The organism is Alteromonas sp. G4i35 (assembly GCF_054960375.1).
In genome coordinates, this window is record NZ_JBHNZD010000008.1 from 1 (window position 1) to 115,343 (window position 115,343).

The following is a 115,343-nucleotide window of genomic DNA, read 5'->3' on the forward strand; positions in this document are numbered from 1 at the left end:
CACTAGAAACCGTTGCTTCTTAGTGACTCACCCTGTTCGAGTGAGGTGCGCATTTTACATCGTTTGTTTTCGATGTCAACCATGTTTTTAAACTTTTTATTTGTTTGAAAACTTGGTTTCGCACTTGTTGCTGAGTTGGCTTTGTTTTTCTCGAAGCCCCCTCAGAACGTGGAGCGCATTATAGATACCTCTTGTGAAAGATCAACACTTAAATTGGATTTTTTTGCTTTTTAAGCCACTTTTGGTGTTAACCGCTCATTTCTGCATCATTTCTAGCGACTCAATCCATCTTTAGACTAGTTTTTTCACATTTTATTGTTCAATTTGTTACAAATGAGTAAACTATATACAGCCTCCAACACCATAATAAACAATAGAAAGGTAGGTATATGAAAGTAGGCTTTATTCAATGCGCTGTTATTAGCGCTATTTTTGCAATTGCAGGTTACTTGTTATTTTCTTCTGCTAGTTTAAACGTCCATGTTCCACTGACCGTCTCAGCAGCTCTGCTGATCAGCGGTATCGTTACTCCTTGGCTAGCGTCTCTTATTCAAAGTCCATCTTCCTCAGATGCCAGAGCACATTCTAATGACGGATCAGTAGAAACTTTATATGTGGGTAATTTGCCTTATAGAGCAAACGAGAACGCAGTAAAGGAATACTTCAGTAGCTTTATTGAAGTACAGTCGGTTCGCTTAATGAAGGATCGTAAAACTGGAAAAAGAAAAGGATACGGTTTTATCGAAGTTGTAACTGACGACTTAAACAGCGTAATCGATAAAACTAACGACTCAATCTTCCAGGAGCGAACCCTAAAAGTTCGCCCTGCAAAGGACAAAGTCGAACACGCATAATTTTGTGAGTACGGTTTATAGGCTATAAAAAAGCCCGGTTAGCTTTCGCTACCGGGCTTTTATATTAGTAAATAGTTAGTTATTCACTTGTCTCAGCAGATTGAGGAAGTCCATTAAGTAACGTTTGATTAAAAGCGTGAAACCTATTTATAGCAGATACAAGATCTGGCACCTGCACGTCTTTGATCTCATTAATCAACCCACCTATTAAGGTATTATAGTCTTCGTTACTTTCTAACGTACTTTCGGCATTAGCAAAAGTATCCATCATCTTTTCTAGATATTGCGCTATAGGGCTAACCACATTTCCAAACTTCGAATTATCGCTTTTGTCTTCATTGTAATGTTGGATGTTCTCATACGTCTTTAGCACTTCGGTCTGTGTTGTTCTATTTAACTGTAACGCGTAGCCAACTAACTCTTTATCGTCAAAGCCTAAACTTAACGCTTCTTCAAATGCTTTGTCGATGTCACCACTGTAAAAGGTGTCGGCGAGATCCTGAACTTGACCAACTAAATCAGCTATCGACTCTAACTCATCTTCATCAAGCTCTCCTTTTAATGAAAAGCTAATACCGCTTCGCTCATAGTATTGGTACGAAGTTTGTTGTTGGTATGACGCTGAAAAATTGTTTTCACCTTGCTCGCCACTACCGCCTGATTGCTCCTGAGATGCCTGTGCTTGGAAATTAAGTTGTTGAGACGCTTGGAACGAGCGAAGACTCTCAAAACTAAAACTCACTTCGTCTCCATCTTTAGTTCGAATCAGCAAGCTTCCCCTTTTCTCATCCGATGCAGCTACCGCGTTTAAGGACGAAAGCGTTACAGCGTTCGGCTGCTGGCGACCAAATATGTCAGTTTCCAGATCGTTTATTCCTGTATCGATGAGATCGCGGCTTTTTGTCATCCCTTGCTCAATCTCTTCATTCATAAAACCAGCGAGGTCTTTTTCAGCCATAGCGAATCCACGGCTTACGCCTTCTCTCGCTTGGCTAAATAAGCCATTAAGCTTTTCTTCGCTGGCACCACCGTTTGCCGCACCTCTAATGACGCCACCTACGAACTTAAGTACGTTTCTGGCAACTTTTTCAAAGTCGAACAAACTGTTCGACTTATCTTCAATGCTTTTCTCTTTGGCTTCTTGTGGCTTTTGGCCATCTATAACTAACGCTTGGTTAAGACTACTACTTACCACACGTAAGCCGATGCTAGTTTGGCTACTGGAAACAGATACTGATGCCGCTTGTTGTTTAGAAAACTCAGCCGCTTGCTGCAATCCGTCTTGCTGTAACTGCTTTTTCAACATTTCGTTCGGGTGAACTGATGCCTTTTGATCTGCTTTTTGATCGACCTTCTGGTCGCCCATAAAAGCCTTAATTTGACCCACGTTCATAATTTGATCCTCACTATCCTCAATCTTATTATCGGCAAAGAATCAGTATTGTTTAATTTTAATACAGCTTTTTTACTAGTTCGTTCCTAATAATAATGCAGAAGTAGATAGAGCTTGTTGCAGTTATTTTATAAGGGACTACAATTCGCGACCTCAATATTGAATGGAGAATTTTATGACCGCGACCGAACAACAACGCTATCAAGCTCAGTTGGACGAAAAAGTAGAACGTCTTACTGCGTTACTTTCTCCGTTCAATGCGCCTGACTTAACCGTATTTCCATCGCAACCAACGCACTACCGTATGCGCGCCGAATTTAGAGTATGGCATGAAGGCGATGATTTGTTTCACATCATGTTCAACCAGGAAACAAAAGAAAAGTACCGCGTAGATAGCTTTCCTCCTGCTTGTAAAGCAATAAACGATGCTATGGCGCTGTTGCTTGAAGAAGTAAGACCAAATGAAGCGCTAAGAAAGAAGCTTTTTCAAATCGATTATCTTTCTGCACTATCTGGCGAGCTTGTCATCAGCCTTTTATACCATCGTCAACTAGATGAGAAGTGGCAAGAGGCTGCAGAAGAATTAAAGGCGAAACTCGAGGCTCACTTTCCGAAAGTAAACATCATCGGCCGTGCGAGAAAACAAAAGCTTATTATCGACAACGATTTTGTTATTGAGCGCTTACCCGTTAATGGCAAAGAATTCATATTTAAGCATATCGAAAATAGCTTCACTCAGCCCAATGCCGAAGTGAACTGTAGCATGATTGAATGGGCACTAGATTGCGTAAAGCCGCTCTCTGGCGATTTACTGGAGATGTATTGCGGTGCAGGTAACTTCTCACTGCCGCTAGCGCTTCACTTCGATAATGTTGTGGGGACCGAAATAGCCAAGCCCTCTGTACAAGCTGCGCAGTTTAATATTGAACAAAATCAGCTTAATAATGTGAAGATCGTAAGACTCGCCGCTGAAGAATTCACTCAGGCTATGAAAGGTGAACGTACGTTTAGTCGGTTAGAAGGCATTGATCTAAGTGCATATAATTTCACAACTGTATTGGTTGACCCACCAAGAGCTGGGTTAGATGAAGACTCGCTTAGAATGATTCAGGATTACGATAATATCGTGTATATCTCGTGTAACCCTGAAACGCTGGCGCAAAATCTTGAGCTTTTAAGTGAAACTCACGACGTTGCTCAATCAGCACTATTCGATCAATTCCCGTTTACTCATCACATTGAGGCTGGCGTTTTACTTACACGCAAAAGCTAGTTTTGGTACAAATTGACAAGGCCTTTGGAGTCACAAAGGCCTATGAAGACGTATTAAAATAAGGTGGCTTTGATTAGAGCAAACGATTTGGACTTAAAAGGCCAATCGCCACTAATTCAATTATACGCTTTTTTGCGTTGCACCTACTTGAACGAAGCGAAGCTGTGCTTTCACTCTCTCACCAATTTCGCGGCGAAGCTTATCGTCTGCTTCTAATGCCTCTGCCCCAGCACTGAATACGAGCCTTACCATAGCATCAGCTTGAAGCTGCGCGCATGCGTATTCTACGCCCTGCTGTTCAATAATGTAGTCGGTCAACTCGTCGATGAAGTGTTGAATCTCTCTAAATACTGCCAACCGATAAGCCGACGACGTACCAGTATGCTCGCGTAGTAATAAACGAAATACGTTTGTATTTGCCGCAATAAATTCCATGAAGGTTTCAACAGAAGTATGTATTACGCCGCCTCCAGAGGCTATACGCCGCCTTGCCTGACGCATAAGCTGCCGCAATGCTAAACCGGCTTCATCCACCAGCGTTAAACCCAATTCGTCCATATCTTTGAAGTGCCGATAAAAAGACGTAGGTGCTATACCTGCCTCTCGGGCAACTTCACGCAAGCTGATTGCCGATAAGCTGCGATTTTCATCGAGCAAAGAAAACGCAGCATGAATGATATTTTGGCGGGTTTTTAATTTCTGTTCTTGTCGACTCACATTCGCACCATAGGTTGATTAGCTCTAAACGGCTTGATGATTTTTAGCGCTTGGGGTTGAAGCCCTTACGTCATCTGTATAGCCATTAACGCAATCAAACTTCGTACATCAAAGACTAGCATGTGTAGTTTATCGCAACACACACCAGTGGGGAAAGAGAAACAGAATCATCTCTTTTATAAACAAGCATTAAGCAGAAAAAGCCACAATCAACGAGCGTTTCAGCGTAGCTTTACTATAATTAAACTTTACACATGTAAGCAGAACTAATCTGGGTTTTGCTTGCCTGAAGCCTCGTAAAACGATAAATTAGCGAACAGTTGTAAGCCAAGTTGTATAAAATGAAAAAACCTCCTCTTATCCTTACTAATGTGCTGGTATTTATTATATCTGGCGCAATTGCGTTTATTGGTGTGCCGCTATGGGTGGCGTATCAAGGCATCGATTGGGCAGAAATCGGTGCGGCTATATTCCTATTTTACTTTACCGGTATGTCTATAACTGCCGGCTACCACCGCTTATGGTCGCATAAAACTTACGACGCCAATGTGGTTGTTCGTGTGATCCTTGCGATTGGTGGCGCTATGGCGCTGCAAAATAGTATTTTGCACTGGTCGTCAGATCATCGCGTTCATCATCGTCATGTTGATGATAACGACAAAGACCCCTACTCTGCGAAGAAAGGGCTTTGGTTTGCGCATATCGGCTGGATGTTGCGTGAGTATCAGGCCAAACGTTACGATGACTACAGTAACTGTAAAGATCTTCAAAAAGATAAAGTGGTGATGTGGCAGCATAACTACTATTTGCCCATCGTGCTGGCGGCCAACTTCGGTATCACAGGTCTTCTGGGCTATTTAAATGGTGACGTATTAGGCATGATCTTGGTAGCCGGTGTACTTCGCTTGGTGCTAGTGCATCACGTAACCTTCTTTATCAATTCTCTTGCTCATTTTTGGGGTAGCCAGCCTTACACCGATAAGAACACAGCACGAGATAACGGTATTCTTGCGTTTTTTACCTTTGGTGAAGGTTATCACAATTACCATCACATCTTTGAGTACGACTATCGTAATGGCATTCGCTGGTATCAGTTTGATCCTACAAAATGGCTTATTAAGGGATTATCACTGGTAGGACTGACATCCAACCTTCGCAAAGTGCCAGAAGAGCGCATCGAGAAAGCGTTAGCAGCAATGCAGCTGCAAAGAGCAAGTGAAAAAGTATCGCTACTGCCTAATGCTGAAGAAATGATGCATACCATTCAAGAAGAATACGACTTGTTAATGCAGCGCATGAGTGAATACTACGCCACGAAAAAACGTGTTATGCGCGTTAAACAACGCACCCTAAAGCGCAGTATCGAAGGGCTTGAGCTTGCATACAAGTACAAAGAGCTGAAACACGCATTTGCTGTACAGAAAGAGAAATGGACACAGTTACATAGTTTGTCATTGCAAATGGCGTAAATTAACGCCCTCTTTTATACGTTTGAACGCTAAAAACCACATAAGTGTCTGCTTATGTGGTTTTTTTTTATTCTATAGTTGGATAAGGTCGTTATACTAAAACCAGAATCATTCATTTTGTATTACGGCTAACCTAGTGGTGACATCGCATTACAAAAGTAACAACATGGGAAAGTAAGATGGCAACGAAGCAAAAAACCAAAGCCCCGTCGTATCATTACGACGCTATCGTTATTGGCACAGGTCCTGGTGGAGAAGGCGTTGCAATGCAGCTTGCCAAAGCCGGAAAAAAAGTGGCGGTTGTTGAGCGCTACGAGGCAGTGGGAGGGGGCTGTACCCATTGGGGAACCATTCCATCGAAAGCGCTTCGTCACTCAGTAAGTCGTCTTATTGAATATAACTCTTCTCCCTTGTTTGCCGACAACCACTTAAGTAAGAGTCTTACGTTTTCTGACATCATGCGCCATGCTAGCGGTGTGGTAAAAAGCCAAACTCGACTTCGCTCTTCTTTCTACGACAGAAATCGTGTGACGCTATTTCACGGCGAAGCCAGTTTCGTAGATGCGCATACGTTAGAGATAACCCGTAAAGATGGCTCTAAAGATACTGTCACTGCAGGCCAAATTGCTATTGCCACAGGGTCGCGTCCTTATTGTCCTAAAGACATCGACTTTAATCACCCGCGTATTTATAACTCAGACACTATCCTATCTTTAGATCACGATCCCAAATCAATAATTATCTATGGCGCTGGGGTCATTGGCTCTGAATATGCCAGTATTTTCAGAGGACTAGGCGTAAAAGTTGACCTCGTTAACATGCGCGATCGCTTACTGTCATTTCTTGATGACGAGATATCGGACGCACTCAGTTATCACCTGTGGAACAATGGCGTACTCATCCGGCACAATGAGGCCTATTCTTCGGTTGAAGCTACCGATGACTCGGTTATTTTAAACTTAGAGTCGGGCAAGCGTATGCGCGCAGATTGTCTCTTGTTTGCTAACGGAAGAACGGGTAATACAGATACACTTAAACTCGAGAATATTGGTTTAAAAGCCGATGGCAGAGGCCAACTCAAGGTTAACGAAAATTATCAAACTGACGTAGACAATGTATTTGCAGTCGGCGATGTCATTGGCTATCCAAGTTTAGCATCTGCGGCTTATAACCAAGGTCGCTTTGCCGCTGAAGCTATGCTTGGCATAAAAACACATTCGGCATTGGTAGAAGATATTCCGTCAGGCATATACACCATCCCAGAAATAAGTTCTGTTGGTAAAACAGAGCAAGAGCTTACTGCAGCAAAAGTGCCTTATGAAGTGGGAAGAGCTCAGTTCAAACATTTGGCCAGAGCCCAAATCGCGTCAACGCAGACAGGAAGTCTGAAAATCTTGTTTCATCGCGAAACTAAAGAAATCTTGGGCATTCATTGTTTCGGTGAACGTGCCTCCGAGATTGTTCACATCGGCCAAGCGATCATGCAGCAAAAGGGTGAAGGCAATACCATAGATTACTTCGTTAACACTACGTTTAACTATCCAACCATGGCAGAAGCTTATCGAGTTGCTGCTATTAATGGACTTAATAGAATTTTCTAACGGACACAAAAAAGCCGGCGAGATTGTCGCCGGCTTAATATGCGTTAACTAAGAAATTAGTTACGGTTCGCAGCAAGCGCGTTAAGCGAATCTTTATGTGCTACGATGTCGATGTGCATATTTTCTTGATCGAACGTCATTGTTGCAATGGCGTAGTCACCCTGACTATCGCTTGCAATGTCGATCAACTTTGCTTGTGCATCACGGAAACGAATGTTATTGCCGATTTTGTCAGACATACATTGGTTATTCATTTCGAATGTTTTCGCATCCATGCAATCGAAAAGCTGGTTATCACCAGATTCCGCATGCGCAATACCAAAGGCCGCTGATAGAGCTAGGGTTAGTACTACTTTACGCATGTTTCTTCTCCTGTGTTACAGTCTACTACTGTCACTATTAAACATACTGTATATACATAAGATAGTCAAACTGAGATCATAGTTTTGTGACAAAAGTATGACAAAGAGAAATATTTGGAGAAAAATGTGAAAGGCCACGATGCACTAGTGGTTAAAGCGAGAAATTGTAGACTGTGTGCCCCTCACCTACCGCATCAACCCAACCCCATATTTAGCACTGCACCATCAACTAAAGTGCTTATTATTGGGCAAGCACCGGGGTTGAAAGCTCATGAACGCAACATTGCGTTTGATGATCCCAGCGGAGATCGGTTACGCGATTGGTTGTCTGTCTCGAGAGAGACCTTTTATAACCCTAGCTTAATTTCGGTGCTGCCAATGGGCTTCTGCTTTCCAGGTTATAAAAATGGAGCAGATGCCCCGCCAAGAAAAGAATGTGCTCCCGCTTGGCATAATGACTTTCTTCTTCATTTAAAACCTGAAGTAACGCTTTACGTGGGACGTTACTCGCAACAGTATTATTTACCGCAACACAAAACGTTAACTGAAGCTGTACGCAGTCCGACTGAAACACATTTCGTACTGCCCCACCCGTCAGGAAGAAACAACAGGTGGCTCGCTAAAAACCCTTGGTTTGAATTAGATATCCTTCCCAAGTTGCGAGACACTGTCGAATCTGTATTAAAAGTTTAGTCGTGCTCTTCAAGAAACGCTAAAAGCGCATCGAACGGCATAGGCTTCGCGTACAAGTAGCCCTGTGCTTCGTCACATCCAAGCTTTATCATGTAACTCGCCTGCTCTCTTTTTTCTACGCCTTCGGCGATAGTCAATAAGCCTAGCTTGTTACCCAAAGTCACAATGGTCTCAGCAAGCACTGCGCTTGCACCCGGTTTAATGTCTTTGACAAAAGAACGATCGACCTTCAATCGATCTAACGGAAGCTGCTGTAGATAACTCATGGAGGAAAAGCCTGTTCCAAAGTCATCAATGGCTATTTTCACCCCAAATTCTTTTAACGAACGCAATGCATCTATTACAATTTGCGGCTCATCCATCACCACGCTTTCTGTTATTTCTAGCTCTAACAGGCTTGGGTCGCAGTTGGCGTTAGATAGTGCCTGCTTAACTTTTTCTACAAATAACCTGTCACGGAACTGCGGAATAGAGATGTTAACGGCAACTCTTAGATGGCCGTAGCCTTTTTCTTTCAATTCCTGAAGACGACGGCATGATTCTTCTAATACCCATTCACCGATATCAACGATAAGGCCTGAATACTCAGCAAGTGGCACAAATACGGCGGGAGAAATATATCCCCCTTCACCATTGGGCCAGCGTAGTAAGCCTTCCATGCCAACAACTTTTTCATTCAGTAAGTCCACTTGCGGCTGAAACCACAGCTCCAGCTTTCTTGCTGCAAAGTCACTTCGGAGTTGGCGAATCATATCTAGGCGCCAAGTCGTCTGATCTTCAATATCTTTGGCGTGATATTCGAAGTTATCTGTCAGATTTTTCTTAGCACGGTTTAACGCAATATTCGTGCGCTTTAAAATCTCAATGCCGATGTGGCGTTTATTGTCTAACTTGCACAAACCAAGTGTTATATTCACCGGAAGGGTGTGATCACCTACCTGAAATGAAGATTGGAAAATGTTGTTAATGGACTTGGGGCATACCAAATCGTCAGGACCAATAAGACCAAATACATCAGCACCTATGCGGCCTTTTTTAACTATGCTATCGAAAGAAGATTGAAAGCGATCGCTTATAGCTCGCAACAATTCGTTGCCGACTTCTTGCCCTAAACCATCATTTATATCGGAAAAGTGATTTACGTCGATAAGAGCTACGCTATAGTTTTCTCCGGCAAACAAATGAGGTTTATCGAGCATATTGATAAACTCATTGCGGTTTGGCAGACGGGTTAACCAGTCTCTGAACGCCGCATTTCTTAATTCATGGAAAAGATTAACGTTTTCGTATCCCACTGAAATACTGGATAGAAAAACCTCAAGCAAGTGCTTGTCTAGCTCACTAATCTCGTGGGTTTGTCGAACAAATACGGCAGCTTCAAAACCAGCGCGGCTGATATACAGCACAGAGCAACTAGGCTCAAAAATGTGCTTTTTAAGACGTAGGCACCGACTAATATTTTCTTCAATTTCAAGGTTTTTAAGCGTGAACACAGGCTGGTTTATAAATTTCGCATACTCCCCCGCAGCGCCAAGCACGTAAACCTCTTCGTCCTCTCGGTCTAGCAAAGAACCCGCTCTTGCGCACAATAAACCTTCGGAATCTAAACCAATAAGCGAACTAATCTGAGTAACTACACCTTCGCAAAACTCTTTCACCGAATGTTCTTCAAACAAGTTCGCTGAAGAGGTGATTATTTTCTCTAAACCAGCACGGCTTTGACTAATCGTTACAATTTGCTGATAAGAGCGTAGTGAGGAAATGATAGTAGTTAGTAATTTGGCGCGAGTAAGTTCTGTTTTGGTTTTGTAGTCATTGATATCGTAAACTTTAATGACTTGCTCTTCAGGCGCGTAGCCGGGCTGGCCCGTACGTAAGATAATTCGAGGTTCAACTAACTTCATGTCTTCGCGGATGTATTTAACAACATCAAAACCCGCGTCATCAGTCTCCATAACGACATCAAGTAAAATTATGGCAATGCTGTTGCCATATTCGTGCAGCATTTCTTTGGCTTGTTTTGCTGAATAAGCGTGGATGAAGTTTAATTTGCGATCGTTTACGATGAGATCAGATAGCGCGAGACGCGTTACGGTGTGAATCTCTTCATCGTCATCGACAATAAGAATGTTCCAGTCTTTGCCCAATAAGGTTTGCTCTTCAACTGAACCATCATCATCTAAAAAAATTAATTCGTCGTTATCGTAATCCATTGCCGACATTACCGCTCATTTCCTCGATACAAACAAAACAAGAATGCGCTACTCATTGTATTAAGGTAACGATTACATTGATAAATGGGTTACGCAATGCAATAGTGCTCTCATGTTACATGCCATTTTACATTCGATCATTTAAGCATTTATGAAGATTACATCCCAGCACTTTTCCCCTGAGGTAAAAAAACCACAGGAAACGGAAGAGAAGACTGTAAAGGTGACAGCCGAATCGCCTGCGGCTGAAAAAGCGGCCAGCAACGCAGTGAAAACCGATGCTAGTCGCCAACGCATGCTTTCCTGGTTTGCCAGAGTGGGTATAAGCCCCTCTATGATGTCCCCTGATCCTAAAAAGCAAAAGCATGCACTAGAAAGAAGAAAACAAATATTAGAAACCCAAAAAGCGAGCAATCTTCAAGCTGTATTAAATATAGCATTAAATGTGACGATCAACGAACAAACTAGTGATAATCTTGATCCCGACTGGTTTTTCGCATTTAGTACCATGGCTGAGGAAATTTACAGCCCGCCCATGCAGGAATTATGGGGAAAGATTTTTGCCGTTGAGGTGGCTCGCCCGGGCAGTTTTTCCCTTCGTACATTGCAGCTATTAAAGACGCTAACTCATAGGGATGCACAAGTATTCAATAAGGCTGTGAATGTTGCGAGTAGAAGAAATAACGATGCGGTCCCGCGTATTCTTGTGGGGTATCACAAACGCAAAGGCTTGCTTTCACTATTGAGACGCCCTGTTCCTGAGCAAATTAACTTAGCCAACGTAGGGTTGAGTTACCCTGATCTGTTGTCTTTGCAAGAGATGAAGTTGATTTATACCAGCGAAATTGAAAGCGCCGAATACGATGAAGGTCAGCAAGTAACCTGGCGATGCGTAAATGAAAATATTTCATTAACCAGTAAAACGTCGGGGGTTGCTTTGGTGTATTACAAGTTCACTTCGGTCGGCAGTGAGCTGTATAAATTAGTGACTAAGTCGCCTAATGAAGTGTATTTAACCAGCATTAAGTCGGTGTTAGGCGAGGTATTTAACGTAAGTTAAATACCGTCACCAAACTCGTGCAATCCACACTCACGTTTCAAACCAAAGAAGCGCGTGTCTTGCTCACTCATTCCTTCTTGGAGCGACTGCGTGGTATGCCAATCACCGATGGATACATACCCTTGCTCCCAAAGCGGATGATAAGACAAGTCGTTATCTTTCAGGTAGTAATGTAAGTCTTTGTTGCTCCAATCAATGATCGGGTAAAGTTTAAACTGCTGCCCTACTTTTTGTAGAACTGGAAGCTTTCCCCTGGTATCTGATTGGCTTCTACGCAAACCTGCAAACCACGTACCTGCTTTCAGGTCACGTAAGGCGCGCTGCATTGGCTCAACTTTGTTCATCTTATTGTATTTCTCAATACCTTCGATGCCTTGTTCCCAAAGTCTGCCAAAGCGCGCTTCCTGCCACGCAGAAGACATCTCTGCGCTGTACACATGCAAATTTAAATTGAGCTTTTCTACAAGTTCATCAATAAACTTATATGTCTCAGGAAAAAGATAGCCTGTGTCGGTAAGCACAACAGGAATATCCGGTTGTGCTTGGGTAAGCATATGCAGCATAACCGCCGATTGTGCTCCAAAGCTTGAAGACACAATATGAGTATCAGGCAAGTTGTCCAGCGCCCAAGCTACTCGCTCCTGCGCTGTCATTTTCTCTAACGTTTCATTGATATCAGCAAGGGCTTCCTTACTGATATCAAGCGTTAGTGGTTGCTGCTTAATCGCTGTATTATTCGTCATAGAAATCCCGTGCGGAGTCTACTACTGGTTTTACAACACCAGCGCGAACAACGTAATCACCAAAGGCTTCACCCGCTTCACGATCTTTGGCCCACTGGCCAAACAGTGAATCTAGTTCTGCCATGATTTCCTGTTCGCTTATGTTTTCTCGATACATACGTGGAATACGTGTACCTTCTCGGTTTCCACCCAAATGCAAATTGTATTTGCCTGGGCCCTTACCTACTAAACCAACCTCAGACAACATCGCGCGACCACAGCCATTCGGGCAGCCTGTTACACGGAAGATTACGCTGTCTTCTTCCAATCCGTGTTTGGCAAGCAAACCTTCTAGCTCCGTAACGGCATCCGGCAAGTAGCGCTCAGCTTCTGCCATGGCTAACGGACAGGTTGGCAATGCAACACAGGCCATTGAGTCAAGTCGCTGGTTAGAAATCGATGGCGCTATTAAGCCATGTTCGCGGGCTAATGCTTCAATTTTGTCTTTGTCTTGCGGCGCTACACCGGCAATAATCAAATTCTGGTTTGCCGTTAAGCGGAAATCACCTTTGTGGATCTTCGCAATTTCGGCACAGCCTGTTTTTAGCGTTTTACCTGGGTAATCTAAAATACGGCCATTCTCAATAAATACGGTCAGGTGATATTTGCCGTCAATACCTTCAACCCAGCCAAAGCGATCGCCACGTCCCGTAAATTCATACGCACGGCTGTCTTGGAAAGTCACGCCTGCGCGTTTTTCAACTTCAGCCTTAAAGTTGTCTACCCCAACACGCTCTAACGTATATTTGGTTTTCGCGTTCTTACGATTAACACGGTTCCCCCAATCACGCTGAGTTGTTACAACCGCTGCGGCAACGTCTAGCGTGTTTTCAAGCGGAATAAATCCGAAATCAGACGCTTTTCGTGGATACGTACTCTTGTCGCCATGGGTCATCGCAAGACCACCACCGACAAGCACGTTGAAGCCAATTAATTGACCGTTCTCTGCAATCGCAACAAAGTTAAGATCGTTTGCGTGAACATCTACATCGTTTTGCGGAGGAATCACCACCGTCGTTTTAAATTTACGCGGTAAATAGTTATCACCCAAAATAGGCTCTACAGGTTTTTCAGTCGTTTCAACTTTTTCACCGTCTAACCAAATTTCAGCATACGCGCGGGTTTTAGGTAGTAAGTGTTCACTTATCTTCTTCGCCCATTCAAATGCCTGAAGGTGAAGCTCAGATTCAACCGGATTTGACGTACATAGTACGTTTCGGTTTACATCGCCTGCCGTAGCAATAGAGTCGATGCCTACCTTGTTTAGCATTTGGTGCATGGACTTAATCTTAGGCTTTAACACACCGTGAAACTGGAAAGTTTGACGGGTTGTTAAACGAATGCTGCCGTACATGGTGTGATCGGCTGCAAACTTATCAATCGCTAACCATTGGTCAGGCGTAATAACACCACCAGGTAAACGGGCACGCAACATCACATTGTGAAGCGGCTCAAGTTTCTGCTTTGCACGCTCAGCGCGAATATCACGATCGTCTTGTTGGTACATACCGTGAAAGCGAATAAGCTGGAAGTTATCAGCGGTGAAACCACCAGTAAGATCATCTTTAAGATCGGTAGTGATGGTGCCGCGCAAATTATTACTTTCACGCTTTAAACGCTCGTTGTCAGCCAGTTTGCCCTCAACGATAAATGGTGATTTTTCGTTACTCATTAATAGACATCCTTCTGATAACGTTTCGCTTTACGTAACTCTACAACATAGGCTTTTGCATCGGCTTCAGATTTACCGCCGTGCTCTTGCACAATACTAATTAGGGCGTTCTCTACATCTTTCGCCATGTGCATTGCATCGCCACACACATAGAAGTGTGCGCCCTGCTCTAGCCATTCATACACCTCTTTACCGTTTTCTAGTAAACGGTGCTGAACATATACTTTTTCTTCTTGGTCACGAGAAAATGCCAGCGTAATTTTGTCTAGCAGGCCTTCTTTAACGTAGCCTTGCCATTCCACTTGATATAGAAAATCTTGCGTGAAATGTGGGTTGCCAAAGAACAGCCAGTTTTTGCCTTCTGCGCCTTGTACGTCACGCTCTTGCATGAACGATCTAAACGGTGCAATACCCGTACCCGGGCCGACCATGATCACTGGCGTATTTGGATCAGCGGGCAAACGGAAGTTATCGTTACTTTCTACGAACACTTCTACGTCGCCATTTTCTTCTAGATATTCACACAAAAAGCCAGATGCGCCGCCTTGATGACGATGTCCAAACGCTTCATAGTCAACGTGAGCTACGGTTAAATGTACTTCTTCTTCCACTTCGGCTTGGCTTGATGCTATCGAGTACAAGCGAGGCGTTAGCGGTCGCAAAGCATCTACAAGCTGTTGTTCAGACAACTTACCCGGATGGTCGCGCACAATATCAATAATTTGACGTTCGGCCATGTAGGTACGCAGCTGCGCTTTATCTTCCATCAATGTAGCCAATGATTCAGAGCCTGTCGCCTCTTGATATGACTTAATGAAATTAGGGTAACTTAAGGTTAATTCAAGCTTCGACGTTAATGCTTCGGTGAGTGACATGGTCGCGTCAGCCACAGACACTTCTGTATTGCCGTTTAGTGACAAGATACTAATAAGCTCCGACACTAGAGATGCTGCATTTTTAAACCATACACCAAGCGCATCACCTGGCTTATAGGTAATTCCGCTATCTTCAAGGCTTATTTCAATATGGCGTATATCTTTAACAGAATCACGACCTGTGATTTTTTGTGCGTCAATTAAGGTCGCTTTAAACGGCGCTTTCTTAGTGTAAGTTTGCGCTGCTACACCCTGCACTGCCGCGCCAGTTTGCGCCGCTACCGCTGCTTGCGGAGCTGCACTAAAATCGTCTTTTAGCGAATCGATGAGCTTGCTCAGCCATGCTTCGGCTTCCGCTTCATAATCAACGTCGCAGTCCAGACGCTCTACAATAGCTTTACCGCCAAGCTTACCTAAGCGTTCATCAAAGTCTTTACCCGTTTGGCAGAAAAACTCGTAACTACTGTCACCTAAACCCAAAACTGCATATTTGGTATCAGCAAGCTTCGGGGCTTTTTTGCCAGCCAAGAATTCATGTAGCTCAATAGCATCGTCTGGTGCATCACCTTCACCATGGGTACTAACAAATACCGCAACGTGAGTTTCTGCTTTCAAGTTACGTGGCTTGTAATCTGCCATGCTAACCAGCTTGCTATTAAAGCCCGCTTCTTCTGCTTTCGCTTGACACTGCGCTGCAACACCTTTCGCATTACCGGTTTGTGAACCGTACAAAATAGTAAGCGTTGGCGCGTCACCCGCTACTGCAGGAGTGCCTTGCATCATTGGTGCAACCGAACCACCTTGTGCAGCAGCCATGCCCGCAGCATAACCACTTACCCAAGTAAGTTGATCACGATTTAAGCCTGCAATGGCTTGCGTTATTGCATTCCACTGCTGTTCGTTTAATACCGCGCCTGGCGCTGAGTTCGAATTAGAATCTTGTGACATAGTCTTTTAGCCTTTTATCAATGGCGCTAAGGCTAACGGCTTTCTTCAAGAAGAGAAAAGAATAAATGAAACTTTTTTATTACTGAAAGTGCTAATGACTGTGCGAATAGGTAATAACACAATTGAATTTGGGCGAGAAGCAATAAAAAGGGCGAGGCTGCAATCGCAGCCCCGCCCTTTAAAATCCGTAGTTGAGGCTTAGAAGTGAAGTTCTAGCCCTGCGAATACACCATCAAATTCCATATCAGCGTACACATCATCAAGGTCTTCGATATCAACCGTTACATTTCTGTAACCCACCTGAAGCGTCATATCAACGGCTAAGCTTTCAATGAATGAGTACTGAATTGCAGCTTGATAATCACTAAGCTCATGGTCGTCGAACGACAAATAGCTTCCTTCAAAGTATGCTGATAAACCAGTAAACGGTAAACCTAGCTGAACCTTTGAGTAGGCCATTGGAACAATACCAGAGAATTCTGCAGATCCGGCTGTGTCACTCGCTCTATCCACAACGAACAGTGCGCCGTCGATATACTTCGCGTTAACACCTAAGTCAAAGCTCACTAGATCGTTATCAAATAACTCGTAGTACAAAATGAAATCTGTAGCATCTAGCTCTACATCTGTATTAACCGTGGTGCTTTCAGTAAACAGTTCGCCGTCGAAAGTGAATTCAGACTGAAGCGTTGTGGTGCCCGAGTTATCTAATGTAGTGTGATTTACTTTTACGTTAGGTAAAAACGGTACCGGATGCTCAAAGGCAATGTATAGCGCCGTATTGGTCTCATCATCAAAGTTAAAGTCAGCGGTGTTGTTGCTATCAGCAAAACCGCCCTGCGTGTCGGTTTGCCATACTTGGGCTCCAACATATACGCCTGCGATAGTGTCTGCATGAGATGAAACTGAAACTAATGCGCATCCCAATGCGGCAGCTATAAGACCCTTTTTCATTAATTATCCTTGATTAAGAAGTTCTGAAAGTTCAATTAAAGCAGCGTTTGCACGAGAAATATAGTTTGCCATTACCAAAGAATGGTTCGCTAACATGCCAAATCCACTACCATTTAAAATCATTGGACTGAATACCGACTGCTGTGTCGCTTCCAGTTCACGAATAATTTGCTGAAGACTAACCAATGCATTCTTATCTTCCAATACGTCGTAAAATTCAATTTCCACGGCTTTTAGAAAGTGAAGTAAAGCCCACGTAGCACCGCGTGCCTCATAGAAATTATCGTCTAGTTTCCACCAACTCGTTTTAACTACACGCTGGCTGGCTACAGGAGAAGACTGCTTTGCATTCGAGTCACCCGCCAGATCAGTGTTCAATCTAGCCGATCCTACGCTGGCACTAAGTCTTTGTGAATAACTACCCAAACGTTTTTCTACCTGTTTCAACCACTCGCGTAAGTTGTCTGCGCGAGTATAAAACTGACTGTCGGTATTTCGGGTATTCGCTAACTCGTCACGGTATTTTTTTAGAAGCTCTATACCGTCGGCATAACTTGATTCAGAAGAAGGCAGCGCCCAGCTTTTGTGATCCATATTGAACTTAGGATGGGCCTTTGTAAGATACGGATTTTCAATAGATTGAGATTGAGAGCGGCTAAAGTCTTTGCGCATTGAAAGTGCCAAATCTCGCACCATTTCCAGCGCACCGAACTCCCATGCAGGCATGTTATCTAAAAAAATGCCAGGAGGCGTAATATCGTTAGAAAGATATCCACCAGGCTTATCAAGTAAGGTTTCTGACACATCAATCATGGTTGTTGTTAATGTGTAACCCGCAATATTAGTTGGATTCTCAACAGGCGAGTTTTGCTTTAAACGTTGTCTAACATCAAACGTGTCTGGAGATAGGCTCCAATACCATCCTATTAGCCAGAAAAGTAAAACTAACACTACAGCGACAATCGCTATCCGTTTTGAGTTAATAGATTGTCTCATATAACACCAACCTTCCTTTTAAATAACAAATAGCCGACGGAGGTCAGCTATTTGTAGTCTTAATACTATGTGAAAAATGCGAAACCTTTGTGACGGTCGTCTTTATATCACCATCTTTTACTACGTTAACACAACTTAAATAAAATTATGATGATTATACATTATGGTGCATATTTCGGTCATTTTGCTGCTTATAAGCGGCAGAGTTTCGATTTTTCAAAGCATATAGCGCTATCGCGATAAGTATAATTGGCCAAAATGCACTTACTCCCACCACTAATAATGCTAAAAATCCTGCGCCTAGCGCTAAAAGAATTGTGCCCATAACGCTTACAGCAACAACGAAACCAACGATAGCGAGGACTACGCCGACTAGCGATAACACTGCTACGTTTTCCCAAGGACTTAGTAATTCATCTGACATGATTAAGTGCATACCCAACCAGCTATCTACTAAGCTGCCTAAACAATTCACCAAAATAATGGCGATGACCAATGCAATCAGAAAGTTTTTCATTACACTAATCTCGGTAATAAGATAACGGCTGCAATATAAGCCACTAGCGTAATAGGCGTAGCGATGAACAAGCCTGCTACAGCCGCCGCTCTAACCCATACTGCATCTATATCAAAATAACGTGCAACTCCTGCACACACACCTGAAATGATTCCAGAATCAAGGTCTCTATAAATTCGTTTTTGTGATGGTACTTTCATCATCTTCTCCAAAAATGCTTACTTCGATATCTACAATACGGGCTGCGGCTCTCAAGGTCGCCTACGCGACCTTTTTCTTCTTAAGTTCAGCCAATTCCTTTTCGATAGTTTCATCTGCTTCCATTGCATCGAACTCGGCCTGCAGTGACGTTGCTTCATTCGACTTTGTTAGGTCGTACGCATCAACTTGCGCTTCTAGATGATCAATGCGCTGCTCGTAACTCTCAAAGCGCATCATGGCATCATCAATTTTTCCTTCGTGATCAGCTTGCTTCACTTTTAAGCGTGTTTGCGCAGAATTCTTGCGCTGAACCAGCGTTTTTTGCTTGGCTTTTGCTTCGGCTAACTTACTGTTCAGACGAGCAGTATCGCCTTGGATTTTTTCGATACTCTGAGCAAGATGCGCTTCTTGCTCTTCAAGAGAAGCTAGCTTTGCAACGTACTTTTGTTTTTCGATTAGTGCGGCTTTAGCCAATGACTCTTTGTCATTATTCATTGCGATCTGTGCTTTGTGCTGCCACCCTTCCACTTCTTTGTTTGCTGATGCCATATGGCGCGCAAGCGTTTTCTGCTGAGCAATAAAGCGCGCTGCATCAGTGCGAACTTCAACTAAGGTCTCTTCCATTTCTTGAATAATCAAACGAATGATTTTTTCAGGATCTTCCGCTTTATCTAACATTGCGTTGATGTTTGCTTGAACAATATCGTTAATGCGCGAAAACATACCCATGATTATTTCTCCATTAAAAGTAGTGTTGTGGTTTCCAGCACTTATTCTTAGTTACGCTGACTGCCGGTTACCGCTGACTGAGTTCTCCTCAACACTTTAACTATTACAATCACCATGCCATTTATTTAAGGTACTGTTTTTAAAAGAGTTTAATTTAATTTCAGAAATTAACAGTTGTTCGTAAAGTAACCAAACACAATTTTTTAGCGTATTTAACCAATAAATTTGTTGAATTGACCACCCTTGTTTTTTGTGTTTTTAATGATTAAGTCACTGTGCTACACGCACAAAAAAAGCGCCTTTCGGCGCTTTTGCTAGATATCAATATCGAATTAGTCGGCATCTTGTTCTGTAGAACTACCTTCAGACGGGGTAGCAACAACTAAATCAGTCACGCTGACCTTACCACTTCCGCGCACTTCTTGTGGGCTTAGCTCAAAGTGATACGTTGCGTTTGCTACTGCTTGGTATACGTCAGCCTGAATTTCCTGTGATGTTGTAGCCACTGCGTTCGAAACCACATTAGTTAAAAACGTTTGAAGCACTGACTCTTCTGCATTTGCTACGCCGCTTGCCATGCTTGCTGTCAGTAAAGTTGCTGCGATTAGTGAAGTTTTCATAATTTCCCTCTGAAGTTAGTCAGTGCAACAACACGCCGTTGTTGCGATACTTAGAGGATTGCGAGAGCTGTGCCAACTCCTTCAAAAACACTTAAAACATTGATATATATAAATTTAAATAAAAAAGCTCGCGAGACAGCGAGCTTTTAAGAATTGAACAAATATTAAACTTTGGTCAAAATTACTAAATCGTTAGTCTTTTTGACTATTAAACGCAGCGACTTCCTTTTGTGCACTTTCTACAGCGCCTAGCGCATTTAACAGCAGATTGGGATCTGGATTTTTTCCTGTTCCATTTTGGCTTAAGTATCTACGCCAAATGCGTCCACCCGCTTGCCCTTGATAAAGACCCAAAATATGCCGAGCTGCATGCCAGGGTTTGAAATAGGGATCGTCTTGGCGTTCAATATATTGCTGCATTTTCAGCACAATTTCTCGGCGTGACATGCTCTGAGCTTCAGTATCTCCGAAAATCTCTTTATCTACTGTAGCCATAATATAAGGATTGGCGTAAACCTCACGCCCTATCATAACGCCATCAACAAGTTCTAGCTGTTGCTGGGTTTCTTCTAGCGTTTTAACCCCACCATTGATGCTAATAGATAATTCAGGGCGAGCCTGTTTCAGTCTATGAACCCGCGGATAGTTTAAAGGCGGAATTTCGCGATTTTCTTTTGGGCTCAATCCCTGTAGCCACGCTTTCCTTGCGTGAACAATAAAGGTATCGCATCCGGCATCTGCTACTGTATCGATGAAACGAGCGAAGTCTTCATCTTCGTCCATATCATCAATGCCAATACGGCACTTTACCGTAACGGGAATATCTACCGCAGCCTGCATGGCTTTGACACAACTTGCTACCACCTCTGGCTGGGCCATCAAGCAGGCACCGAAGCTACCATTTTTAACCCTGTCACTTGGACAACCTACGTTTATGTTAACTTCATCATAACCGCGCGCTTGAGATAGCTCAGCACACTTAGCCATGTCAGACGGATCGCTTCCGCCCAGTTGAACAGCAACAGGATGTTCCTCTTGGTTGTAACCCAGATAATCACCCTTACCGTAAATGATCGCGCCTGTGGTTACCATTTCTGTATAGAGAAGTGTGTGCTTAGACATTAATCGTAAAAAGTAGCGACAATGCCGGTCTGTCCAATCCAGCATAGGGGCAACAGAGAATTTACGATTTAGTGGAGTGATAGACACGACAGGAACCTCAGACACAGTTATTACTTATATACCTCGCGTACGCGCGAGCGGCGTATAGTACCTATGTTCAATAAAAAAACAATGTCGCTTGCCATTATTTGATTGTCCCATTTCAGCCTTAAAAAACAGCTCAAATCGTAGAACGCATAAGTAAATCTTCATTGATTATTCAACTTACTGAAAAGATAACGTTTTTTTGTATAAGGATTTTTGTAGGTATTTGCCACTATTATGCTTTTAGTGTATTTCAAAGTTCACGATTAGCGGCTATTGTATAAAGTAATAACCATAATTATTAGCACAGACAAAAGTGTGATTGCAGCTCGTTAGCGTGTTCAACGCAAAGAACTGCGCCTTCCGGAGACATTTTATGGCGGACAAGAAGCCGAAGGATCAGCAAGCGCAAGACGTAACTCAAACTGAAGGCGCGCCCAAACCAGCAGACGAACTTGCTCAACTTAGAGAGATTTTGTTTGGTCAGACAAACCGTGCTTTCCGTGCAGATCTTTCTGCGTTGGAGTCACGGGTCAACGACAGCTTCACTAAACTGAATACGCATCTTGATAATCAGTTTAACGATATACGTAAGCTTATTGACCAACAGATCACAGAATTATCGAATCAGTTGGCCAGTGCTAACAACAACCACAGTAACGTGCAAGAGCAACTTCAAAACACCACTGACAAATTGCAAAGTGAATTGGAGATAGCTGAAACTGCTGCAAAGAATGACAACGATGCATTGGAAGCTCATGTGGTTAAAGAACTAGAGTCGCTTGATAATTTATTTAGTAAGCGTCACCAAGAGCTGCTTGAGAAGCTTCAGCAGGTTACCAGTGAGCTTTCAGAAAGTAAAACCGATAGAAAAACGTTGGCAAACTTACTTTCGACTATGGCCACCAACCTCGCTACAGATCATTAATTAATGACTGAAAAAGTGCCGCCGTCGGAGCTATCTGACAACTCTCTAGACAAAGTCAGAGAGCTACTCATTGGAAGAGACGACAAGTTCGTTCAAGAAAAGTTGAATCGCGATGCGAAAGGCATCGTGACAAACGTCGTTTCTGAAGCGCTCTTTGAACGCGAGACAAAGGACGGCTCGGTTAACAAAGTACTTGTTCCTCTTGTAGAGAAGTCGCTTCACCGCTCTATAGAAGCTAATAGCGACAAGATTGTTGGTACACTTTACCCTTTGGTTGGCACGCTTGTAAGAAAGGCAGTATCTTCATTTCTTGTTGAGTTTGTCGAGCGCACTAACGCGCTTATCGAAAACAGCTTAAGTCCCAAAAGCGTATCTTGGCGATTCAAAGCTTGGCAGTCCGGAGTCAGGTATTCTGAATTTGTCGCATCTCAAATTTACCAATACCAAGTCCAACAGCTGCTGGTCATTCATCGAGAGACCGGCACGCTACTTCACAGCATTTCTTCAGATCCTGAGAAAGAAAAAGACGCAGACTTAATTTCATCAATGCTAGTAGCCATTAATGACTTTGTGGCAGATGCGTTTGGCGTTACCAGTACCGAGTCAGAAAACGAGCTCGGCGAGATAAAAACGGAAGACTTTACGCTGCTAATAAAAATTGGGCCACAAGCGCTGCTTGTTGCTGCAGTTACGGGCAGTATTCCTCCTGAGGTACGCGGAAAACTTCAACAGGCGTTGGAAGATTTTCATCAGTTCTATCAGCAACCGTTGCTCACTTATGAAGGTGACAATGCGCCCTTCGACGGTTGCGAAACCATTCTTTCAGACTGCTTAATAAGCGAAAGAAAAGAGGGTGAAGGAAAAAAATCAAACCGATTAATAGGTGCACTAGTGCTTCTTGTGATTTTTTTCGCACTTGCAGTGCTGTCTTTTATGCGTTTGTCGCTAAGCATCTTAAAAAGCGACTTGCACGAGCTTCCTCCTCCACCTGGCATCATAGTAACTGATACTTATGTTTCCAGTGGGAACGTGCACGCTAAAGTCCTTCGCGACCCGGTTGCCACTAGCATCGAACAATGGTTTAGCGATAATAACATCGATGCAGAAAGAGTTACTGTTATTGAAGAACCCTTTGTTTCTTTAAAACCAAGTGTGGTTGAACGCAAACTTGAAAAGCTCGTGAGCGACTATCCACTCAGCGAATCAGAAAGCCTATTAATTGAAAAAGGTGAAGACCGTAGCTTTATTATTTCAGGAACCGTGTTCACTCCAACCGCAATTAACCTTACTCAGCAAATTAACGCTATTCCTGGAATTTCGACAGTTAACGTTGATACCACTGCGCTTAACGTCAAAGCAGCGTATCAAATTGACAATGCTGAGCTCCAGAAGGCCGCATTGAACCGATTAGTTAATAAGGTTTCTTCACAAAATGTACTTTTTGCTACTAACCAAGAAGCGCTTTCTGAAGTACAGTTAGCAAAATTAGAACTTCTGGCAAACGACATAAAACAGTTGTTAACCCTTGCTGACAAGACAAAAACTGTTGTCAGTATTGTTGTGATGGGTGCCAGTGATAATTCAGGCTCAAGCGCACGAAATCGCGCATTGAGTCAAAAACGAGCAGAGAATGTTGTGAATTCATTAATTTCACTTGGCGTAGAAAGTGATACTCTTATACCCGTAAGTTTAGGAGAGCTACCATTGCAGAAAGCATCAATGGGGCGTTCGGTTATGTTAAACGTTTTGATATCCAGTGAGCAATAGTAAGGAAGCTTGGCGGTGATACAGAAAAAAGTATGTATTTTAGGGCCCACTGGTGTTGGCAAGACAAGCTTGGTTAAGCAATTCGTTGAAGGTATTTTCTCCGAAAAATACAAGACCACTATTGGCGTAAAAATAGATAAGAAACAAGTCAATAAAGACGGACGCGGCGTTCAGCTTCTACTTTGGGATTTAGAAGGTATCGACAGATACTGTGGCTTCAACCCTCGCTACCTTCGCGGCGCAAGCGCCTACATTATTGTAGTTGACCAAACTCGGTCTCAATCCTTGCTTGAAGGCATGGAAATTCTAGAACTCGCACGCGAACACTACCCCGATATCCCCGCATTTTTTGTTGTAAATAAAACCGATCTCCCCACAAGTTGGCACTGGAGTGAGGAAGAACTCAATTCTTACGCTCAAAAATTCGCTTCACTAACGAAAACCAGCGCAAAGACCGGTGAAAATGTAGAGAATTTATTCAGTACAATTGCGTTTTGGTAGGAGATTGCCATGGATATTCATTTATTAAATGCATTGGGCATTACTAACTGCGCGCTATTTAGGTGTAACTCCGAAAGCGACATTGAATGCTTAACGCCAGAACTTCCATGGCTAGCAAATGTTGTTACGATTGACGAAAACAATAAACTGCAAAAGAAGCATATCCCTTCCATTTTTTTAGACGACTTTTTTCTCGATGCCGACGAAGTATGGAAAGGCGAAACGTCATTTACGCTTTCATCTGGCTTTTGGACCGAGCACAATGAGAGCCAAGTACTTCGCTTAGAAGCATTGGCAATTAATAGCGAGTCGGGTTCTCGCTATTTGGTCGTTAAAAACGTAGAAGAGCAATTTGACGAAAAACGTAAAACGCTGCAAGCCGCGCGGGAATTATTGCTAAGCCATCACGAAATTGTAGGTCAGCATGAGTATATTAGGCACAAATTAAATGGTGTTTTACGCAAGAACACCCGACTTCAAAAGCTCGTTCCGCCCATTCAGCAAGCTATTCACAACCTGGAAACCGGCGTTGTCATTTTAGACGACAAAGGCGGATTGATATTGGACAACAAAGCGTCTCATAGATTGCTGCTGTGTAATAGCACAACGCCAAGCTCTATTCGCGTCAACGAGCTTCTTACTGATATTGATGCGCCGGCAACGTTTCTTCCCGCACTGGTGCAGCGAAAAGCCCCCTGGCAAGGGGAGCTTTATTGGCAACCTGTTGACGATTATGGTGTGTGGCTTCAGGTTACCATTCACCCTGTATTACAAGGGGATAAGTTAACCCATTGGGTTTACCTACTTACCGATATTACCCATATTCACAATAAAGAAGAGAGCGTATTAACTGCCAGTGGAATGGACTCGTTAACAAAGGTAGCCAATCGCAATTTGTTTACCGATACAGTAAGAAGACTGGTTCAGGAAGAAATCGCATTCAAGTTGTTCATCATAGATATATGCGACTTTAAGAAGATAAATGAATCACTTAGCTATCAGTCGGGTGACGAGATCCTTAAATCGTTCGCACTGCGACTGCAGACCTTTGTCGGCAACAGCGGGTTTATAGCGAGAATAGGCAGCAATGAGTTTGCATTGGTGAAACGTGAAGATACCTTTAACGAACTTACCAGTGCCGAGTATATTGAGCAGCTAGTCAAAAAGCTCACTCAAACCTATACCGTTCTCAATGGCAGCGAGCCGAATTTAGGCATAAATATTGGCGAAGCGAACTTTCCCCGACACTGCCCGTCAACCGAATCACTTCTTCAGTGTGCTGACATCGCCTTGCAGGCCGCTAAATACCAAGGTCGCAATGTGGTACTTACCTACAGTGAAGAACTACACAAACAACATCATGCAATTAGCGAGCTTGAGAGTCAGCTACGTTCTGCCATCGAAAACAATGAACTCAAACTCTTTTTGCAGCCTATTGTCGATTTAGAGACTGGCAAAATTGTTAAATGCGAGGCATTGGCAAGATGGATAACGCCGGAAGGTAAGTTTATTTCCCCAGAAGTGTTCATTCCTCTTGCTGAAAAAAGTGAACTCATTTTCCCTTTCGGCGAGTGGCTTATCAATGAAGCTTGTGATGCTATAGAAGCGTTAAAGGCTTCTAATTTAGACATTAGGTTGGCCATTAATATCTCTGGCCGCCAAGTGTCAGATTTAGCACTACTAAACCAAATTAAAAACGCATTGGAAGATCACCAACTCCCCGGCTCAAACTTATCTATCGAGTTAACCGAAAGCGTGTTTGTGGAAAGCTTGGATACCGTTTCAGTATTACTCAACGAGCTTCGAGCAATGGGGATCACCGTGTCGATTGACGATTTCGGTACAGGTTTTAGTTCACTGGTGTATCTGAAGAAACTGCCTATCGATGAGCTTAAGATTGACCGTTCCTTTGTCAGTGAACTTGAGAAAAACACCGACGACCAAGCTATCGTTCAGGCTATTCTTGGACTGGCGAGCAACTTAAACATTAAGATTATTGCAGAAGGTATTGAAACCCAACAGCAGCAACAGTTTTTGCAAAATCATCGGTGTGCTTACGGTCAGGGTTACTTATATCAGCGCCCCGTTGCCATACCTGAATTTATAACTTTAGCGCAAAAGCTAAAGTAAGCTTAAGCAAAGCTTCATCAGCCATAAACAAAAAAGCCGGAGTACGATCCGGCTTTTTTACAGCTTGTATTTTACGCTTAAATTAGCCCCATGTGTCCTGCATGGAACTCCAAGTGCTCTTCAATAAATGATGCAATAAAGAAGTAACTATGATCGTAACCTTCATGCATGTTAAGCGTAAGTTGCGTATCTGACTGTTGCGCAGCATGAACAAGTGACTGAGGTTTCAGCTGCTCGTGCAAGAACTCATCTTTTGTCCCTTGCTCTACTAGCAGAGGTACACTGTGTGTTTTGCTTGCTAATAGCAACGAGGCGTCGTAATCCTGCCATGCTGCCTTGTCATCGCCTAAGTATCGACCTAAGGCTTTCTCGCCCCACGGACAATCTGAAGGATTTGAGATAGGGCTAAAGGCCGATACCGATACAAACTTATTAGGATTACGCATGCCAATAACTAAAGCACCGTGTCCGCCCATTGAGTGACCGCTAATAGCGCGCTCTTTGGTTACAGGGAACTCGCTTTCAATAAGCGCAGGTAGCTCGTTCACAATATAGCTATACATTTTGTAATGCTTATCCCACGGCGCCTGCGTAGCGTCAACGTAGAAGCCTGCCCCAAGGCCAAAGTCATAAGATCCTTCTTCGTCGTCAGGAACGTTCTCGCCACGGGGGGATGTATCGGGCGCAACAATAGCCATACCTAATTCCGCCGCTAGCTTCATTGCACCAGCTTTTTGCATAAAGTTCTGGTCGGTACATGTCAGCCCTGACAGCCAGTAAAGCACGGGCACTGGCTTTTCTTTCGAGGCGAAAGGGGGAAGAAAAATTGCGAAGGTCATATCGCATTGTGTTGTTTCAGCTTTATGGGTATAGCGTAAATGCCGTCCCCCGAATGCTCTATTTTCGCCAATAAGCTCCATTTCAGCTCCTTAAATACGTAAATTTGCACCTTTATTGTGGAATCAGTAAAGGCTCTATCGGATTTTAGATCAAGTTCGTTTACACTAAGCGCCTAATTTTTGAGGTAAGTACAATGGTAAAAGCACTGTTGCATCATATTGTTGGCACTATTTCGGTCATCTGCTATTTCGTCAATACGGTAGTGTGGTCAACGCCTATTTTCATATTGGCTATTTTTAAACTTATACCTATTGCGCCGTGGCGACGATTCATTTCTTATTTACTCGACGCATGCGCGACTGCGTGGATCGGCGTTAATAACCTGAATCAGCGCATCAGCGGACGCACCAAATGGCAAATAAACGGACTAGAAAAACTCACTCGAGATGATTGGTATCTCGTTGTTGCTAACCATCAATCTTGGGTCGATATCTTAGTTCTTCAACGTGTATTTAACCGAAGAATTCCGTTTTTAAAGTTTTTCCTTAAAAAAGAGCTTATTTATGTTCCTATTTTAGGGCTCACTTGGTGGGCACTCGACTTTCCGTTTATGCGCCGATATTCCAAATCATTTCTTGCGAAAAACCCGCATTTAAAAGGAAAGGATATGGAAACCACGCGCAAAGCGTGTGAGAAATTTAGAAATAAGCCTGTAAGTATTATGAATTTTGTTGAAGGCACCCGCTTTACGCAAGCCAAGCACGACAAGCAGGCCTCGCCTTTCACTCATTTACTTAAACCTAAAGCAGGCGGCATAGCATTCGTTTTGTCTGCGATGGGCGATCATTTGCATAAGCTTATTGATGTCACAATTGATTATCCGAACGGCGTACCGTCTTTCTGGGACTTCGTTAGTGGTAAGGTTCGTGATATTCGAGTGAATATCAACGTAATGCCCATCAAAGACATTATGGAAAACGGCATTTTCAGCGACAATTATTTTGATGATCCGCAAGTTCGAGCCCGTTTTCAGACGTGGTTGAATGAACGCTGGCATGCCAAAGATCAACTTTTAGATTCACTAAACGCAACACAGAAACCATTATGATTCGCGCAGTACTCGCTCCTTTTATTTTCGTATTACATACTTCACTACAAATCCTCAATCTTGCGTTGTGGGGAGGCTTAATTATCTTACTGGGCTTGGTAAAACTTATTATGCCCAACGGAAAGATAAGAACAGCATGGAATAAAGTGATGCACGGGCTAATGTTTAGCTTCGGACGGGTCAGCGTTCTCATGATACGCTTGTTCAACCGCGTCGATATTGAGTGTTCGGTACACGGCGAACTGTCAAAAGACCGTTGGTATCTGATTATTGCCAATCATTTAAGCTACCTCGACATTATTCTGCTCATTGAATTCGCAACGAACCGCATTCCTGCACCCAAATTTTTCCTTAAGAAAGAGCTTATTTGGCTGCCATTTGTCGGACTGGGTGCCTGGGCACTTGATATGCCGTTTATGCACAGATACACCCGTGCTTATTTAGAAAAGCACCCAGAGAAAAAAGGAAAGGATCTCGAAACCACCAAAGCGTATTGTGAGAAGTTTAGAACGGTGCCCACAACGGTCATTAACTTTGTAGAGGGAACTCGATTTACTTCATTGAAGCATCTGTCAAAGCAAAGTCCCTATGAAAACCTCCTGCCCCCCAAAGCCGGCGGCGTTTCCTTTACGCTCTCAGCTATGGGCGAATTGTTTACCAACGTGTTAGATATCTCGCTGCTTTACCCGGAAAATAAGCGTCATCCTATGATGGCAATGCTTAGCGGTCAGATGACAAAAATCGTGATCGATGTGAACGTTACGCCGGTACCTGAATTACAACAGCATTCAGAACGCACTGAGTCTGAGTTTCGTCTTTATTTCCAAAACTGGTTGAACGGTCTATGGGAAAATAAAGACAACCGTATAAAGAAAATGTTGGAGTCGTAATTAATGGAAGTCAGTGCTTCAGTACGCGATAACTTTATTCACATAGTTAATGATATTTTCCCGAATCTTACTACTGAAGATCCGCTGTATAACGTCATCGCACTAAGTAGTATTTTAGTGGTGTCGGCGGTAATCTATATTATCGCAAGGCTATTGGTGCGCCCCCAGATAGCCAGTTGGGTATACAAATCCAATAACCTCTGGGACAACGCCTTGCAGCAGCACGGATTTTTCCGTCGCTTAATGCACCTGTTTCCTGCCCTGTTTATTTACTTAACCACACCGGTACTTATTAGCGATGAAGCCGTGATGCACGGTATGGTGATAAAGAGCGCTCAGCTATACATGCTATATAGCGGCCTTCTTGCCTTATATGCCATGTTGAGCACAGTGGAAGACGTTTATAACGCCTCAGCGCTTGCTAAACGCGCACCTATCACTGGCTTTATTCAAGTTACCAAATTGGCATTTGCTATTGTCACCATACTATTAAGTATCTCTTTAATTGTAGACAGAAGCCCGCTACTTATTGTGTCTGGCTTAACCGCCATTGCCGCTGTTTTACTATTGATATTCAGAGACACCATTCTGGGCTTTGTTGCCGGCATTCAAATAGCCGCTAACCGCATGTTTAATACGGGCGACTGGATTGCCATGCCTAAGTATGAAGTAGATGGTGAAATACTCGAGATAGGCCTTACCAACGTCAAAGTACAGAACTGGGATAAAACCATTTCTACGCTGCCGACTTACAGCCTTACTACAGAAGCAGTTAAGAACTGGCGCGGTATGCAAGAGTCTGGCGGACGCAGAATTAAGCGCGCCATTTATATTGATGTGCACTCTATTAAGCTTTGTGACAACGATATGCTAGAGCGCTTTTCGAAAATTCGCTATATCAACGAATATATCGATAAGAAGAAAAATGAGCTCCGCGCTTATCACCGAGACTACTCCATTGATGAGTCGGATCTGCTAAACAGCCGTCGCCTTACCAACATCGGCACTTTTAGAGCTTATTTAGAGGCATACTTGCGCAAGCACCCGGATATAAACCAAGAACTAACCCTAATGGTTAGGCAGCTACCGCCTAATGAGCTTGGTTTACCTTTAGAAATTTACTGCTTCAGTGCACAAAAGGAATGGGTGAGGTACGAAAAAGTACAGGCGGATATTTTCGACCACGTTATGGCTATGCTGGATTTGTTCGATTTACGCGCTTATCAACGTGATGGACATTTGTCGCTGCTTGCCCATCGCGAACAAAGCGCTTATAGAAACAGTCCCGAAAGCGACAATGCGCCTGAGGATGCTCTGGAGAAGAGCGAACCTAATCGATAAGGCAGTGATGAATAAAGACTTGTTCAAGACGAAAAAAAACCGGCTGAGATAGCCGGTTTTTTTAATGCTTATCGCTTAAGCCAATGCGTAGGCCATCAGTAAGCAAAGTACTAAACCAGTAACGCCAAAAAAACCGTACTCGATTTTTTCCTGCATACCTTCAGCACCTGCTTTAGCAGTCATAAAGCCCATAACGATGCTGCTTAGCCCTAGCGTAAAGGCAATTAGCGCAACACCAAACATAATTGCATTAATCCAATCAGCCATTGTGATAACCCCTTAAAAATATTGGCGGTATTATGCACCAATAAATAAGATTTAACCATGCTTGGATTGGCTTAAATGTACCGCTATTGGTATTAATTGATCTTAGTCAAAACTACTAATTAGTTGGTAATCTCACTAAATAGTGTATTTAGCAGAGCATAAAGAAATCATCAAATATCACTAACCATTTGAAAGATATAGACTTTAAATATTGGCAAGGCCATTGCTCTACCTTAGGTATAACAGCGAGTATCGTTAGCGTCTATCTGACAGTGACACTACAACGCATTGCAGTTTGCTTCGAGCACTTTCGTTAACGCGTCACACGTAAATTAAGGAATGAACAATGTCTAAGAAACTATTACTTTCAGTTGCCCTTACCAGTACTTTAATGAGCGGCCACGCATTGGCGCATGACAGCAGCTTTCAAAACAACAGTTGTGACATGGAGCTTGATGGTCATATTCAATATTACCAAGGTGATCTAACGGTACAGATGGACAATGGCTCAGTGATGACGATTGACTCCCATCACAATATGACCATTAACGGCGAACCAGTATCGCTTGACAGCGAACAACAGCGCTGGGTAAGTGAATATTACAACAACATTGATATCGCCATCCCTATGACCTTGAATATCGCCAGTGAAGGGCTGCAAATTGCCAACGTGGCAGTAACTGAAGTATTTACTGAACTGTTAGGCGGCGATCAAATGGGTGACGATTTTCGTGAACTGTTCGACTCACTTGAAACCAAACTAAACACTTCATTCTATGATGACGCAGGGAATATTCGCGTTGATTCAACTAAATTCGATGAGCCAGGTTGGTTTGACGAAAGCTGGGAGCAAGAATTCGAAGCGCAAATTGAGTCTTTAATCAGTGAGTCTATGGGTAGAATACTTATTGCGGTAGGAACACAAATGTTGTGGGAAGGCGGTGATATGTCTGAGTTTGAGCAAAAGATGGAGCGCTGGGGTGAAGATTTAGAATATCGCTTAGAAAGCCAAGCGGCTGCGCTAGAAGAAAAAGGCGATGCATTGTGTAAGGTACTGAAGAAAGCAGATTATGCCGAAGGCAAAATGCAGGCATCCATATCGGGGCTAGATGACTTGAACCTGCTAGATATTGATCAAGGCAACCACCATGACCACAACGACGAAATGAAAATGTAGTTGGAACATTTAGCGAACTAAACGCGCAAAACGAAACGACTTGCAACGCTAACCACTCACCTTAGAAAACCGACTGTAACCCAGTCGGTTTTTCATTTTTACAGTTAACGACAACCGCCCTTCAATTAATGTACTCTTAAGCCCTAAACAAAGGGGTATTTAATTGATGACTCAAAATGTAGTAATTAGTGGCTACGGCTGGTTAGCCAGCTATGTGGGCAACGCACTTTCAGGTAAGGTCAATATTGTTGGCACCACTCGAAGCCAACAGAAACGTCTCGCGTTACAAGACCAAGGTATCACCGCAATTGAATATGCCCTGGGCGAAGATACATCAGCGCTTTGTAACCATTTGCCAAACGCTACCTTGTTGCTAAATATTCCCCCTGGCAGGAGAAACACAGATCTCGCGTCATACACCAACAATATGCAGCAGTTGATAGACGCAGCCATCAGCGTAAAGGTAGCGCATATCGTGTTTATCAGCACCACGTCGGTTTACGGCGATGCAACAAATGAGGTAGTGTCCGAAGTCAGCACTACACAGCCGCAAACAGCCTCGGCCAAAGCCCACGTGACTATTGAAGACTATTTATTGTCTAAACGAGGTCAGGTTGATATCAGTATTGTTCGCCTAGCCGGTTTAGTAGGCCCAGACCGTCACCCCGCCCGCTCGTTAAGTGGAAAACAGTTAGATGCAGGAAATAAGCGAATAAACCTTGTACATGTGTACGACATTGTATCAGCGCTGACGACCATCATTTGTGGCAAGCCGCTTAACGATGTTATTCACCTTTGCAGCTTGTCTCATCCTAAGCGCGGTATTTATTACGTGGATGCAGCGAAGGCGATGGATATTGATGCTCCTCGCTTTTCTGATACTGAAGCGGAACCTGCTGGCAAAGTGATTGACGCCGCACAAAGCTGGGCAAGGCTAAATATTACACCAGAGTATAGCGACCCCTATCGCATGTTTTAGGCTTTCACTTAGTGAAAATACATACTCTGACACAAACAAAAACGGCAAGCTTTAGGCTTGCCGTTTTTAAGTTGAGCTCACTGCTAGCTCACGTCATTTCTTGTAAAACCTGACTATCCGAATAGGCTCAACCCGAAGTATTTTACCGCTACCGTGTTTACAAAAATCACGAGTAAAATAAGTGGAATAAAGGTTTTCAGCGATATATCCACGTATTTTTCAAACCAGCTACCTTTGTAACCACTGCTGCCCTCTTCCAAAGAAGCATTGAAGTTTGCACTCTTCCAACGATAAATAACAAACAAACAAATTAGCAAGCCGTTTAAAGGCAAAATCGTGTCGTAGAACACATCGTAAATGACATCAAACAGTGATTTATCTGCGCCAGCGTAGTGCATAAACGACGTAAGCATATCAACTTTACCGAATGACAACGCACTTAGGATGGCTAGCAAAATCATAATGCTTCCTAGCGACCCAAGCGCCCATTTACGGCTTACACCTTTTTCATCCATAAGCGCCGCAACTGGTACTTCAAAAATAGACACTAGCGACGTAATTGCTGCAAAGAACACTAATAAGAAGAACAAGCTAGCGACAATCGATGCGCCCATATATCCAATCGAGTCTTGTAACGCTAGAAAGATACTAGGAAGGTAAGTAAAAATCATGCCCACTGACGATTCACTTAAATCATCAGGGTTAATGTCTGGGTTAAAAGAGAAGATGGCAGGAAGGATCATCAAACCCGCAGTGAACGCCACGGCTGTATCCGTTAACGCCACCAGCTTGGCAGCGCTCGGTACATCTGCACGCTTATCAATGTAGCTACCATAGGTTATAAGAATACCCATGCCCAACGATAGAGAGAAAAAGGCCTGCGATAGCGCACCATTCACCACTTCAGCAGTAATTTTTGAAAACTCAGGAACGATGTAGAACTCAACGCCAGCCATCGCATTTTCGCGGGTTAATACGAAGATAACGAGACCGATTAGCATCACGAAAAGCGCAGGCATGAGCAGCTTTGCCGCTTTTTCTATCCCTTCTTTTACACCGCCTTGAAGGATGAGGTAGACCACACCAACAACGGCCGCCATATATACAAAGATGGCTTCTGAGTTAATAAACAGCCCAAAGGTTTCTGGGTTAGCTAACTTGTCTAGATTTCCGCTTACTGCTTCGAACAAATAGCCGAAAAGCCACACAGTAATAACCATGTAGAAAACGGCAATCATGAACGGCGTAGCAATAGCTAGCCACCCCGCGACTTTCCATTTCTTTTCATTACCGCTTATATCACTGTATGCACCAAGCGGGTCTTTTTTAGCATGGCGACCAACTGACATTTCCGCCAGCATTACCGGTAAACAAATGGCAAAAACGAAAATAGCGTACATTAAAAGAAATGCACCACCGCCATTTTTAGCTGCACCGACAGGAAACCCTACCAAATTACCTATGCCTACCGCAGAACCTGCAGCAGCCAAAATAAAACCTATGCGCGATCCGAACTGTTCTCTGGCCCCGCTCATATCCCTTCCTCTTGTTGAGTTATTGTTATAGCAGTTCGCCGTATCACGCCTTGTGATGCACAAACACGTCGTGTGCTCACAATTTATGCTGGTTGTCGGTACTTACTATTCGTAAGAATCAAGCCGAGCGAACTGGTATTATTTATTATCAGGATGGCGTTTGTTGTTATGACTCACGTGTGGCGTCAACGCGTTGTATTGCTACCTCTATGGGCTTATCAATACGCTGCACCATTCCCAAAAATAGCATGGTAACAGCAGTGAAATAAAAAGTCTTGATGTTGGACTTGCTGAAATGATGTTAGACCGTATCACCAAGTTACCACTTCGCCATTCCAGTCGATAAAATGACAAGCTTGGTCTCGATTAAGCGCCGAAAGGTGGTGAATGAGCTGTTTAGCGGTAAACTCAGGCGTGAACAGTTTCTTGGCGGCGACGTTCTTTTGAAAAGGCTTAGAAAGCCCCGTATCAACCGTCCCAGGGTGATAACAAATAAGCATCACGTCTTTCAATCTGCGCTTGTATTCTACCGACGCCGTTTTAACCAACATGTTGAGCGCCGCTTTCGACGCGCGGTAGCCGTACCACCCGCCAAGTCCATTATCTGAAATACTCCCTACTCTCGCGCTTAAGCAAACAAGGGTTGAGCCTTCTTTACTCATAATATTCACCAAATGCTTGAGCCACATTGCGGGAATAATGCTGTTAGTCGAAAAATAAGCCGCTAAGGCCTGCTCGCTGACATCTTCCAAACGTTTCTCAGGATGAATGCCATCGCTTTCGCGGTGTAGAAAGCCTGTTGTGATAACTACCGTAGTTAACACAATCTGCTGTTCAGCCAGCTGTTCAACAAATTCGCTTATGTGCCTATCGTCCTGTTCGGCCAGCTGATGATAGGTAACATCCCCAGAATGATTGGTGTCAGATATAGGGGCGCGACTAACCGCGAACACCCTAGCACCTTCACTGCTATATTGCTCAATAAGCGCAGACGCAATACCCCCCGACGCGCCCACTATAAGGACGTTATTTTTCACTGGCTTCTCCTGGTATGCAGCGATCGCACTGGCGTTTTTTACCTGTTAACAGGTATGAAATGGTGTATCTATGCTTTGCGAATACATTGTAGAAAGCATCGGCTACATGACGAATAACAGGCCAGCGAAGCGGTGCATATAGCCAACCCATGCCCACGGCTTTCCATGCTTCATGAGTGACATCAAGGCCAGTTATCAACGTCCCGTCTTCACGAAGTCCGTGAATTCTTGCATTGAGTGCATGCCAATCCATGGTTGGATAACGGTTCGAAAAATCGGGGGCCTGAATATCTACCAATGTTAATTTGTTGTGCTTGTCTCTTTTTCTTAAATGACGCATTTCAGCGATACACAACGGACAATACCCGTCATAGAAAATAATCACGACTGAATACCTCTGCCAAATTTTGAACACGTTTATACGCATTCTTACCAGTTGCAAACTGCTTGAAAGAAAGCAGCTAGCCTCACATGTTAAAACCTTTCACTCAGCTCGCACATTATTCTTATTTAATATTCGTTTATACGATAAAAAAACACGCTTGGATGACTTGTGTTGTGACCTACCCGCACCCACACTACAGACAAAGATTAAGAGAGGTTTTTACTATGGCAAATTTACAAGTCGCCACGTTGGCAGGCGGATGCTTTTGGTGTATCGAATCAGCGTTTAATAGCGTTGAAGGCGTGGAAAAAGCAATTTCTGGCTATGCTGGAGGCGAAAAGGCCGATCCAACCTATGAAGAGGTATGCAAAGGAAATACTGGCCATGCTGAAGTGGTACAAGTGACGTTTGATGCCGACAGCATTAGCTACCGAGAGATACTAGAAATTTTCTTTGCGCTGCATAACCCTACACAGCTTAACAGACAGGGCAATGATGTAGGCACACAGTATCGCAGCGCGGTTTTCTATCACGACGATACACAAAAAGCTGAAGCAGAAAAAATTATCGCAGAAATCACAGAAGAAGAGATTTGGCCCGATCCCGTAGTGACTGAAATAGTAGCAGTAAATAACTACTACGACGCAGAAGACTACCACCAAGATTACTTCAAAAATAATCCACAAAACCAATATTGCTCTATGGTGGTGGCGCCTAAACTTGCGAAGTTCAAAAAAACCTTCGCTTCTCGACTTCGCAGCGACGCATAGATAAAACAGCGATATTAATAGCGTTAGCCAACAATAAAAAGGGTTGCTTAAAAGCAACCCTTTTGTTTTTCAATCTATTCGTTTTCTTATTATTCAAACCAAACGCTGTTAATTTCTAGTGGAAATAATAAAGGCGCTAAGTCTTCATAACGCTTCTTATGCGCTTCACACGTCGCGTTTTTAAGGTAGTTTTTCTCCCAAGGATCGTTAATGATCCACAAGGTATTTTCAATGGTCACTAATCCTTCCATCGACGAATTATCCATTGTGTACTGTTCGCAACTCTGATCGCCGGCAACGTCGAAAGTAATAGGGATACGCTTTGTTGGCTTACTGCCACTCACATCAATTACCCACAGTTCATTGTCGTTTCTTGCTGCGCCAAACAAATAGGATGCGCCCGTTGAATGAGTATATAACGCCAGTCCATTGATAGGGTGATTACCTGAAGTAAACGAAGGAAGTTGAAGGTTAGGCTCGCTCACTGTGGCAAAATCATTCGACGAGAAAAAGTCTTCATCAACAGCCAATGTAAAAATTCTTGGCTGTCCTGCTTTATCTTTCTCTAGCGCCAGATATAACGTGCCGTCTTCAGCCATCGTCAACCCTTCAATGCCGTCGTTAGGAAAATTACCTACTTCAAAATCGTTAGGAAACTGAAGAGGTCGCACATCCGACATTTCAACCGAGCCATTATCTTTTCGTGTCAATTTTACCAACAAGGTAGGGTAATCTGTTGACCCTGTTTCCTCGTATTTGGATTCACAGCGAGGGCTTAATGCGCCGGTACGGGTAGCATCTTCGGTAACCGTATAAATTACGTTAGTATCTCTGGGGTCTACGGCTAGCGCTTCTAAATCAGGCTGCTCACTCAAATAGCTATAAAAACAGCTTCGGCGCACGGTGTTGGAAAATGAAAAGCGTTCGCTCGATGCGCTCAGCGTTGCGGTATCTGGTGAAATGCTATGAAGTTTCAACTGTTGAGTGGTATCAGCGCTAGCATCTGCGATAGTGACAAGTTGACCGTCTAGCACCACTAACCCTGAGGTTTGAGGATCAAACATAACGTTGCCTTTTTCATCAAGGATCCATTTACCCACAGTGACTTCTGTTAAGTCTTGAGGTTCAGGAGTAATAACAACGTCTTTCGGCTCGCTACAGGCGCTTATCAGTAAAGTGGTTAGCACAGCACTGGTGAAATATTTTAGCATAGTGTGAAGTCCTCTCTCCGTTTATTAAGACGAGAGCAAAAGGTAAAACTGAAAAAATTGTAAGGGAGTATATCGAGCATACCGTTTATTCACAAAAAAGAGTAAGGTTATGCGATAGACATCAGGTTTGCTGAGTACATATATGATTTGGCAACGTTAAATAGTCGTGCTGTCATCATGTTTTCAATTAATGTGCAGCATATTTAGTTAACACACTTACGTGTATTAATATTGACGAAAATTAAAGGAGAGCGTCATTTCTACGCAGCACTTGCCCCAAGTTATTGCAGGTCCAATAGTAAGAAGGGTGACATCTACAGAATGTCATATTTGGGTAGTAACCAGTAACGCCGATTCACCTGCGCTAAATCTATCTGCAAATGAAGTCGTCGTCAGCGGCAATTGTCAACGCGAAACCATACGCGTAGGTAAGTACGCATTTATACACTTGCTCTCTTTCACTTCGTCAGAGCCCTTCGAAGATACTGCGCGGATAGGTTACTCGCTATCTTTTAGCGACGATGCTCAGCAGGCTTCATGGGAAGTTGAACAACGCGGGCTTCTTTACGATGGGCAGTCTTCCTTATGTTTCCACTACACCGAGACTCCCGAGACCATATTGCACGGCTCATGCCGTAAGCCTCACTTTCACAGTGATGATGCCCTAGCACAAGTAGATGTACTCCATAAAAATGCGTTCAAAAAGCAAAATGATTTTCCCGATCTCCTGTTGATGACGGGCGATCAAATTTACGCTGATGATGTCGCAGGTCCTATGCTTAAAGCCATACACAGCGTGATTGACCGTTTAGGTCTTTATCATGAAGCACTGGAAGGGGCAGTAGTAACCAACACTAATGAACTTGCCACACATGAACATGGGTATTACGAACGAGAGCAGCTTCTGCCACAAATTGCGACCAATACGGTACTGTCTTCAATATTCTTTGGTGCTAAGAAAAAACCGGTATTCACATCAGTAAACGCGCAAAACCATTTGATTGGCAGTGCGGAGATCATCGCTATGTATTTACTGGTGTGGTCCGACACGCTTTGGGCTGATATCAATATAGATAAAGATGGGATCCCCCCAAAATACCACGCTATTTTCGACAAAGAACACGAGGCGCTTAACGGCTTTGTAAAACAGCTACCGCAGGTACGTAGGGCCCTGGCACACATTCCTACCTATATGATTTTTGACGATCACGATGTTACCGACGATTGGAACTTAACCCGGGGCTGGGAACAAGAAGTCTATGGAAACCCTCTATCAAAACGCATGATCGGCAATGCGCTTATCGGCTACTTGCTTTGCCAAGGCTGGGGAAATGCTCCAAAAAAAGTAGCGCCATTAATTGCTAAAGTACAAGAATCAATGGGAGAAAGCGGTTTAAACTCGCACGATGAAATTATTGATGATCTTTTGGATTTTGATCAGTGGCATTACCGTTTAGATACCACACCACCTATTGAGGTTTTAGACACCCGCACGCAGCGTTGGCGCAGTGAATCTAATATGAATAAGCCCTCGGGGCTAATGGACTGGGAAGCACTGTGTGATTTTCAGCATTCTATAATTGGCAAAAAATCTGTCATCGTCGTCTCTGCCGCTCCCATTTATGGTGTAAAGGTTATCGAAGCCATTCAAAAGGTGTTTACGTTTTTTGGCAAGGCGCTTACTGTTGATGCGGAGAACTGGATGGCCCACAAAGGCACCGCGAACGTTATATTAAACATATTCAGGCATTACAAAACGCCCCCCGATTTCATCATTCTATCTGGCGATGTGCACTATTCCTTTGTATACGATGTACGCCTGCGCTTTAGGCGCAACAGTCCTCACATCACCCAGTTCACCTGCAGTGGATTAAAAAACGCCTTTCCGGATGGATTGATCAAATGGCTAGATAGATTAAACCGCGTGCTTTATCGCTCTAAATCGCCTCTAAACCTTTTCACAAGACGTCGAAATATGTCAGTAAAAGCGAGAGAGCCAAGTTTGGGCTATGGCGAATTATTCAACGGTTGCGCCATTGGTGTATTAAAAATTTCACAGAAAAACACCGATGTTCAGTGCAAAGCTTTGTTGAACAACGGTAAAGAGGTAGAATTCCCAGCTTCTAAAGACGATTAGTTCAAAAGAGGTATCTAATGAGTGAGAGCGCACTGTCCATCGGATTATTTTACGGCTCAACAACTTGCTATACCGAAATGGCAGCAGAAAAAATCCAAGCGCAGCTCAATAGCCTTTTCGACGAAGATATTGTTGACCTTCACAACATTAAAGACGTTAACCTAACGCGCACGGCCGAATACGACATTATCATTTTTGGTATTTCAACGTGGGACTTTGGCGAGCTGCAGGAAGATTGGGAGTCTCATTGGGAAGAAGTGCACGGTTTGGATTTATCAGGGAAAACCATCGCCTTATTCGGACTTGGCGATCAACTTGGTTACGGTGAATGGTTTCAAGATGCACTAGGCATGCTTCACGATGCAATATTGCCATCAGGCTGTAAGATCGTGGGTTATTGGCCAAACGAAGGATACGAGTTTACCGCCTCAAAAGCGTTAACCGAAGACAAAACTCAGTTTGTTGGCCTGTCTCTTGACGATGAAAACCAATACGACAAAACAGACGCGCGCATCGAAGCATGGTGCGAACAGTTATTGGTCTCGATGGCTTAACGCCTATAAATTTCGGATGTCAGTGTTGGAAAGTAAAGGCCGTATTCATCAGCAGTTTTATCGCAACGGCCCAAGCCACAGGGACGGCGCTGATGTTTCATTTCAAGATATTCGCAAACTGTTTAATTTCGCTACGATCACTGTGGGTAGATGGGTAACAGCAGAAGAACAACAGATCGCTGCTAACCTCTTTTTCGATGCGCTTTACGATCTGGTCGCGATCTTAAATATCAATGAACAGGTGTTATCGTTAAACGGATCCCTGTCACTGGCTTTTGGCAGTGGCGGTCAAAAACACAGCAGTGCCCACTACAACAGTGCGAAAAGACAGCTTGCGCTAGCAAAAAATGCAGGAGCCGGAGCGCTAGCCCACGAATGGTTTCACGCTTTCGATCATTATATTGCGCCGCGCATGTTCGACGGTATTGCTGCCGGTAGCTTTGCCACACAGGCCTGGCTCGACAATGCCCCGATGAATCCTCATCCGTTGAATCAAAAATTGAGCGATTGTTTCTCGCTATTGTTCCTAAATGATCAAAAAAGACCAAATGAGTACTTTGTGCGATCCGTAGAAGCTGATCGCGCGTTAAAAATGTATTATTATGCTATGCCTCAGGAGATGGCTGCCCGCGCATTTGAAGCCTGTATTCAAGATCACGAGATCAAAAACGCATTTTTGGTGCAGGGGACAAAAAAATCAACGGAAGCTAGACTTGGCATTTATCCTCATGGTAACTTGCGTACATCACTCAATCAGGCATTGATGTTGTATTTTTACCAATTAGGTGTCGCTATTTCACATAAACAAACCTAGTTTGTTGTTTTATTACTGTGAAACTGAGTATTTTTTCAACAACAAGTGTTAATGAGCACACTGTTTTTGTACAAAACCCTGTATATTTTTGTAACAAGCAGTATACTAAAGCGCTCGAACGTAACAGAAGAAAGAAGACGAGATGAAAAGAAAGAAGCATACCTCGGCTGAAGACGAGGCTCAGATTGATATGACCCCCATGTTGGACATCGTGTTCATCATGTTGATTTTCTTCATCGTAACGACCTCGTTCGTGAAAGAGAAAGGTTTGGACGTAAACCGTCCTGAAGATAATCAAGCGAAAAACGATAAGCCTTCAAAAGCGCTTTCTATCCGTATTGATGCTGATGGCACAATTATGATGGGCGGCCGCGAAGTTGATATTCGTCGTGTGGTTGCAAACACGCAAACATACCTAGCGGAAAACAACACGGATTCAGCTGCTATCCAGGCTCACGAAGACAGTGAGCACGGTACTGTGGTAGAAGTTATGAACCAAGTTAAAATTGCAGGTATTGATAAAGTATCTGTTTTGGTTAAAAAGAGCAGCTAAAACGCCTTTCTGACCACGCAAATTAAAGAAAGCCACCTTCGGGTGGCTTTTTTCGTATAAGACCTTATACCAAAGTATCTCTTGTGCTATCGCATGAATTTTGTTCAGATCGTACCATTCGGTGTGTCTGGAAAATCCATGTTGAAACTCGGTTCCAGACTCTGATGTCACTGGAGCCATTATGCACAAAAAAATACTCTATACTGCTGTACTTGCAGCGGTTATGTCAGCACCACAAGTGTCTGCCGCCAAAATTGAATTAAGTGAAGCGTTTGAATACAACGCATTCATCTTCGATAGCTTTACCGGCCAATCTTCCGATGTTGAAGGAAGACTAGCTGTCGGTGGCGAAATGAACGTATCCGATTTCAATGTCGGCTTACTGCTATCGCCAGATATGTCTGAGTCTGCTCTTGCCGTAGGCGGTAACCTTCATTTCACGCGCGGTGATGTTCACGGTGGTTCAACTACCGTGTCAGGTATGGTGTTTGGCTCTGAACTCACATTCGATAAAGCGGTTAACGCTCAGCAGACTGTAAATCTCATTAATTCTACGGTGAAGTCTGGCGGTATCTCATCCAAAGGTGATGTCAAACTAGGTAACTCAAATGTTGTATCAGGTGATGTGCACGCCAATACTGTGAAACTTGGTGGGCCTAATAGTGTTTACGACAGTGTGAGTAACCCTACTTTATATGGCTCCCAAGTTGAAAACGGAAACGTATTTGCTGAGTCTAGCGTTGAACTTGATAGCAGCGAAGTTAACGGTACCGTAACGCTTAACGACGTTAACAATTACACCGCTATCAATGGTTCGACAGCAACATCTGTTGAACAGGGCAGCGTGAGTAAGGCTAACGTTAACAATATCGACTTTAATGCTATTGCTGCCGAAGTAACAGCGCAGTCTCAGGAGTTTGCGTCAATGTCGGTGAATGGCACAACAACATTGTCGTGCACTGACGCTAACGATTCGGATCAAGCGGTTGCTTGTACCGACGCTAGCAAGGATGTATTAAATACCATTACCTTCTCTGGCTCTGATGATATCAATATCTACAATATTGACGCTAGTTGGTTCAGCGCTGCTGATAAAGGCATTGTTTACGATTTCTCAACCACCAGCTACAACATCATCAATGTGTACGGTGAATCAGTTGAGTTATTTAACACTGGCTTCTTTAATACGGCCTTTACGCAGGAAAATGAATATTTCAGAGAAAATGGCCAGTACAGAGACAATGACAACAATGTAGGTCAGCGTCATGATGGCCTTTATACCAACAACATCTTGTTTAACTTTGTTGATGCTGATTTTCTTACACTACATAGTGTGGGTGTTAAAGGTAGTGTACTGGCGCCATATGCAGAGCTAAGTTTCTACAATGGTCATGTAGACGGTAATGTCATTGCTAATAGATTGGTCACTCCGTTGGTGCAACTGATTAATGACGACGGCGAAACCTACAATGCGCCAACAGGCCAAGTAAATAACTATCAGTTCGGCGCTATCAACGTAAGTGAACCTGCATCAATTGCTCTTTTATTTGGCGCTGGATGTTTCATGCTAGCTAGACGTAGAAAAGCGAATTAACGCTTTAAAAAGAGAGTGAATCTTCAGGCAAAAGCGGCTTTATAGTGCAAAGCCGCTTAATCTTGGCGAAGACAGCAACAGTTCATCGCTTGTTACACCAGCACCTCGCCCTTCTCGCCACCTTATCTGAATACCCGCTTCAAATGCTTGGTACTCAACCGCAAATGCTTTTCCTATATACCCAGCCACAATCCAGTTGTGATTGATTCGATACTGACCTTCAGCCATAAAATTTCCGCTTAAACCCGTATCTGAGCTTTCACCAAGGGTCGCGTTCTCGTCTGCCGTTGGAAATGCACCTCCAATCGGAAAGCGCAGATCATCGTCTTGTTCAACACGTGAAAGCGCAAGTGAACTTCGAAGTTTAACTTGCCAGTTTAGCGCCTCAAGCGTTAACAGCTCTGAATAGCCCCCGATGCTGACAAACTGACTGGGGCTAAAGTAGCCACCATTGCCAACCGTAAAGCCGCTTAAGTTATTATCGTAACTTGTATAGCTTAAGAACGGCCCTACACGCCAATAATCAAGCTTTGGAGATATCATGGTAGCAATATCGTAACTTACATCCCCCCGTAGAGAGAACGCGCTATTATCGGCAACCTGCTCGCCTTCTAAGCGACTAACCTGAGCAGTACCTGCAACAGACCAGTTGTCGGCCACTGCATGCGCTACTAACCCTCTTATGCCACTTTCTATCACGTAGCCCCAAGGTTTCGCATGATCAGCATTGAAGGTTCCGGTTTGGCTTAATAAGCTGTCTTCTTTTGCCTTTCTAAATAAGGTTGCAGCTACCGTTGTACTGGTAAGAAATTTGGTTGCAGATATCTGCCCCGTTACTTTAGCGCCAACGGGTTGATCGAACATGGCATATTCAAGGTTAGCGTAAAAATTGAAATCAGGTGCCTGATAATGCGCTTCGGCGCGAAGCCCCTTATCTTCAAAGCCGCTTATTCCCGAAAATGCTCCACTCAATTGGTCGTTACCAAACCAGTCTCCAACTTGAGGGCGACCGCTGTAGAATTGCTTATAGTCGAGTGATACTTGCCACAGCCAGTTTTCATAACCGCTGCCAATACCAATATATTGCGACAGAACATCGAAATTACCGAGCCCCTCACTTCCGCTTCGACTGCGAGTATTAATACCGTAGACTGCACTTAGGCCACCTTTAGTTTGTGCTGTAACTCCCCGCGCATCGCGATTTTGATAGGCTAACCAAAACTGTTTTCTGGGCCAGGCGTTACGTGTGGTGCGTTCTTGCAATATGCTTTTTACCGCACTGTATCTCAGCGCCAATCGGTTCAGTGTGGCTTCGTCGTCTTGATTAATTGTAACCAATTCATTGGCAATAACCGCATCGGTTGGCGTCTTCTCGAGCACTCGCTCGAACGCTGCTGTGGCGGTTGTGGTGTCTTGTGTCTCTTTAGCAGCCCACCCAATTAGTGCTTGCTCATCTACACTTAACGGTCTCAAACGGGCGAGTGCTTCGCCTGACTCAATACTTTGCTTGTAGCGCCGTGTATCGTAAAACTGAGCCTGTCGGCTAGCCAGACCATCAGCACAGCGTCGAATGAAAACCTCAGTATTGACACTACATGCTAGGTCGAACGCGCTTTGCTTGGCCGTGTCGCTGCTTTGCGCGCTAAGTGACAAATACCTGCCTTCATTATCGTTCACCAAACTAAATAGCGCGTCGGCAAAGTCGTAATTTTTCAAGTCGTATTGTTGCCATGCCGCGCCCTGCAGCACTTCTTTCACGTAGCCGCTATTATCAGATTTGAGAAATTGCTCCAGCGTTGTCGTATCGCGCAAAGACAATGCCTGCTGTAGCTTAATACCAGTGACACTGTTAAGGCCTTGTTGAGCGGATTGTTTATCGATATCACGAACTGCCGATTGTTGGGCCTGAGAGAACTGCTGCGTTGCCATTTCTAACATGCCTTTATCAATGGCGGTCCACCCCATAAGCAAGTAAAAATCAGTACGCTTAATTTGATTGCTCAATGCAATAAGCGTTTCTACTTTTTGCTTCGGCGTATTTGCTCTGGCTTTCGGCGTTAACTGAGCAAATTGTTCGAGCGGGAGGGCTTTAGAAGCGGGCTTATTAGGCTGCTTTTTTAAAGCCTGAAGCGATTCTCTTGGCTCTGACACTACAGGCTTGTTAGTACCTTTTAAGCGGCCGTTTATTCTGTTTAGTTCGGTTTCAACTTCTTGTGGTACCTGCCACGCAGGGTAACGAGCTTTTAAGCGCGTGAATTCCTCGTTAGCTTGTTGAACCTGTCGCTCATTAATATGGTACCAAAGCCCAGTTAAATCTGGCTGCTCCTGCTGTGCCGGTAGTATACCCAGATCTTTTTCTTTGTACGTTGTTTTAGCTTGCCCCAAAGCCTGCATCGACAAAAAAGACGTGGAGAGTGCGCCTAGTGCCAGATACAAAGACGTGCGAGTAAACCGAGTTTTCACGATGCGTTATCCAAAACTGCTAGCATAGAAAGCAGCGTTAAACTTGCCGAATAATAATCCATGTTTCGATTGATCTCAGGCCACTCTGGCCTTTGCTTTTCTTCTGATTTCATCAAGCTGTTTACCGCCATCTGCACTGATCGCATTCCCTTAGACATTTCGTACTCAGCTGTTTCCTCGTTTAACAGGTTGATGGTAGCTGGCGTAGGCGTTATCGCCCACCATGCATAGTAGGGAGAAAGTAGCTTCTCAGTTAATCTAGCGTTTTGGCGAAAACGTGGGGACCATGCTAGCTGAAGCGGTATACGGATCGCATTAAAACCAAACTCAGGCGATATCACATTATCTAAACTTAACGCACCAATTTTACTGTTATCGGACTCAGCCCTATTAGGGGTGAAACGCACCCAATCACTGGGCAATTGGTAGGTAGAAAACTGCATATTCGACAGCAAGATCAAGCCCGACTCGAACAGGCTTTCCCAACGTGACGGAGTATCCGACAGCGAAGACAGGTCAGTTATGGCGGGAAAAACCCAATAGGACAGATTTAGCTGAAGGCTGCTATTTCCTGTTTGGTCAGATGCAAATCCGTATTCCCCTGGCAAGAGCACTACACTGTTATTATTCACCACCAGAAGTTTCTGCTCTACAGCACGTACAATATTCCTGGCGTCCTCCTCATACTTACCAACCCCCCACTTTTCACTTGCACGCAATAATGCCCACGCAATAAGAATCTCACCATCAGAGGCATTATTAGGGTCATCGATACAAGAAGATGAATTATCCACACAAGGTCGGTAGCGCCAGCTAAATAGCCCGTCTTCGCGCATGAGCGTACGTTGGGTCCAATGCCATAATGCATCAAAGGTGTCTTTGTCGTTAGCGGCGACGGCAAAGAGCATACCGTATCCTTGCCCTTCGCTGTGAGACACATCATCATTTCCTGTGTCTACCACGCGCCCGCCGTCAACAAACAATGCCTTATACGCTATGTACTGAGACTTGAATTCGCTATCTTCCTTGGTAGAGCACGACGCCAACAGGAACAAAAAACCTATCACTAGCGTCGCTTTTGTTGCGTAATGCAGCTTTACCATGAGTCTTGCACTTGTTTATTTCTGCGTTTAAGCAACAGGTAAATAAGTAGGCTTACAACAAATACAACCAATATAAAGCCTATTAACCAATACCACGGGTTGTTAGACAGCCATAGTCGTAAATGTAGCCAGCTGTCGTCGGCTTCACCCACTTCATATTTATCGCTTACCTGCATGATGAGTGATGGCGAAAGACCATCTTTCCATGCGAAGAAATCCCCTGCCATCTTCCCCCACATCGACAAACTAACCAGATCCTCGACTCTAGCTTGAAGAAGTTCCGGCGTCTGCGCTGCAACAATGAACAAGGTATCGGTTTGTGATGAAACAGGGTGTGCCTGTGCAGTAAGTACTGCTTGCTCACCTAAGTCACTTTCTTGAACGGTATGACCGTCTATGCGCATTTCTTTGAAAGACTGATCGTCAGTCAGGTTTCTTACGCGATTGTACAGATTGTTCTGTAACCGATAAGACCAGCGTTTCGTTGCCTCAATGGCCGTACTGAATTCAGACTGCTCAATATTCGTTAAGCTTTCAGGGGTACCTAGAACAATCACAGAACCTTCGGTTGTAATGTCGTTTCCAGTTGCTATTTTCACGTTCAATAAAGGCACTTGGGCAACTTGCGCTAATTTCGCTGAAAGAGTTAACGCTGTATCTAAATAGTCATCTGACGGAATAGCAATGGTTGACGATGGTGCTGACTTAAAGCGCGCAAACGGGTAAGCCGTTTCTGAAAGCAAGACGAGATTAGGTTGAACTGCCACGTTTCCTGCATCAGGTAGCTTTATTGCCGAAGAATCATCAAGCTGGAACACGAGGTGGGAACCAGGAATATCATCACAAGGCACACCTGCTAACGGCGCTCTCATGGTTACCGCAAAGTCTAAATTATTCGTCCCGCCTTTGAAGAACCGTGCAGGTATTCTTAACTGATAGTCTCGGTAGGATTGTCCGTTAATATTATTAAGAGACAAACCGTGTACAAGTTCGTCATTCACGCTTACATTCATAACCGAACCTGGCCCAAAACCTGCGCCATATCCAAAATCTAAGAGCAAGCTAACGCTCGCGTTTTCAGGTACATAAAAATCTGCAGGCAATCTGAATGACACCCGTTTGGTGAAGTTCCCCTCATCCCTAAACTGAGTGGTCGCCACACCAAAGTCTTGGAATGTGTAGTGATTGTCAGGGTTCAGAATGCGATGACGCTGCAGCGTTTCCGCCTGCATTTGTGACTGTGAAAGTACGGTGACTTGTGAAATAGGGTTAATCGCATCGTCCATTACCGCCAAGGCTTTCGCTGCCTCAAGTACTTCTTCTTGCGTAGTACCGCTGACAATAAGGCGGTAGCTAGCCGGTACAATCACGTTGCTGTCCTTAACGAACGCTGGTGTGCGCTGTGCTTTTAGAAACGCGCCATCAATGTCGTTAATCACTTCGTCAGATAACACAGGTGATAATGCGTCGACTGTACCAACTAGAACATGAACAGGCTGCTTTTGCTTGGCTTTGAGATACCATGCAGAACGCTCGTAGCGAGCAACATTTTGGTCGTTCCAAAAACTATTTTCTGTGTCTTCTAGCTGGGGCAAAACGTAACCATCATCAAAGCTGTGATGCTCGATAATAAGCGGCTGATATTGATTCCTAAGAGACAGTGCTTGAGCAACAATGGGAAGTGTCTGATATTTAATTTGATCATCAGCTTCTCGCGCCGTGTAAAGCTGAACGTTTCGCTGTCCGCCAATTCCTGGATTAAAGAATCCGCTCAGCTCATCTAACGTGAAGCGCTTTTCATTCACCGACGTCGCAATTTTTAGCGTTGAGTTGTATGCATTAATTTCGCTCCACAATTCAGGCGCACTGCCGTCAACACATTGCTCGGCATAGTGCTGACTTACCGCTAGTGTCAGAGAGTTAAACCCGGCTCGCCACAATGAAGTAGGGATCGCAATTTCAGATACAAGAGAAGGTCTGTCTGGGTCGAACGCAATCTGTCCAATAGTCGCATTATTGAATCTCACATACAGCTGAGAACGTTTTTTGATTAACGCCTGCGAGCTGACCACTTCTAATGTAAGTAGCGCGCTGTCCACATCAGTTACTGAACTAAGGGGAATTGGAATATCGAGGGAGGCAGATTTTCCCTGTAAGCGCACGGTACTTTCACCGCCAAAAAAGTCGGTTAATCGATACGTGTCAGTTTGCGCCGCTAGGGTAAAAGGCATGCACAAACATATGATGAACATAAGAAATTTTTTTATCATTGATTTTCCTTTGCCGGTTTAGCAAGCAAACCTAATTTCCCGGCGAATTTCCCCATTAATACAAGCATATGCAATAAAACAGGCTTTAACCCAACTTTCAACACATGTTTTGCGCCGAACCAGTATGAGATAGCCCTTGTTCTTCTTCGTTGAAACGACATCCAGCGCAGACTATCACACAGTGAATAGGCGACGACTTCGTTTTCTTGTTCTTCGGTTTGAGGCATAAAGCGTACTCGAAGAATTTTTGACCTATTGTCGTAATGCAGAACGCTAATTGGCAAATGAACGTTCTTATTCAGTGCGTGACTCCACGATGTGAGCGTGGCATTTTCAGGTACTAACGCTCCCTCACCTTTCAAGCGTAACCGAGCTCCACCTAGCGAAAGATCGACCAAATCTCCAACCCATGCTTCATCGCTTGTAGTCTTAATAACGACACTGTTGGTAGCTGGTAGGCGTGCCTGACTACGCACCTGTTTCCGCTCTAATAACACACTAAGAACAGACAACAATAGAATCAAATTAAATACATTCCACAACATGACCACCACAGTAAGTTCGCGTGTAAGAGGCTCTGTTATGAACTTATAGACACCGCTCCCTAATGCGAATGTGATTACCAATATTAGCCAGTAAAACACGCTCGATAGTGGCGATACAAAGGTTCTGTCAAGACTCTCTCCTTTTGGCGTCACAACAAATGAAGGTGCCCGCGGCTTTAAGAAAACCTTGATTAATGCATTTAGCGTAAATGCGCACTGTAGTATTTCATATAACTCTGACACTAAGGGCCATCGGGTTCGCCCAAAGAGCATGGTGGATATCATGTAAGTGGCAATAACGTGAGGCAGGGTGAAGGCAAAAATTTCCAGCATCGATGCATGGTAAACCTGAAGCCCAAAGACCAAATACGCCAGTGGCATAAGCAAAAAGATGATGCGAGCAAACGGGAACAGCCAAAACATGATTGAACTCATGTAGCCCACTCGCTGATACCATTTTAGTCCTTGCGCTTTAAAAGGCTTTTTGAGTAGTAAAATTTGCGTCATGCCTTGTGCCCAGCGCATACGCTGCTGAATAAACGCATCAAAAGTTTCTGGCGCAAGGCCGCTTACCATAGGTCTGTCCACATATACAGACTCGTAGCCCATTTTGTGAAGATCTAACGCGGTTTCTGCATCTTCAGTGATAGAGTCGCCAGAAATACCCCCAACCAAATCGAGGTGCTTTCTTCTCATCAATGCGGCTGATCCACAGAAGAAGGAACTCCCCCAGTAGTCTAAGCCTTTCTGTATAGTGCCGTAAAACATGTCGTTTTCTGAAGGCATGCGAGTAAACGCAGAGAAGTAGTTACGCTCAACAGGATCTGGGTTAGCCATAAAATGAGGAGTTTGAACGAGAAAGACCTTCTCGTTTTTAAGCATCCACGGCACGGTTCTATCAAGAAAATCCGAAGTAGGAACATGATCAGCATCCAAGATAACAATCAAATCACCCGTGGTATTTTGTATTGCACTGTTCACATTACCCGCCTTGGCAAACTCATTTTTTGCTCGAGTGTGATAGGTAATATCCAAGCGTTTGCACAGTGCTTGCAAATCTTGTCGCCGCTGTTTTGCAGTGGCCGCTGACACAGGGTTTTCAGCGTTAATTTTCTGGTCGGTTCCGCCATCGTCAAGCAAATGAATACGAAGCTTTTCTTTAGGGTAATCGAGCATTTTTGCAGCGCGGATAGTAACTTCTAATATCCCTTCATCTTCGTTATAACTCGGGATCATGACGTCTACACTGGGCAGAGTTGATTTATCTACCCCTTCCAGGGACAAAAGCGGTCGACTGAGCGGAAACGCGTTAACGATCGCCCCTAACACTGAAGTGATCCCCGCATAAATTTCAGCGCCAAATAATAGCCAGACGGCAATCATTGAAAGAAAATCTGAGTAGGTTAGCGTGTAAATACCACGCCACAGCAAATACCTGACGCTAAGCGCAATGGCTAGCACCAGAGCTAAAATGCGGAATAAATGCTGGTATTTTTGCGTGTGCCGCGCTTCTTTGCTGCACAAGGATATTGCAATGAGGATAACGATTGAAGAGAGAAGCTGGCCCAATGCATCCATGGGTGCCAGCAGTAGCACCCCAAGAATAAAGGATGCTACTAACAGAACAATAATGAACTGAGAGGTGTAGTGTTGCCTACGAGTTTGCGAATAGTCCAAGTTTGCGATCCAGTACGTGTATTTGCGTTACACTTGCATAGTTCGCCCTGTTAATTAACGTAATTTTACCGTCCGACATTTCAATCTCGTGATTACTTTTATAGAACAAACGAGAAATGTCATCTCTCTGCTTTTTATTGCTTTTAGACGCTAACAACCACGCCGGATACGTTGCCATTCCAAATGCAGCCACAACAATAAGGCCATAGAACAATACTGGTGACATTGTTGGCGCTATGTACAGGGAAAATAAAAACATAGCCATACTTGCAACGGTAAATATACCAGTAATTTTGCGAAAACGTATAACTTTCATAAGTTTATTTTCTGCATCTAGCAGCATCGAAAGACGCTTCTTCCACAGCTGCTCTGTCTCTAAACTCGTGCGTTCTTCAACAAGTTGAGGTTTTTTAAAAGCAGGGTTGGTATTTTTAAACTGTTGAGCAAGCTCAAACACGTTTACCGCAGCGCCTTCATTAATAGCGCTCTGAAACGATTGTTCAAGCGTAGGTGATTGGTCAAATTGTTGTGAGTTATCTACTAATTTCACTGCGCACACTCCCCTCATTACTACACACTGAGTCTACTTCCGTACATTCAGAGGAAAAATTGCTGAAACCATACTTACTGATTAATAATGATACGCTTACATACGCAAATTGATATTGAACTTTAGCTCATTGAACTTTGGTATAAGTCATGTAGGGCAAGGCCTACAGGGGTGTGCAGACTATATGAAAAGCCATATAGCAGGTAGCGTAAGTCGCAGAAAAGCAGCCCGACTAAACGGGATTAAAGTGGGCAAATTAGACTAATTGATAAGGTGAGTTTTATTGCTAAAGCGTTAGGGCTTGCGCAGCTTACTTAAAATACTGATCAAGTTACTTACATTGAATACCGTTCCAAAAATACTGCCCACGGAAATGGCATATAACAGCCCCAAAGTTTCAGCAACAAGAAAAACCTTTCTAATAGTGTGCGTATTGCGGATTACCAAAGATCCCACTGTAAAAATAAGTGAAGACGCATAGGCAATGAAGATTATCCAGCTGTGCTCTAGCACAAACCACTCATAAGCGAGGAAGCCTAGATTCACGGCAACAAAGAAAAATAAAATGGCATTGCTTCTATGTTTAATGGCAATAAAGTTACGAACGCTGGCAAGCAGTGTTCCAATGCCTGCGGCCATGGCATCTAGCATAAAAAAATGCACGCTAAGTGCACTTAAGGCAAACGCAGAAATAAGCAAATACTTGTCTACGTTAGTTTGGCGATACCCAATAAAATTTAAAACAACGGCTATTGCGCCAAAGCCTTCTGCAACTATGTTCATTAATATAAGCTCATTAAAATTTAAGGTAGAAAGGCTGACAAAGGGCTTTGTATTCACTGGTATATTCGCCCCTTTGATCCCTAATTATCAGCTCATTTTTGATTGCATTTTTCGCTATTAAGCTCGGCCATTCCCGATGTGCAGTAACGTTTTTAAAATTATCACTTGCGCCCTCCATTACTTTTTTAAAGTGGAACGCGCAAAGATAAGGCGATTTGTTAGATGTATGCTTTACATAAAGAATATCTGCCAGCGATAGGCCATAACCTTCAGCCGTTTCGATAACCGAGGCTTCCATCGACGCTGGGTACACACAGTACATTTGTCCTTGTTCTATTAAAAACTTGCTGCTTGCACTAAAAAGTTCATCTGGGCCCAATGCAGACGTTTGCCTTGCCACCGAGCGAGATTGGCTTTGCTTACTGTACGCATTTGAAAGTGTAGCTGGCGTGTCAAAGTAAGGTGGATTAGAAATCACTAGGTCATACAAGTGGGGGGAGGTGTAGCCAGTTACATCACAGCAGTAAATAAACAGCTGTTTGGCCCATTTTGCATTTTTAAAGTTGGTAGCGGCCTGCGCTGCGGCTTGCTCATCTATTTCTATCGCGTCAATTCTGGCTGCGCCATTATCGAACGAGCTGATGTCAATTGAACTGCTTTGAACATTCTGCTCTTCACCGTTCGGATTGCAAAAGTGCACTGCTTTTTGGGCCATCATCAACGCTAAAATGCCACTGCCGGTGCCGATATCCAAGATACGTGGGGCATGGCTGAGGTTTGCGCGAAACTGTGCCCAACTTCCTAAAATCAGACTGTCGGTGTTCACTTTCATCGCGCATTTGTCCTGTGCTACGGTGAATTGTTTACAGCGGAACATAAGGAAGTCGTATTACCTAGTGCATTAAAAGGCGCGCATTCTATATCAAGTCGGGTTGTGCTTCACGTTAAGGTTGTGACATTTACTGTGAGCGCTTATTTCCAGCGCTGCAGCGACATCATATTTCTGGCCACGTCAACGGCATGAACGGGTCGGTATTTCTTTAACGGGCCTTTCATTATGCTTTGCCATATGGGCGCCGTTTTCTGCGCTATATCTTCTAGCGTCCGCGACTCGTCGCGATTGCCTAACAATAACGAAGGGCGTACGGCAGAGGCATGGGGTAACTGAGGCATTCGCATAATCGCGTTTTCTAGCTCGCCTTTTACTCGTAAATAAAAGTTACTGCTTTTAGCATCAGCGCCTACCGATGATATCCATACAAAACTGTCCGCGCGCTGAGCTCGGGTCAGCTGTGCGGCAACATGAACATATTCAAAATCAACGCGGCGAAACGCTTGTTTAGAGCCCGCCTTTTTAAGCGTGGTGCCCAGGCAACAGTACACATGATTTACGCTAAAGTAGCCTTGATAGTCCTGTAGATTGTCGAAGTCGATAACTACAGGCTTTAGGCGATTGTGAGGGTCGTTAAACATACTGGAGGAGAGCGGTTTTCTGACTAAGCAGGTTACTTCGTTGTACCGTCTATCCTGTAACAGCATATTTACAAGCGTTCGTCCCACTAAACCTGTCGCTCCTAGCACCATTGCGGATTTCATATGTCGCACCTTGTATCATAAATTGATATAACTACAATCAAACCTTCGACAGTCAAATATGCAGATAAAAATGAAAAAAGCCCTTTTAATTGGAGCCGCTATGCTCTCTACTGCTTTAAACGCTGAAACGCTCACTATTGAGCGTATTTTCTCTTCTCCTTCACTCGATGGCAACGCACCCCGTTCGTTAAAAGTATCACCTGACGGTCAACGGGTAACATTTCTTAAAGGTAAGCAAACCGACTACGAGCGCCTAGATCTATGGGAATACCATATTGAAAGTGGCCAAACTCGCATGCTTTTCGACTCAAACGACCTACAAAGCGGCGAAGAAGTGCTTTCTGATGAAGAGAAAGCGCGACGCGAGCGTATGCGTTTATCTGGCAGCGGTATTGTAAGCTACCAGTGGTCGGACGATGGTAAAGCATTACTTTTCCCATTAGGTGGCGATGTGTTTTATCACAAGCTGGGCGAAAAAGGGGCGAAGCAACTTTTAGATACTGACGCTTTTGAAACTGATATTAAATTATCACCAAAAGGTAACTACATCTCTTTTATTCGCGACCAGAATCTTTATGTAAAACACATTGAATCGGGTAAAGAAACGGCAATTACCAAAGAAGGTGGCGACAACATTAAATTTGGTATGGCTGAGTTTGTGGCGCAAGAAGAAATGGGCCGCATGACTGGATACTGGTGGTCGCCAGATGAAACTAAAATTGCTTTTACCAAAGTTGATGAAAGCCCAGTAGATGTTATCACGCGTTCTGAAATCTATGCTGACGACATCAAACTTATCGAACAGAAATACCCGAAAGCGGGCACGCCAAACGTCTTGGTGGAACTTGCTATTCAAGACATCAACTCTGGCGATCGCACTTGGGTGGATTTAGGTGAAGATAAAGACATTTATTTTGCTCGCGGTAAGTGGATGCCAAACAACACCACCTTCACCTACCAATGGCAGACACGGGATCAGCAAACGTTAGAGCTGCGCGCGTTCGACCTTAACAGCAAAAAAGAAAACGTGCTGCTTACAGAATCAAGCAACACGTGGGTAAACCTGCACAACGACCTTTACTTCCTAAACGACAAAGGCCAATTTATTTGGGCGTCTGAGCGCGACGGTTTTAAACACCTTTACCTTTTCGACAATAAAGGCAAGTTGGTTAAGCAGTTAACCAAAGGTGACTGGGTTGTAGACAGTGTTGAAGCTATTGATACAGCGAACAACCGTTTGTACTTCTCTGGCCGCAAAGACACCCCACTAGAAAGCCATGTTTACAGCGTGCCTTTAGATGGCGGCGAGATTTCGCGTATCACTGAACTAGGCGCGTATCACAGCGCGGCATTTAGCAAAGATGCCTCTATCTTTATTGACCGTTTCTCAACGATTAACTCTCCTGCACAAGTTAGCCTAAATAGTGCTACCGGCGAGCGAATTACCTGGCTTGAAGAAAATAAAGTTGAAGAAGGCCACCCTCTGCACGCTTACATGGATAGCTGGACGGCACCTGAGTTTGGTGACATCACCACAAAGGATGGCGCAACCCTTAAATATCGAATTTACACGCCTGATAGTGCCAAGCAAAACCCTAAACAGAAGCACCCTGTTATTGTTTACCTTTACGGCGGCCCGCACGCACAAGTGGTAACAAACAGCTGGGCGGGTAACCGTGGCTTGCTATTCCAACACTGGGTCGACCAAGGTTATGTGGTATTTACGCTAGATAACCGCGGCTCTAACTATCGCGGTAAAGGCTTTGAAGATCCTATTTATAAAAAAATGGGCTTTATTGAAGTGGACGATCAGGTTGCTGGCGTAGAGTTCTTGCGTACGCTTGACTACGTTGACGCTGAACGTATTGGTGTTCATGGTCACAGCTATGGCGGCTACATGACGCTAATGACCATGTTCAAAGCGGGCGATTATTTTGCAGCGGGCGTGTCAGGTGCGCCGGTAACTGACTGGCGCTTATACGATACTCACTACACTGAACGCTACATGGGCAACCCAAATACAGATGATGATGCTTACACTGCGTCTTCAGTATTCCCTTACGCAAAAGATCTGAAGGGCGACCTTTTGATTTACCACGGCATGGCAGATGACAACGTGTTGTTTACCCATTCAACAATGCTCTACAAGCACCTTCAAGACTTGGCAATTCCATTTGAAACTATGGATTACCCAGGCAAGAAGCACAGCATCCGTGGTAAGCAAACGGGCATTCATTTATACAAAACTATTACTAACTTCTTTAACCGTAACTTGAAAGACTAATACGGTTAGAGCCTGGGGCCTGTTGATCTCTACTGTACATCCAAGCTCAACAAGCCCTAGAAAGAAGTAAAAAGCAAAAAGCGATGCTTATGAAGGCATCGCTTTTTTGTTTGGTCAGTTTAATTAACGCTTATTTTGTGCATGTTTGCGTTGTAGCGCTTTGTGCACTTGTAGGGTGATTAGACTTTCTTCACTTGCTACTTCAAAGCATCAATCAAATATTACAAATGCAGAAACTAGCTAAACATCTGAGTTGCTAGGTTTTGCTGTACCGCCTGAGCAGACGATGCACTTAGTTCAATCTCGATAGGATCGGCTTTGCCCGACAGCCAAATTTTAAGCTCGGCGTCAGTATCAAAATGCCCTGCCGTCTCAACGATAAACTGCGTAATAGATTTATAAGGTATTGAATGATAGTTCACTTTGCGCCCGGTAAGGCCTTGCTTATCAATAAGGATTAGGCGCTTGTTTGTGAATACACTTAAATCGCGCACTAGCTTAAACGCAGAGGTAACGGTTTCGTTAGCAGCAAGTATAGGCGTAAGCTCTTCTTGAACATCTGAAGCGCTAGTCTCGCTTGCATTACCCATGATGGTATCAAATAAACCCATGACATTTCCTTTTAAGCAGAGGCAAGTTTAACTCGCCATTGAACTCTATGCGCCAGTGGCTTGGGTTTATCCAAAGCAAAGCCTTGACCGAAATCTACTTTAAGCTCTCGTAAAACTTCGGCGGTCGCGTTATCGACCACAAACTCGGCTACGGTCTGTTTACCCATACTGTGCGCGATATTATTTATCGCAGTTACTGTAGCATGATCGATAGGATCGTGAACGATATTTCGCACAAATGAGCCGTCGATCTTAACGTAATCAACATCTAGGTTTTTCAGGTAGGTGAACGAGGACATACCAGCACCAAAGTCGTCTAAGGCAAAGCTACACCCCAAATCGCGTAGTGTAGAAATGAAGTGTCTTGCAGCGCTTAAGTTAGTTACCGCTGTTGTTTCAGTAATCTCAAAACAAATTTTCTCAGCAGGTACAGTAGTACTTTGCATACGCTTGGCAATCTTATGCAGCGCCATTTCATCACCCAATGTAATACCCGATAAATTAATCGCGACTTTGCCCACGTTATCGATGTGAGCGGGGTTACGTTCAAGGGTTTTAAGGGTGTTATCTACTACCCACATATCCACTTTGTTCATTAAACCGTGGCGTTCTGCCAACGGGATGAAAAGCCCCGGGCTTATAAGGCCACTGTCTTTTGCATTTAGACGAAGCAAAATCTCGTAATGCTGAAGTTGGGCGGCCTTTTCTTGATTGGGCACGTTAAGCGGCATGATAGCTTGGCTATACAACTCAAACCCGTCGTTTTGTAATGCGTGATGCAAGGCATGTAACACCTGGTTTTCACTGTCATCAATGGCCATTTGCGAGTCATTATCATGAAACACAAAGTAACGGTTTCGACCCAAGTGTTTGGCTTTGTAACACGCGTTGTCAGCAGCTTTAATTAACGCTTCTGCACTTTGTGTACTCTCGTTTATTTCGATAACACCAATGCTTGCCCCCACAAAGAACAACTTGTCGTCATAAACAAAACGATAATTTGAAATCGCCAATAAAAGCTTGTCTAGGCGCTTGGTCACCTCATCCAAACTTTGATTGCGAAATATAATGCAGAACTCGTCTCCCCCTATTCGGGCAAGGAGATCTTGCCCATTCACGTATTGCCTAAATATGGTGGAGATTTCTTTTAGCAGCTTATCGCCCGCTGGATGACCACAGCTGTCGTTTACTAACTTGAATCGATCCATATCGATAAAGCACATCACGCTTTGCTTGTGGTAAGCGCGAGACAAATTGATACTCGCCACTTTTTCAAAATCAACGTGGTTTAAAGCCTTGCTCTCGCCCTGCTGACCAGCCGCTTTATGCGTTTCATCAAGGATCGCTCGCAGTTTTTCATCAAATGCATAGCGATTAAACAGCCCGGTTAACTGGTCATGGTTAGCTTGAAAATACACTTCTTCCTGCAGCGCCAGCTCTTTCGTCACATCGCGAGCTATGCCTTCAACGGCAACCAGTAGTCCTTGCTCGTCGACAATGGGTGTGTCTGAAAATTCAATCGCTAACGGCTCGCCGACCTTGCCTTGATAATGCACAATATAAGGCTCGGGCTTTTCGCCACGGGCAATGGTTTGGCGTATCTCAAACGTCTCGTCAGGTACTTGGCGAACGTACTTCGACTCGTTTGCACAGAAGTCTTCTGCGCTAAACCCTAAAATCTTTTCAATACCTGCGCTCACATACATAAAGTTGTGCTCGACGGTCTTGGTGTAAACAAAGTGGCGGTGCATGCCGTCAACTAAGCGGCGATACTTTTCTTCGCTACGCTTTAAATCATGCTGGGCGCGAAAACGTTCGGTCACGTCCCTTACGGTCACCGCAATATTGTCACCAGCTTTTACCACCTGAACTTTTATCCATTGAGGCGCAATCTTATCACTATGAATGGCAAGGTGAGCTTCATAAGGCACGCCAAGTTCAGCCACGTTTTTGGCGTTTTTAAATTCACTGCTTAAGCCTAAATAACGCGTTTGCTCGGCTAAGCTCATAGACCGCAATACATCACATGCACCGCGAAATAGGTAGCGACTGTATGAGTTTGCTTCTACCAGAGAAAAGTCATCATCTATCGGCTGATAAATAAGAAGCGCATCAAGGGAGGCTTCGCTAGCGGTGAGGTAACGCTGCTGACTTACGGATAAATTGACCGCACCTTTAAGCTGCTTGTGCAGCACATAGCTCACTAGCGCTGACATCAACAGTCCAATCATAATAATTAACAAGCCAGCGTTATATGGGCTTAGCTGAGACTGCATGGAAAGGTAAAAATCGCGTTCTAAAAAACTGAACGGCAAAAGCGACACAATGGTGCCATCGTTGATTAACTCACCGCTTTGAAAAAGCGTTGCACTGTCGGCGTTAAGCTGGAAGTTAAACTGCGGGCCTACTAGCTCGCCTAACATCACGGTTAATATGGTTTGTATGTCGAACCCCGCCACCAGAAATCCGTGCTCAGGCTCTTGAGGGCTTATGGCCCTGCCCACAACGATAAAGTGATGTTGAGCAGCATCTGAATACAAAAGCGTGCTTTCCAAATCCTCGGACAAACGCGATATGTTTAAGCCCAACGCGTCCATAGGATGGCCAATGAGGCTGTTGTCTATACGGGTTTTAATACCGGAAGATGGCGTTGCCACCCACGCTATCTCACCGTTAGCATCGACAAATACCAACGATGAAAAGCCTCGCTGCATGCCCATCAATGACAGGGCTTGCGCATTAAACCAGTCTACTTGGTTTGGCTCAAAGGTGGGCCAGTTTCGCATAAGGTTGTGCAGCGCTTGAATACGTTCGCTTGAGAAAACTTCAAGACTAATTTTTACCTGCTCTGCAACCGACTGCGCTTTAGAAATACGTGCTGCGCGTTCATCGTTTTGAATAAAAACACCAGCTGAAACAAATAAAAAGGTGAGAAAAAGAAACAAAACCGTAGGTAAGGCGTAAATACGATGGTTGTGTTTGCTTAACATGTGCCTGTCTCCGGTAACTAGCGCCGGTATACTAAAGTAGAATTATTAAATAAATATGAATTGTCTTATGTGGTGTAGGCTCTGGCGTTATCTAATAGTATCTGGCACTGTAAGGCTTCCGATTTCCTTTTAGTGCGTAAAGGCCCTTGTCGGCGCTACCCCATAAAAAAACCAAAATGAAAAGAGCGTTACTTAATGAGTATTTCCCCAAATTTCGAAGACATTAAACAAGCCTATGAACGTATAAAAGGCGACGTAAAGAAAACGCCGATTGTTGAATCTTCGTTGCTCAACAAATGGATGGGCAACCGCATTCTGTTTAAAGCGGAGTGCTTACAGACCATCGGGGCATTCAAAATTCGCGGCGCCATGAATTTTTTAGCCCGGTTGAAAGAGGAAGGTCGTTTACCGAAACATGTGGTCGCCAATAGTTCTGGAAATCATGCTCAGGCAGTAGCCTATGCAGCAGCTCACTTTGGTATTAAGGCCACTATTTTTGCGAGCGAGACCATTTCGCCAATAAAAGCTGCCGCTACGCAAAGCTATGGTGCTGAATTAAAAATATTTCCTACCCGTCCAGAAGCAGATGCGGCTGTCGAGCAAGCCTCAAAAGCACCAGACACGGTCTGGATACCGCCGTTTAACCACAAAGATATTGTGGCAGGGCAAGGCACGGCAACGTTAGAAGCGCTTAACGAAATTGGTGAGGTGGATGCTGTCTTTGCGCCGTGTGGTGGCGGAGGGTTATTGTCGGGCTCATTACTGGCAACTCGCGCACTACAGCCAAATGCATTGGTCATTGGCGCTGAGCCCGCCGAAGCGAATGATGCCTCTATGTCGTTGCAAGCTGGTGAGATTATTGCCTTAGACTATGCACCAAATACCTTGGCAGACGGTGCTGCCACGCCTTCTGTTGGCGATGTTACGTTCCCTATATTGCAAGAAATAGATGATTTCTACGAAGTAGATGAGCTGCAAATTGCTTATTGGACCCAATGGCTACATCATTTATTAAAGCTTCATATAGAGCCCACATGTGCGATGACCATGGCTGCAGTAGCGGCTTGGGCTGCCAACACCCCGCCTGGGCAAACGGCTCTTGTTATATTGAGTGGTGGAAACATAAGTCAGGCGAGTATGGCTAAGATTTGGGAGAGAGATTTTTTGCTGCAGCCTCCTATCCTTGACCTTGATGACGAAGATGAACTTGAAGAAACTGAGCGTGTTGAGGCATAGCGTTTTGTTAGCGCACAGCTATCGAAATTTGGACAACTCGGTATAAGAACAAAGAATAAAACAGAAATAAAAAAGGCAGAAACTCACTATGAACTCTACATTGTCGGCACTGACATTTAAAAAGCACTCGCTTTCAAAATTGCTAACCGCAACGTTTGCAACAGCGGCAACGTTAGGTGCTATGACCACCACGCTTACGGTGGATGCTGCAATGCTTGTTGAGAACGTAAAAGGCTATACGTTAAATGAAAGTGGCAAACTCATTACGTTTAAAAACCTTGTCATTGATGAAGGCAAAGTAGTTGCATTAGATATCGACAAAGATAACACGCCTGTCGATAGCACTATTGATGGCAAAGGCAAAGTCATGCTACCCGGGCTTATCGACGCTCACGGGCATTTGCTTGGCTTAGGCGCAAACTTGTTGGAAGTCGATTTGCGAGAAAGTAGCAGTGCACAAGACGCGGCCAAGACAGTTGCCGAATACGCATTTGCGAATGGACAACAAGCATGGATTACCGGGCGCGGTTGGAACCAGGAATTGTGGTCTGACAGAGCGTTTCCAACAGCGGCTGACTTGGATAAAGTAATTTCTGACCGACCTGTGGCACTAGCTCGCGTAGACAGCCACGCTACCTGGGTGAACAGTAAAGCGATGGAAATTGCGGGTATAACTAAAGACACCCCATCGCCTGCAGGGGGCGAAATCATTAAAGACGCTGACGGTAATCCTACCGGTGTTTTCATTGATAATGCATCGCAGTTAATTGAAGCGCACTTGCCTAAAGCAAGCAGCGCTATTTACGAGCAACAATTACATGCAGCAGGTGAGCACTTACTAGCAAATGGTGTTACGTCAATGCACGATGCTGGCATAGACAGAGACGTTTACGATTTCTATTTAAAAGAAGCGGTAGAAGGTGACTTGCCTGTGCGTATTTATGCCATGGTGAGTGCGACAGACCCTGACCTCAGCACCATGCTGGGCAATGGTACTATTCGCGACCAAGATGACTTTTTATATATTCGTTCGGTAAAAGCCTATGGCGATGGTGCACTAGGTAGCCGAGGCGCAGCATTGCTTGAACCTTATTCAGATGCGCCGCATCAACATGGTTTGCTGTTAACTCAACCAGAAGATATGACCCAACTGTTTACTACGGTAATTGGTGCGGGCTTCCAGCTTAACTACCATGCCATTGGTGATAAGGCTAACCATGTTGCACTGAACGAGTTTGAAACCACGTTTAAGAGTATTGGCGGCAGCGAACTGCGCAACCGCATTGAGCATGCACAGGTGATTGCGCCTGACGACCTAGCTCGCTTTGCTTCGCTAAAGGTGTTACCTTCCATGCAGCCAACTCACGCCACCAGCGATAAAAACATGGCGGAAGATCGTTTAGGAAAAGATCGTATGAAAGGCGCTTACGCATGGAAAACGCTACTCGATTCAGGTATTGCACTGCCTTTAGGCTCTGATTTCCCTGTTGAGCTTGCTAACCCATTTTACGGCCTTCACGCTGCGGTTACGCGACAAGACAGAAACAATCAACCCGTAAAAGGTTGGTATGCCCACGAAGCGTTAACCATTGAACAAGCCTTTAAAGGGTTTACTTTAGATGCAGCCTACGCAGGGCACATGGAAGATACCTTAGGCACACTAACGCCAGGAAAATGGGCAGACTTTATCTTGGTCGACCAAGATATTTTTACCATTGATGCCAAAGACATTTGGAAAACCGAAGTACACGCTACTTATGTGGCTGGAGAAGAAGTTTTTTCTAAATGAGTAGCGAAAACAAAAGCCTGTTAAGCAAAGGGATTGGCGGCATTGGCGCTGCCCTTTTGGTATTAAATGGCCTTATTGGTGCGGGCATTTTTGCTTTGCCCGCCAAAATGGCCGCTGAGCTCGGCGCTTTCAGCCCTTACATCTTTTTGATTTTTGGCGCGCTAATGCTGGCCATTGTGTGGTGTTTTGGGCAGCTAGCGACGCTGTACCAAGAAACCGGTGGACCTGTGGTGTACGCCCAGAAAGGCTTTGGCGACGCAGCGGCGTTTCAAACTGGCTTTATTTACTACTTGGCTCGCGCAACGGCGATTGCCGCCAACATGCACGTGTTATTACTGTATGCCGGCTATGTGTGGCCCGAACTGAATGCGGGAATAGGCAAGTCATTCGCTATTATCGCGCTTACCACAGCACTAATCGTAGTGAATATTGTCGGCCTTAAGGCCGCCATGCGTTCACTTGATACTATCTCGGTGCTAAAACTGCTGCCTTTCGTGGCGCTTATTGCGGTTGGTTACTGGCAGCTCGATTTTTCTACTGCGCTAGCACGTTCTTCGGAAACCGTTGTGCCTGCATTTGACACCATATCTGCCGGTGCCCTACTTACGCTTTACGCCTTTATTGGTTTTGAAACGGTAGTGGTCACAAGCGGCGAGACCAGTTCGCCGAAAAAGACTATACCTCGGGCGTTAATGCTTACGGTTTCAGGTATTGCCATATTTTACTTTTGCGTACAGTGGCTTTATTGGCACACAGTAGGGCCTGCAGAGCCGGATAGCGCACCGCTTATCGCACTCGCCAATATGATATTTGGCGAAACTGGGGCGCTTATAATGACGCTAACCGCCGTTGTGTCGGTTGCCGGTAACTTACTGGCAAATATGATATCTACGTCTCGGCTTACGTTCTCTATGGCGCAGCAGTCACTTATTCCAGGTAAGCTCGGACAGAAGTTAGGCGAGATTCATTCGCCTTTTGCTACCCCAGCAGTTTCCATATTAATACTGGGAATATTTGCAGGAGCTATGGCACTTAGCGGTAGCTTTGTGTGGCTGGCTATTTCAAGCGTGCTTGCGCGGCTAGTGGTTTACGCCGTGTGTGTAGTGGTGCTGATGAAAGCTCAGCTGGCTTCCTTGCAGAGCGCTTCTTCACAAAGCAGCATGCAGCAAGAAACTTCTGAGAAAGACACTTACCTTAAAGGCTCTGCAGGCGCATTCGTCAGCCCTGTAAACCTGTTTCGACGTCTGATACCCTTTGTCGCACTAGCGGTTTGCGCATGGTCTATTGCACAGTCGTCAACCAACGCATGGCTATTTTTACTGGGTGAATTAGTGGTTGGCGCACTGCTTTATTTTTTTTATTTCGCTCCAAGCAACAAAGAATCAAAAGGTTAAACCGTGGAAATTCAAGTTATACCCGTTACGCCCTTTGCCCAAAACTGTTCATTAATTTGGGACTCATCCACTAACAAAGGCGCGTTTGTCGACCCAGGTGGCGACGTTGAAACGTTAATTGAAGCTGCTACAAATAAAGGCGTGAGTATAGAAAAGATCATACTTACTCATGGACACTTAGATCATGTGGGCGGCACTGTCGCCATCGCAGAACATTACGGTGTACCTATTGTAGGGCCTCATATTGGCGACAAATTTTGGTTAGATGCACTAATGCAGCAAAGCCAAATGTTTGGCTTTCCACCCGCCCAGCCTTTTGCTCCCAACGAGTGGTTAAACGACAACGATACTATTTCAGTGGGCAATTTAACGCTGGAAGTGCTGCATTGCCCGGGTCATACACCTGGTCATGTGGTGCTGGTAGAACGCTCAAGTAATCGCGTTATTGTGGGTGATGTAATTTTCGCAGGCTCTATTGGCAGAACTGATTTCCCACAAGGTAATCATCAGCAATTAATCGACTCGATTAAACAGAAAATTATGGTGCTGCCGGATGATATGACGATTTACCCGGGTCACGGGCCAACCACTACGGTTGCAACCGAGAAGGCCACGAATCCTTATGTGTCTGGCAGGTTCGGTTAGCCTAATTAAAAATAAAAAGGCGAGGTACGTTTAATTACTATTAACGCCCTCGCCTTTTAGCTTTTTTAACGCCTGTTACATAGTAAACTTGTAGCGACAGGTAACAGACCTTACAAACAATGCTTATTCGTAAGCACCGCTAGCATAATGCAATTCATAGCTGTGGCTATAAATTTCAAGGATGTTGCCAAACGGGTCTTCCATGTAAATCATGCGGTAAGGCTTTTCACCCGGATAATAATAACGCGGCGCCTTCATTCGCTTTTTACCACCAGCAGCGACAATCTTCTCAGCCAAGCCTTCAACATCTGGGTCTTGAACACAGAAATGAAAGATACCGGTTTTCCAATATTCAAAGTTGTTTTCTGGGTTCTCTTGGTTGCTGAACTCAAAAATTTCAACGCCAACACGATCACCTGTTGAAAGGTGCGCAATGCGGAACTTCCCCCAACCTGGACCAAATACATCGGTACACATTTCGCCAATCGCCGAGTCATCTTCAACAATCTCGGTTGGCTTCATGATGAGGTACCAGCCAAGTACTTCAGTATAAAATTTCACGGCAGCTTCTAAGTCAGGTACTGAAATTCCAATATGAGAAAACGTACGTGGATACGGTGTTTTTACTGCTTCTGTCATCACTTACTCCTATGTAGTGCAAGTTATCAAAATGGCTTAAGCGGCCGCCTGGTCAAGAAGGCCAACTCGAACACCGCTTAAGTGAATGTGCATACATAGTAGCTAGACAAAGATGAAACATGAAATTATGATAATTTCTAAATTTGATAAATTTTAATTATACCCAAATGATAAACCCTATTTGGCTAGACACCTTTATCACGTTAGTAGAAACGGGGAATTTTACGCGCACCGCGGAGCAACGGTTTATGACGCAGCCGGGCGTAAGTCAGCACCTTAAGAAACTGGAAGAGGCATGTCAGTGTGAATTAGTCGTCCGTTTAGGCAAAGGGATTCAGCTAACTGAACGGGGCCAGCGTGTGTACCACTATGCCAAGGAGCAGCAGGAAAAAGAGCAAGATTTTATTGCCAGCTTAAAGTTTGACGCCCCTTTTGAAGGTAAGTGCGTAGTAGCCTGCTCAGGCGCGATTGCTCAGCGTATTTACCCTGCTCTGCTGGCACTGCAAAAGCAGCATAGCGCGCTTAATGTTCACGTGGAAGTCGCACCTCGTCGTACTATTTTGTCAGGCATTGCGAACAATACGCTGGAGCTTGGCATTGTGACAAACCAGCCAGAGAGTGAAGATATACATAGTGAGTATTTAGGCGAAGAAGCATTGGGGCTTATTCTACCGCGTAGCCTACCTGACGCGCTTGCTGCGCAGGTTCCTAGGTTATCTGAAAACGAACAGGGTTTTATTTCGGATTCAGGTTCGGGTTCGGGTTCGGGTTCGGGTTCGGGTTCGGTAGCAAAAGTAGCAAGCGTATCTGGAAAAGCAAAGAGTAAAACTGATGATGGTAGAACATTAAAAGCCGTCATCAAGCATCTAGGGCTTATTAATCACCCTGATGCTATGCACTACTTGCAGCGCTATTTTAACGATTGCGGAGAAGCTGAGTTAGCTAACGTTAATCCGAATAAGCTACCTCATACCGGCTACATCAACCAACTTTCGCAAATTCTATTGCCCGTAAGCGAAGGGTTGGGTTACACCGTGCTGCCCACCAGCACACTAGACTTTGTGTCTTTTGCCGACAAACTTACCGTCTACAAAGCTAAAAATGAAGTAACCGAGCCCCTATACAGTGTTCAAACACCCCACAGCGCTCTACCCGCCCGCTACCAAGTAGTGAAACAAACCATCACCCAAGTATTGGGTTAAAAATTGGGGTCAGAGTACATTATCGAGTTAGCCAACCTGAATATTGGGGTCAGAGTACATTATTACGCTTGGTTACTAAATCAGCGCCGAGCTTTTTGAGAGTGGGGCAATTAAAGTTACTCTGACCCCATAGTTCGAGTTATGGGGTCAGAGTACATTATTACGCTGGGTTACTAACTCAGCGCCGAGCTTTTTGAGAGCGGGGCCATTTAAGTTACTCTGACCCCATAGTTCGTGATTAGTCGTGAAGCGATGGATCTGGTGCAACCATTTCAGCTTCTTTTTTGTGTTCAGGGACATCCACTTTACCCGAGGCTATGACTTCGCCTTCCTGCCATAGCTTCCACTCACCCCGTTCGTAGATATCCCACTGTTCATCGTTTGTTAGCGGTTCAGTAGCAATAATGCTCACTACATCTTTTGGCGTGGTTTCAGCTGCAAAATCAATTTCCACCTCTACATCACTCAAACAAGCGGGGCCAAAAGGTGCTCTGCGGGTAATGCTAGCTAACTTTGTACTACAGAACGTAAACAACCAGTCGCCATTGCTGAGCAAGCAATTGAATACACCTTGCTGAGCATACTCCTTTGCAAGTGAAACTAACGTTTCAGCTAACTGCTCAGGCATAGCGTCTCGAGGGAGGTTTTGCCTAACGTTATTCATAATATCGCAGAAAAGCTCTTCGCTATCGGTATCCCCAACTGCTTCGTAAACACCCGTCCGGCGCGAGAAATTAGGTAGTTGTCCGTTGTGCGCAAACACCCAGTATCGCCCCCACAGTTCGCGAGTAAAGGGATGCGTGTTAGCTAAGTTAATGTTACCCACATTAGCCTGACGAATATGGCAAATCGCATTCTTGCTTTTTATAGGCAACTTCGAAACAAAGTCTGCGATGGGTGATGTGGCGCAAGGCTCGGGATCGTGAAACATACGCACGCCCTTCCCTTCATAAAAAGCAACGCCCCAGCCGTCTTTATGCGGCCCTGTTTCACCACCGCGGCGAGTCAGCCCGGTAAAACTAAAACATAGGTCAGTAGGAGTGTTCGCACTCATGCCTAAAAGTTCACACACAACGTTTGTTACCTATAGCAGTTATTTCATTAAGTATGTCGAGAATACGCAAGCACTCGAGCCGAATCAATTCGACATTGGTTCGTAATAAAGGAGAGGCAACAGACCTTACAACCCATTTAACTTTTTAAAGACAATAACCTTCATACCACTTTATTTTAATTGAATTGCGTAAAAACGTCCGTTTTATGTTACCTCCCCTTTCATTTATAGTTAATAATAATGATAATCAATTGCAAACAAACCACTCTTTCATATGTATGATGCGCTACCACTCTTTCTCGATTTATTCGCTTTTCGTCATTGTTATGTGTTCGGTGTTATTACCTTACACTTCTTTTGCTAACGAGGTTTCGCCTTCAACTCATATCGCTAATTCTAGGAACAACAAGGTAAATCAAACCTTCAAGCATTTATTAAGCGAACATCAAATCGTGGCAATTGGTGATATACACGGCTCCGCAGCACCGACAGAGCTCTTAATCAACGCTCTGTCTGATCATGATATCTTTGAGAGTGTCGACGTTATTGTGACTGAGTTCGGTAACAGCCATTACCAGCCCGAGTTGGATGATTATTTGCTCAATCCCAATACAAAGGTTTCACTGCAAGAATTAGAGCCTTTGTGGCAGGACAGTATTTATTTCATGGCGTGGCAATATAGGCATTACCGACATTTTGTGCAGAAACTAAGGTTACTCAATGCATCGTCAAACCATAAAGTGCGCATAGCTCTAGCTGAACCAGAGTTTAAATGGGAAGGATTGAGCAAAGAGCAATGGCAGTCTCTCACCAAAACACGCATTGTTAACTATGAAAAAACTGTGAAGCATATAGCTGAACAAAACGATAAAGCGATTCTTCTGTTTGGCGCAATGCATACATTAAAGCAGACTGTATCGTTAAAGCGGGGAGAAGCAATCAATGAGTTTGTGCCCTTTACTTCTAAGCTTAAGGACCTAAATATTGCGACAGTATGGACCCACTTTTCCACATCGACAATACCTGACATTTCCCCTCCTACGCTTGTTTTGCTTAACGAAAAGAGTGAATTGAACTCCCCTTTATCCAGCGTTTCAGCACGATTTGCAGACGGCACGAATCAAAAGCTCTCAGACGTTGCTGACGCATACTATTATCCAGGCCCTTTGGACCGACATGCGCCAGTGCCTTCACATATTAAACAAAACAGCCAGTGGCACCACGAGATGAATCGACGCGCCGCAATAGTTGACGAACGAGTCTCAGCACAAATCGCTAAGCAATTAGCTGAATGGCAAGCCGAAACCAACTAGCATTGTGAGATTATGAGGTCAGAGTACTTTTTTAGTAATGTACTCTGACCCCATTTATTCGGTGTGTTGCTGGGGCTGACAAATCTCATGTAATGCTGACGGGTCGTCGACACTGAGATAAAGTGTGTCCATCGGCTCAATAAAAGTTGCTAAACCCGAGTAATACTTTTGTTCTGACACAAAGGTAAGCTTAACGTTTGCGTTGCCTCTGCCGAAATGGAACTGTTCTTGTGTTGAAGCTGCTGTCCAACTACCTGTTTCAACTTGTTGAATATTTGAAAGTGGAATAACAGTCATTCCCCACCACGAATTATTCACCATAAGCTTATCTTTTATAAGGTAAACCGAGTAATCCTTGCTGACTCTGTAGTTAGCAATAAACATCACTATGAGGTAAAAAACCAAGGTTGCCACCACAATGGCAACCGTTTCACTCCAAAGTGCTATCGCGAGATAACTTGCATACGTCGCAACTACAAGCGCTACACAAACCAGTGACACATGCCACCACTGTGCAGACCATAAACGCAGATTGGCTATGGCGGGAACATGGTTTCTACTAAAACGAGGAATGGCGTAGTACCAACTGGCGGGCTCATGAGCAAACATAAGTGCCAACTCTAACTTCTTTGCTTCTTTTGACCCTTTTTCATAAATGTTATCGCCTTCATATTGTTCCAGCATATGAATTCGCGGATCGCCAGAGAGCTTTCGAGCCCCCCACAACGCTTTAACTATCGTTACCAGAAGGAGAATTTCTATCACCATCAATACGGCAATAATCGGATATTTAAGATAGGTAATGAATTCAAAGTAATAGGCTAACTGCTCTGGATAGTTATAGCGTGCGACCAAACTACTTAAAGAAAGAACTAACAATAATTTCCACAGCGCCTGATTGCCAATTTGAATGATCCAGAAATAGTAAAGTGCAGGCAAAAAGACAAAATATGCCAACGTAACAAGCAAGGTATTTCGCCACTGTGCGTTAGCCCAAATACTTTCAAAGGAGAGGATTATGTCAGGAAGTGTTTCAGGTAAAAATAACGTTCCTACATAAAAGCAGGCAGCAGCAACTATTAGAAAAGCTATTCGGTATTTAACGGGTTTGCGCATAATTCATCCCTGATGCGTTGAACAAGCTGGCTGAATGCTTAACCAGCGTTACACCTACCATACTGAAAATGCGCCGAAACCAAAAGCGTAAATCGTAAAACTAATGGGGTCGGAGTACATTACTTAGAAATGTACTCCGACCCCATTTATTTAATGTACTCTGACCCCATTTTTTAAGCGGCTTTCACTTTGGGAGAGTCTTCGTGCTCAGTAGCGCTGCTTTGAGTATCGCTTTTTGTGTTGCGTGACTCATCTGCAGTTTGGCTATCGCGTACGTTCTTCTGCACCGTAATAGCGGCAAAGAGGCTTAGGGTGAAGGCCATGCCGAAGAAGCCTTTTTCACTTAATAAAAGCTCAGCATTTAATAAGCCAATTACCAACAATACGATGGCTGATGCAGTAGCTACAGCTGATGCAAGGAAGTATGCTTTGGTCGCTGGCACACCTTCCATTTTATCGCGTACCGTTTTTTGTAAGCTCACTACAGAAAACAAGCCGAATAACATAATAGTGAAGTAATAACCTTTTTCATTAAGCGCCATTGGGGCATTGTAAAGGCCGATAAAATAAGCGCCTACACCCACAATTAGGGCTGCCAGTGATGCTATTCGAAATGCTTTCGTTGGTTTATTCTGAGTCTGCATTGTTAAATTCCTCGATAATAGTTGTCTCACCGTTGCTCGCAAAAATAACTGCCTTTTCCGATAAATCGTATTTCTGCATGTAACGAGCAAGGCTTCCAAATGTAGTTGTTTCCACCTTACGGCCGTGATCGGACAACGTCACACCGTCGCTGAACATACTCGCCAAGCCAAGTTTGGCGCGGCTCACGTTTACTTTTTGCGGCGTAAAATATGCCTTTGCATTAGCTTTTAGCTGGGCTATATCTGTGGTGGAGTACACCGCAGTATTGAGCACATCTAGGGTGTACTCGGTACAGTTTTGTCGTTCACTGTTAAATGGGTTAGCAACGACTGAATAGCGTGGGTTATGCAACAATTTTGCTTTATCTTCGCTGTACATACTTAGAAGCGCTTGCTGCACGGCAACCGATGGGATAACCAGGCCTGCTTCGAGCGCATAAGCACTCCAGAAAAAATCTACAGGATAATCTGTAACTAAATGACTCACGTCTTGTTCATCAGCATCTTGATACAAATTATGGATTGCATAGCCTTTAGCAGTCTCTCCATTATCTAGCTGAATGCTTGAGTAGATAGCAATAGCAGTGTGCGTGAAGCGAATGCCCTCCGGCATGTCTTCAATCGGTCTGCCTCGCCTTGCAATAATGAAGGCACGAGCTCCTTGGCTTGCCGCATACTTTTCTACTTCTTTAGAAAAAATGGCAATGGCTTCAGATGAAAATGAAGGCTTTCCATGCTGCTGACTACCTGCCAAAGCGTGATTAGCGTTAGCAGTAAGTAGTACCAAAGCCACAGCTATTGAATACAAAAATGTTTTCATACTCTTCCCTGCTTAAATTCTCTCGACTTGCACTGAATAAGAGCCACCTAAAGCGCTAGATGCACAACACTTCGCTGTAGCAGTTTTTTACCAAGCTACAGCTACTTTTTTAGCTTCCAGTCCCGCTTCAAAGTTCGAGCAATTAATTAACCGTTAGCGTTTAGTTGTGGTTGTGGTAGTCGTTGTTGTGTTAGTGGCCGCAACGACTTTGTTTGGCGCAGGGTCTGCAGTAATGATCGTTTCGGTAACCACTAACGGCTGGTTATTATTAACGGAGGAATGATGACTAGCTCCGTGAATACTGCGGCTACTCTCGTCAATCACACTTTCAGCAACTGCGCTACCTGCCACTACAGCACTGCCGGTTAGTATCACGGGAACAGCAACTACTGCACTCGCTACTGACGCCGTCGTTGCTAGGCCTTCAGATGCAGCAAGCGCGCTATGTTTACTGGCTTTGCCACTGTGGTCGATGGAATCATCTGCCATTACAGAATGGGTAAGAAGCGCACTACTTAATAGTGCAGTTAACATCAATGTTGAACGCGAATTTTTCATATCACTTGCTCCTAGTATGTAAAGGCGAGATGTGCCTGAACATGTTCTACACTAGAACCAAGAATAAATTTCGTAAACCGCAATCGCTGATGTAGTATTAAATTACACCACAAGTATAAATATTTAATACCATGAGCCAAATTAACCTTGTTTACGACACGCTTAAACAATGTTTACGAGAGCAGCGATTTACCTACAAACAGATCGCACAGAAACTGAACGTAAGCGAGGCCAGCGTAAAACGAAATTTCTCTTTACAGGCTTTTAGCCTCGATAAACTGGAACAGATTTGTGAATGTCTAAATTTGTCATTAAGCGACCTTTTTAGCCTGTCGCAAAAGCAGCAGGAAAAAATATCACAGCTGTCTGAGAAGCAAGAAATGGAGCTACTTGCCAATCCCAAGCTACTGCTTGCAGCCGTATGTGTGCGTGATGGCTGGCGATTCTCGGAAATCATCAAGCACTACAATATTTCTGAGGTCGAGGGCATTAAGCTAATGACAACCTTAGACAAACTTAAGCTTATAGAGCTGTTACCGAATAACCGCTACAAGCTGCTCATTGCGCAAAACTTTCGCTGGATCCCAAGTGGTCCGCTAGAAAAATTTATGGAGCAGGAAGTAATGGTGAAGTTTATGGCTCCAAAGAAGAACGAGCCATGGATGTTCCGTTTCTATTTACGCGGCCGCTATTCTCAGACCTCGGTTTCGATTATTCAGCGCCGTCTTGAACAACTGCGACAAGAAGCAGCAAAACTCAGCAGCGAAGATAATGCTCTACCAATTGAAGAACGCCAGCACATTGGCCTTTTAATGGCGATGCGGCCTTGGGAACCCTCGCTTTTTGAAAATATGAAGCGAAAATAACCCTGTCGAAGTATATTTGGGGGGGCAGAGTACATTTCGTAGAAAAGTACTCCGACCCCATTAGTCTACTACACAGAAAATTACTCTGACCCCGTTAGTTTACTGCTCAGAAAAGTACTCTGACCCCATTATTGGGAGGCGCTTTTTGCCTGTATGGTGACAGGTGCTCTGTTGGAGAGCAGCAGATAAATCATGCTGGCGATGATTAACCCTACAAACCATGCGTAGGCGTAAAGCGTATCGAAAATAGCTGGCACGCTTTCTACAAACCCTGCCGCGTGCATAAAGCCAGGCATATTGGGTAAAATGCCTATAACAAGTGCAGTCACACCCGCCATGTTCCAGCCATTGTTCGCGCCATATTCGCCAGCGTGTTGAAATAGCGCATCAATGTTTAACGTCGATTTTCTTAAGATAAAATAGTCGGCGATTAAAATACCCGCAATAGGCCCAAGAAGCGCAGAATATCCCGTAAGCCACGTAAATAAATAGCCACCCGCGGTTTCAAGCAGCTTCCAAGGGAAGATAGCGACGCCGATACCAGCGGTTATATAGCCGCCCATTTTGAAGCTTATTTTCGAAGGCGCCATATTCGAAAAGCCATAAGCTGGGGCTACCATGTTAGCGGCTAGATTTGTGGTTAACGTTGCAAGTGCTAATGCAGCAAGTGCCAGCACTACACCCATGCCGCCCATTCGACCAGCTAGCGCAACAGGGTCCCATATGGCCTCACCATAAATGGTGACCGTTGCTGACGTTACCGCTACACCGATAAAGGCAAATAGCGCCATGGGTAATGGCAAGCCAATAGCTTGGCCTAACATTTGGTCTTTCTGTGATTTTGCAAAGCGTGTGAAATCGGGAATGTTCAACGCCATGGTTGCCCAGAAGCCCACCATAGAAGTCAAACCCGCGAAGAAGGCTGTCCAAAACTGCCCTTCTTTGGCTCCACCTTCTACAAATTGAGATGGCGTTGACAACATTTCGCCAAACCCACCAGCATTAACGTATGCCCAACCAAGAAGCGCTAAGCCCATTAAGATCAAAAATGGTGCAGCAAAAGTTTCAAGCCAACGAATAGATTCAGTGCCGTGCTTAATAAAAACTAAGTGCATCGCCCAGAAAGCGAAGAAGCACAGAGTTTGTGTGATATCGATACCTAAAAATGGTAGTGCCTGCCCCACAAATGCGTCGCCGCTGACGCTATTTAAAATAACGTAAATGGCACTGCCGCCCACCCATGTGTTAATTCCAAACCAGCCACATGCAACAAGCCCTCGGGCCAAAGCAGGAATCTTCGCGCCTTTGGTACCAAAGGCGCTACGTAATAATACGGGAAAAGGTAAGCCGTATTTTGCACCTGCATGACCAATTAGCATCATAGGTACAAGCACGATGATGTTGCCCAACAGTACGGTGATAACCGCTTGATACCAATTCATGCCTTCTGATACCAGGCCGGCAGATAAGAGATAAGTAGGTACACAAACCACCATCGCAACCCATAATGCCGCATAGTCTTTCCACACCCAGGTTCTGGTTTCCGCGTTGGTTGGCGCTAAATCTTCATTCCATAAATCGCCATCGTAATGGGAAGGTTTTGTCATGGTCTGATTGTTGGTGTTATCCACGATCTATTTCCTTATTGGGTTTGCTATTACTTGTTGCTTCTTTTTACACAGCGTCATGCTCGGCAAAGCGGTAGGTTAAAAAATGCATCAGCGCTCTCAACGGCGTAACGATTAGATTAGAGGCTCGCTGCTAACCTTTATTGGGGCCTGCTGATCTTTGGTGTACAACAAAGATCAACAACCCCTAGCAAAAAAGAAAAGCAAAAATACTGCCGCTTCGCGCGCTTTGTTAACGCGAAACCTAAATACCGTTTTGCTACGTCGGTATTTAGGTTAGCTACGCACGTTTCTTTTTAGAAGTAGGTGATACGCTTTATTTTGTTAAACAAAGCGCAACTACGCTAATTAGAAATTACGTCTTACCGTTACGCCATACGTCCTAGGCTTCGCATAGGAAATCTGGCTGGTTCCATAAAAACCAGTTACGTCAAAGCCAATAAGTTCATGGTCTGAGTCAAACAGGTTATCTATATAAGCCGCTATTAGCCATTTATCCTCAGCGTCTACCCAGGTTAAACGAGTATCAGCCGTGGCATAGCTATCAATTTCATGAGCGGTAAAATTCCGCGCATTGTGAAAGGTTTCCGACTGATAATTGGCTGACAGTTGGGCTGCCATATTGCCGTCGAAGGCGTCCCAGTTATAGCGAAGCATGGCAGATGCTTGATACTCTGGGGTAAATGGCGGCGTTGTATCAGCAAAGTACCCAGAAGCCACTTCTAAGTCTTCAACCACTGCATCGGTATATGAAAAGTTAACCATTACATCTAAGCTGTCTGTCGGGGTTAAGAACACTTCTAATTCAACGCCACTAAATGAGGCTTCTTCGTTTGACACCACCCCCGCATTATTCACCCACGAAAACGACTGGTAATCGCTGTAGTCATAGTAAAAAACATTGGCATTGAAGACGCCGCTTCCGTGCATAAAAGCATGCTTTAAACCCGCTTCATACGCAGTAAGTTCTTCGGGTTCGTATAAGCTGAAATCTCCTTGAAGCGGGGCATTGAAACTCCCCGCTTTTACGCCCCGATTGATGCCTGCATAGTACAAACTATTACCCACACTGTATTCCAGCTGTAGCTTGGCCGACCACAGGTTTTGATCGTTAGAATCGACCAAAGTTTCTAAAGACGTCGTAGTGGTATCAATTTCAATGACGCGGTCGTTAGTATTCTCGTTTTGATACACATTACCCACAAAGTCTTTGTCTTCACGGGTGTAACGCAACCCACCAACCAGAACAAGATCGTCACTCAGGCTATAGTCTATTTGCCCAAATACAGAATAAGACTCGGTTTCAAGAGACACCAAGGTGTTATTTTCTTCACCGCCTAAGAAAAAGGTGGTGGGTGAACCCGCCAAGCCTTGGCTATAGTCCGTATCGATAGACAGATAATAAAGCCCCCCAACCCACTTTAAGTCTGCGGATTCACCTGAGAATCGAAACTCTTGGCTGAACTGTTCTATGGTGCTGTTAGATTGAAAAATAAGTTCAGGTGACGCGGTTTGGTCGGAGTCGAGGCCAACGGTACGTTTAAACTCTTTGAAATCAGACATGGCGAAGAAATCGAAGCTTTCAAATGCATAGTCTAATGTTGCCGCAAGCCCTTTTGACTTGATCTTGTTTTGATCGTCAAAGGCAAAGTCTTTATTTACTTTATTGCCCGACCCATCAGGGTCGAAGTTACCATTGAAATCGCCGCCTTGCACAGGACGGAAAGGATCGCCATTGAAGTTGCCGTCTACGCACGCGCCTGCCTGAATAGTGTCGCAGCCAAGTGGGTCGTCAGCAGCGTAAATAACGTCAATCACATTGCCGTCGGCATCTTTTATCTCGGTGGTATTCACCACCTGATAAGGGCCTTCACTTTTGGTTGTATCTGACCAGTTTCCGCTTAGCAGTAACGAGCCTTGCTCACCAATATCGAACAGCAGCTGAGCACGAAACGCTTTAGTATCATCGTTGTACCCATCTTCCCCGCCTCCCACAGAGCCTAAACGGGTATCGGGTGCAGCACCGTCTTCATAAATATTCTCTAGTATCTCACCTTGTTGATTGGTAAACCCAGAAAAGCGACCATAAATGCCGTCTGCTAGTTCGCCTGATATCGCCCCTTCGAAGCGGTATTGTTCGAAACGTGCGGCAGTAAATTCCGCGTAGCCTTCTGTATCTGCAGTGGGCTTGGCGGTAACCGTATTAACCAGTCCGCCTGTGGCATTTCTTCCGAATAATGTTCCCTGTGGGCCTTTAAGAATTTCGATGCGAGCCACATCGAATAAACCAAAGGTTTGTGCTTGGGTACTGGCTAAATAGCCACCGTCAACGTATACGGCCACCGGCGCTTCTGCCAAGTCAGCGTAATCGTTTTGCACCACGCCTCGAATATTGAAAATAGCACGCTGACCACCGATATCACCGGCCAACGATACGCCAGGGGTAAACGCGATAAGCTCAGTACTGCTTTCAAGGCCAAGCGCCTCTAATTGTTCACCAGAAAACGCAGTAATAGCGATCCCTACATCGCTTATATTCTCGTTGCGCTTTTGCGCGGTAACTTCAATACTTTCCCAAACATTCTCTGCAGCAAAGGCCGCTGGCGTACTTAACGCCATAGCTACGGTTAACGCCAGCAGACGCTTGTGTGTGTTTAACGTATGCATGTTTTACTCTCGTTTATAGTTCTTTTTAACAAGCCTTGCGGCGGTGTTGTCCCGATATTTTTATAAGAGTAACGGTCGACGTGAACTGCATATCGATTGCCACTGGGGTGCAAACCTAAGGCAGGACTGGAGAGGAACTGCCAAAGGCTTGCGGTTTTAAATTGTTATTATTGATGGCTCATGGCTGAGCCTAAATCTCTGTCCTTTTACCTGCTGCGAGCAACTTTGCGCTATAAAGGCTTAATAGTTACCGTGCGTGGGCAAAGTTCTTATGGTCATTTATGGTTAATCAAGGTCAATACGCCATGACATTAACTTGGAAATGAAAAGCTCACTCCTTCTCGAATGCCGCTTGAAGGCCAACGTTGAGTAATGGTTTTGCGTTTGGTGTAAAAGCGAACGCCATCCGGGCCGTATGCGTGAAGGTCACCAAAGAGTGAGCGCTTCCAACCACCAAAGCTGTGATAAGACACGGGCACTGGCAGCGGTACGTTTATGCCTACCATGCCCACTTGGATATTGTCTGAGAAGTAGCGGGCAGCCTCGCCATCTCGGGTGAAAATACACGTACCATTGCCGTATTCATGGCTGTCAATGAGCTGCATAGCTTGTTCCATGCTCTTAACGCGCATAACTTGTAGTACAGGGCCAAAAATCTCAGCTTTGTAGCTGGCCATTTCCGGCGTAACCTTGTCGATAAGTGTTGCACCTAAGAAGAACCCCGTCTCGTAGCCTTTTACGCTAGGGTTTCTGCCATCAACGACTACATCAGCCCCTTGCTCAGCCGCACTGGTTATGTAGCCTTCTACTTTCTCTTTGTGCTGAAGTGTAATAAGCGGTCCGAAATCGTTAGTCGCATCGTCAAAAGCCCCTACTTTTAAGCTTTCCATGGCTGATTGCATTTTATCTACAATTTCATCCGCCACTTTGTCGCCTACGGCAACCACGACAGACAACGCCATGCAGCGCTCGCCTGACGAGCCAAAAGCAGCACCTAAAAGCTGATTCACTGCGTTGTCGATGTCGGCATCGGGCATCACAATAGCGTGGTTTTTAGCTCCACCTAATGCTTGGCAGCGCTTGCCATTAGCATTGGCTTTCGAATAGATGTATTCGGCGATGGGCGTTGAACCCACAAAACTCACTGCTTTAATGCGCTCGTCATCTAGTATTTGATCAACCGCTTCTTTGTCGCCATTTATAACGTTAAAAACGCCGTCGGGTAGCCCTGCTTCTTTAAGTAGCTTTGCTAGGAAAATAGCGCAGCTTGGATCTCGCTCAGAGGGTTTTAAAACAAAGGTGTTGCCGCATACAATGGCAAGCGGAAACATCCAAAGGGGCACCATGGCCGGAAAGTTAAATGGTGTAATTCCCGCCACCACGCCAAGAGGCTGAAACTCGCTCCAAGAGTCTATGCTTGGCCCAACATTTTTACTGTGCTCGCCCTTTAACAACTGGGGTGCACCACAGGCAAACTCAACATTTTCGATACCGCGCTGTAATTCGCCTGCCGCGTCGTGGCTTATCTTGCCGTGCTCCGCACCAATTAACGCAATAATTTCATCGGCATGCTCTTCAAGTAAGCTTTTAAATTTGAACATAACGCGAGCGCGCTTACTCACTGGCGTATTGCGCCACTCAACAAACGCATTTTGCGCGCTGACGATAGCATCGTTTACCGTCGCTTTTGACGCCAGTAAAACCAGCTTCTCTGCTTCCCCCGTTGCAGGGTTATAAACATCTTGCATGCGCCCCTTTGGGGTACAGGTTTCACCGTTAATAAAGTGGCCTACTACTTTCATTATTTGTCTAATCCTTTAGTTATGCGTCTTTACATGCGCTGTGATAGCCGCGCTGATAATATAAAAGCGCGTCGGCTTCTGGGTCTTGCTTGATATCCACCACCTGGCAAAAAATAACGTCGTGAGTGGCCACACTTTTAACGTCTGTAATAATGCAATCGAAGCTTACTGCAGCATCGGCAAGCCTTGGGCAGCCAGTCGTCGATTCAACCCAATCACCAATTTCAAAGCGTTCGTTCATGGGCGCTTTACCACCGAATGTGTTTGAAATTAACTGATGCTGTGAAGTAAGGGTGTTGATAACCAAATGCGTGCTGTTTTTAAATACCTGATGTACAGATGCACCGCGATTTAAACAAACCAATAAGGTTGCAGGGTTATCACTTACGCTACATACGGCGGTCGCCGTAAAGCCTGCACGCCCTTCTGGGCCAATGGTTGTAACGACGTTTACCGCTGCCGCTAAACTCGACATACCTTCTCGATAAGCTTCGGGAGTTACCGGGGGAAGCACTTCTGTTACTGCGTTTTTTATTGCTGTAATAGTCATACAAATATCCTTTAAGTTGGCGTTACACGATGTGGCAGGCTTGCTCAAAACTTAAGCGAGGTAAGCGTTTATGTACTTTCTCTTTATCGCCGTAGCCAATGTTCAGTAAAAAATTTACCTTCCACGTGCTATCTGAAAAGAAAGTTTCGTTAAGTAATGTGGGGTTGAAACCAGACATGGCGCCAGCGTCAAGGCCTAGGGCGCGAACGGCGCTTATTAAGTAAGCCCCTTGCATAGAGCTATTGCGCATGGCGGTCTCATAGGCCGCTTCTGGGCTTGAAGTAAACCAGCTTTTCGCATCTGCATAAGGGAATAAGGTAGGAAGCTCTTCGTAGAACTCTTCGTCGTAGGCGACAATAACCGTACAAGGTGCAGTCATGGTTTGCTCAACGTTACCGCTTGAAAGGCAAGGTTTGAGTTTTTCTCTCCCTTCATCTGAGGTAATGAAAACAAATCGCGCTGGACTACAATTTGCCGATGTCGAGCCTACTTTTACTAAGTCGTACAGCTGTTTCAACACGTCTTCTGAAATAGGTTTGTCGTGCCATTTGGTGTGGGTATGCGCATCGGTAAAGAGTTGGGCTAGTCCAGCCTCGTCAAGCGGGCTAGTTGCTTTAAACTCTGTATTTTGTGTATCAGTCATTTTAAATTCATTCCAGTTTTATCAAATCTTTTAAACACTGCACTATGTTTTCGTTTTTTACGCTTAGCGCTTTTTTAGCCATCACGTCATTGAGGCTGTAGCTTTGCAGCTTGTTTACAATGCATACGCCTCATCAGCTATAAAACACTCTAAAGCCTGATTCAGTGTCATGGGTACGTTAGGCCACTTGCCTCAAATACCCTCGCAACAGTTCATTAAACGCAATTGGGTTTGTGATGCTTGATGCATGCCCGCCGTATTCCATCACCGACAATTCGGCGTTGGGCATAGCTTCAGCCAACATCTGTGAACGCTGCCACGGCACCAAGGTGTCGTCTTTGTTGGCAAGCGCTAGCGTTGGCGTGGTGATGGTGTGCAAACTTTTATCGATATCGAACGCACTAAGAGCACCAATGCGGACAAGCAGATTGTTTATGTCTGGGAAGTGGTTGAGTGAATGGGCCTCTTCCTCTTCTAAGTGGGCAGCATTTGCGGCTATCCAATCAGGCGGAAACAGCAGCAGCGCCTGAAGTTGCAAATACATGTCCTTTCTGCCTGCCGCCAATAACGCTTTGCGTATGTTAAAGCAGCGCAATGTGTGCGGATTTGCACTGCTCCATGCGTTTACCAGTACTAAACTTTGTAAAAGCTCAGGTTTAGATAGCGCAAGCTGAAGCCCTACCAAACCGCCCAACGCGTGACCAACAAAGTGGCACGCTTGCACTTCAAGTTTTCTAAGAAGTGCAGCGAGTTCATCCGTCATATTTGAAATGCTGTAATTCGCTGGCAAGTCACCCACACTTTTGTTGGTGCCACGTTGATCATAAGTGATCACTCTGTAGTCTTGGGCAAAGTCGCCCAGTTGCGGCTGCCAAAATTTAGCTGCCCCGCCTAGCCCCGAACTAAACACAATCGTGGGGGCGTCGGGCGACGTCAGACCGTGTATTTCGTAATGTAACTTGTTACGCATTTCGCCGTTCATTTCGCCGCTAATGTGGGCGTAACTTGCCTGCACATCAGAATGCATAAAGCTCACCTATATAAAACCAGTGGGCGCAGTTCGCGGGAAGTCCAAACATAATCACCTACCCAATGTGTGCTACAGACGCAATTTCAATTAAGGCTTCAGGCTTTACCAGCCCAACCTTAATGCAGTAGCGCGCTGGCTTTTCACCTGGAAAGTATTCGGCGTACACCTTGTTTACCGCGGCGTAGTCATCCCAATCGGTAATAAAAATTGAGTTGAAAGTGACGTCATCCATAGTGCCGCCCGCTTCTTCGATGACACTTTTAATGGTTTCTAAAACGTGGCGCGTTTGTGCTTCGGCGTCGCCCACGTGGACTACATCGTTGTTTTCGTCAAACGGTAAGGTACCTGACACATATAAAATATTGTCAGCCATAGAGCCTGGAACAAAAGGAGCTATTGGCGTTGATGTACCTACTGGAATAATGGCTTTCTTTGGCATGTTCTTATCCTTTTCGTTGCGCTTTCTATGCATTGCTGCCTAGCGCCTATAAATGATTTACTTCAAGTCGTGCTAACTGATTTATCGTGTTGTTTTTGTCTGCGTGGCTAGTAGATGCTAAGAAGAAAGCACCTAACTCGTCCCTTCAAATACTTCACAGAACTGCGCGGTGGTAGACACCCACCCGAAAAACGTCTGAATGTTGAAAAGTGAGGCCTCGTGAATGTCTGGCGGGCCAGCTTGATATGCCGCATCGGCCAGCACCACACCAAAATATTCCAAGTGGAAGCCATCGCGCAGCGTAGATTCCACACAGACATTGGTTGCAATGCCTGTAAACACTAAGTTGCGAATACCGCGTGCGCGCAGCATGCTGTCTAAATTAGTATTGTAAAAACCGCTGTAACGGGTTTTAGGAATAACGATGTCGCCATCTTGAGGCTTTAGCGCATCGACAAGCGCGTAATCCCAAGTACCCTTGGCAAGCAAAGTGCCCTTAAGCTCTGGTTGTTTGCGCATGGTTTTAAGGGCATTAGACTTATACCAGTTCGGCGAACCGGGGCCGCCGGCCTCTTTGTAGTCGGCATCCCATCCATTTTGCAAGAACACCACAGGCATGCCTGCAGCCCGCGCTGTTTCAAGCACTTTAGTGGTGTTTTCAATGACTGGCGCCGTAGTGGACACATCAAAACCCGCCTTGTCTAAGTAGCCGTTTTTACTGGCATAAGCGTTTTGCAAATCCACCACAATAACGGCAGTTTCCGCAGGGTTTAACGTCAACGGTTCAGGCTTAGCTGGCAGTACGGGCTGCCCCGTCTGGCGCGCTTGAAAGCACCCTGAGACCTCAAATATTTCACCTGCTGACATTAGGCGGCTCCCGATGTGCTAAGCAAATGCTGACGGGATTTCATTAGCGGCTGAATTTTAGTGCCGAAATCATCCATGCCTTTAAGGAAGTCATCGAAGGTCAGCAATACACCTTCACAGCCCGGCACTGTGGCTATTTCATCAAGCATAGAGGCCACCGACTCATAGGAACCCACCAGCGTACCCATGTTCAGGTTTACTGCTGAGGTTGGGTTGGTCATATCGCGGATATTCGTGTCTTTACCCGATTTCTTATCAGCAGCTCCTTGCGTTGCCATCCAGTCCAACGCTGACTGATCTTTGCCGTCTTTATAGCTTTCCCATTTCGCCATGGCGGCTTCATCCGTCTCATCGGCAATAACCATGATAAGTACCGCTGAGCCTACGCTGCGACCGTGTTTTTCAGCCGCTTCAGTTAAGCGCGCTGCGGTTGGTGCAAAAGCGGTAGGTGTATTTACTCCTTTACCAAAGCAGAAATTATAGTCGGCATGACGGGCAGAGAAATCCATGCCTGCTGCGCTTTGACCGGCACAGATAAGTGGAATTTTTCGCTGTGGCTTGGGCAACATTCGGCAATCATCCATTTGGAAATGCTCGCCTTTAAAATCGCTTTTTCCGGTTTCCCATAATTCTTTGACTACCTGAATGTATTCATCCAAATACTCATAGCGGTTACCGAAAAATTCATCGCCCGGCCACATACCCATTTGCGAGTATTCAGGGCGTTGCCAGCCAGTGACTAGGTTTACGCCAAAACGTCCGTTGGAGATAGAGTCGATGGTACTGGCCATGCGTGCCATAATTGCAGGCGGCAAGACTAGTGTGGCAGCCGTGGCATATAGTTGAATTTTTGAGGTAACAGCAGCAAGGCCTGCCATTAACGTAAACGACTCTAAGTTGTAGTCCCAAAATTCGGTTTCACCGCCAAACCCTCGCAGTTTGATCATAGAGAGCGCAAAATCCATATCGTACTTTTCAGCCTTCATTACAATCTCTTTGTTGAGATCGAAGGAAGGTTTGAACTGAGGCGAATTTTTCGAAATTAGCCAGCCGTTGTTCCCAATCGGAATAAATACACCTATATCCATGTTGTACCTCTGCTTGTATGCGTTTTAAGCGGTTTATCCCGCTTTTTTTAAGGTTGCCGAATTCAAAACATTGAAGTGGCGGTATACTTAGTGAACAGCATAAAGCAGGCCAATTTATTTAATCCATAAATTTCAGTCACTTAAAAAATTCTACAACCCAAATTGGACTTATTGGTTCAATTTGGAACACCAAGTCCAGTGCAATTGAACTTAATTGGTGCATATTTGTGCAAATGGGTTTATAGCGACGAGAACTCCACGTAAACTAAGCGCCTGATCACGGAAATTCCGGTAAAGAAGAGACAAGTAGTGAGTAAATCTGAAGGTCAAACAATTACGAAATCAGCGAGAGCATTTAGCCCGACCACGCAAAAGCGAAGAGAAAAAGCGTTATTAGAAAAGCGTACTCGCATTATGGATGCTGCCCTTTCCTTGTTCTCAAAGAACGGCGTGAGTGGCACCACTGTAGAGCAAGTATCGGAACTAGCGAATGTCTCAAAAAGTAATTTACTGTATTACTTTAAAAGTAAAGAGGGTTTGTACTTATCGGTTATTACCCACCTTTTAGATGTGTGGTTAACACCCCTTCAGAGCTTTTCAGCAGAACAAGACCCTATAGAAACCCTGAGCGACTATATTAAAGTAAAACTTGAAATGTCGAGGGACAATCCAGCTGAATCTAAGCTTTTTTGTATGGAAGTGGTACAAGGTGCCCCTCTTTTAATAAAGGAATTAGAAACGCCGCTCAAAACACTGCTGGACGCGAAAAGCGCCGTCATTATCGAATGGATTGAAGCGGGTAAGCTAAAGCCTGTTGATCCTATACACTTGATATTCAGCATTTGGGCCATTACTCAGCATTACGCCGATTTCAGCGTGCAGATCAAAGCCGTAACCGGTAAAGATTTAAGCGATCCCGCTTTCTTCGAGAGCACGCTAAGCAACATTCAGCACATTATTTTAGGCGGGCTAAAGCCAGCGTAATACTTGATGCATGAGTTGCCATGGGCGTGGAATAAATTTGAGGGAGGGTCTTTTGGCGCTCTCGCATGTGGAGGACATTAACCACTCTTACAATGGTAATAGTGACGAACTTTCTTTTAGAAAACCTTCCAGTCGCTCGACCTGGGTAATTGCCACGCCCCCGTAGCGCTTTTCAATTAACTTTAAATCATACAGCTTCGTTAATGATTTATGTGCGGTAAGTACGGTAACGCCCAATCTTTCAGCATAATCGCTTTGCCTTAACGGTATAAAGACGTGCTTTGAGGTAAGATACGATTGATAAATTAGCTTAGCTAACTGGACGTGAGTGGGTAAGCGTCGAATATCATCCAACCTTTCCAGCGCCGAATGAAGCTTTATTGCCAGTGACCGGGTGATGAATTCAGCAATCGCTGGATGTTGGCTTGTCAGAGAACGAAAAGCAGGTTCAGGTATTTGTAATACCTTACATTCCGTTAGCGCTTCAGCGTGATGCGTTCTTGCAAGTGATGCATACAATGTGAACTCGCCAAACGTATCTCCTCGTTGCAATACAGTAGTAATTTGATAACTGCCGTCCAGGCCATAATTACCAATCTTTACTTCTCCTGATACCACAACAGACAGCCCTTTGTTTTTACTTCCCCTATCGTGAATTGTCGAGGTAGCCGCATAGGTTCTTAGCGTTCCAAAAGGCAAACAAAGCTCGACGTAGTCGTCAGGCATAATGGTTTGCTGCTTGCCGTGAATGTAAGACATGACATTCAAATCTATACAAGTATATATTCTTGCATGTTAACGCAATGTAAATTCACTCTCAACAATCTCTTTGTGGGAGTCATTACAATGGGTTATCAATGGGCAATTTTAGCGGTTTTTATCATGTTTGCTTTGCTGGAAGCGAAGAATGGTAAGCTATTTAAAAAAGCGACAGAAGTAAGCGATGATGGAAAAGTAGAGCTGATAGGTACGTTACTCTTATTTATTGTAACCCAGCCACTGGTTCTATTTTGTTCTGCAACAATGGTGGCACTAGTATTTCCCCAATATCCGGGAATACTTGTAGATTCCCCTATTCTCTTGCATATAGCGCTACTTTTGATTTTCGATGACATGATGCAATATTGGTGGCATAGGCTTTCACATTCCACCCGATTTCTTTACAACTTACATAGAGCCCACCATAACGCTAAGTACATGAGCGTTCGCATTATTTACAGAAATAACTTTTTCTATTACCTGTTTATGCCTTCGCTATGGTTTTCCGGTGCACTAATTTACCTAGGATTGGGTTGGACCTATGCCTTTTACTTGGTAATTAAACTCACCGTTATCACTGGCGCCCACGCGGAGTGGAAATGGGATAAGAGACTTTACAATATTCGGAGGTTACATCCTGTGGCCTGGGTAATTGAACGCACGATATCAACGCCTTCAACACATAGTGCGCATCACGGATTAAAAGCCGATGACGGCGTGACCAACTATAAAGGTAATTATGGAAACCTGTTGTTCTTTTGGGATGTGCTATTTGGTACCGCTAAGATCACCAGGCAGTATCCTGCACAATACGGTATTGAGGGGATGTTTTACGCCAACTGGAAAGAACAGCTTATTTGGCCGCTTTATAAAACACCGCGAAAGCCTAAAGTAGTGCAAAGTCCTTCAATGAAAGTGAACGACGCTAGCCAACCTTTGATACCGAACACAAAACAAATACCCACGAGTGAAACAATTGAAAGTAAAGCTTAGCGCATTGATACGCAGCAAGTGGGTTCGTGCTAGACTAGGGTCTTAATTTAGAACAAGCAGCGGCACTTTATGAATCAGCAACCTAATAATCCCTTACATGGCTTAACGCTAGAGAAAATCGTCACACAACTTCACGAGCGTTACGGATGGGATGGATTGTATTACCGCATCAAAGTGAACTGCTTTAATAACGATCCTTCGATTAAATCGTCACTTAAGTTTCTTAGAAAAACCCAATGGGCGCGAGATAAAGTAGAGCAGCTTTATATACAGACGTTTAGTAATAATGCCTCAAATGGTGAATCTTAAAGCCATTTGAGCCGCCAAAGCTTGAAACCGGTTTCCACAAAAACAATTCAAGTGGGTCTGAGCCGCTTGGGACATTAGACAAATAAACCAAGCATTAGTACGAGAAAAAGCCCAGTAAAACCTATTAGGGTGGCCATACACGTCCAAGACACAAACGTGTCTTTCACAGAAATATCAAAATAACGGTTTACGATCCAAAACCCCGTATCGTTCACGTGAGACATGGCCGTAGCGCCTGCCGCTATTGCAATTGTCATCAGGGCGAGTACTGATGGTGAAAACGCCAGTTCCTGCACTACAGGGCCCATTAAACCAGCAGCCGTTAACATGGCCACCGTAGCCGAGCCCTGAATGATTCTGACTGAAATTGCGATAAGAAACCCGGCTGCCAATGGTGGGAGCGGCGATAATGCGACAACATCGGCGAAGGCCTGCCCCGCCCCAGAATCGATGAGCACTTGTTTAAACATGCCACCCGCGCCTGTCACCAGTATGACTAGGGCAACCGGTTCTAACCCTCTTGATGCAATGTTTCTAATTTGTTCGCTTGATAAGCCTTGCTTCTTCCCTAGCACTTTAAAACAAGCAATGGTTGCAATGGTCAGGGCGATAAAGGGATGCCCAATAAATAGCAACGCCTCCTTCAAGACACCTTCGGAAAGCGTAAACTTTGCCAACGTACCCACCAGAATAGCCACTAGCGGAAATGTCAGTAGCGCCGCAACTGAACCAAAGCTGGGGAGTTCCTTTGGCTTTTTATGTGAAGCTTCAATGATATGGTTTGGGACAGGTACGTGCAGGCGTTTCGCTAAAAATGTTGCGTAAATTGGGCCGGCTAAACAGGCGCAAGGAATACCAACGATAAAGCCGAACAAAATGACTAAGCCGATATCCGCCCCTAAAATTGAAGCTACCGCTACAGGTCCTGGTGTTGGAGGAATAAAAGCGTGAGTGACAGCGAGTCCTGCTGTGAGCGGGATTCCGTAATAAATAAGTGACTTTCCTGATTTCTTTGCTAACGAATAAATAAGAGGCATTAATATGATAAGCCCCACTTCAAAGAAGACAGGTATAGCAACAAGAAACCCCGTTAACACAACCGCCCACTGACTATTCTTATCACCAAATTTATTGTTGATAGTTTGCGAAAGCCTATCAATGCCGCCGGATTCTTCTAAGAATTGCCCGAACATAGCACCAAGGCCAACAATGGTCGCTACAAATCCCAGCGTGTTGCCCATGCCTGACTGCATGGAAGCCAGTACGTCGGCCGCTTGCATTCCCGTACCCAGGCCAACAAACGCTGCTGCCACAAGGATAGCGATAAAAGCATGAACTTTTCTAACTACAACTAAATATGTGAGAAGCACAATGCTACAAATGGCGACAAAAAGAAGGGGAAAAGTATCGGTCATACGTGCTCTCTGGTACCTGTTAGTGACATTGTCTTCATGTCGACGAAGCCATAATACGGAAATCACCCGCTACCTTTACAAGCTAAGTTGAAAAACCCAGCCAATGTTAAATATTTATTAATACAAGATAGCTATCTGGTAACACTATTATAATCACCCCTTGAACGCAACCGGTTTCCAAACTAATATTTATGAGTAAGATGGAGACCAAATAACTCGCTCTTGATGTATTCCTGAATTTTAATGTGAGAGATAAGCTTATGACCCATTGCCATGTATTTTTCGTTTCGGGAGTTTCAGGGACGGGAAAATCGACATTGAGCCAGCATTTAGCCCAACGTTTTGACATGCCTTTCGAAGAAGGAGATCGTTACCATAGCGAGGCAAACGTAGAGAAAATGTCTTCAGGTATACCACTGCAGGATGCAGACAGATGGGAGTGGTTACTTACGTTAAACATGATTGCCAAGCAACACATTCACGCCGGCCGGAACGTGGTTATAAGCTGTTCAGCGCTGCGCTCAGCCTATCGAGACGTGCTAACCAAAGATATCGCGTCTCACTGCCACTTTATTTACCTTCATGCGTCACAGTCTGTGCTTAGTGCGCGATTAAAACAACGGGAGCATTTTTTTAACGGTGATGCTATGCTCGAAAGCCAGTTTGCAGCCTTAGAGCTGCCTTCTAAAGAAAACGCATTCATTATTGATGTTACACAAACTTTCGAGTGTGTTTCTCAACAAGCGGAAGACTTTATACGCCCTTTGATATCGAATTAAGTATCACGACATTAACACTCACTTCCGCGCGGAATAGCGGAACTAGCAGCACATAAAAAGATCGAAAAATGAGTAAGGTAAAAAAGTCACGCACAAAAATATCAGACGTAGCCAATCATTTGGGGGTTCACAAAACTACCGTATCTCGTGCGCTTAATAATTCTAGTGGCATTTCTAAATCACTCGCCCTTAAGATCAAAAATGCAGCGCGAGAGCTAAACTATATTCCGAACCGCGCCGCCCAGTCATTATGCTCAGACAATAATAGAACCATCGCGTTATTGCTTCCGTCTTTTGGAAATAATGTGTTTAACGATGTGATGTTAGGCGTGAAGGCCGTTGCCGACAAAGCCAATTATGCACTGATGATTGGCGACTCGACCTATACCGAGCTTGGCGAGGAGCGTACTGTAGAGTCTTATATCCAGCAGAACGTGAGTGGCTTTATTCTTACTTCCACACGTCATACTGAAGAAACGAGAAAAATGCTGCTAGCCACAGGGACGCCTGTGGCCGAAATTATGGATATTTCTAGCGAGCCCTTTGATATTAACTATGGGGTAAATAACGAATTAGCAGCCCAATCTATGACCCAACATCTCATCGACAAAGGGCGCCGTAATATTGCTTTTTGCTCTTTGTTTTTAGATTGGCGCGCAATATTGAGAAAACAGGGCTGGGAAACCGCGCTTGACAATGCTGAGTTGTCCGCCGAGCGATATGTTTCCTCTAGAGCCGACGCCACATTTCAAGCTGGTGCTGAGCTTCTTTCAGAAACACTGCATAAATGGCCGGATACTGATGCGCTATTTTTTGTGAGTGACGAGCTTGCTGCTGGCGCGGTGATGGAATGTAATAGACGAGGTATCAAGCCTGGTAAGGATATCGATATCTGCGGTTTCAACGACTTGAGTTTTGCGCGCTCAATTTACCCTGCCCTAACCACCGTATCAGTCCCGCGCCGTAAGATGGCAGAAATGGCAGCTGAATCATTGATATCGCTAATAGAGGGCGAAGACGTTGAACAAGCGAGCCAAGTTCTACCCTTTGAGCTTAAAATACGAGAAACCGCTTAGTAGACGTTTGGCAGCTTTAGCCCCTAGACTTGGTGCTCGAAAACCTGCGCTTCCTAACCTATTGCCTTTGAAGTTTGTGTTCAAAAATCCAGTGATAGAGTCATTTTAACGAAATTGCAGGGTCGTAAAGAAAACTCCCCTGCACACTCGCTCGATATTAAAGTGTAACCAATACTATTTAGGCATCAGTATAGAGTGTAGTTATCCACTTCTCTTCATTGATGAAATTCCAGCTCCAGTCGGCCCACTTATCGTCTAAGCCCATCGCTTTAACTTCATCGAGGGTTTTGCCGTCTTGCTTAAGTGCCTTAACGTAGCTGAACGTTTCAGAGATCATAGCTAAAAATGCGCTGTATTCTTGCTTATTACTGATGTCACCGTGGCCAGGAATAATAACGGTTTCATCGTCTATTTTAGCAAGCAGCTGTTTTACTGAGTCCATATAGCCTTCCACATTACCGCCAGCACCTTGGTCGATGTAGGGAAAGCGACCATTAAAGAACAAGTCGCCGGTGTGCATAACGTTGGGTTGCTCGAACCACACTACGCTATCGCCGTCGGTGTGGCCTACTGCTAAGTGCATCACGTGAAGGGTTTCACCATTGAAGTAAATTTTTATTCCGTCTTCATAGGTGATAGTTGGCAGCGCTTCCGGTTTTATCTTTTCATCGTTAGCTAGGCGAACACGCACATTTTCGTGTGCCAGAATGGTCGCGCCTTTATGGCTGTGGAAAAACGCATTAGAGCCTGTGTGGTCGCCGTGATAATGCGTGTTTATCACATACTTTGGCTTGTCACTCCCGAGCTCACCAAGCTGGGCCGCTATCTTTTCTGCAAGCGGCGCAAATTGATCGTCGATGATCAAAACACCGTCTTCCCCAGCAGATACGCCGATATTTCCACCTGCACCTGTAAGCATGTGCACTGAGCCTTTTATCGCTGTCGCTTTAACTTCGACATCGGCAAATCTATCTTGTGCATTTGCGGGATTAATCGTTGAATAAACCAAAGGGCTCGCAGCAATAAACGCAGCCAAAATGTGTGCGCTAAAACGAGGTACAGTTTTCATTATTATTTCCTTGTAAGAAGCCTGTTTATTAAAGACCTCTTACACTATGACCTAATTTCACAATTAGATCATTTTTTCATCACCTGGAATATTGCCAACATAGGCAAAACGGGGGAGTGTTTCTCCGTCTTTTTCAACCGACTCAACAAACATATCTAGTGGACGAACCCAAAGCGCTTTTTCGCCGTAGCATGGGCGGTATACCACTAGCTTACTTTCATCTTCTGAATGCGTCGCCACTTCGTATACATCGTATAAATTACCTTTGTAATGTTTGTAGCGACCTGGGGTTTTAAGTTCTTTCGAGTCCATAACGTCCTTCATTTAAGTGGAAAAAATAGTAAGGGTTAGCCAACCGCTTTCATTTGCCAAAGATTAAGTGGTCTTAGAAACTAAACTCTGTGGGATTGGCCTTTTATCGGGTAATACAAAAGCGTCAGTCTATCGCATAGTATCAGTGCGTTAAGTATAACAAGTGGTTAGATTGAGGCTACTGCATGTTAGTACTTAAAAAGTACTGAGCTTATTGGCTAAATCGGTTCAAAAGGCAACATCAATTGCTGTGTTGATTGGTCGGCAGCAAGGCCTATGTGAACGCCAACAAGACGAATACCCCGCCCTGTTGCTCGTTCGAAGGCTTCCTGCATTAACGTGCGAAAATACGCTTCATCAAGCGTGGCACATCGGTGCTCTACCGTAGTTAGTTGGAAGTCGTTAAACTTAAGCTTAACGCCCTGCGTGCGAATACGTACCGGCTTACCCGTACGCTTCTTGTGATTTTCCATTCGCTCTTGAAGCTTTTCAAATAAATGTGGCAAAAAATCTATGCATTGCTCGAAGGTGTGAATGTCTTCACTTAGCGTGCGCTCTACGCCGATAGACTTTCGCTCACGAGATACCGATAGTTCACGCTCATCAATACCGTGAGCACGCTCCCACAGCACACTGCCAAATTTACCCAGCTCTTTTTGAATGCGCTCAAAAGGGTATTGGCGAACATCGTCGCAGGTATTAAGCCCCATACGCTGAAGCTTTTGCATGGTGACTTTGCCTACGCCCGGTATTTTCTTTAGTGGCATTTCGCGTACAAACTCATCGAGCTTATCAGGAGTAATAACACAAATTCCATCGGGCTTATTTTCATCGCTCGCCACTTTTGCCACAAACTTACAAGGCGCAACACCTGCTGAAGCTGTAAGCCCAAGTTCATTTTTAATGCGCTCGCGTATTTCTTCGGCAATTAACGTGGCGCTGCCACCGCAAAATTCACTATTAGTCACGTCTAGGTAGGCTTCATCTAATGATAAAGGCTCAATGAGGTCGGTATAATCAGCAAATATCTTACGTATTTTTTGCGACTCGGCAGCGTACACATCCATGCGCCCTTTTACGAGGGTCAAGTTTGGGCATAGCTTTAAAGCATACGCTGTAGCCATAGCTGAGCGCACACCAAATTTACGGGCGGGATAGTTACAGGTAGAAATAACCCCTCGACGGTCGGCACTGCCGCCTATCGCAATGGGAATATCGCGCAAGGCTGGGTTGTCGCGCATTTCAACTGCGGCGTAAAAACAATCCATGTCGACGTGGATAATTTTTCGCATTACCTGCCTTTGATCTTAACGTGCTCACACGAAACTGTACAAAAAGACAGTATATTATCAATAGCGTTTAATTACACTATGTCGTTGTCGATTCTTGATAAGATTGATGCCTCACACGCATGATTCAAGGCAATGTTGAACAGGAATTAATACAAATAAGCCCATTAATAACGCTTACTTTTACTTAGGCGTAATTGCGAGTGTGAGACGATCCGGCTATATTGTAAGTAATTTACTTACAGGGTTTGTCATATGGCTAGAACAATTACATTTCAACCAAGTAGAAGTATGAGCGAATTTATTGAAGCGATGGTAAGTTCAGGCAATTATAACAATCAAAGCGAGGTAATTCGCGCTGCATTGAGACTGCTTCAAGAACAAGACGCATCGTCAAAGTTAAATGCGCTGAGGCTCTTGATTGAAGAAGGGGAACAAAGTGAAGACGACATTAATTTTTCAATGGACTCTCTTAAGAAACGGCTAGATAGTAGATAGTGACTAAATTCCGCGTTTCAAAAGCTGCTGCCAATGATCTATATGAGATCGGTGTTTATACCGAAGAGTACTGGGGCAAGGAGCAACGCAATAATTATTTAGATGACCTTGAGTCAAGATTTATCGAGCTTGCAAACGATGCCAACTCGGCGTTAGCTATACCGAGAAATGATATTAAATGGGGGTGTTTTTCTAGCTATGTGAATAAACATATGATCGTTTTTAGAAAGTTCAAATACGGTATCAGAATAATTAGGGTTCTTCATCAATCAATGGATATCGTTCGGCAACTTCAATAGAACTCAACGTTAACGAGCTAGATAGATATACTCACAGAACAAAAAAGCGCTGTCGATTAGTATCAAACAGCGCTTTTAAACCTTAAACCAACGATGGGTTAAGCATTACAAAATTTGGTTCTGCTTCCACTCGTTTAGTTTTTTCTGGCGGGCTTCTTCTTTTTCCATGCGCGACTTTTTACGGTCACACGGTTCTGGACAGTCACAGGCTTTTTCAATACCTAGTGCACCTAAGCCACCACAGCTTCCAGAGATTGATTTTTTCTGAAAAAGGTAACCTACGGCCATAGCCAGTACCATTGTAAGAAAGAAACCAAAAGCAAGAATGAATGTAGACATTGCTACCCCCTAATTATGAACTGTGACCAGTTTATCAAATTCTGGCGATGCATACTCTTCAAATCCGTCTTCTGTGCGACGAATGAGGAATACAGCGAGTTGTTCTTGCTCAGCAATCGCTATCGCTTGTTCCCATCCCATTACATTAAACGCCGTAGCCAAACCATCAGACGTCATTGAAGAAGGATGAATTACCGTAACCGAAACCAGATTATGTGAGATAGGCTTGCCCGTTGTGGGGTCGATTAAGTGCGAATAACGAACGCCGTCTTCTTCGTAATAATTGCGATAGTCACCTGATGTAGCAACCGCGTTTTCTCCTATTGAGACAACTCTTTGAACAGCACGTTCAGTGGTAACTGGCTTTTCAATGGCAATCAGCCACTCACTGCCGTCGCCTCGTTCACCTTTCACACGCATTTCACCACCTATTTCTACAAGGTAGTTTTCAATGTTGTGGTTTTCAAGGATCTCCGCCACTTCATCAACGCCAAAGCCTTTTGCAATAGTCGACAGGTCGACATAAAGCATTGGGTGACTTTTCTTTAAGCCTGTAGGCGTGGTTGACAGCTTCTTATAACCCACATATTCGCGAATATCGTCGATGTCTGTCTGGCTTGGTACTTTTTCAGGGCGCTTAGTTGGGCCAAACCCCCATAAATTAACCAATGGACCAACGGTAACATCAAGTACTCCGCCACTAAGGTTAGCCAAGCGTAGTGCCTCGTTAACCACGGTTAGCGTATCTGGCGATACGGCGAAATTGTCGGTGTAGCGATATTGATTGAACCTTGATAGTTCTGACGTTGGGTCGTAAGTAGACATCATCTTGTTAACTTCAACAAGACGGGCATCTATTTCAGCTTGTAAGCCTTCTACCGGTGTCTCCGCTACAAGGTACTTAACGTTGTAGGTTGTGCCCATTGTCTGCCCTTGCAGGTGTACTACAGGCGTTTTTTCGTCGCTACAGCTTGCGAGAAGTAGAATACCTACCGCAACAAAGGCGAGGAAAATTCGAATAGCAAATCGAATCACGATGTTGTCCTTAGCTAATATGCACATTATTCAATCGCTATTATGTGCATTCTGCGTTTTGCTTCAACGAAAAAGGGGCTTACGCCCCTTTTAATATGCTTAATAACTTTTAAGCGAGTAGCTCTTAAATTAAACGCCTAGCCACCGAAGTCATCTAGCATGATGTTTTCGTCCTCAACACCTAAATCTTTAAGCATGTTGATTACGGCCGCGTTCATCATAGGTGGTCCACACATGTAAAACTCACAGTCTTCTGGTGCAGGGTGATCTTTCAAGTAGTTCTCAAGAAGTACTTGGTGGATAAACCCAGTATAACCTTCCCAGTTGTCCTCTGGCTGAGGATCAGAAAGTGCTACATGCCACTCAAAGTTATCGTTTTCTGCTGCTAGCTCGTCGAAGTCTTCTGTATAGAACATTTCGCGAAGTGAACGTGCACCGTACCAGAAGCTCATCTTACGCTTAGACTTAAGGCGACGAAGCTGATCGAAGATGTGAGAACGCATTGGGGCCATACCTGCACCACCACCTACGAATACCATTTCGTTTTCAGTTTCTTTCGCGAAGAATTCACCGAATGGACCAGAGATAGTCGCTTTGTCACCTTCTTTCAGGCTCCAAATGTACGATGACATTTTACCAGCAGGTAGGCTTAGGTTATTAGGTGGCGGCGTAGCGATACGCACGTTCAACATAATAATGCCTTCTTCTTCTGGGTAGTTCGCCATTGAGTACGCACGAATAGTTTCTTCGTCGACTTTAGACTCGATGTCGAAGAAGCCAAAACGCTCCCAGTCACCGCGGTATTCTTCAGGAATATCGAACTCTTTGTACTTAACGTGGTGCGCTGGCGCTTCAATCTGAATATAACCACCTGCACGGAAAGGTACGCTTTCACCGTTAGGAATTTTAAGCTTAAGTTCTTTGATGAAGGTTGCTTTATTATCGTTAGAGATAACTTCACAATCCCACTTCTTAACACCAAATACCGACTCTTCCAGCTCAATTTCCATGTCTTGCTTAATAGCAACCTGACATGAAAGACGGCAGCCTTCGCGCGCTTCACCTTTAGTGATGTGGTCTAGTTCAGTTGGAAGGATTTCACCACCACCTGAGTGTACATCTACACGACACTGGCCACATGAGCCACCGCCACCACACGCAGACGATACGAAGTAACCTGCGTCAGCTAGTGCACCAAGTAGTTTGCCACCCGGTGCAGTTTTGATTGCCTTGTCTGGGTCACCATTGATAGTGATAGTTACATCACCACTTGGTACCAATTTAGACTTGGCAAACATAATGATAAATACTAGCGCCAATACGATGGCAATAAACATGCCGACGCCAAGAAATATTTCTACGTTATTCATTTATATGCTCCCGAGCTCTATTACAGCTGAATACCAGTGAATGACTGGAAGCCAAGTGCCATTAGGCCAGCGATCATGAATACAGAACCAAGACCACGAACACCATCAGGCATATCAGCATACTTCAGCTTTTCACGTACTGCCGCTAGCAATACAATTGCTAGTGCCCAGCCCATACCACTACCAACGCCGTAAACGATGCTTTCAGTGAAGTTGTATTCACGCTGTACCGCAAACGCCACACCACCGAAGATTGCACAGTTAACGGTAATTAGCGGAAGGAAGATACCTAGTGCGTTGTAAAGCGCAGGGAAGAACTTGTCTAAGCTCATCTCTAGAATCTGTACCAACGCCGCGATAACACCGATAAACGTTAGGAAGTTAAGGAAGCTTAGGTCAGCTTCTGGGAAACCTGCCCATGCTAGTGCGCCTGGAGCAAGAATGTTTACATAAATAACTTGGTTAACGGGTACAGAGATACCTAGTACCACGATAACTGCAACACCAAGACCCATAGCAGTTTTAACTTTCTTAGATACCGCTAGGAATGTACACATACCCAAGAAAAGTGATAACGCCATGTTCTCAACGAAAATTGAGCGAACAAATAACGACAAATAATGTTCCATGACTTACTCCTTAGGCTCTACTTGCTCTGGACGGATAGTACGGATAAACCAAATCATACCGCCGATTAAGAAGAATGAGCTGAATGGTAGGATTAACAAACCGTTACCCTGATACCAGCCACCGTTTTGAACCAGTGGAAGGATTTCGAAACCTAAAATAGTACCGAAACCAAATAGCTCTTTAATTGTACCAATAACAATTAGAATGAAAGAGTAACCCAAGCCGTTACCAATACCATCAAGGAAGCTCATCAGAGGTGGGCTCTTCATGGCGTAAGCTTCAGCACGACCCATTACGATACAGTTAGTAATAATCAGACCAACGAATACCGACAGCTGCTTCGATATTTCATACGAATACGCTTTCAGAATTTGGTCAACAACGATTACCAACGACGCAATGATAGTCATCTGGATAATAATTCGAACGCTAGATGGGATCTGGTTACGAATTAGTGAAATAAACAAGTTTGAGAACGCTACAACGCTTGTAAGCGCAAGCGACATTACCAATGCTGTTTCCAGCTTAGTGGTAATTGCCAGTGCTGAACAGATACCCAATACCTGTAGGGCGATCGGGTTGTTGTCCAGGATTGGCCCAAAGAGGGCCTTTTTCATTTCTTTAGTATCTGCCATGAGACTTCCCTTATGAACGCCATGCTTGGTTCTTCAGGAACTGGCCGAAGCCTTGCTCGCCTACCCAGTAACGAATAGTGTTTTCAACACCGTTGCTGGTTAGGGTTGCACCTGAAAGCGCATCGATAGTGTGAGGATTGCTAGGGTTAGCATTTTTCACTACGCGAATAGCAACTTCGCCATTCTCGTAAAGCTCTTTGCCGTCCCATTTGTCCTGCCAAGCAGGGTTTTGCACTTCACCACCTAGTCCTGGCGTTTCTTTTTGCTGATAGTAAATAAGCTCGCGAACCGTTTGGCCGTCTGCGTCTACCGCTAAGAAACCGTACATAAGATCCCAAAGGCCGCTGCCGTGAACAGGAAGGATGATACGAGATACATCACCTGCGTCGTCGCGAACTAAGTAAACACTTGCCACGTTAGGGCGGCGTTGGAAACCAACATTGCTGTTAGTTACCTTTGTGCTGTACTCAGTTTCTTTGGCTGCTTTATACATATCGTAATCTGGCTTAGGCGCTTCTACGAAAGTACCTTCGTCAAGATTAACAAAACGCTGTTCTACTCGCTCGCTGTACGTGCTTTCAATTGCGCTATTGCTCATGCCCATTTCATAAAGGCCTGCAGCATTAAGAATGTTGCTCTTTTTATCTAGAGCTGCGTTTGTTTGTTGTAGAGAGCGAAGGCCAACAGCCGCACCAGAAACAACAATTGAACAAACTAAACATACGGCAACAACAATACCTACCGTTTTGCCTAAAGATTCTTTCTTAGCCGACACGTGCTACCCTCCGCTTGATATTGCTTTGTGCGACGAAATAGTCGAACAGTGGCGCCCACAAGTTAGCAAATAGAATTGCTAGCATTACACCTTCAGGGAAGGCTGGGTTTAGGACGCGGATTAGTACCGTCATGAAACCAATGAAGATACCGTAAGCCCACTTACCTTGGTTTGTGAACGACGCAGAAACTGGGTCTGTCGCCATAAAGAACATACCAAAAGCAAGACCACCAACAACAAAGTGCCAATGAGCAGGCATTGCAAACATAGGGTTCGTATCGCTGCCGATTAGGTTTAGCAAGGTTGCGAAGAACGCCACACCAATTGCTACACCAGCCACAATGCGCCAGCTTGCTATACGCATGTACATGATGAACAAGCCACCAAGAATAATAGCAAGGGTAGACACCTCACCCGCTGAACCTGAGATAGTACCGATGAAGCTGTTCATCCACTGATCCATGTTCGCGTAATCAAGGTTGCCTGAAGCCGCTTGGCTTAGAGACGTTGCACCAGAATAACCATCTGCCGCTACCCATACTTGGTCACCTGAAATTTGCGCAGGATACGCAAAGTAAAGGAATGCACGACCAGACAATGCTGGGTTAAGGAAGTTACGACCTGTACCACCGAATACTTCTTTAGCAATTACAACACCGAAGGTAATACCTAGTGCAACTTGCCATAGAGGAATAGTAGCTGGAAGTGTTAGTGCGAATAGTACCGATGTAACGAAGAAACCTTCGTTAACTTCGTGCTTGCGCACAGACGCGAACAATACTTCCCAGAAACCACCTACCGCGAACGTTACCGCGTAGATTGGCAGCCAGAAACATGCGCCATAGAAGAATAGACCTAGTGTACCCGCATTTGCCAAGTCACCGCCAAGGGCAGCGAATAGGCCTGCTTGCCACGTATCAGGTAGTGTTCCTGCGCCAGCAGCAATTGCTTCTTGCGCTTGGAAACCAATGTTATACATACCAAAGAACATAGCTGGGAATGTTGCCATCCATACCATGATCATGATGCGCTTAAGGTCAATGCTGTCACGCACGTGCGTGTTAGCTTTATTTACTTTACCTGGGGTGTAGAAAATGGTCGCCGCAGCTTCGTAAAGCGCATACCACTTTTCATGCTTACCACCTGGTTCGAAGTTTGGTTCGATCTTTTCTAAATACGCTTTTAAACCCATGACTTAACCCTCTTTCTCTATCGTGGTCAAACAGTCGCGTAAGATAGGAGCGTAGTTGTATTTGCCAGGGCATACATAAGTACACAATGCCAAATCTTCTTCGTCCAACTCTAAGCAACCCAACGTCTGAGCACCGTCAGTATCACCAGAAATCAGGTCCCTAAGCAGAAGCGTAGGAATGATATCTAGGGGCATAACGCGTTCGTAATTACCAATTGGAACCATAGAACGTTCAGAACCATTGGTAGTTGTTGTCATATCAAATTTCTTGCTGCCACTTAGGTGACCTAAGTAAGCACGAGTCACTGAGTGTTGGTTTGAACCAGGTAGGATCCAACCGAACAATTTCTTCTCGCGACCTTCTTTTAGTAGTGAAACTTGGGTGTGGAAACGACCAAGGAAGCCGTGAACGCCCATCGCTGTCGTACCGCTAAGTACAGAACCAGAGATAACACGTACTTCACCGTCTACTTGCTCGTTAGCAGTAAGCTCGGTCAAGTCTGCGCCCATTACGGTGCGCACTAGGCGTGGGTTGGTTGCTGCAGGACCTGCAAGTGAAATAACACGACGGTTATCTAGCTCGCCAGAGGTCAGCAATGCGCCAATTGCCATAACGTCTTGGTAGTTGATGTGCCAAACCGTTTTGTTCATGCCAGCAGAATCAAGGAAGTGGATGTGAGTACCCGGTAGGCCCGCAGGGTGAGGACCGCCAAATTCTTCAACATCAACTGCCGCATCGCCAGTAGCAACAGATGCACCTGCCGCTTTACAAACGTAAGTCTTGCCACCGCTCAATTGCGTTAATGCTTTAAGACCATTTACGAAATCGTCTTGGCGCTCAGCAATAATCACAGCAGGATTTGCTGCTAGTGGATTAGTATCCATTGCTGTAACAAAAATTGAACTTGGAACAGAGTCTAGCTTAGGAGATTTGCTAAATGGACGTGTACGGAACGCTGTCCACATGCCTGACTCTACAAGGATTGACTGAAGCTGCTCGCGTGAAGCGCTCGCGATCTGGTCAGCTGCAATTTTATCAAAAGTTACAGCATCGCTGCCGTTCACTTTGATAACTACAGACTGAAGAACACGTTTTGCACCACGGTTAACCTCTACCACTTCACCCGCTGCTGGGGCAGTGAATTTAACGCCAGGGTTCTTTTTGTCTTCAAAAAGCACCTGACCTTTCTTCACTACATCGCCAACTTGGACGTGCATGGTAGGGCGCATACCCACATATTCTTCTCCCAGAACGGCAACGCGCGTTGCAGCAGATGCATCAGCAATCTCCTGCTTTGGCGCTCCCTCAATTGGGAGGTCGAGACCTTTCTTGATTTTTATCATATGTAATCGCACTACTCTAATAGAAATACCCTTTTGCATGACCGCAGAAAACCTGCCTGTCAGCATGCAAAAGCGCACTATTAACAGGTGTAGAACACCTTTTCGTTGTTGATTGATGGAACTTGCTGCAATTGCTACGGTCAGCCTGTTATGAAGCCGTAACGCATAATTCCTTTTGCGGACGCTTAATTCGCCCTTTCTTTATAGACCACCAGCAGAAATTTACACTTATTATTGTTGTTGTGTAGCTGCAATCGCTACTGCTGTTTTGGTAGAGGCAGAAAAGACCCCTACTTAATTTCGGGATTTTAGCATTAACCCATACGTTTGTGCCACGCTATTTCAAGATAAAGGCAAATTTTTCTACAATTTAATGTAAACCTTTGGTCTTATTCATTTACATTTTGCGAATCCATACGCCGTATCAACTTGTAATCAGGTACAAAAAAGCCGTCAAATCAGACGGCTTTTGCGCATATAAGCATTAGGTTAATTAATGGTAAGTTTAGGTTTTACCAATTAACCATTGGGTCAACTTCACTGTCGTAATCAACACTTGAAATGTCAAAACCGAACAGTTTTAAGAACTCATGGTTGTAACCTTTGTAGTCACTTAAGTCATGAAAGTTCTCTTGTGTCACTTGATCCCATAGCGCCTTAATTTTTGCCTGTGTTGCATCGTTAGTTTCTTTGCCATCCATGCGATAGCGATTTGCTTCATCTAACGTTGGTGTATTGCCGAACAGGCACTGTGTGAACAAGCCGTGAACCTGCTCAATGCACCCTTCGTGGGTGCCTTCCTCTTTCATCACTTTGTAAATAAGTGAAATATACAGAGGCATTACAGGAATGGCTGAGCTTGCCTGCGTTACCAGTGCTTTCAACGAGCTCACATTGGCTTGCACAAGCAAATCACTGTTTTTACCAATAATGGCTGCGGCAGCGCGATCTAGGTCTTCTTTCGCTTTACCAATCGTCGCTTGACCATAAATAGGCCATGTTAGTTCTTTACCGATATAGGTATATGCGGTGGTTTTACAGCCTTCAGCAAGCACATCGGCTTCACGTAAAAAGTCCATCCAACGTTCCCAATCTTCACCGCCCATCACTTTGATGGTGTTAAGGATTTCTTCGTCGTTGGCTGGCTCTAGCGATACTTCATGCACTTTGTCTTTATCAGTATCGTAGGTTTTCGTAGTGTACGCCTGCCCTACAGGCTTAAGCGTAGATTTATACGTTACGCCTGTTTCTGGGTCGGTTCTACGCGGGGATGCAAGGCTATAAATGACCAAATCAACCTTGCCCATTTCAGCTTTGATTTTTTCGATGGTTTCATTTTTGATTTCATCGGAAAACGCATCGCCATTAATAGTTTCTGCATACAAGCCTTTTGCTTTGGCTTTTTCGTGGAATGCAGCGGTGTTGTACCAACCGGCAGTACCCGTTTTACGTTCCGTTGGTGCTTTTTCAAAACACACACCCAGCGTTTTAGCGCCATAGCCGAACGCAGAAGTAATGCGTGATGCTAGGCCGTATCCCGTAGAGCTACCAATAACCAATACATTTTTAGGGCCTTCGCCTAAGTCGCCTTTTGCTTCTACATAAGCAATTTGTTCGTCAACCGCCGTTGCACAGCCAACAGGGTGCGCGTTTGTACAAATGAAGCCTCTCACTTTAGGCTTGATAACCATAATAATTTTCCTTATTTGAGCGTGGGGCTATTGTAATGCCGAAGCCACTGATAACAACTCGGAGCAGATGAAACCTAGCATATCGCAAACGCAAGGCGACACCAATGAAACAACGTGCCAAATTTAGGTTTGCTTTGTATTTACGAGAAAAGACAGAGAAGAAAAGAGATAGGAAAAAGAAACATTAGGCCATAACGCTAAATTTAACGAAGTGCGGGCTAATTTTTTAAACGCTATGAACTATGAATAAGAAAAGATGGAACACAGGTGTACAGAACTGCACACCTGTAAACAACACATTAACCTAGAACGTCTAGAAGCTCTACGTCAAAGATAAGCGTGCTGTATGGTGCAATAGCTGCGCCCGCACCTTGCTCACCGTAAGCAAGATCATGTGGCACGTATAAACGGTACTTAGCACCTACTTTCATAAGTTGAAGTGCTTCAGTCCAACCTTTAATTACGCCGCCTACTGGGAATTCAGCTGGCTGGCCGCGCTCGTAAGAGCTGTCAAAAGTGGTACCGTTAATAAGTGTACCGTGGTAGTGAACACGTACAGTGCTAGCCGCAACTGGTGTTTCACCGTCACCTTCAGCAATAACTTCATACTGAAGACCAGATTCAGTAACGGTTACTTCGTCACGCTTCGCATTTTCTTCAAGGTACTTTGTGCCTTCTTCAATAACCGCTTTGCTAGCTTCTTCTTTAGCCGCTTGCATACGCTTGTGAATTTCGCCGAACGCATCACGTAGTGTGTCGTTATCAACCTGAGGCGCTTGACCTGCGAAGGCGTCTTTTAGGCCAGCTACAACAGCGTCAATCGCTAGTCCGTCAAACGGATTTGATTGTAATTGTTGACCCATTTGAAAACCAATGCCGTAACTTGCTTGGGTTTCTACTGTATTGAATGTATCAGTCACAAGAACTCCTGAAATTAAATTACAAATGCAGTACAAATTTCAAACAAAACGCATAACGCGAGAATGTTTCTGCATTTTCCGGTGCAAGAGTGTATCACACCACAAAATATCTTGCTTTGAGCAATGTTAACTAGGGTGCAAAAGTATCAAAATGTTGTAAATTATAACCGAAAGTGGTTAGACAAGTCGCAAAGGACACAGTATGGTTAAGGCCATATATTTAGGAGGATAGCATGCAAACACACTACGATGCTGAACTGAAAGATACCGTTCGATACCTAGGTAAAACCTTAGGTGAAACAATCAAAAATCAATTGGGTCAAGAGTGGCTAGACCGTATTGAAAAGATTCGTAAAGGCGGCCGAGCTTCTTATCAGGGAGACGCTACATGTAGCGAAGAACTGAAAGAAACTTTCAAAACAATGTCTGACAGCGATTTGCTTACTGTTGGCCGTGCATTCGCACAATTCTTGAATTTGGGCAACATTGCTGAGCAAGAATACAATGCGGCAATGAATGTTGATGCGTCTATTGATGCACTATTTAAACACCTAGATAAAGCTGAATTAACAGCTGAAAAAGTGCAGGATGCGGTTGCAAAACTGAACATCGATCTTGTACTGACCGCGCACCCAACTGAGGTTACGCGCCGTACACTTATTCACAAACATAAAGAATTGGCGAACTGCCTTCAGGCTATTCACCAAGAGTCGCTTAATGATGTTGAGCGTAAGAAAATTGAAACCCGTATTGCTGACCTTATTGCACAGGCTTGGCACACTGAAGAAATTCGTTCAGTACGTCCAACACCTGTTGATGAGGCACGCTGGGGCTTCTCTGTTATTGAAAACTCATTATGGGAAGCAGTGCCAGACTTCATGCGCGAGCTTGATGGTCGCCTAAATGAAGATTACGAAGTATCACTGCCACTAGATGCGTCTCCCGTTCAGTTTAGCTCTTGGATGGGCGGCGACAGAGACGGTAACCCATTTGTAACGTCAAAAGTGACTGAGCAAGTATTATTACTTGCTAGAAAACGTGCGGCCAAGCTTTTCGCGATTGATCTTGATCGCTTGCAAGTTGAGCTTTCAATGTACGACTGCAACGACGCGTTACGCGAAAAAGTCGGCGACGCCAACGAGCCATACCGCGCCCTTCTTCGTCCACTTGTGGACAAGTTCGTCGCAACCCGCGATGGCATTAGCGACTACTTAGCAGGTAAAAACCCAGATACTTCAAACTGGGTTGAAAGTGATGATGAGCTAATTGAACCACTGATGCTTTGCTACCAGTCACTGTTAGACTGCGGAATGCAAGTTGTAGCAAACGGTCTGCTGCTAGACACTATTCGTCGTGCTCGTGTATTTGGCATTCACCTTCTGCGCCTTGACGTGCGTCAGGACTCTGAGCGTCATGCCGACGTTTTCAGCGAACTAACACGCTATCTTGGTCTTGGTGATTATGCTCAGTGGAGCGAAGCCGACAAGCAAGCGTTCTTATTACGTGAGCTTGGCTCAAAACGCCCGCTATTCCCTGCTCAATGGGATGCGTCCGATGACGTGAAAGAAGTGCTTGATACCTGTAAGGTAATTGCGAAGCACAGCAAACACGGTTTTGGTATCTATATTATCTCTATGGCCAGTGAGCCATCGGACGTTATGGCCGTTCAGTTGCTACTTCAAGAAAGTGGTGTAGATTGGCCAATGCCAGTGGCGCCATTGTTCGAAACGCTAGACGATTTGAACAACTCGCCTGACGTAATGCGCAAACTTCTGTCTATCGACTGGTATCGCGGTTACGTTAAAGGTCGCCAATTCGTTATGATTGGTTACTCAGATTCAGCCAAAGATGCAGGTGCACTTGCTGCGGGCTGGGCTCAATACCAATCACAAGAAGCCTTGGTTGCGATTGCTGACGAGTTTGACGTAAGCCTGACCCTATTCCACGGCCGTGGCGGTACAATTGGTCGTGGTGGCTTGCCAGCACATGCTGCCATTTACTCTCAGCCTCCTGGCTCGCTAGACGGCGGCTTCCGTGTAACTGAGCAAGGCGAAACTATTCGCTATAAATTCGGTATGCCTAAGCTGGCTAAACGCAGCCTAGGTATTTACGCCAGCGCCATAATTGAAGCCATGTTATTCCCGCCTCCGGCACCAAAAGAAGAATGGCGAGAGCTTATAACTGCAATGGCAGCCCAAGGTCGCGATAACTACCGTGCAACCGTGCGTCACGATAAAGAGTTCGTACCTTACTTCCGTGTTGCAACGCCAGAGCAAGAGTTAGGCAAACTCCCACTAGGTAGTCGTCCAGCGAAGCGTAAGCCACAAGGTGGTATTGAGAGCCTACGTGCGATTCCATGGATATTTGCCTGGGCACAAACCCGTTTGGTACTGCCAAGCTGGTTAGGCGTTATGCGCGCTATCGATAGCGTGAAGACACCGGAAAATGAAAAAGTGGTTAACGAGATGTTCAGCGAATGGCCGTTCTATCGTTCACGTCTTTCAATGCTGGACATGGTGTTCCATAAAGCCGATCCGCGAATCAGCGAAGCTTATGATGAGCGCTTGGTACCCAAAGAGCTTAAACACTTTGGTGAAGCATTGCGTAGCGAGCTTAAAGAAAGCATCTCGTCGCTGTTGGCTATAACCGGTGACGGCGACATCATGAAGAACGACCCGCAGGGTAAAGAGTCTATGGAGATCCGTGCAGGATATCTTCAGCCCCTTCACTACCTGCAAATTGAGCTTCTGGATCGTATCCGTAAAGCCGGTGACGATGCACAAAACACCAGCCTAGAGCGTGCCATGATGGTTACCATCGCGGGTATCGCAATTGGTATGCGTAATACAGGTTAAGTACGCTAACCCTTCAAATCAAAGAGGCCCGCTTCGTATTACGTAGCGGGCTTTTTTATTGCGCTACTGAAAGTGCGCCGCTAACCAACTATTGATTTCGCTTTCCACCTCTTCGCGATAGAACGTTAAGCTGTGATCGCCGTTTTCGTAAACAACCAGCTTATGCGAGTGGTTTTTGTCTTTTAGATGCTGTGCCGCCTTAAGCGAATGTGAAACGTCGACGCGCACATCTGCACTTCCGTGCACTAGCAAAATAGGTACATTCGGATTTAGCTCATCAATCCATTTTACCGCTGAGCGTTCATCAAGGGCTTTTGTTTGGTTTTGCTCCATATTCGGAACAAGTTTATTAAGCAGCGCCTTCATGTCTGGACGGCGTGCCACAGTTGTATGTAAATCAGACGGGCCTGCTACAATAACTGCACTAGCAATGTCACTTGTGTTCTTTCGAAGCGCCTGCCAAGTCATCATGCCGCCACGACTTACGCCATATAAAGCAATCTTATTGGTGTCGGCATTAGGTAATTGCTTGGCTATTTCAATCAGTCGCAAAACGTCGTTTACATCGTCGCCGCCAAATTCATCTTTCCCTTGGCTGAATTTAGCACCGCGATAATTACTCGCCAAAACAATATAACCCTGTTCGGCGAGCGGCATTAAACGCTCAACCACCGCTATGCGCGTTACATTATGCTTATGATTACCACCGCGATTATAAATGATCACTGGTAGTTTTTTGTCGCCAACATGCTTTGGTGACACCATAACACCTGAAATCTTTAAACCATCCGATTCGTACTCAATCCATTGCGCACTTGTTGTCTTCATAAGCGCATTGAATTTTTTAGGGTTTACCGCTTTTTGCCATCTATCCACATACACGACTTTTTGGTTATTGCTTTGCGCATGCGCTAACCATGCCTTGTAATCGGTAAAGGGAAGCGCATCGCCTTTGAGCGTTAATGCTTTAGGCAACTGAGCAAACGCAGTGTCTGCCAATGGCGCTGTATTGCTTGTAGCAGCAACAGTATTGGCGTTAATGCATAAACTAAAAAATGTGATGGAAAGTAAACTAGCGCATTTAAAGAAAGTCATAACACATCCTTGTCTAATTCAAAAAAAGAGCTTCAAGCCACTAGTAAATAACGAAAGTATTTGTGACTCAACAAAATACGCATATAGTTAGTAACAAAATTTGTACCCCATACATTTTAAAGGAATAAAAAGTGCGAACATTTTTACTACTAACCTTTTCTACTTTGCTTTCGTTTAATAGGCTCTCTTTCGCTAGCACAATGGAATTACCCCCGGGTTTGTGGGAAGGCATAAGTCAAGATGAAACGACATTTAGGTTGCTTCAAATACAAGAGAGTGGCGAACACAGCTTTTTTGAAATCGCCATTCCAGGAGGCTTCAAAAAAATGCGTCGCACACCGTTCACCAATGACGACATCACTTGCATAGAAAACCGGTGCACAATTAAAACAACGATCGAAGGTGATGTTACACGTACACTTACCCTTTCGCCTCACTTAGATAACGCTTTTAACGTATTAGAGTCGAGCTATAAGGACAAAGAAAGTTATATTTCTCAGACTTATCAAATGGTTAAACAGGAAGCAAAGTCAACGCCGAGAAAGTTTTTAGAAAACCGCAAGCAGATACTATCTAATGCAAAGCAGCATATCGCTAATCATCCTTTTGGCACTTGGATTGGTGTTATGCAGTATTTAGATAGACCCGAATTAGCATTACTCGAATTGTACGAAAGCGAACAAGGCTCACTGCGCGTTTATAGAAAAGGGGAAGACGCATTTAGGGAAGTCCGATCACCATTTACTGCTGACGATGTAAGCATAGATGCTCGAGTCATCGAAATTGAAGCTTCCCACACAACTTTCGCTTCAAAGATTATCCTATTCGTTCTTACGGACAACATGATTTCCGGCTATACATACGCGTTACACAAAGGCTACCCAGTCGCGATGGGTCCAATAAAGTTGTTTCGAATAGAGCCATTACAGACACAGTAAGTCAATTAGGAAATAGACTGATTGCTAGCTATGGGTGGAATGCTTAATTGGCGGTACTTTAATTAATAGGCTCTCCTGTGCCAAGGATACCGTAGCGAAGCCTACAAAGACGCAACAAAAAAGGCTGGATACGTAAGGCCGTAACAGACTGCTCTTTTCTAAAAAAACTTCAGTGATTAGGCTATTGAGATATTCGGAGTTGGCGGGGCTTTGATAAGTAGGCTCTCCACCGCAGGGATGCGGTGGCGAAGCCTACAGGGAAGTATTCACGGCGTGCCTACGTTCAAAGGCCTGCCAATGACACTCACCAATTAGCCGTTTACGAAGTCTACGCCTAGCTTGATGTCGCCACGTAGGCCTTCAAGCATGTCGTTTTTCGCTTTTTCTTCAAATGCGCTTAGCTCGCCGTATGGCAAGATTTCTTCAACACCGTTTGCGCCTAGGCGAACTGGATGTGCAAAGAATGCTGCGTCGTCGCTGTCGTCAGTTTGTACATAAGTGTACTCAACCACGTTCTCGCCTTGCATTGCTGCAACTAGAGATAGACAGAAGCGTGCCGCTGCTTGACCCATTGATAGGGTTGCAGAACCGCCGCCCGCTTTAGCTTCAACAACTTCAGTACCCGCGTTTTGGATACGAGTAGTTAGGCTAGCAACTTCTTCGTCTGTGAACTCTACACCTTCAACTTGTGAAAGTAGAGGAAGGATAGTTGTACCAGAGTGTCCACCGATTACCGGTACGTGCACAGAAGATACGTCTACACCTTTAAGTTCAGCAACAAACGTTTCAGCACGGATAACGTCTAGTGTCGTTACACCGAAAAGCTTGTTCTTGTCGTAAACGCCTTTTGCTTTAAGCGTTTCAGCTGCAATAGCAACAGTAGTGTTAACTGGGTTAGTGATGATACCAACACACGCGTTCGGGCAGTTATCAGCTACACCTTCGATTAGGTTTTTAACAATGCCGGCGTTGATGTTGAATAGATCAGAACGATCCATACCTGGCTTACGAGGCATACCCGCTGGAATTAGAACAACGTCTGCTCCAGTTAGTGCATCAGCTAGGTCATCTTTACCGTGACCGGTTACTTTTACCGCAGTGGGGATGTGGCTCAAATCAACGGCAACACCAGGAACAACTGGCGCTACGTCGTAAAGCGCTAAATCTGAACCTGCTGGCAATTGTGTTTTCAACAACAAAGACAGCGCCTGACCAATACCACCGGCAGCACCTAACACGGCTACTTTCATACCATTTCTCCTATGGGATTACTTCACGTATTTAAACGGAACGTCACACTAATGCAACGCGGGGGAAAACTCAATCACCGGATCGTCTTATTAACGTTATTTATGGCGATTTTATCTCGATATTCATTATCATGAATGATTATGCAAAGAAATTGCGCAAAGTCTACCTGTACGGCACAATATACGCATACTAAATATAATTCCTAACGATAACCCTCAAAAAAGAAAAGAGCGCTAATGGCAAACGCAAAACAAGAGCTACTCATCAAAGCTTTTAAAGAAATTCTTAAAGCAGAAAGTTACGGTTCACAGGGCGAAATTGTTGATGCATTAAAAGCACAAGGCTTCGACAACATCAGCCAATCTAAAATCTCTAGAATGCTAAGCAAATTCGGCGCGGTACGCACGCGAAACGCCCGAGGTGATATGGTGTATTGCTTGCCTCCAGAGCTAGGTATGCCTACGGCTAAAAGCCCTCTTAAACAGCTGGTACTGGATATCGTTCACAACAACGTAATGGTAATCATTAGAACCAGCCCTGGTGCTGCGCAGCTTATTGCGCGCTTGCTTGACTCATTGAGTAAGAAAGACGGGGTTTTGGGCACCATTGCAGGTGACGACACTATTTTCATCGCGCCAGCGGATGTAACAAGAATTGAAGAACTAAGACAACGCGTTGAAGATTTATTCGAAAACGTCTAAATAAACCAACACACAGCATCGATTTTCTATGAGCACGGGGTTTGTTAGCAATGCTAGAAAAGCACACTGAAATGAATGTGCCCTCTCAATGAGGGCACGTTATATTTAGCTTTTCAAATGTGCTAATTTAATAGTTTGATTAGCGCATCAGCTGCAGGACGTGATGACGGTGGGTTCTGTCCCGTCACCAGTAACCCGTCGGTACACACTTTTACAGCAAAATTGTCGGCGCTCTCATACTTACCGCCTTTTTTAACCAGTTCATCTTCAACCAGATAAGGCACTACGTCTGTAAGTTCCATTGCAGCTTCTTCACTGTTTGAAAATCCGGTAACAGATTTTCCCTCTACCAGGTATTTGCCATCAGGCGTTTTAACGTCTTTAAGCACAATTGGCGCGTGACATACTGCCCCAACGGGTTTATTAGCTGCGATAGTGTCTTCGATTAGTTTTATCGAGTGCACATTGTCAGAAAGGTCCCACAACGGACCGTGTCCCCCTGGATAGAACACCGCGTCAAACTCTTCAGCTCTCACATCTTCAAGCGGAATAGTCGACGCTATAGCGCTACGCGCAAGCTCATCTTTCGTATATCGCATAGCGTCATCGGTCATTGCATCGTCAGCCAGACTATTGGGATCGATAGGCACTTGCCCTCCCATCGGCGACGCCAATGTAATTGTGTAGCCTTGGTCTTTAAATGCGTAATATGGCGCTGCGAACTCTTCTAACCACATGCCTGTTTTCTTACCCGTATCACCCATAATTTCATGAGACGTCATTACCATTAGCATACGTTTTGTCATAAGCCCTCCTTGCGAGCATTTAAAAAATATTCTCGTCAGTTAATTCGTGTAGTGGAAGGACTTAGATCATAAGCAAAGGCTATGCGCGGTAAGTAACAGATGTTTGAGATAAATCGCAGGCATAAAAAAGTGCCACTTCCTGTTAAGGAGAGTGGCACCTAACACTACAAACTGTAGCTGAAGTACTATCTATCGCTATTAGAAGCGGTAGTTAATACCCACGCGTGCAGACCATGCAGAAGCTTCAGTATCAATGCGCTGTCCACGTGGTCCATCAAAGTTTGTGAAAGTATATTGACCGTCTGCAAACTCAGCATCTACAACTGGCTCATTATACTCAAAAGGAACTTGACGTAGCACGCCCCACTGGTCGTTCAGCAAGTTACCTAGGTTACGAATAGCGAAGAAGATTTCACCTGAGTGACCATCCATGAAACCAGGGATTTCTTGTGCAACACGGAAGTCCACACGAGAAACCCAATCTGAGTCTTGTGCATTTCGGTCAACGATAGTGCCACGTGAGCCCTCTAAACCAGCATCTGCAATGAATCTATCAAATGCAGCTTGGTCAAAATTTGGCCCATAATTTACTAGCGGATCGTTTTCTAGAGGTACGTAAAGAAGGTTACGATCTTCGAAGAAACGTTCATCACCAAATCCTGGATCGCCGTCAAATGTATAGCTAAACACTTGACCACTACGACGAGTTGCGAATAGGTTGAAGCGTGTTGCATAACCGTCAAAGAACTCATGCGTATAGCTTAGGTTAAGCGTAAAGCGGTGTTCGATTTGATAGTTACTAGTAGCAACTTCAGGGCTCTGAAGATCAGTTACAGAAAGGTTACCGTAGTTCGAACTAGCAGTAGAGCTGTTCATCGGGCTACCTTGTTCAATATCTTGATGAGAGTAACCAAATGTTGCATTAAAGCCGTTATCAAACCTTTTCTGAGCAGTGAAGGTGTAAACCCAACCACTACCTTCATCAGGATTGTTTGTTAACAGGTAATCAGTGCCAGAACGACCACAGTTAGAGCTTGATGGATCAGCTTGGCAATCAGCGTCTAGTGCATCAAAATCTTGATAAACTGGGCGACCATCCGGTGCCGTACCAACAGTGCGAATATTAAGCGGAATAGTCATCGCAGGATTCTTTTCGCGAGTGTAAATTACGTCAGCGGTTAAAAGTAGACCATCGTCTAATTCATGTTGAATACCAATGTTATATTTCCATAGCGCTGGCACTTCAAAGTCTGGGTCTAGCGCATTTACAGCTCCATCACCACCAACAAAGAACTCAGGATCAATTGATAGCGCTGGTAATTCAAAACCAAAGTTAGCTGTATTTGTACCATCAAGTGCTGCAAGAACTCGAGGGTCTGTAGAATCACCTTCAAGCTCCGAACCACGGATAGAAACACCGTTGTTTGAATAGTTGTTTGACAACCATACATTAGGGTTGCCACCAGAGAATAGACCTACGCCACCGTAAATGAATGTTTCATCATCGTAGATGTAGTTGAAACCTAAACGAGGTTGAATTAAGTCAAAATCTGGACCTTGCGCATTTGAGAAACCATAGCGTTGTTCAAAACGGCTGTTCTCAATAGGATCGCTATCAGAAGTGTACTTATCATAACGTAGACCTAACGTTAGGGTTAGATCTGCATTTACCATCCAACGATCTTGGAAGTAGGCAGTAAACGTGCGGAAATCAAACTCAGCAGCACCGTCATTTACATCCAATGATGGAGGAATGTTGTATTCAATACGGCTAGCTTGCTGGTTCTCGAAGTCTTCTAAAGAGTCGAATTCAAAGATACCCTGGCTACCTGGAACAAATAGGTTGAATACAGAAACATTTTCGTACTCGATACCAGCTGTAAATTCGTGGTCGCCTTCAAAGTAGTTAGCGATGAATACATAGTTGTCTGTATCGTAGTTCAACTGGTTAGCTTGACGGAAGCGGTCTACACCAAGACTCACGTCAACACCTGGCGCTACGTCAAAGATAGTAACGTCGCCGAAATCAGGCTGTGAAGAGCCTGGCGTTTGACCATTTACTACTTCTGCGCGGTTTACACGGAACTGAGTAGAAAGCTTAGAGTTCCAGTCAGAGAAAATCTGAACACCGTAAGTCGTTAACTCGTTTCTTCTTTGGTAATAACGATCAGAGAACGCAAAGCTATCGTTACCCAAACCTGTTGTAGAAAGTGTGAAACCTTTCGTGTTTTGATAGGTAATTTGAGCTCGGTGATCGTTATTGATTTCCCAGTCAATTTTCGCAAGCACTTTCTCTTCTTCAAGATCAAGAGCACTTAAAACGTCACCAACTTGATAACCATAAACATCGCTAGCAATGCTTGATACTCTGCCTAAAATTTCAGACGTTAGGCCTTCAATTTCATTTAGTACTGGAGCTCCTTCAGGTCCAAACTCGATAACGTCTACTGGCTCATGTTTTTCAAAAGCACCGAAGAAGAACAACTTATCTTTGATAATAGGGAACCCTACAGTACCACCGTAGCGTCGTTCGTTAAAAGCTGGAACAACGAATTCGTTGCTGTCTACTTCGTCGCCCTGAAGAGAGTCGTTAGTGTAGTCGAAGAATACGCTACCGTGAACTTCATTGGTACCAGAACGCGTAACCGCATTGATAGTACAGCCAGTGAAACCGCCATAAAGAACATCGAATGGTGCTAGTTCTACTGCAACTTGATCAATTGCATCAAATGGGAAAGGAAGACGCTCAGTCGGGTATCCGTTTGCATTTAAACCAAAGTTATCATTCTGCTTTACGCCATCTACAGTCAGACTGTTGAATCTGTTGTTCACACCTGCACAACCAATTGCGCCAGAATTCGTAGGGTCGATTGATATACGAGGGTCAATGGCGATTACATCTTTGATATCACGATCAACGTTTGGCTGAGACTGAAGTTGTTCAAAGCCAAAAGAAGCGCCTGGGCCTGTTGCTTCAGTCATAACACCAGATGCGTAACCGCTAACAACAATGCGTTCTACATCTGCTGGTTGAAGTGAAATTTCAATGTTTGATGTCTCACCTAGGGTCAGAAAGATATCTTTAACCGTACGTGTGCCTTCACTGTCAGTAACGCTGATAGTGTAAGGTCCACCAACGCGTAGACCACGTGCACTGAACGCACCGTTACTCTCAGAGTTGTAGGTACGAGATTGACCAGTACGAGTATCTGTGACAGTGATAACCGCACCCTCGACGATGGCACCGCTTTCGTTCACGATAGTTCCGCGAACACCAGATGACGTTTCTTGCGCCATTGCAGTGGTCGACAAACCGATTGACAGCGCAACCGCAGCCGCAATGCGGCTGAATTTAGCTGATGAGCTCATGTGTGTGTTTCCCTTTTTGTTTAAAATTCTTTTTTTACACGGTCTAGTGTAGTGCAAAAATAGCACATCTTGACCGTGCTTAAACCCGAACATGACAAAT

General features: G+C 44.6%; 103 protein-coding genes. 39 read left to right on the plus strand and 64 right to left on the minus strand.

Translation table 11 applies throughout. The annotated features are described in order from the left end of the window. Positions 1 to 389: 389 nt before the first annotated feature. Entirely contained in the window at positions 390 to 854 is a 465-nt protein-coding gene (locus ACFI6L_RS06175) for an RNA recognition motif domain-containing protein (protein WP_014950707.1), read from the plus strand. Between the two features lie 79 nt (positions 855 to 933). On the opposite strand, the gene ACFI6L_RS06180 is transcribed toward ACFI6L_RS06175, so the two are convergent. Further along, the gene (locus ACFI6L_RS06180) at positions 934 to 2,247 is read right to left on the minus strand and encodes a DUF5610 domain-containing protein (protein WP_462573607.1); all 1,314 of its coding nucleotides are present in this window, start codon (positions 2,245 to 2,247) and stop codon (positions 934 to 936) included. A 175-nt stretch (positions 2,248 to 2,422) separates the two neighbouring features. On the opposite strand from ACFI6L_RS06180, the gene trmA reads away from it, so the two are divergent. Continuing rightward, on the plus strand, positions 2,423 to 3,520 hold the full coding sequence (trmA, locus tag ACFI6L_RS06185; protein WP_282762986.1) for a tRNA (uridine(54)-C5)-methyltransferase TrmA: 1,098 nt from the start codon (positions 2,423 to 2,425) through the stop codon (positions 3,518 to 3,520). Positions 3,521 to 3,640: 120 nt separating this feature from the next. On the opposite strand, the gene fabR is transcribed toward trmA, so the two are convergent. Then, on the minus strand, positions 3,641 to 4,237 hold the full coding sequence (gene fabR, locus ACFI6L_RS06190) for an HTH-type transcriptional repressor FabR (RefSeq protein ID WP_014977408.1): 597 nt from the start codon (positions 4,235 to 4,237) through the stop codon (positions 3,641 to 3,643). Between the two features lie 341 nt (positions 4,238 to 4,578). Between fabR and ACFI6L_RS06195 the strand changes: the two genes are divergently transcribed. Continuing rightward, entirely contained in the window at positions 4,579 to 5,706 is a 1,128-nt protein-coding gene (locus ACFI6L_RS06195) for an acyl-CoA desaturase (RefSeq protein WP_014950711.1), read from the plus strand. Between the two features lie 179 nt (positions 5,707 to 5,885). After that, positions 5,886 to 7,307, plus strand: coding sequence for a Si-specific NAD(P)(+) transhydrogenase (gene sthA, locus ACFI6L_RS06200; RefSeq protein WP_014950712.1), 1,422 nt, complete (start codon positions 5,886 to 5,888; stop codon positions 7,305 to 7,307). 56 nt (positions 7,308 to 7,363) lie between these two features. On the opposite strand, the gene ACFI6L_RS06205 is transcribed toward sthA, so the two are convergent. Continuing rightward, the gene (locus ACFI6L_RS06205) at positions 7,364 to 7,669 is read right to left on the minus strand and encodes a hypothetical protein (RefSeq protein ID WP_014950713.1); all 306 of its coding nucleotides are present in this window, start codon (positions 7,667 to 7,669) and stop codon (positions 7,364 to 7,366) included. A 114-nt stretch (positions 7,670 to 7,783) separates the two neighbouring features. Between ACFI6L_RS06205 and ACFI6L_RS06210 the strand changes: the two genes are divergently transcribed. Further along, positions 7,784 to 8,362 carry a uracil-DNA glycosylase family protein gene (locus ACFI6L_RS06210; protein ID WP_187447514.1) on the plus strand — a complete coding sequence of 193 codons (579 nt, stop codon included), beginning with the start codon at positions 7,784 to 7,786 and terminating at the stop codon, positions 8,360 to 8,362. Here ACFI6L_RS06210 and ACFI6L_RS06215 read toward each other — a convergent pair. Continuing rightward, the gene (locus tag ACFI6L_RS06215; RefSeq protein WP_462573608.1) at positions 8,359 to 10,584 is read right to left on the minus strand and encodes a bifunctional diguanylate cyclase/phosphodiesterase; all 2,226 of its coding nucleotides are present in this window, start codon (positions 10,582 to 10,584) and stop codon (positions 8,359 to 8,361) included. The genes ACFI6L_RS06210 and ACFI6L_RS06215 overlap by 4 nt on opposite strands. Positions 10,585 to 10,798: 214 nt before the next feature. Between ACFI6L_RS06215 and ACFI6L_RS06220 the strand changes: the two genes are divergently transcribed. Beyond that, positions 10,799 to 11,635, plus strand: coding sequence for a TIGR03899 family protein (locus tag ACFI6L_RS06220; protein WP_083606004.1), 837 nt, complete (start codon positions 10,799 to 10,801; stop codon positions 11,633 to 11,635). On the opposite strand, the gene ACFI6L_RS06225 is transcribed toward ACFI6L_RS06220, so the two are convergent. The 10 genes from ACFI6L_RS06225 to dusA form a co-directional block, all read right to left on the minus strand. Further along, on the minus strand, positions 11,632 to 12,378 hold the full coding sequence (locus tag ACFI6L_RS06225; RefSeq protein WP_014950717.1) for a phosphoadenylyl-sulfate reductase: 747 nt from the start codon (positions 12,376 to 12,378) through the stop codon (positions 11,632 to 11,634). The two genes, ACFI6L_RS06220 and ACFI6L_RS06225, sit on opposite strands and share 4 nt — an antisense overlap. Further along, positions 12,368 to 14,089 (minus strand): assimilatory sulfite reductase (NADPH) hemoprotein subunit, encoded by a 1,722-nt coding sequence (cysI, locus tag ACFI6L_RS06230; protein WP_101565871.1) that lies wholly within the window; start codon positions 14,087 to 14,089, stop codon positions 12,368 to 12,370. The genes ACFI6L_RS06225 and cysI overlap by 11 nt, the downstream gene beginning before the upstream one ends. After that, positions 14,089 to 15,912, minus strand: coding sequence for an assimilatory sulfite reductase (NADPH) flavoprotein subunit (locus ACFI6L_RS06235; protein WP_014950719.1), 1,824 nt, complete (start codon positions 15,910 to 15,912; stop codon positions 14,089 to 14,091). Before ACFI6L_RS06235 ends, cysI begins: the two co-directional genes overlap by 1 nt. A gap of 198 nt (positions 15,913 to 16,110) precedes the next feature. Beyond that, positions 16,111 to 16,866 carry a TIGR04219 family outer membrane beta-barrel protein gene (locus ACFI6L_RS06240; RefSeq protein WP_435786948.1) on the minus strand — a complete coding sequence of 252 codons (756 nt, stop codon included), beginning with the start codon at positions 16,864 to 16,866 and terminating at the stop codon, positions 16,111 to 16,113. A gap of 3 nt (positions 16,867 to 16,869) precedes the next feature. Then, positions 16,870 to 17,862, minus strand: coding sequence for a DUF2333 family protein (locus tag ACFI6L_RS06245; RefSeq protein WP_435786949.1), 993 nt, complete (start codon positions 17,860 to 17,862; stop codon positions 16,870 to 16,872). 154 nt (positions 17,863 to 18,016) lie between these two features. Then, complete coding sequence (locus ACFI6L_RS06250) at positions 18,017 to 18,379, minus strand: hypothetical protein (RefSeq protein ID WP_014977415.1); 363 nt, start codon at positions 18,377 to 18,379, stop codon at positions 18,017 to 18,019. Further along, positions 18,379 to 18,579: a PspC domain-containing protein gene (locus ACFI6L_RS06255; protein ID WP_014950723.1), complete on the minus strand. Its 201-nt coding sequence runs from the start codon at positions 18,577 to 18,579 to the stop codon at positions 18,379 to 18,381. Before ACFI6L_RS06255 ends, ACFI6L_RS06250 begins: the two co-directional genes overlap by 1 nt. A 61-nt stretch (positions 18,580 to 18,640) precedes the next feature. Next, positions 18,641 to 19,309: a phage shock protein PspA gene (pspA, locus tag ACFI6L_RS06260; RefSeq protein ID WP_435786950.1), complete on the minus strand. Its 669-nt coding sequence runs from the start codon at positions 19,307 to 19,309 to the stop codon at positions 18,641 to 18,643. A 332-nt stretch (positions 19,310 to 19,641) separates the two neighbouring features. Then, entirely contained in the window at positions 19,642 to 19,929 is a 288-nt protein-coding gene (locus ACFI6L_RS06265) for a hypothetical protein (RefSeq protein ID WP_435786951.1), read from the minus strand. 192 nt (positions 19,930 to 20,121) lie between these two features. Continuing rightward, positions 20,122 to 21,096, minus strand: a complete 975-nt coding sequence (dusA, locus tag ACFI6L_RS06270) for a tRNA dihydrouridine(20/20a) synthase DusA (RefSeq protein ID WP_435786965.1) — start codon at positions 21,094 to 21,096, stop codon at positions 20,122 to 20,124. A 415-nt stretch (positions 21,097 to 21,511) separates the two neighbouring features. Here dusA and ACFI6L_RS06275 point away from each other — a divergent pair, with 415 nt between their 5' ends. The 4 genes from ACFI6L_RS06275 to ACFI6L_RS06290 are packed head-to-tail and all read left to right on the plus strand — an operon-like array spanning position 21,512 to position 26,461. After that, positions 21,512 to 22,063 carry a hypothetical protein gene (locus ACFI6L_RS06275; protein ID WP_435786952.1) on the plus strand — a complete coding sequence of 184 codons (552 nt, stop codon included), beginning with the start codon at positions 21,512 to 21,514 and terminating at the stop codon, positions 22,061 to 22,063. A 3-nt stretch (positions 22,064 to 22,066) separates the two neighbouring features. Further along, entirely contained in the window at positions 22,067 to 23,830 is a 1,764-nt protein-coding gene (locus tag ACFI6L_RS06280; protein ID WP_462573609.1) for an OmpA family protein, read from the plus strand. 15 nt (positions 23,831 to 23,845) lie between these two features. Next, positions 23,846 to 24,331 carry a Rab family GTPase gene (locus ACFI6L_RS06285; protein WP_014980321.1) on the plus strand — a complete coding sequence of 162 codons (486 nt, stop codon included), beginning with the start codon at positions 23,846 to 23,848 and terminating at the stop codon, positions 24,329 to 24,331. A 9-nt stretch (positions 24,332 to 24,340) separates the two neighbouring features. Further along, complete coding sequence (locus ACFI6L_RS06290) at positions 24,341 to 26,461, plus strand: putative bifunctional diguanylate cyclase/phosphodiesterase (RefSeq protein ID WP_462573610.1); 2,121 nt, start codon at positions 24,341 to 24,343, stop codon at positions 26,459 to 26,461. A gap of 77 nt (positions 26,462 to 26,538) precedes the next feature. Here ACFI6L_RS06290 and fghA read toward each other — a convergent pair whose 3' ends face one another. Beyond that, complete coding sequence (gene fghA, locus ACFI6L_RS06295) at positions 26,539 to 27,381, minus strand: S-formylglutathione hydrolase (RefSeq protein WP_014950731.1); 843 nt, start codon at positions 27,379 to 27,381, stop codon at positions 26,539 to 26,541. Positions 27,382 to 27,494: 113 nt separating this feature from the next. Here fghA and ACFI6L_RS06300 point away from each other — a divergent pair, with 113 nt between their 5' ends. The 3 genes from ACFI6L_RS06300 to ACFI6L_RS06310 are packed head-to-tail and all read left to right on the plus strand — an operon-like array spanning position 27,495 to position 30,640. Then, positions 27,495 to 28,409, plus strand: a complete 915-nt coding sequence (locus ACFI6L_RS06300; protein WP_462573611.1) for an acyltransferase — start codon at positions 27,495 to 27,497, stop codon at positions 28,407 to 28,409. After that, positions 28,406 to 29,299 carry an acyltransferase gene (locus ACFI6L_RS06305; protein WP_014950733.1) on the plus strand — a complete coding sequence of 298 codons (894 nt, stop codon included), beginning with the start codon at positions 28,406 to 28,408 and terminating at the stop codon, positions 29,297 to 29,299. Before ACFI6L_RS06300 ends, ACFI6L_RS06305 begins: the two co-directional genes overlap by 4 nt. A 3-nt stretch (positions 29,300 to 29,302) precedes the next feature. Further along, positions 29,303 to 30,640, plus strand: a complete 1,338-nt coding sequence (locus ACFI6L_RS06310) for a mechanosensitive ion channel family protein (RefSeq protein ID WP_039231214.1) — start codon at positions 29,303 to 29,305, stop codon at positions 30,638 to 30,640. Positions 30,641 to 30,715: 75 nt separating this feature from the next. On the opposite strand, the gene ACFI6L_RS06315 is transcribed toward ACFI6L_RS06310, so the two are convergent. Next, a complete protein-coding gene (locus ACFI6L_RS06315; protein WP_014950735.1) occupies positions 30,716 to 30,907 on the minus strand; it encodes a hypothetical protein in 192 nt (63 codons plus the stop codon). A 346-nt stretch (positions 30,908 to 31,253) separates the two neighbouring features. On the opposite strand from ACFI6L_RS06315, the gene ACFI6L_RS06320 reads away from it, so the two are divergent. Further along, a complete protein-coding gene (locus ACFI6L_RS06320; RefSeq protein ID WP_342291218.1) occupies positions 31,254 to 32,084 on the plus strand; it encodes a DUF2884 family protein in 831 nt (276 codons plus the stop codon). 166 nt (positions 32,085 to 32,250) lie between these two features. Further along, complete coding sequence (locus ACFI6L_RS06325; RefSeq protein WP_462573612.1) at positions 32,251 to 33,063, plus strand: NAD-dependent epimerase/dehydratase family protein; 813 nt, start codon at positions 32,251 to 32,253, stop codon at positions 33,061 to 33,063. 113 nt (positions 33,064 to 33,176) lie between these two features. On the opposite strand, the gene ACFI6L_RS06330 is transcribed toward ACFI6L_RS06325, so the two are convergent. The 3 genes from ACFI6L_RS06330 to ACFI6L_RS06340 form a co-directional block, all read right to left on the minus strand. Further along, on the minus strand, positions 33,177 to 34,598 hold the full coding sequence (locus ACFI6L_RS06330) for a sodium-dependent transporter (protein WP_039216347.1): 1,422 nt from the start codon (positions 34,596 to 34,598) through the stop codon (positions 33,177 to 33,179). A gap of 311 nt (positions 34,599 to 34,909) precedes the next feature. Beyond that, positions 34,910 to 35,635, minus strand: coding sequence for an SDR family NAD(P)-dependent oxidoreductase (locus tag ACFI6L_RS06335; RefSeq protein WP_462573613.1), 726 nt, complete (start codon positions 35,633 to 35,635; stop codon positions 34,910 to 34,912). Continuing rightward, positions 35,625 to 36,020 carry a thiol-disulfide oxidoreductase DCC family protein gene (locus ACFI6L_RS06340; RefSeq protein ID WP_014977428.1) on the minus strand — a complete coding sequence of 132 codons (396 nt, stop codon included), beginning with the start codon at positions 36,018 to 36,020 and terminating at the stop codon, positions 35,625 to 35,627. The genes ACFI6L_RS06335 and ACFI6L_RS06340 overlap by 11 nt, the downstream gene beginning before the upstream one ends. Before the next feature lie 224 nt (positions 36,021 to 36,244). Here ACFI6L_RS06340 and msrA point away from each other — a divergent pair, with 224 nt between their 5' ends. Next, entirely contained in the window at positions 36,245 to 36,790 is a 546-nt protein-coding gene (gene msrA / locus ACFI6L_RS06345; protein WP_014950741.1) for a peptide-methionine (S)-S-oxide reductase MsrA, read from the plus strand. Between the two features lie 89 nt (positions 36,791 to 36,879). Here the strand turns inward: msrA and ACFI6L_RS06350 are convergent, their stop codons facing one another. Further along, on the minus strand, positions 36,880 to 38,001 hold the full coding sequence (locus tag ACFI6L_RS06350; RefSeq protein WP_269351324.1) for a hypothetical protein: 1,122 nt from the start codon (positions 37,999 to 38,001) through the stop codon (positions 36,880 to 36,882). Between the two features lie 271 nt (positions 38,002 to 38,272). Between ACFI6L_RS06350 and ACFI6L_RS06355 the strand changes: the two genes are divergently transcribed. The 5 genes from ACFI6L_RS06355 (at position 38,273) to ACFI6L_RS06375 (ending at position 43,653) form a co-directional block, all read left to right on the plus strand. Further along, entirely contained in the window at positions 38,273 to 40,138 is a 1,866-nt protein-coding gene (locus ACFI6L_RS06355) for a metallophosphoesterase family protein (protein ID WP_342326147.1), read from the plus strand. Between the two features lie 17 nt (positions 40,139 to 40,155). After that, positions 40,156 to 40,692 carry a flavodoxin FldB gene (fldB, locus tag ACFI6L_RS06360; RefSeq protein ID WP_342326146.1) on the plus strand — a complete coding sequence of 179 codons (537 nt, stop codon included), beginning with the start codon at positions 40,156 to 40,158 and terminating at the stop codon, positions 40,690 to 40,692. Between the two features lie 25 nt (positions 40,693 to 40,717). Then, positions 40,718 to 41,506 (plus strand): CLCA_X family protein, encoded by a 789-nt coding sequence (locus ACFI6L_RS06365; RefSeq protein WP_014950745.1) that lies wholly within the window; start codon positions 40,718 to 40,720, stop codon positions 41,504 to 41,506. Positions 41,507 to 41,648: 142 nt separating this feature from the next. Further along, a complete protein-coding gene (locus tag ACFI6L_RS06370; RefSeq protein WP_014950746.1) occupies positions 41,649 to 42,059 on the plus strand; it encodes an ExbD/TolR family protein in 411 nt (136 codons plus the stop codon). Between the two features lie 181 nt (positions 42,060 to 42,240). Then, positions 42,241 to 43,653, plus strand: coding sequence for a collagen-binding domain-containing protein (locus tag ACFI6L_RS06375; protein ID WP_014950747.1), 1,413 nt, complete (start codon positions 42,241 to 42,243; stop codon positions 43,651 to 43,653). A gap of 39 nt (positions 43,654 to 43,692) precedes the next feature. On the opposite strand, the gene ACFI6L_RS06380 is transcribed toward ACFI6L_RS06375, so the two are convergent. The 8 genes from ACFI6L_RS06380 to ACFI6L_RS06415 form a co-directional block, all read right to left on the minus strand. Beyond that, the gene (locus ACFI6L_RS06380; protein WP_462573614.1) at positions 43,693 to 46,116 is read right to left on the minus strand and encodes a cellulose synthase subunit BcsC-related outer membrane protein; all 2,424 of its coding nucleotides are present in this window, start codon (positions 46,114 to 46,116) and stop codon (positions 43,693 to 43,695) included. After that, a complete protein-coding gene (locus tag ACFI6L_RS06385; protein ID WP_435786962.1) occupies positions 46,113 to 47,219 on the minus strand; it encodes a glycosyl hydrolase family 8 in 1,107 nt (368 codons plus the stop codon). The genes ACFI6L_RS06380 and ACFI6L_RS06385 overlap by 4 nt, the downstream gene beginning before the upstream one ends. Further along, positions 47,213 to 49,489 carry a cellulose biosynthesis cyclic di-GMP-binding regulatory protein BcsB gene (locus ACFI6L_RS06390; RefSeq protein ID WP_462573615.1) on the minus strand — a complete coding sequence of 759 codons (2,277 nt, stop codon included), beginning with the start codon at positions 49,487 to 49,489 and terminating at the stop codon, positions 47,213 to 47,215. Before ACFI6L_RS06390 ends, ACFI6L_RS06385 begins: the two co-directional genes overlap by 7 nt. Next, the gene (bcsA, locus tag ACFI6L_RS06395) at positions 49,486 to 51,711 is read right to left on the minus strand and encodes a UDP-forming cellulose synthase catalytic subunit (RefSeq protein WP_014950751.1); all 2,226 of its coding nucleotides are present in this window, start codon (positions 51,709 to 51,711) and stop codon (positions 49,486 to 49,488) included. Before bcsA ends, ACFI6L_RS06390 begins: the two co-directional genes overlap by 4 nt. After that, positions 51,689 to 52,261 carry a hypothetical protein gene (locus ACFI6L_RS06400; RefSeq protein WP_014950752.1) on the minus strand — a complete coding sequence of 191 codons (573 nt, stop codon included), beginning with the start codon at positions 52,259 to 52,261 and terminating at the stop codon, positions 51,689 to 51,691. The genes bcsA and ACFI6L_RS06400 overlap by 23 nt, the downstream gene beginning before the upstream one ends. Positions 52,262 to 52,555: 294 nt before the next feature. Then, the gene (locus ACFI6L_RS06405; protein WP_014977436.1) at positions 52,556 to 53,044 is read right to left on the minus strand and encodes a YgjV family protein; all 489 of its coding nucleotides are present in this window, start codon (positions 53,042 to 53,044) and stop codon (positions 52,556 to 52,558) included. A gap of 13 nt (positions 53,045 to 53,057) precedes the next feature. Next, entirely contained in the window at positions 53,058 to 53,876 is an 819-nt protein-coding gene (locus tag ACFI6L_RS06410) for a tRNA1(Val) (adenine(37)-N6)-methyltransferase (protein ID WP_462557957.1), read from the minus strand. Positions 53,877 to 54,016: 140 nt separating this feature from the next. Then, positions 54,017 to 54,640, minus strand: coding sequence for an NAD(P)H-binding protein (locus tag ACFI6L_RS06415; RefSeq protein ID WP_014950755.1), 624 nt, complete (start codon positions 54,638 to 54,640; stop codon positions 54,017 to 54,019). A gap of 70 nt (positions 54,641 to 54,710) precedes the next feature. Here ACFI6L_RS06415 and ACFI6L_RS06420 point away from each other — a divergent pair, with 70 nt between their 5' ends. Beyond that, positions 54,711 to 56,924, plus strand: a complete 2,214-nt coding sequence (locus tag ACFI6L_RS06420) for a S9 family peptidase (RefSeq protein WP_462573616.1) — start codon at positions 54,711 to 54,713, stop codon at positions 56,922 to 56,924. 236 nt (positions 56,925 to 57,160) lie between these two features. On the opposite strand, the gene ACFI6L_RS06425 is transcribed toward ACFI6L_RS06420, so the two are convergent. Next, the gene (locus tag ACFI6L_RS06425; protein ID WP_014950757.1) at positions 57,161 to 57,535 is read right to left on the minus strand and encodes a PH domain-containing protein; all 375 of its coding nucleotides are present in this window, start codon (positions 57,533 to 57,535) and stop codon (positions 57,161 to 57,163) included. Positions 57,536 to 57,546: 11 nt separating this feature from the next. Then, positions 57,547 to 60,525: a putative bifunctional diguanylate cyclase/phosphodiesterase gene (locus tag ACFI6L_RS06430; RefSeq protein WP_462573617.1), complete on the minus strand. Its 2,979-nt coding sequence runs from the start codon at positions 60,523 to 60,525 to the stop codon at positions 57,547 to 57,549. 195 nt (positions 60,526 to 60,720) lie between these two features. Between ACFI6L_RS06430 and ACFI6L_RS06435 the strand changes: the two genes are divergently transcribed. The 4 genes from ACFI6L_RS06435 to ACFI6L_RS06450 all read left to right on the plus strand — a co-directional run bounded on the left by ACFI6L_RS06435 (position 60,721) and on the right by ACFI6L_RS06450 (position 65,589). Continuing rightward, positions 60,721 to 61,761 carry a serine/threonine dehydratase gene (locus ACFI6L_RS06435; RefSeq protein ID WP_278343445.1) on the plus strand — a complete coding sequence of 347 codons (1,041 nt, stop codon included), beginning with the start codon at positions 60,721 to 60,723 and terminating at the stop codon, positions 61,759 to 61,761. An 88-nt stretch (positions 61,762 to 61,849) separates the two neighbouring features. Further along, entirely contained in the window at positions 61,850 to 63,550 is a 1,701-nt protein-coding gene (locus ACFI6L_RS06440) for an amidohydrolase (RefSeq protein WP_462573618.1), read from the plus strand. Beyond that, entirely contained in the window at positions 63,547 to 64,944 is a 1,398-nt protein-coding gene (locus tag ACFI6L_RS06445; protein WP_462573619.1) for an APC family permease, read from the plus strand. Before ACFI6L_RS06440 ends, ACFI6L_RS06445 begins: the two co-directional genes overlap by 4 nt. 3 nt (positions 64,945 to 64,947) lie before the next feature. Next, complete coding sequence (locus ACFI6L_RS06450) at positions 64,948 to 65,589, plus strand: MBL fold metallo-hydrolase (protein ID WP_342314418.1); 642 nt, start codon at positions 64,948 to 64,950, stop codon at positions 65,587 to 65,589. Between the two features lie 123 nt (positions 65,590 to 65,712). Here ACFI6L_RS06450 and ACFI6L_RS06455 read toward each other — a convergent pair whose 3' ends face one another. Next, the gene (locus tag ACFI6L_RS06455; protein ID WP_014950763.1) at positions 65,713 to 66,228 is read right to left on the minus strand and encodes a lactoylglutathione lyase family protein; all 516 of its coding nucleotides are present in this window, start codon (positions 66,226 to 66,228) and stop codon (positions 65,713 to 65,715) included. 167 nt (positions 66,229 to 66,395) lie between these two features. On the opposite strand from ACFI6L_RS06455, the gene ACFI6L_RS06460 reads away from it, so the two are divergent. Then, positions 66,396 to 67,430 (plus strand): LysR family transcriptional regulator, encoded by a 1,035-nt coding sequence (locus ACFI6L_RS06460; protein ID WP_462573620.1) that lies wholly within the window; start codon positions 66,396 to 66,398, stop codon positions 67,428 to 67,430. A gap of 238 nt (positions 67,431 to 67,668) precedes the next feature. Here ACFI6L_RS06460 and ACFI6L_RS06465 read toward each other — a convergent pair whose 3' ends face one another. Beyond that, on the minus strand, positions 67,669 to 68,502 hold the full coding sequence (locus ACFI6L_RS06465; RefSeq protein ID WP_069944984.1) for a class II glutamine amidotransferase: 834 nt from the start codon (positions 68,500 to 68,502) through the stop codon (positions 67,669 to 67,671). Positions 68,503 to 68,936: 434 nt separating this feature from the next. Here ACFI6L_RS06465 and ACFI6L_RS06470 point away from each other — a divergent pair, with 434 nt between their 5' ends. Next, entirely contained in the window at positions 68,937 to 69,797 is an 861-nt protein-coding gene (locus ACFI6L_RS06470) for a hypothetical protein (protein WP_462573621.1), read from the plus strand. Positions 69,798 to 69,851: 54 nt separating this feature from the next. On the opposite strand, the gene ACFI6L_RS06475 is transcribed toward ACFI6L_RS06470, so the two are convergent. From ACFI6L_RS06475 to ACFI6L_RS06490, 4 genes are all read right to left on the minus strand, one after another. Continuing rightward, positions 69,852 to 70,913 carry a hypothetical protein gene (locus ACFI6L_RS06475; protein ID WP_462573622.1) on the minus strand — a complete coding sequence of 354 codons (1,062 nt, stop codon included), beginning with the start codon at positions 70,911 to 70,913 and terminating at the stop codon, positions 69,852 to 69,854. A gap of 173 nt (positions 70,914 to 71,086) precedes the next feature. Next, complete coding sequence (gene yiaA / locus ACFI6L_RS06480) at positions 71,087 to 71,557, minus strand: inner membrane protein YiaA (RefSeq protein WP_039228662.1); 471 nt, start codon at positions 71,555 to 71,557, stop codon at positions 71,087 to 71,089. Continuing rightward, positions 71,541 to 72,377: a DUF2145 domain-containing protein gene (locus ACFI6L_RS06485; protein ID WP_462573623.1), complete on the minus strand. Its 837-nt coding sequence runs from the start codon at positions 72,375 to 72,377 to the stop codon at positions 71,541 to 71,543. Before ACFI6L_RS06485 ends, yiaA begins: the two co-directional genes overlap by 17 nt. Before the next feature lie 153 nt (positions 72,378 to 72,530). Continuing rightward, positions 72,531 to 72,935 (minus strand): hypothetical protein, encoded by a 405-nt coding sequence (locus ACFI6L_RS06490; RefSeq protein WP_462573624.1) that lies wholly within the window; start codon positions 72,933 to 72,935, stop codon positions 72,531 to 72,533. Between the two features lie 131 nt (positions 72,936 to 73,066). On the opposite strand from ACFI6L_RS06490, the gene ACFI6L_RS06495 reads away from it, so the two are divergent. Next, positions 73,067 to 73,801 carry a helix-turn-helix domain-containing protein gene (locus tag ACFI6L_RS06495; RefSeq protein ID WP_462573625.1) on the plus strand — a complete coding sequence of 245 codons (735 nt, stop codon included), beginning with the start codon at positions 73,067 to 73,069 and terminating at the stop codon, positions 73,799 to 73,801. A 128-nt stretch (positions 73,802 to 73,929) separates the two neighbouring features. On the opposite strand, the gene ACFI6L_RS06500 is transcribed toward ACFI6L_RS06495, so the two are convergent. From ACFI6L_RS06500 to rutA, 9 genes are all read right to left on the minus strand, one after another. After that, positions 73,930 to 75,432 carry an NCS1 family nucleobase:cation symporter-1 gene (locus tag ACFI6L_RS06500; RefSeq protein ID WP_462573627.1) on the minus strand — a complete coding sequence of 501 codons (1,503 nt, stop codon included), beginning with the start codon at positions 75,430 to 75,432 and terminating at the stop codon, positions 73,930 to 73,932. A 345-nt stretch (positions 75,433 to 75,777) separates the two neighbouring features. Continuing rightward, complete coding sequence (locus ACFI6L_RS06505; RefSeq protein ID WP_462573628.1) at positions 75,778 to 78,096, minus strand: TonB-dependent receptor; 2,319 nt, start codon at positions 78,094 to 78,096, stop codon at positions 75,778 to 75,780. A 311-nt stretch (positions 78,097 to 78,407) separates the two neighbouring features. Then, positions 78,408 to 79,898, minus strand: a complete 1,491-nt coding sequence (locus ACFI6L_RS06510) for a CoA-acylating methylmalonate-semialdehyde dehydrogenase (RefSeq protein ID WP_239302113.1) — start codon at positions 79,896 to 79,898, stop codon at positions 78,408 to 78,410. A 19-nt stretch (positions 79,899 to 79,917) separates the two neighbouring features. Continuing rightward, on the minus strand, positions 79,918 to 80,448 hold the full coding sequence (locus tag ACFI6L_RS06515; RefSeq protein WP_014950775.1) for a flavin reductase: 531 nt from the start codon (positions 80,446 to 80,448) through the stop codon (positions 79,918 to 79,920). A 22-nt stretch (positions 80,449 to 80,470) separates the two neighbouring features. Continuing rightward, the gene (locus ACFI6L_RS06520; protein WP_239245991.1) at positions 80,471 to 81,091 is read right to left on the minus strand and encodes a malonic semialdehyde reductase; all 621 of its coding nucleotides are present in this window, start codon (positions 81,089 to 81,091) and stop codon (positions 80,471 to 80,473) included. Positions 81,092 to 81,269: 178 nt separating this feature from the next. Beyond that, positions 81,270 to 82,118, minus strand: a complete 849-nt coding sequence (rutD, locus tag ACFI6L_RS06525) for a pyrimidine utilization protein D (protein ID WP_239245988.1) — start codon at positions 82,116 to 82,118, stop codon at positions 81,270 to 81,272. Between the two features lie 58 nt (positions 82,119 to 82,176). Next, entirely contained in the window at positions 82,177 to 82,560 is a 384-nt protein-coding gene (gene rutC / locus ACFI6L_RS06530) for a pyrimidine utilization protein C (protein WP_252119158.1), read from the minus strand. Between the two features lie 132 nt (positions 82,561 to 82,692). Further along, positions 82,693 to 83,427, minus strand: coding sequence for a pyrimidine utilization protein B (rutB, locus tag ACFI6L_RS06535; RefSeq protein WP_232380248.1), 735 nt, complete (start codon positions 83,425 to 83,427; stop codon positions 82,693 to 82,695). Next, a complete protein-coding gene (rutA, locus tag ACFI6L_RS06540) occupies positions 83,427 to 84,515 on the minus strand; it encodes a pyrimidine utilization protein A (protein ID WP_014950780.1) in 1,089 nt (362 codons plus the stop codon). The genes rutB and rutA overlap by 1 nt, the downstream gene beginning before the upstream one ends. A 309-nt stretch (positions 84,516 to 84,824) precedes the next feature. Here rutA and rutR point away from each other — a divergent pair, with 309 nt between their 5' ends. Next, complete coding sequence (gene rutR, locus ACFI6L_RS06545) at positions 84,825 to 85,499, plus strand: HTH-type transcriptional regulator RutR (protein ID WP_014950781.1); 675 nt, start codon at positions 84,825 to 84,827, stop codon at positions 85,497 to 85,499. 87 nt (positions 85,500 to 85,586) lie between these two features. On the opposite strand, the gene ACFI6L_RS06550 is transcribed toward rutR, so the two are convergent. Then, positions 85,587 to 86,258, minus strand: a complete 672-nt coding sequence (locus tag ACFI6L_RS06550) for a Crp/Fnr family transcriptional regulator (protein WP_014977456.1) — start codon at positions 86,256 to 86,258, stop codon at positions 85,587 to 85,589. Between the two features lie 87 nt (positions 86,259 to 86,345). Between ACFI6L_RS06550 and ACFI6L_RS06555 the strand changes: the two genes are divergently transcribed. Further along, positions 86,346 to 87,251, plus strand: coding sequence for a sterol desaturase family protein (locus ACFI6L_RS06555; RefSeq protein ID WP_462573629.1), 906 nt, complete (start codon positions 86,346 to 86,348; stop codon positions 87,249 to 87,251). A 69-nt stretch (positions 87,252 to 87,320) separates the two neighbouring features. Continuing rightward, the gene (locus tag ACFI6L_RS06560) at positions 87,321 to 87,560 is read left to right on the plus strand and encodes a VF530 family protein (RefSeq protein ID WP_014950784.1); all 240 of its coding nucleotides are present in this window, start codon (positions 87,321 to 87,323) and stop codon (positions 87,558 to 87,560) included. 74 nt (positions 87,561 to 87,634) lie between these two features. Here the strand turns inward: ACFI6L_RS06560 and ACFI6L_RS06565 are convergent, their stop codons facing one another. Beyond that, positions 87,635 to 88,975, minus strand: coding sequence for a GntP family permease (locus ACFI6L_RS06565; RefSeq protein WP_338852363.1), 1,341 nt, complete (start codon positions 88,973 to 88,975; stop codon positions 87,635 to 87,637). 260 nt (positions 88,976 to 89,235) lie between these two features. Between ACFI6L_RS06565 and ACFI6L_RS06570 the strand changes: the two genes are divergently transcribed. Together ACFI6L_RS06570 and ACFI6L_RS06575 are read left to right on the plus strand one after the other, a co-directional pair. After that, complete coding sequence (locus tag ACFI6L_RS06570; RefSeq protein ID WP_462573663.1) at positions 89,236 to 89,754, plus strand: gluconokinase; 519 nt, start codon at positions 89,236 to 89,238, stop codon at positions 89,752 to 89,754. 68 nt (positions 89,755 to 89,822) lie between these two features. Continuing rightward, positions 89,823 to 90,830, plus strand: coding sequence for a LacI family DNA-binding transcriptional regulator (locus tag ACFI6L_RS06575; protein ID WP_462573630.1), 1,008 nt, complete (start codon positions 89,823 to 89,825; stop codon positions 90,828 to 90,830). 178 nt (positions 90,831 to 91,008) lie between these two features. On the opposite strand, the gene ACFI6L_RS06580 is transcribed toward ACFI6L_RS06575, so the two are convergent. From ACFI6L_RS06580 to dinB, 3 genes are all read right to left on the minus strand, one after another. Beyond that, on the minus strand, positions 91,009 to 91,899 hold the full coding sequence (locus ACFI6L_RS06580; RefSeq protein WP_462573631.1) for an MBL fold metallo-hydrolase: 891 nt from the start codon (positions 91,897 to 91,899) through the stop codon (positions 91,009 to 91,011). 63 nt (positions 91,900 to 91,962) lie between these two features. Continuing rightward, a complete protein-coding gene (locus tag ACFI6L_RS06585) occupies positions 91,963 to 92,211 on the minus strand; it encodes a DUF1653 domain-containing protein (protein WP_462573632.1) in 249 nt (82 codons plus the stop codon). Positions 92,212 to 92,429: 218 nt separating this feature from the next. Continuing rightward, positions 92,430 to 93,503 (minus strand): DNA polymerase IV, encoded by a 1,074-nt coding sequence (gene dinB, locus ACFI6L_RS06590; protein ID WP_342291079.1) that lies wholly within the window; start codon positions 93,501 to 93,503, stop codon positions 92,430 to 92,432. Between the two features lie 288 nt (positions 93,504 to 93,791). Here dinB and ACFI6L_RS06595 point away from each other — a divergent pair, with 288 nt between their 5' ends. Then, positions 93,792 to 93,998: a type II toxin-antitoxin system ParD family antitoxin gene (locus ACFI6L_RS06595; protein WP_014977462.1), complete on the plus strand. Its 207-nt coding sequence runs from the start codon at positions 93,792 to 93,794 to the stop codon at positions 93,996 to 93,998. Then, complete coding sequence (locus ACFI6L_RS06600) at positions 93,998 to 94,297, plus strand: type II toxin-antitoxin system RelE/ParE family toxin (protein WP_014977463.1); 300 nt, start codon at positions 93,998 to 94,000, stop codon at positions 94,295 to 94,297. Before ACFI6L_RS06595 ends, ACFI6L_RS06600 begins: the two co-directional genes overlap by 1 nt. Before the next feature lie 105 nt (positions 94,298 to 94,402). On the opposite strand, the gene nqrM is transcribed toward ACFI6L_RS06600, so the two are convergent. The 10 genes from nqrM to ACFI6L_RS06650 form a co-directional block, all read right to left on the minus strand. Next, a complete protein-coding gene (gene nqrM, locus ACFI6L_RS06605; RefSeq protein ID WP_014950791.1) occupies positions 94,403 to 94,636 on the minus strand; it encodes a (Na+)-NQR maturation NqrM in 234 nt (77 codons plus the stop codon). A gap of 9 nt (positions 94,637 to 94,645) precedes the next feature. Continuing rightward, positions 94,646 to 95,671, minus strand: a complete 1,026-nt coding sequence (locus ACFI6L_RS06610) for an FAD:protein FMN transferase (RefSeq protein ID WP_462573633.1) — start codon at positions 95,669 to 95,671, stop codon at positions 94,646 to 94,648. Between the two features lie 137 nt (positions 95,672 to 95,808). Beyond that, entirely contained in the window at positions 95,809 to 97,041 is a 1,233-nt protein-coding gene (gene nqrF, locus ACFI6L_RS06615; protein ID WP_014950793.1) for an NADH:ubiquinone reductase (Na(+)-transporting) subunit F, read from the minus strand. A gap of 20 nt (positions 97,042 to 97,061) precedes the next feature. Further along, on the minus strand, positions 97,062 to 97,670 hold the full coding sequence (nqrE, locus tag ACFI6L_RS06620) for an NADH:ubiquinone reductase (Na(+)-transporting) subunit E (protein WP_014950794.1): 609 nt from the start codon (positions 97,668 to 97,670) through the stop codon (positions 97,062 to 97,064). A 3-nt stretch (positions 97,671 to 97,673) separates the two neighbouring features. After that, positions 97,674 to 98,306, minus strand: coding sequence for an NADH:ubiquinone reductase (Na(+)-transporting) subunit D (locus ACFI6L_RS06625; protein ID WP_014950795.1), 633 nt, complete (start codon positions 98,304 to 98,306; stop codon positions 97,674 to 97,676). 10 nt (positions 98,307 to 98,316) lie between these two features. Continuing rightward, complete coding sequence (locus ACFI6L_RS06630; RefSeq protein ID WP_014950796.1) at positions 98,317 to 99,081, minus strand: Na(+)-translocating NADH-quinone reductase subunit C; 765 nt, start codon at positions 99,079 to 99,081, stop codon at positions 98,317 to 98,319. Continuing rightward, entirely contained in the window at positions 99,071 to 100,273 is a 1,203-nt protein-coding gene (locus tag ACFI6L_RS06635) for an NADH:ubiquinone reductase (Na(+)-transporting) subunit B (protein WP_014950797.1), read from the minus strand. Before ACFI6L_RS06635 ends, ACFI6L_RS06630 begins: the two co-directional genes overlap by 11 nt. Before the next feature lie 3 nt (positions 100,274 to 100,276). After that, on the minus strand, positions 100,277 to 101,617 hold the full coding sequence (locus tag ACFI6L_RS06640; RefSeq protein WP_462573634.1) for a Na(+)-translocating NADH-quinone reductase subunit A: 1,341 nt from the start codon (positions 101,615 to 101,617) through the stop codon (positions 100,277 to 100,279). A 512-nt stretch (positions 101,618 to 102,129) separates the two neighbouring features. Then, positions 102,130 to 103,308 carry an enoyl-ACP reductase FabV gene (gene fabV / locus ACFI6L_RS06645; protein ID WP_462573635.1) on the minus strand — a complete coding sequence of 393 codons (1,179 nt, stop codon included), beginning with the start codon at positions 103,306 to 103,308 and terminating at the stop codon, positions 102,130 to 102,132. A gap of 299 nt (positions 103,309 to 103,607) precedes the next feature. Further along, positions 103,608 to 104,228, minus strand: coding sequence for an FKBP-type peptidyl-prolyl cis-trans isomerase (locus ACFI6L_RS06650; protein ID WP_014950800.1), 621 nt, complete (start codon positions 104,226 to 104,228; stop codon positions 103,608 to 103,610). Between the two features lie 233 nt (positions 104,229 to 104,461). On the opposite strand from ACFI6L_RS06650, the gene ppc reads away from it, so the two are divergent. Then, the gene (gene ppc, locus ACFI6L_RS06655; protein WP_462573636.1) at positions 104,462 to 107,083 is read left to right on the plus strand and encodes a phosphoenolpyruvate carboxylase; all 2,622 of its coding nucleotides are present in this window, start codon (positions 104,462 to 104,464) and stop codon (positions 107,081 to 107,083) included. A 63-nt stretch (positions 107,084 to 107,146) separates the two neighbouring features. On the opposite strand, the gene ACFI6L_RS06660 is transcribed toward ppc, so the two are convergent. After that, positions 107,147 to 108,178, minus strand: coding sequence for an alpha/beta hydrolase family protein (locus ACFI6L_RS06660; RefSeq protein WP_462573637.1), 1,032 nt, complete (start codon positions 108,176 to 108,178; stop codon positions 107,147 to 107,149). A gap of 131 nt (positions 108,179 to 108,309) precedes the next feature. Between ACFI6L_RS06660 and ACFI6L_RS06665 the strand changes: the two genes are divergently transcribed. After that, positions 108,310 to 109,116 carry a hypothetical protein gene (locus tag ACFI6L_RS06665; protein WP_278344136.1) on the plus strand — a complete coding sequence of 269 codons (807 nt, stop codon included), beginning with the start codon at positions 108,310 to 108,312 and terminating at the stop codon, positions 109,114 to 109,116. A 311-nt stretch (positions 109,117 to 109,427) separates the two neighbouring features. Here ACFI6L_RS06665 and mdh read toward each other — a convergent pair whose 3' ends face one another. Further along, positions 109,428 to 110,366: a malate dehydrogenase gene (mdh, locus tag ACFI6L_RS06670; RefSeq protein WP_014950802.1), complete on the minus strand. Its 939-nt coding sequence runs from the start codon at positions 110,364 to 110,366 to the stop codon at positions 109,428 to 109,430. A gap of 237 nt (positions 110,367 to 110,603) precedes the next feature. Between mdh and argR the strand changes: the two genes are divergently transcribed. Further along, positions 110,604 to 111,068 carry a transcriptional regulator ArgR gene (gene argR / locus ACFI6L_RS06675; protein ID WP_014977468.1) on the plus strand — a complete coding sequence of 155 codons (465 nt, stop codon included), beginning with the start codon at positions 110,604 to 110,606 and terminating at the stop codon, positions 111,066 to 111,068. Positions 111,069 to 111,190: 122 nt separating this feature from the next. Here the strand turns inward: argR and ACFI6L_RS06680 are convergent, their stop codons facing one another. Next, positions 111,191 to 111,874 carry a type 1 glutamine amidotransferase domain-containing protein gene (locus ACFI6L_RS06680; protein ID WP_462573638.1) on the minus strand — a complete coding sequence of 228 codons (684 nt, stop codon included), beginning with the start codon at positions 111,872 to 111,874 and terminating at the stop codon, positions 111,191 to 111,193. A gap of 198 nt (positions 111,875 to 112,072) precedes the next feature. After that, a complete protein-coding gene (locus ACFI6L_RS06685) occupies positions 112,073 to 115,243 on the minus strand; it encodes a TonB-dependent receptor (protein ID WP_462573639.1) in 3,171 nt (1,056 codons plus the stop codon). Positions 115,244 to 115,343 lie beyond the last annotated feature (100 nt).

Coding starts and splice junctions, on each gene's coding strand:
- ACFI6L_RS06405 (WP_014977436.1), bottom strand. CDS start 53,044: ATGAACATAGTTGCAGAAGGCTTTGGCGCAATAGCCGTTGTTTTAAAT.
- rutC (WP_252119158.1), bottom strand. CDS start 82,560: ATGCCAAAGAAAGCCATTATTCCAGTAGGTACATCAACGCCAATAGCT.
- rutD (WP_239245988.1), bottom strand. CDS start 82,118: ATGCATTCTGATGTGCAGGCAAGTTACGCCCACATTAGCGGCGAAATG.
- ACFI6L_RS06325 (WP_462573612.1), top strand. CDS start 32,251: ATGACTCAAAATGTAGTAATTAGTGGCTACGGCTGGTTAGCCAGCTAT.
- ACFI6L_RS06195 (WP_014950711.1), top strand. CDS start 4,579: ATGAAAAAACCTCCTCTTATCCTTACTAATGTGCTGGTATTTATTATA.
- nqrE (WP_014950794.1), bottom strand. CDS start 97,670: ATGGAACATTATTTGTCGTTATTTGTTCGCTCAATTTTCGTTGAGAAC.
- trmA (WP_282762986.1), top strand. CDS start 2,423: ATGACCGCGACCGAACAACAACGCTATCAAGCTCAGTTGGACGAAAAA.
- ACFI6L_RS06290 (WP_462573610.1), top strand. CDS start 24,341: ATGGATATTCATTTATTAAATGCATTGGGCATTACTAACTGCGCGCTA.
- ACFI6L_RS06225 (WP_014950717.1), bottom strand. CDS start 12,378: ATGACGAATAATACAGCGATTAAGCAGCAACCACTAACGCTTGATATC.
- ACFI6L_RS06435 (WP_278343445.1), top strand. CDS start 60,721: ATGAGTATTTCCCCAAATTTCGAAGACATTAAACAAGCCTATGAACGT.
- ACFI6L_RS06635 (WP_014950797.1), bottom strand. CDS start 100,273: ATGGGTTTAAAAGCGTATTTAGAAAAGATCGAACCAAACTTCGAACCA.
- ACFI6L_RS06555 (WP_462573629.1), top strand. CDS start 86,346: ATGGGTTATCAATGGGCAATTTTAGCGGTTTTTATCATGTTTGCTTTG.
- ACFI6L_RS06660 (WP_462573637.1), bottom strand. CDS start 108,178: ATGACTTTCTTTAAATGCGCTAGTTTACTTTCCATCACATTTTTTAGT.
- ACFI6L_RS06375 (WP_014950747.1), top strand. CDS start 42,241: ATGCACAAAAAAATACTCTATACTGCTGTACTTGCAGCGGTTATGTCA.
- ACFI6L_RS06550 (WP_014977456.1), bottom strand. CDS start 86,258: ATGTCTTACATTCACGGCAAGCAGCAAACCATTATGCCTGACGACTAC.
- ACFI6L_RS06445 (WP_462573619.1), top strand. CDS start 63,547: ATGAGTAGCGAAAACAAAAGCCTGTTAAGCAAAGGGATTGGCGGCATT.
- ACFI6L_RS06640 (WP_462573634.1), bottom strand. CDS start 101,617: ATGATAAAAATCAAGAAAGGTCTCGACCTCCCAATTGAGGGAGCGCCA.
- ACFI6L_RS06625 (WP_014950795.1), bottom strand. CDS start 98,306: ATGGCAGATACTAAAGAAATGAAAAAGGCCCTCTTTGGGCCAATCCTG.
- ACFI6L_RS06575 (WP_462573630.1), top strand. CDS start 89,823: ATGAGTAAGGTAAAAAAGTCACGCACAAAAATATCAGACGTAGCCAAT.
- ACFI6L_RS06275 (WP_435786952.1), top strand. CDS start 21,512: ATGGCGGACAAGAAGCCGAAGGATCAGCAAGCGCAAGACGTAACTCAA.
- ACFI6L_RS06460 (WP_462573620.1), top strand. CDS start 66,396: ATGATAAACCCTATTTGGCTAGACACCTTTATCACGTTAGTAGAAACG.
- ACFI6L_RS06310 (WP_039231214.1), top strand. CDS start 29,303: ATGGAAGTCAGTGCTTCAGTACGCGATAACTTTATTCACATAGTTAAT.
- rutA (WP_014950780.1), bottom strand. CDS start 84,515: ATGGATATAGGTGTATTTATTCCGATTGGGAACAACGGCTGGCTAATT.
- dusA (WP_435786965.1), bottom strand. CDS start 21,096: ATGCTGGATTGGACAGACCGGCATTGTCGCTACTTTTTACGATTAATG.
- fldB (WP_342326146.1), top strand. CDS start 40,156: ATGAGTGAGAGCGCACTGTCCATCGGATTATTTTACGGCTCAACAACT.
- dinB (WP_342291079.1), bottom strand. CDS start 93,503: ATGCGAAAAATTATCCACGTCGACATGGATTGTTTTTACGCCGCAGTT.
- ACFI6L_RS06390 (WP_462573615.1), bottom strand. CDS start 49,489: ATGATAAAAAAATTTCTTATGTTCATCATATGTTTGTGCATGCCTTTT.
- ACFI6L_RS06320 (WP_342291218.1), top strand. CDS start 31,254: ATGTCTAAGAAACTATTACTTTCAGTTGCCCTTACCAGTACTTTAATG.
- cysI (WP_101565871.1), bottom strand. CDS start 14,089: ATGAGTAACGAAAAATCACCATTTATCGTTGAGGGCAAACTGGCTGAC.
- ACFI6L_RS06595 (WP_014977462.1), top strand. CDS start 93,792: ATGAGCGAATTTATTGAAGCGATGGTAAGTTCAGGCAATTATAACAAT.
- ACFI6L_RS06385 (WP_435786962.1), bottom strand. CDS start 47,219: ATGGTAAAGCTGCATTACGCAACAAAAGCGACGCTAGTGATAGGTTTT.
- ACFI6L_RS06680 (WP_462573638.1), bottom strand. CDS start 111,874: ATGACAAAACGTATGCTAATGGTAATGACGTCTCATGAAATTATGGGT.
- ACFI6L_RS06280 (WP_462573609.1), top strand. CDS start 22,067: ATGACTGAAAAAGTGCCGCCGTCGGAGCTATCTGACAACTCTCTAGAC.
- ACFI6L_RS06265 (WP_435786951.1), bottom strand. CDS start 19,929: ATGAAAACTTCACTAATCGCAGCAACTTTACTGACAGCAAGCATGGCA.
- ACFI6L_RS06215 (WP_462573608.1), bottom strand. CDS start 10,584: ATGTCGGCAATGGATTACGATAACGACGAATTAATTTTTTTAGATGAT.
- ACFI6L_RS06415 (WP_014950755.1), bottom strand. CDS start 54,640: ATGAAATCCGCAATGGTGCTAGGAGCGACAGGTTTAGTGGGACGAACG.
- ACFI6L_RS06300 (WP_462573611.1), top strand. CDS start 27,495: ATGGTAAAAGCACTGTTGCATCATATTGTTGGCACTATTTCGGTCATC.
- nqrF (WP_014950793.1), bottom strand. CDS start 97,041: ATGAATAACGTAGAAATATTTCTTGGCGTCGGCATGTTTATTGCCATC.
- ACFI6L_RS06175 (WP_014950707.1), top strand. CDS start 390: ATGAAAGTAGGCTTTATTCAATGCGCTGTTATTAGCGCTATTTTTGCA.
- ACFI6L_RS06250 (WP_014977415.1), bottom strand. CDS start 18,379: ATGAAAAACTTTCTGATTGCATTGGTCATCGCCATTATTTTGGTGAAT.
- ACFI6L_RS06490 (WP_462573624.1), bottom strand. CDS start 72,935: ATGAAAAATTCGCGTTCAACATTGATGTTAACTGCACTATTAAGTAGT.
- msrA (WP_014950741.1), top strand. CDS start 36,245: ATGGCAAATTTACAAGTCGCCACGTTGGCAGGCGGATGCTTTTGGTGT.
- ACFI6L_RS06240 (WP_435786948.1), bottom strand. CDS start 16,866: ATGAAAAAGGGTCTTATAGCTGCCGCATTGGGATGCGCATTAGTTTCA.
- ACFI6L_RS06570 (WP_462573663.1), top strand. CDS start 89,236: ATGACCCATTGCCATGTATTTTTCGTTTCGGGAGTTTCAGGGACGGGA.
- mdh (WP_014950802.1), bottom strand. CDS start 110,366: ATGAAAGTAGCCGTGTTAGGTGCTGCCGGTGGTATTGGTCAGGCGCTG.
- ACFI6L_RS06565 (WP_338852363.1), bottom strand. CDS start 88,975: ATGACCGATACTTTTCCCCTTCTTTTTGTCGCCATTTGTAGCATTGTG.
- nqrM (WP_014950791.1), bottom strand. CDS start 94,636: ATGTCTACATTCATTCTTGCTTTTGGTTTCTTTCTTACAATGGTACTG.
- ACFI6L_RS06430 (WP_462573617.1), bottom strand. CDS start 60,525: ATGTTAAGCAAACACAACCATCGTATTTACGCCTTACCTACGGTTTTG.
- ACFI6L_RS06255 (WP_014950723.1), bottom strand. CDS start 18,579: ATGAAAGTACCATCACAAAAACGAATTTATAGAGACCTTGATTCTGGA.
- ACFI6L_RS06510 (WP_239302113.1), bottom strand. CDS start 79,898: ATGAAAGTAGTAGGCCACTTTATTAACGGTGAAACCTGTACCCCAAAG.
- ACFI6L_RS06515 (WP_014950775.1), bottom strand. CDS start 80,448: ATGACTATTACAGCAATAAAAAACGCAGTAACAGAAGTGCTTCCCCCG.
- ACFI6L_RS06235 (WP_014950719.1), bottom strand. CDS start 15,912: ATGTCACAAGATTCTAATTCGAACTCAGCGCCAGGCGCGGTATTAAAC.
- pspA (WP_435786950.1), bottom strand. CDS start 19,309: ATGGGTATGTTTTCGCGCATTAACGATATTGTTCAAGCAAACATCAAC.
- ACFI6L_RS06585 (WP_462573632.1), bottom strand. CDS start 92,211: ATGGACTCGAAAGAACTTAAAACCCCAGGTCGCTACAAACATTACAAA.
- ACFI6L_RS06420 (WP_462573616.1), top strand. CDS start 54,711: ATGAAAAAAGCCCTTTTAATTGGAGCCGCTATGCTCTCTACTGCTTTA.
- ACFI6L_RS06560 (WP_014950784.1), top strand. CDS start 87,321: ATGAATCAGCAACCTAATAATCCCTTACATGGCTTAACGCTAGAGAAA.
- ACFI6L_RS06370 (WP_014950746.1), top strand. CDS start 41,649: ATGAAAAGAAAGAAGCATACCTCGGCTGAAGACGAGGCTCAGATTGAT.
- ACFI6L_RS06505 (WP_462573628.1), bottom strand. CDS start 78,096: ATGCATACGTTAAACACACACAAGCGTCTGCTGGCGTTAACCGTAGCT.
- argR (WP_014977468.1), top strand. CDS start 110,604: ATGGCAAACGCAAAACAAGAGCTACTCATCAAAGCTTTTAAAGAAATT.
- ACFI6L_RS06330 (WP_039216347.1), bottom strand. CDS start 34,598: ATGAGCGGGGCCAGAGAACAGTTCGGATCGCGCATAGGTTTTATTTTG.
- ACFI6L_RS06475 (WP_462573622.1), bottom strand. CDS start 70,913: ATGCGCAAACCCGTTAAATACCGAATAGCTTTTCTAATAGTTGCTGCT.
- ppc (WP_462573636.1), top strand. CDS start 104,462: ATGCAAACACACTACGATGCTGAACTGAAAGATACCGTTCGATACCTA.
- ACFI6L_RS06315 (WP_014950735.1), bottom strand. CDS start 30,907: ATGGCTGATTGGATTAATGCAATTATGTTTGGTGTTGCGCTAATTGCC.
- ACFI6L_RS06485 (WP_462573623.1), bottom strand. CDS start 72,377: ATGAAAACATTTTTGTATTCAATAGCTGTGGCTTTGGTACTACTTACT.
- ACFI6L_RS06305 (WP_014950733.1), top strand. CDS start 28,406: ATGATTCGCGCAGTACTCGCTCCTTTTATTTTCGTATTACATACTTCA.
- ACFI6L_RS06425 (WP_014950757.1), bottom strand. CDS start 57,535: ATGGGTTTATTTGATACCATCATGGGTAATGCAAGCGAGACTAGCGCT.
- ACFI6L_RS06440 (WP_462573618.1), top strand. CDS start 61,850: ATGAACTCTACATTGTCGGCACTGACATTTAAAAAGCACTCGCTTTCA.
- ACFI6L_RS06520 (WP_239245991.1), bottom strand. CDS start 81,091: ATGACTGATACACAAAATACAGAGTTTAAAGCAACTAGCCCGCTTGAC.
- ACFI6L_RS06205 (WP_014950713.1), bottom strand. CDS start 7,669: ATGCGTAAAGTAGTACTAACCCTAGCTCTATCAGCGGCCTTTGGTATT.
- ACFI6L_RS06455 (WP_014950763.1), bottom strand. CDS start 66,228: ATGACAGAAGCAGTAAAAACACCGTATCCACGTACGTTTTCTCATATT.
- sthA (WP_014950712.1), top strand. CDS start 5,886: ATGGCAACGAAGCAAAAAACCAAAGCCCCGTCGTATCATTACGACGCT.
- ACFI6L_RS06495 (WP_462573625.1), top strand. CDS start 73,067: ATGAGCCAAATTAACCTTGTTTACGACACGCTTAAACAATGTTTACGA.
- rutB (WP_232380248.1), bottom strand. CDS start 83,427: ATGTCAGCAGGTGAAATATTTGAGGTCTCAGGGTGCTTTCAAGCGCGC.
- ACFI6L_RS06180 (WP_462573607.1), bottom strand. CDS start 2,247: ATGAACGTGGGTCAAATTAAGGCTTTTATGGGCGACCAGAAGGTCGAT.
- ACFI6L_RS06580 (WP_462573631.1), bottom strand. CDS start 91,899: ATGAAAACTGTACCTCGTTTTAGCGCACACATTTTGGCTGCGTTTATT.
- yiaA (WP_039228662.1), bottom strand. CDS start 71,557: ATGCAGACTCAGAATAAACCAACGAAAGCATTTCGAATAGCATCACTG.
- fabV (WP_462573635.1), bottom strand. CDS start 103,308: ATGGTTATCAAGCCTAAAGTGAGAGGCTTCATTTGTACAAACGCGCAC.
- fghA (WP_014950731.1), bottom strand. CDS start 27,381: ATGGAGCTTATTGGCGAAAATAGAGCATTCGGGGGACGGCATTTACGC.
- ACFI6L_RS06350 (WP_269351324.1), bottom strand. CDS start 38,001: ATGCTAAAATATTTCACCAGTGCTGTGCTAACCACTTTACTGATAAGC.
- ACFI6L_RS06410 (WP_462557957.1), bottom strand. CDS start 53,876: ATGAAAGTGAACACCGACAGTCTGATTTTAGGAAGTTGGGCACAGTTT.
- ACFI6L_RS06685 (WP_462573639.1), bottom strand. CDS start 115,243: ATGAGCTCATCAGCTAAATTCAGCCGCATTGCGGCTGCGGTTGCGCTG.
- ACFI6L_RS06245 (WP_435786949.1), bottom strand. CDS start 17,862: ATGAGACAATCTATTAACTCAAAACGGATAGCGATTGTCGCTGTAGTG.